The sequence below is a fragment of the Echinicola rosea genome (assembly GCF_005281475.1).
In the GTDB taxonomy this organism is placed as follows: Bacteria; Bacteroidota; Bacteroidia; order Cytophagales; family Cyclobacteriaceae; genus Echinicola; species Echinicola rosea.
Map to the genome: position 1 here is coordinate 2,012,501 of NZ_CP040106.1, position 115,343 is coordinate 2,127,843.

The following is a 115,343-nucleotide window of genomic DNA, read 5'->3' on the forward strand; positions in this document are numbered from 1 at the left end:
GCTGAAAGCATCTAAGTGCGAAACCCACCTCGAGATGAGGTTTCCGTACAGGGTTGTCATAGACGATGACGTTGATAGGCTGCAGGTGTAAAGCCGGAGACGGCATAGCCGAGCAGTACTAATAGCCCGAAAGCTTGCCTGTTCGGAGTTGTATTATCTTTGGTAATGTCGAAAGACCAAAAAGGAAATAAAGATATTGTTCCGTCGCCCGAGAAATGTCGATGGGACGGAGAGCTTAGGGTGGTATGGCACGGGGGATCCACCTCTTCCCATCCCGAACAGAGAAGTTAAGCCCTGTCGCGCCGATGGTACTGGGGTTACACCCGGGAGAGTAGGTCGCCGCCCGCTTTTATACAGGCCCACCGCACAAGCGGTGGGCCTTTTCATTTTTATATGCCCCTGGCAGGACCGGGGGATCCGGCATGGGGGATTTTGATCAAGCGGAAGAGTTGGGGCTGCCGGTTTTCTTACCGGAAAAACCACCGTTTAAAAAATGCCACAAAGGTATTATGTTTGAAAAGTGCATAAGCCAAAATTCTTAACTTAACAAGAGTATTAAATCATGTAAACGTTAAGAACCAAGCTTATGCAAAGGAAAGATAGTCAAAAGATATTTGAGGGGCAATCTGTTTATGTAGGTATTGACTACCACAAGAAAAGCTGGAAGGTCAGCATCTATGGCGAGCAATACGAACACAAGACGATGAGCCGTGCCCCGGATGCGGAGCAACTGCTGCGGTATCTTGAAAAGAACTTCCCGGGAGCTGCCTATCACGCCGTTTATGAGGCGGGGTTCAGTGGTTTTGGGTCCTGCCGGCGATTACGGGACCTAGGTGTAAACTGCATGGTGATAAATCCGGCAGATGTTCCCACCAGCCAGAAAGAGAAGTTGCAGAAGACCGATAAGGCCGACAGCAGAAAACTGGCGCGGTCCCTGAGAAGCGGCGCGTTGTCGGGCATCCACATACCGGACAGGCAATTGGAAGCTGACCGGGGGTTAGTCCGTCAGAGGTTCCGGATAGTAAAAGATATTGCGAGAAACAAGAACAGGGTCAAGTCGTTGTTGTTTCAATTTGGAATAAGCATGGCTGAACGTTTTACAACAGCACAAACAAGGTATTGGTCCAGGCCCTACACAGATTGGCTGTTAAGCCTCTCCGGTGCAGATCCGATGGTAGGTCCACTCATTGACAACTATGTGCGAATTGTCAATAACCTAAGAAAGGAGCTGTTGGGCATCAACAGGCAAGTCCGTGAGCTTTCCCGGACATCCCGCTATAAGGACAGTTATAATCTTTTGGTAACCGTTCCGGGAATAGGCTTAATGTCGGCGATGGCCTTTCTGACCCAGCTGGGAGATTTTACAAGGTTTAAGCGACTTGATGAACTCTGTAATTATGTGGGATTGGTGCCAAGAATGTATGGGTCTGGCGATAAAATGGTTGTGGGCAAACTGATCAACAGAGGAAGAAAGGAGCTGAAGATCATGCTGATCGAAGCCTCCTGGGTAGCCATAAGGCAGGATCCGGCATTAATGGCCAAGTTCAATGAACTTATCAAAACAATGCCAAAGAACAAGGCCATCATAAGGATTGCCAGGAAACTGCTGAACAGGATCAGGTATGTGATCGTCCACCGGAAAGAATATGTGACCGGAGTAGTATCATAATAAGGAAAAATATACCTTGAAAATCAGGATGGGGGAAGAAATGAAATTTTGGGATTGCAGCACCCTGAACAGGGAGGACCGCTACACAAAGGTTGCATCCCCCTCCTCTTTGAAATGAAAATACGATGCGGCGAGATACAGACCGCTGATAGAAGATTGATTAAAGAGGTAAGTTTGACGGTATAAAAAAGCCGGGCCGTGAAGATCAGGTTTCACCGGTGGGGTTTTCTTAGGCATACCGCTTCTGAATTATACTGAAAACTGCGGACAGGGATTCCCAAGCCCGCAGTTAAAATGAATATAATTCATCGGAAGGACCTATCCCTGGCAAGTTGCCCCCCGGCAGAGCTTGATTCCGTTTCGGCCCAACACTTTCAAGTTAGTCGATTGTTTTGACAAACTATGGGAGAAAACTGTAAAAAAACACCCTATATGAAAGGATTTTGGCTGATTCTCTTGTTTTTCAACATAGAAGGCTCCAAGTGCATGCTGGACCTGCGGTTAACCCGCATTTAATGCGGTTTAGTTTAGTGTGTATTTGGAAAAATGTGTTCTGTCTTTTTTCCTTGGGCAGTTATCTTTCTTGCCAAATTCCAGGCTGGTTTTTCATCTCTCTACCGTTGTTGCCTTTTTGCTTCAGGTCAAAAAAGTAACCCGAAAAATCCGCCGCTACGCCACGGCGCACAGGTGTGCAGCTATTGGCCTAAAATTAAAACCTTCCCCCAATGCAGGCAAACTCCTCCTGTCTAAAGCCAAGTAAACTTTTCTAGCTGCCAACATTCTTTTTGGTCAGCCTTTTGTCAAACAAGCCTGCCTTTTTGCCCGCCCGCTTTTTAATTTCTTAACGTCCAATACCTGCAAGGCGAATTCAGTTAATAAGTCCCAAAAATGTATCGCTTCCTTTTGACGGCCCTTGGTATGCCTGTTTTCCAGCCGATGGTGGAAGCCGTTAAGAAAGGGAGTTGGCTCGCGTCGTGGAAGAGCGAGATCCACTCGCTTTTAGGCCGTAGCCATCGGCTGGAAATTAAAATGGGTGACGGATCCACGTCGCAGGGGAAATCCATGTTTCATTTTAAAGGGCAGACCACCGGCCTAGATGTCCTGCCTGCCGGAAGGCATGGTTTCTTTCTTTTTTCATCAATAGCCTGCTCCGAAAGCCTTCGGGGGAAAAAGGAAAAGGATTTAAAAGACTGCACTTGAAAGCTAGCCCCCAGAGGGGTGACATGTTCATGGTCATGGGTGAAGCCCATGGTAAATTGCCCATCCAACGTTTACGGTTCTAGCCGTATTTCCCTTCCTTTTCCCATGAATTCCCGCTAAAACCCATTCATGCGGTTGGAGGAAGCCCATCGTTTTAACGGTATGAAATTTTCCTGAATGAGGCCAAGTCAACATTCGTTTCCCTGGAAATATGGCTTGAATCCTTAAAAACCCTTAATAAGGGTGGCGGGGTTTTATGGGGGATAGTAGGGACCGCGCGGCTATATCTTTATAAACTGTCGCATTTGCTGGCTAATAGCAAGTGCAACATCCAAATTTTTACTTGGTTTATGATTTCTGTTTACTATATGATTTCGTTCAATATTTCCCCTTAATCTACTAAAAGTCAGTTGTGGTTTGTATATTGAAAATATTATTTTTAACGAAACAGATGGAACTATGGCCACTAAAAACACATCTTTTGAGGAAGTAGAAAAATTGCTTCAAGAAATTGGACATAAAATTGAGGAGCTGATCACCAAAGGTGCTGAAATGAGTGGTGATGCTAAAGTGGAAGTAGAGAAAAAGGTGGAAGAACTTAAAAAGGACAGATCTTCCATTGAGAAAGAATTTCAAAAAAGAAAAAAAGAATTTGAAGAAAAGTACCATTCAAAAAGGGCATCTGTTAGCCCAATGCTTGAGAAATCAAAGGAACATTTTTTAGCTGGACTCAAAGAACTTACTGGTGCATTTAAAACGCTTATCAGTAATAGATGATTTGATCCAGACGGTTTAAGATCCGTTTTAACTTTTTTAAAATTAAATTGTAATGGCTTACATAATATTGGTTCTATATGATTTGCTGTGGGTAACTTTTATTTTGTTTGCAAAATTATAGCGTGACTATCACTTTGTTACCTTGTTACTTTTTGGCCTGAAGCAAAAAAGTAACCAAAAAAACCCGCTGCGGTGAGCGATTTCGGCTAAAATCAAAGCCAGCACTCGCGCAGGCAAACTCCTCCATTTGAGCAGCAAACCAACTTTTTGTGCTGATTCACGTCAGACAAGCCTGCGCCTTTTCCAGCCCACTTCTTTGATTTCTTAACGTCAAATACCTTAAGGCAGAACAGAAAATTCCCCATTGGAAAAGATTATGAATCAACGGTAAAATAACCGGCATTTTATCTTCACCCACTACAATCCATATAGAGCCATAATATTTTATAGAGCCATTAATTTTGATATATTTTTTGTGGTTATAATGTGCATTGTTAAGATGAAGACTTCTTCCATGCCCCATATTAGAGCTTTAAGTGATTTTATGTTCCAGTTTTTCCTTATTTTTGGACATGAATTACCTATCTGTAGAGAATCTCTCCAAGAGTTTTGGAGATAAGTCGCTTTTCCATCACATTTCGTTTGGTATAGATCAAGGGCAAAAGATAGCCTTGGTAGGCATCAATGGGGCTGGTAAATCCACCTTGATGAAGATAATTATGGGCTTAGAAATCCCTGATGAGGGAAATTTGGCCATAAACCAGAGCATTAAAGTGGCTTATGTACATCAAAATCCCGTATTTGAAGCCAACCTTTCTATTTACCAAACCTTGTTTTCTGATTCATCCAGTGAGCCATTGAAGGTCATAGACCAATATCAGAAAGCAATGCTGGCAGCCCAGTCGGGCAAAGACAATGCTGACGAGCTCAATAGTATTATGGAAAAGATGGACAGGCTTCAAGCCTGGGACTATGAATATCAAATAAAAGAAGTATTGGGTAAACTGGGGCTTCATGATACTGATCTTCCTGTAGGGAATCTTTCTGGCGGACAACGAAAGCGTGTAGCCCTTGCCAAGGCCATCCTGGAAAAACCGGATTTACTGTTATTGGATGAGCCCACCAACCATTTGGATCTAAAAACGATTGAATGGCTTGAAGATTACCTTTCTAAAGCTAACTTGTCTCTATTTATGGTGACGCACGACCGTTATTTTTTAGAAAAGGTTACCAATGAAATTTTGGAGCTGGATGCCGGGAAAATCTTTAAATACACGGGGAACTATAGCTATTTTTTGGACAAGAAGGCGGAAAGAAGGGAAATCGAAGCGACCGAACAAGAGAAAGCCAAGAGTCTTTATAAAAAGGAACTTGAATGGATGAGAAGACAGCCTAAAGCAAGAGGTACAAAAGCGAAATACAGAATAGATGCTTTTGAAACCACCAAGGAAAAGGCTTTTCAACGAAAAGAAGAACGTGAGGTGGCACTTCAGGTATCCGCAAAAAGGCTTGGCGGGAAGATTGTTGAACTCGAAAAGCTTTTTAAAAGCTATGGAGATAAAAAAATAGTGAACGATTTTTCTTATACCTTTAAAAAAGGTGATAAGATAGGGATAGTGGGCCCTAATGGAGCCGGAAAAACTACTTTCCTGAATATGCTTACAGGGGCGTTAGAGCCAGATAGTGGGGCTATTGTTATTGGCCAAACAACTGCTTTCGGGTATTATAGGCAGGAGGAGCATTCATTTGATGAAAACAAACGGCTGATTGATTTGGTAAAAGAAGTGGCAGAAGTCGTCACATTGTCCAATGGTAGCACCATTACGGCTTCCCAGTTTCTTAATCAATTTGGCTTTCCTCCTAAGCAACAACATACTCCAATATCCAAACTTTCTGGAGGCGAAAAGAGAAGGTTACAGCTATTGATGGTCTTGATTAAAACGCCCAATTTTTTGATTCTTGATGAGCCAACCAATGATTTGGATATTGTCACTCTAAATACTTTGGAAGAATTTTTGGAAAACTTTCCGGGTTGCATGATTATTGTTTCACATGATCGGTATTTTATGGACCGTTTGGTGGATCATATCTTTGTGTTTCAGGGTGATGGCAGAATTAAGGATTTTCCTGGTAATTATAGTGATCTAAGAGAGTGGGAAAAGGAAGAGGAAGCAAAGATTGTAGCAGAGAAAGTTCCTGCTAAGGAGCAGGGAAAAATTCAGGAAAAGGCTTCTGCGCCAGAGAAAAAGAGCAGTAAGGCCTCTTTCAAGCAAAAGCAGGAGTTCAAAGAAGTACAGCAAAATATCAATCGCCTTGAGGAAGAGAAAGAAGGCCTTCTTCATAAAATCAATTTAGGTACAGAGGACCATGAATTGCTTTTGGAATGGTCTACCGCCATACAGGGGATTGATGAGCAACTAGAAGAACTTGAATTCAGGTGGCTCGAGCTGAGCGAGCTGAATGATATTATGGATTAGAATGAAAGAAATAGAGTACGTAATCATTGGTGCTGGGCAGTGTGGTTTGTCAGCCGGAAGACATTTGCAAAAAGCAAATAAGGAATTCATCATTTTGGACCAACACCTTGAAGTAGGGGATTCTTGGCGAAATCGGTATGAATCCCTTAAGCTGTTTACTCCTGCTGCGTACTGTCAATTACCTGATTTAAAGATGGCTTTGCCGCCTAACGTGCGGCCTACAAAAAATCAACTTGCGGATTACTTTTCTCGTTACGCTAGCCATTTTGACCTTCCTGTTCATACCAATAATAGGGTTACGGAAATTTCCAGGCAAGCAGAGACATTTCTCGTTAAGACTACTTTCGAGCAAATTAGGGCAAAAAAAGTCATTATTGCCAATGGAATGTGCCAAAAGTCCTTTATCCCTGAATGGGCTGATAAGCTGAACATTCCTTATATCCACAGTAGTCAATACCGTACGCCGATCTCTGTAAAAGGGAAAAAGGTATTGGTAGTGGGAGGAGGAAACTCTGCCGCTCAGATCATTGGCGACCTTACCAACTATTTTGACATTCACTGGTCAACACTTCGCAAACCAAAAATGCGATCTTTAATTGTTTTTGGTAAAAACATCCTTTGGTGGGGCGATAAATTTAATAGATTGGAAAAGCCTCTTAAAGAAAAAAGAATTAAAAGGCAAGAACCCGTTTACCTGTTTGATGACCTCAAAAAGAAAATCAAAAAAGCTAAAAAACAGCCGGAGGTGATTGGAGCAGGAAGTAATCAGGTTACTTTCTCCAATCAAACAACAGAGCAGTTTGAATTTGTACTTTTTGCCACAGGATTTATTCCTGATTACAGCTTTATAAACATTGAGGGATTTGAAAATGACATGGATGTACTAAGAAAGCAGCATGGCGTTTCGAAAATTCCAGGACTTTACTTTCTGGGCATCCCCTTTCAGCGTAGTAGGAGTTCACATCTTATTTATGGAGGCCAACGGGATGCCGAGTTTATCGTAAGACATGCTAGTAATTCCGATTAACAATATGTAGTCTGCAAGGATTTTTTTCAGAAAGAAAGTGCCAACGCTAAATATTTTCCAACGTATGGTGGATCAGCCGTTCCACTACTTCGCTTGGATCATCCACAAATTCCTGCGTAATACGGTTGGCTACGATGGCATTGAGGCTGAGAACCTCATGTCCGAGCATTTTTCCCATAGCATAATACCCGGCTGTTTCCATCTCAAAATTGGTGAGTTGGACGCCTTCCACATCAATAGCTGCCAGCCGCTCGATAATGTCTGGGATGGCAGGCTTGAGCCGAACTTCTCTTCCCTGCGGGCCGAAAAATCCTGGGCAAGTAGCGGTATTTCCCAGTATCGTATCGTTTGTACATAACCTTTCAAGTAGTGGTTTAGAACCTTCAAAACAATAAGGACGGAATCCTAATCCCAGTGATTGCTGAACAGCATTCCCAATGGCCAGTTCTTTTTGGCTAAAGTCAGCAGCATAATATTGCATTAGGGTATCCAAGCCCACTGCAAAGTTAGAAGCAACCAATGCTCCTGCAGGGATCTCTTTACGCATGCTTCCTGATGTGCCTACGCGGACAATCTTGAGAGCCGTATGCTTGGGCTTGATCTTACGTGTGTGTAGGTCAATATTGACCAACGCATCTAATTCCGTCATAAAAATTTCAATATTATCCGTGCCCATTCCGGTACTCATCACAGAGAGTCTTTTCCCCTTGTACGTACCCGTGTGGGTGACAAACTCTCGCTTGGCTACTTTAACCTCTATGTGATCAAAGTACTGCGAAATTTTGGCCACGCGCTCAGGATCACCTACTGTAATAACACTTGAAGCCAGAAATTCTGGCTTCAAGTTTAAATGATAGATGCTTCCATCAGGATTAATAATAAGTTCAGATGCTGGAATTACCTTTGTCATTGATGGTAAATTATGTTTTTTCCTTTTCTGGTTTCCTGTGTAATCCTTTATAAGGATTGTAGCCGTTGGTGTTTTTTTGATAATACCCGGTGCCGTCATATGGACGCTTTTCTGGATGCTCCTTACATTCATCAGAGCAAGCTCCCTCATATTTCCACCCACATTCTTCACAAATTGGTACATGGATGTTACATTCCGGATTGGCACAATTGACCATTCGGTCAGATGGGGTTCCGCAACAATGGCACTTGGAAATAACTTTAGGGTTTACTTTGTTGACATCTACGGCCACCCTGTTGTCAAAAACATAGCACTTTCCTTCAAAATCCGCTCCATCTGCCTCCATGCCATATTTAATGATCCCTCCGTGCAATTGGTACACGTCTTCAAATCCCTGCTCCAGCAGGTACGCAGATGCCTTTTCACACTTGATTCCTCCAGTACAATAGGTGAGTACCTTTTTGTTTTTTAAGTGCTCCAGCTCTTTTATTTTGTCTGGGAAATCCCTAAAATTATCGATGTCGAGTCTCACCGCATTTTTAAAGTGGCCAAGCTCATGTTCGTAATTTGATCTGACATCCAATATGACCACGTCTTCCTGATCTTTCAAAGCCCTAAATTCAGCAGGTTCTAGGTGTTTTCCTGTCCGTAAGTTGGGATTGATATGTCGAAGACGGGAATGGACGATCTCTGGTTTTACCCTAACGTGAATCTTAGCAAATGCATGCTTGTCAAAATGATCTACTTTGAATTCCGTTTTAGCAAATCGTGGATCCGATTTTACATATTCCATGTATCGGCCACAATCTTCCTTCAAGCCTGAGACAGTACCGTTCAGGCCTTCGGGTGAGATGATGATTCGTCCACGGATATTGTTCTCAACGCAGAATAAGTGGTGTTCTTCTCTGTATGCCTCAGGATCCTTGATCTCAGCATAGCAGTAATAAAGTAAAACGCTGTAATCTGAATTTTCCATAACTAAAGCCCTGTTTCCGGCAGGGTGTTTTGGTAAAAGGTTAAGTTAATAAGTTACTAATTTTTTTGGTTACTTGTCGCAAGCTTCCTATTAGGAAACCAATTTATATTGTGGACGCTTCAATACTATTTGTTCATGGCTACGGCAGGATTACCGAATACGGTGGCCTCTTCTTCCACGTCTGCAATCACGACAGATCCTGCACCTACACGTGCATTTGCCCCGATCTTCACACCAGAAACTACTGTTACGCCTGAACCTATGAAGGCTCCCTTTTTGATGGTTACGCCTGAGTTGATGACTGCACCGGCACCGACTTGGACAAAATCATCGAGTTTGGCTCCATGGTCTATGATTGCTCCTGTGTGAAATATTCCATGGCTGCCTACCTCCGCACCAGTACCGATATGTACACGGGCATTGATAAAATTACCGTGGCCAATGATCGCATCAGAGGAAATATTGGCAGTTTTATGAATAGCATTGATCGGCTGGGTTTTCCTTCTCTCGTTGAGCAATTTTACCAGAAACTGTCTGTATTCATTGTCATCAACGGCTACAAAAGCTTCCGATTTTTTACCGATAAGCTTCAGGTAACCATCATCTTCTGGATTTCCCAATACAGGCACCACATTGATCTCCGTGCCGTGGAGACTTTCATCCTCATCCAAAAAGCCATACACTGTCACTTCATTACTATTGAATATTTCTAAAGCTGGCTGTGCAATGCCTTTTGCGCCTAATATTATTACTGGTTTTTCCATAGTCTCCATCGTTTAGTCCGCAAAATTACGCTAAATTCCGGTTGGAACCAAAATATCATTTTGCCGGTCTCAAGAGGTTTTGTCCAATTTTACAATCCAGGCATTTTTTAGGGTAACAATAGGAGTGGTGGATGCCGATCATCCCTTGTGTATCAAAAGCGTTTTCAGGCGACCAATCTTCCTTTTCAAAGGCTGCAATTATCCGGTTATCTTCTGCGGGGATTTCTTGCAGAAAATCAAAACACCGTTCCCGCCAACCTTCGTCATCCGTAAACTTTCCAAAGGCGTACCAGAGGGGAACAATGAAGTTTATGCCCAAATGATTTAAGGTACGTTTGGTCAATAGCCTGTTTTGAGGTTTTCCACTTGGTTTGCTCAATTGGTTATGGTGTTCCCAATAGGCGTTGGGTTTTGCCCTGAAAAGCCCCTCCAGGTCAGAGATGGTACGCACCTGATTGGTCAGTAATGAAAATAAATTGGGGCTTTTGGAGAGTATTGCGACCAACTGGCTGATTCTGACAGGTGGGTAATTGCCCGGTCTTACCCTCATAAACTTCCATTCTGCTGGGTAGATGGCTTCCTTTAACTGGTATTTTTTTCGATAAAACTCATATTCTTTTTTCATGAAAAGGGTATAGTCATCTGGTTTGTCTTGGTAGCAGAAACCTGCTTGCCCCATCAGAAGTGCTTCCTGCACAAGGGGTTGATTGGCATGTTTTTTTACTAACCGGTAGGGCATTTCCCTGGCCAGTTTCAGCATCGGTAAACTGTTTACTTTAAAACCAAAACAATGGAACAGCCATCTGTAAGCCACTTCTTCCCAATCTCCCGAGGTTGACTTAACTTCTTCATGGATCAAATGTGATTTTTGCTGGAGTCGCTCTATTAATGCCCGTTCGAGCATAGAAAATTTGATGATAGGCTTTACCTCATCCAAAAAATCGCTACAAAGCAGCTGTTTACGCGTATTGATCAATCGTCGATAGTTTCTTAGCACATCCAGGAATATTTTCCCTTTGAGTGCCAAAGTTGGTATGGTGGTTCCATCCTTTCGACGCACTTCTGTATCATGCACCCAAACGACGTGCAGGATGACTGAATCATAATTTTTATCTGATTCATGTCCGTGGACATTCCAATCGGAAGACCGGATATGGACTTCAATATTACCAAAAAAGTCCATTTGGTCGATGACAATGTGTGCTTCTGAAAAGTCTGGGCCTTCGTGGGAATTTTGAAAACCAATTTTCTTGATTTCCAGTACCGAATCAGTGACGGTGGTCAGCCCTTGTTTGTCGAAATACTGGTACTTCCAGACCGCATGAATAAAATCTTCCTTAAAGTGCATATCCAAACAAAAAATCAAAATTCCCTGTTGATCAATGGGAGAATTTAGGATAAAATCGATGAATCAAAAAAATATCCTCCTGAAGAGCGGTAAAGTAGGTGATTTACATCTATTCTTGGTAATAGTCAATTGGAAGAAAGAAGGGAAATCTCCTTATATCGACCTTCAGCAGTACCGCTCCAAGAGCTTGGCCATTTCCTTCTGAAGTTTTTCGGCCTCTAACCTTGCTTGATCTCCAAAATCCTTGCCTTCAGAGGCGTAGATGATTCCACGAGAGGAATTGACCAAAAGACCGCAGGTGGTGTTCATGCCGTATTTGGCCACTTCTTCAAGACTTCCTCCCTGAGCCCCCACGCCAGGAACCAAAAAGAAATGTTCTGGGGCATATTTTCGCACTTCTGCAATCCGCTCTCCGCGAGTAGCTCCTACCACATACATGAGGTTATCATCAGTTCCCCACTGTTGGCTTTTTTCCAGTACTTGTTGAAATAGCGGTTTTCTTCCACTTGTTTCCAGCACCTGAAAATCCTTGCTTCCCTCATTGGAGGTCAACGCCAAAAGGATCACCCACTTCCCTTCAAATTCCAAAAAAGGCCCTACGCTGTCCTTACCCATGTAAGGCGCCACCGTAATAGAATCAAAATCCATCTGTTCAAAAAATGCCTTGGCATACAACATAGACGTATTGCCAATATCGCCTCTTTTGGCATCAGCAATGGTAAAGATGTCCTTTGGAATGTATTCCAGGGTCTTTTGAAGGCTTTCCCAACCTTTTGGCCCTAGGGCTTCATAAAAAGCAATGTTGGGTTTGTAGGCCACTGCAAAATCAGCAGTTTTGTCGATGATCTCTTTGTTGAATGCAAAGATCGGATCATCTTCTTTTAAGAGGTGCTGGGGAATCCTTCCCAAGTCAGTATCCAAGCCAACGCATAGAAATGATGCTTTTTTCTGAATATTGCCAAATAGGGTTTTCTTATCCATTTTTTTCGAAGGTTTCCGCAAAAATATAAAATAACCCGCCAATCTGAAACTCCCTGTTCCTAATTGAGTGATTTTTGAACTGAGCGGCAAAGTTGAGGGGAAGCAGATAGTACAGGTTGCGTATAAACCATGGGGTTTTCCAGGAAAGGATTGGTCGGGTTGGGCGTAGTCTCCTTGACACTAGATTCAGGTCTCCTATGCGCAAAATAAGATATAAGAAAAAAGCCAGCACGTAAATGCTGGCTCATAGAATTATTTGGTTTAATGAAAATGGGCTAACGTAAGTCAATGACTTCCACGCCGGGATGTTTGTTTGGGTCAAATGTGAAAAAGGATAATCCTAAATTGACATCAGTATCCACCTCGTTAAACTCGTACTTGAATGTTCCCCCGTCACTATCCGATACTTCCCATGCGAGCAAATCTTTATTGGCCTTATCCACAAATAGAATGATCTTTTGAAATTGTGCCTTGGAATTTTCGGCAGTCAGCAAGATTTTTTGGGCTTTCTTGCCATTTTGAATTTTCTCGCCTTTTAATTCGTAATCATAGCCTTTTTTGTACAGGTTGTAGATACTGGATGGGGTGAGCTCGTCCGTGTCTTTACTGACGGTATTGACGGTGACTTCCTGATAATTATTGGATTTAATAAAAGTCCAGACCGTTTTGCCATCATTATAAACCTCTTGGTCCGGCAGAACTAACTTGTATCGGTTGCCATTGACGGCCACTTCACCAGTGCTGCGCTGACTGGCTCCATCCAGGTCATTGTAATAATAATATTCAAAGGTGGCTTTTAGCCCGTCTAGAGACTGATATCGCTCACTCATCTGATCCAGCAACGCCTTAGCATCAGGATCTTTTTGTGCCCATAAATTGGTCTGTAAACAGCCTATAAGCAGACCGAGTAGTATAATCTTTTTCAACATAATTGTAATCCAGTTAATAAGCTCTCGCTTTTAGAGGCTACTCAATAACTGTTCCAAACTAACCTCGTCTTGAATTAATACTTCCCTGGCTTTGCTTCCCTCAAAAGCGCCTACTACACCTGCAGCTTCCAATTGGTCGATAATCCTTCCTGCACGGTTATATCCAAGTTTTAACTTTCTCTGTATCAATGATGTACTTCCTTGTTGATGCATTACGATCAGTCTGGCGGCATCTTCAAAAAGCGGATCACGATCGGCCAGGTCCACTTCTCCGACGCTGCTGTCACCATCCTCTCCTTCAAATTCAGGTAAAAGATAGGCATCACTGTATCCTCGTTGTTCTCCTATCCATTCACAGACCCTTTCCACTTCGGGAGTGTCTAGGAAAGCACATTGAAGACGGATGACATCGGAGCCTTGAGAAAGCAGCATATCCCCCATACCAATGAGCTGTTCGGCACCACCTGCATCCAAAATTGTCCTACTGTCCACTTTGGATGTCACTCTAAATGATAGCCTGGCAGGGAAGTTTGCTTTGATAATACCGGTAATTACGTTTACAGAAGGACGCTGGGTGGCCACTACCAAGTGAATTCCGATCGCTCTTGCCAGCTGGGCCAGCCGGGCAATCGGCCCTTCAATTTCTTTACCGGCGGTCATCATCAAGTCGGCCAGTTCGTCAATCACCAGTACAATGTATGGCATGAATTTGTGCCCCTTTTCGGGATTGAGTTTACGCGCCACAAATTTGGCATTGTACTCTTTTAGGTTTCGGCAGCCCGCATCTTTCAGGAGGTCATACCTGTTGTCCATTTCGGTACACAGTGAGTTTAGGGTATAGATGACCTTTTTGGTATCGGTGATGATCGCATCATCTGCATTGGGCAGCTTGGCAAGGAAATGGCGTTCGATTTTATTGAATAAAGTCAATTCCACCTTCTTGGGATCTACCAATACAAATTTCAATTGTGATGGATGTTTCTTGTAAACCAATGACGCTAAGATCACATTCAGGCCGACTGATTTACCTTGTCCCGTAGCGCCCGCCATAAGCAGGTGGGGCATTTTGGCCAGATCGAAAACAAATACTTCGTTGCTAATGGTTTTGCCCAGAGCAACAGGAAGGTCTTTGTCACTCTTCATGAATTTTTCCGTACCGAGTACAGATCCTGCGGCTACCAATTCCCTGTTTTTGTTGGGAACCTCTATGCCGATGGTGCCTTTGCCAGGAATGGGAGCAATGATCCTAATTCCCAAGGCAGCCAAGCTAAGGGCGATGTCGTCTTCCAAGTTTTTGATCTTGGAAATTTTCACCCCGGGATCTGGGACAATCTCATAGAGCGTCACTGTGGGGCCAATGGTCGCCTTGATTTCCTGGATGCCGATTTTGAAGTTGACCAGGGTCTCGACGATCTTGTTCTTATTTTCCTCCAGCTCTTGCCGGGTCACGGTTACTTTTTGCTGGTCGTATTCATTAAGCAGGTCAATGCTCGGATATTGGTAACTCGGAAGGTCGAGAGTGGGATCGTAGGGATCGAGGTTTTCTACTTCACTGACTTTCTTCTCCTCTTGCGCACTCGTCTCTACGGTGAACTTCTTGTCGTCAGCGGCTTTTTCTTCTTCTAGATCATCAGCGGTTTCCAACTCGTCGATATTGAAGGCAGGTTCTGAAGCAGGTGCTTTTTTCTTCTCTGCTTGGTTGGACTTGATGGTCCAACTTTGTTCGTCTTCTTCCTCTTCTTTCACCTCTTCCTCTATCATTAACTCCTCTTCTTCGACCATTTCTTCTTCGATTGGATCCTTTTTGCCCTTGGCCTCTTTTGCCAGAGGTGCAGCGGGCTCAGGATCCGATATTGGAGTATCGGATTTTAGATCGGACTGTAGCCAGTCAATATGCGTGATGTTAAAAAAGAAAACGACAAAGATCAGTAATGACCCAAAAATCAAAATGAAAGTTCCCCAGCCCAAGAATTCATCAGCTAGTACGGCCATTTCATAGCCAAAGCCCCCACTTAGGAATTGCAAGTAGCTAAAGCCTTTCAGAATGTGTACCACATAACCGAGCAAAAGCCCCAGCCAAAACACAAAGAACAGCCCAAAAACGCTGTATTGCGTCATGGGGATCAGGGATTTTTTGAAGGCCCATTTGAAGCCAAGCAAAAATAAAAAAGGGGGCAATAAAAAGGCTGCCAATCCAAACCACCTAAATATCAACCAATGGGACACATAGGCTCCAGCATATCCCAGCCAGTTTCTCGCTTCGGCGGCATTTTGTCGCAAAGTGACCGCTGGATCCCCTCCTGTGACCACACTCTGGTCAGCGGGGCCCGTGAATAAATATCCCAAAAAAGCAAAAAACAAAAATAGCCCGATCATCATAAACAATATCCCGAATGACAGCCCTATTTTCTTGTCTTTTAGTGCTCCTAAGGAAAAGTTAAACGTGCTTTTCTTCTTTTTGGCTTTTTCTTTTTTTCTAAATGTATTTGATTTATAAGTGTTTGAAGCCATAATTCTTCAATATGTCCTTGGTATAAAAGGTAAGTTAATTGTAATCGACTAATAATTAAAGCATCATTTGCTGTAATGCTCTTTTAGGCCCTTTTTGATGGCTTTCATCAATCCTGGGCCCTCGTAAATCATTCCAGAATAAACCTGTACCAATGAAGCTCCAGCTTCAAGCTTTTCGATCGCATCCTGAGCGCTGAAAATCCCTCCCACGCCGATAATAGGAAAAGTGCCTCCGGATTTTTCAGATAGGTAACGAATGACTTCTGTGCTTCTTTTACCAAGGACTTTTCCACTGACCCCTCCTGCACCCAAAGCGTCCACCTTGCTGGCATCTGTCCTTAGCCCAGACCGGTCTATGGTCGTGTTGGTCGCTATCACGCCATCGATTCCTGTTTCTTTGACGATTTCGATGATGTCATCTAGCTGTCCGTCCGTTAGGTCTGGGGCAATCTTAAGCAAAATAGGCTTGGGATGGTCCTTTTCGTCATTGCGCACCTTTACCAAGGAAAGCAATTGTTTGAGCGGTTCTTTTTCCTGCAGATCACGGAGATTGGGTGTGTTGGGTGAGCTGACATTCACCACAAAGTAGTCCACATAGGCATGTAAAGTATCCAGGCAATACAAATAATCAGATGCCGCGTTTTCGTTGGGGGTGACCTTGTTTTTTCCAATATTGCCACCGATCAGAACCTTGGAAGTCCGCTTTTTCAATCTTTTTACAGCCTCGTCCACACCGCCGTTGTTAAAGCCCATGCGATTGACCAGCGCCTCATCTTCAGGAAGTCTAAAAAGCCTCGGAAGTGGATTCCCATCTTGAGGTTTTGGGGTCAGTGTGCCTATTTCGATGAAGCCAAATCCTAACATAGCCATCTCATCGATCAATTTGGCATCTTTGTCAAATCCAGCTGCCAATCCCACTGGGTTTCTAAACTTCAGGCCAAAAACCTCCCGCTCCAGTGAAGGGTGTTCGTACCCATACATACTGTTGATGACACTTTTTACCAAAGGCAAATTGAACGTGTTTTTAGTCAGTGAAAAGGTAAAGTGGTGGGCTTCCTCTGCACTTTTCTTGAATAAAAATGGCTTTAAAAGGGATTTGTACACAGACATTGTCGATTGATTTATCCGCTAAATTAATTGAATTAGACGAAACCTTCATGATGGAATAATTAATATATAAAAATCAATGGTGAATCATCCGTACTATTTATGTGCCTAAAGCCTGAAAGGCAAGCTCCTGATGGTAGTAGGACTTTTTTGATGGTTTTTTTAATAATAGCAAAAATTGTATCATGATTGGGAAAGGCTATGGGGAATACAGGTTAAGCCAGAAGCACTATTTTTATTTATATTTACAATCCTTTCTCCATTTTATCTGATTGTTATGGTCTATAGAAAAACGATTGTTATGCATAAATTTATCATTGTTCTGGCGCTTTTTACGGGAGGTATTTTATTTTCCTGTTCTCCTGATAGTTCAGATGAGCATCAAGATACCCTTTCCACTGTGCTTTGGTATGAGCAGCCCGCAGCTGCATGGGAAGAAGCTTTGCCGGTGGGAAACGGACGGTTAGGCGCCATGGTCTTTGGGCAGACCAATACCGAAAGAATCCAGCTAAACGAGGACTCCATGTGGCCAGGGGCAGCCGATTGGGGAGATAGCAAAGGTACGCCAGATGACTTGGCTGAGCTTAGAAACCTGGTAAAAACGGGAAAGATCCACCAAGCGGACAAAAGCATCATCGATATGTTTTCCTATAAAGGAATCGTACGCTCCCATCAGACGATGGGAGATCTTTACATTGACTTTGATGGGGAAAGGGAGATTAGAAACTATACACGAAAGCTAAGCTTGGATGATGCCTTGGCCACGGTGAGCTATCAGTCGGGTGGAGCGCAATTCACCGAAGAGGTTTTTGCCTCTGCCGTAGATGACGTGCTGGCCATTCGCCTCGCTACGACGGATGCGGAGGGGATGGATTTTGACCTTCGCTTAGATCGTCCAAAAGATAATGGTCACTCCACTGTACAGGTAAATGCCCTTTCAGATAATGAATTGGTCATGGATGGAGAATTGACCCAATACGAAGCGGTCAAAGGAGATCAGCCGACACCTTTGGATTATGGGGTTAAATTCCAGACTAAGCTTAAAGTCATGCTAGTCGGGGGCAGCACCTCGGCTGAAAATGGAACGTTGCGTCTGGAAGGCGTCAAGGAAGCTACGATCTATTTGGTCTGTAACACGTCTTATTATCACGAAGATTATGCTTCAATAAACGATGAGGTTCTCGATGCGTTGGAATCCAAAGGGTTCAAGGAGGTGCTTTCTGCCCATAAAAAAGACTTTAATGAGTTTTATTCAAGGGTTCAGCTGGACCTAGGAGGGCATGAACTCGATAGCTTAGCTACCGATAAGCGCTTGAAAAGGGTTCAGGAAGGGGGCAAAGACGCAGGATTAGCGGCCACTTTATTCCAATATGGTCGATACTTGCTCATTTCTTCTTCTCGTCCCGGTACCAATCCGGCAAATTTACAGGGTATTTGGAACAAGGACATCAAAGCCCCTTGGAATGCAGATTACCACCTTAACATTAACCTTCAGATGAACTATTGGCCGGCAGGCCCTACCCATCTTTCAGAGATGCACCTTCCGTTATTTGATTATGTGGATCAATTGATAGAGAGGGGTAAGGTCACCGCGAAGGAGCAGTACGGTATCCAGCGAGGAAGTGTGGTGCACCATGCCTCAGACCTGTGGGCGGCACCTTGGATGCGTGCAAACAGGGCCTATTGGGGTGCGTGGATCCACGGAGGAGGCTGGATATCCAGGCACTATTGGGAGCATTTCCAGTTTACTGGCGATACGACTTTTCTTAAGGAGAGAGGGTATCCAGCATTGAAAGAGTTCGCCTCTTTCTATATGGATTGGATCCAGAAAGACGAACAGACAGGATTATACATTTCTTATCCTGAAACGTCACCGGAAAATTCCTATTTGGCTCCTGATGGCAAGCCTGCAGCGGTTTCATACGGATCCGCTATGGGACACCAGATCATCAGTGATGTGTTTCAGAATACCCTCGCTGCTGCAAAGGTGCTCTCCGTCAAAAATGACTTTACCGAGGAACTCGAAGAAAAAATGGGCATGTTGTATCCCGGAGTGGCCATTGGTCCGGACGGTAGAATATTGGAATGGAACGAACCCTATGAGGAACCAGAGAAAGGCCACCGACACATGTCACACCTTTATGCCCTTCACCCAGGGGATGACATTACGGAAAGCATTCCTGAAGCATTTGCAGGAGCGCAAAAGACGATCGATTACCGCCTGCAGCATGGCGGGGCAGGTACTGGCTGGAGCCGTGCTTGGATGATTAATTTTAATGCGCGATTATTGGATAAAAAATCAGCTGAAGAGAACCTGTACAAGCTTCTTGAGGTTTCCACCGGTAAGAACCTGTTCAATGAGCACCCTCCTTTTCAAATAGATGGCAACTTTGGCTATACTGCCGGGGTAGCGGAACTATTGCTGCAATCCCACGAAAGCTTCCTCCGTATTCTTCCCGCCCTGCCGGCAAGTTGGCAAAATGGCTCTGTAAAAGGCTTAGTGGCCAGGGGAAACATTGAAGTGGACATCATCTGGGAAGCCGGGCAGTTATTAAAGCTTGGGCTAAAGAGCGCGACCAACCAAACCAAGCCTATTCTGTATAATGATAAGAAACTGGCCCTAACCCTATCGGCGAATGAATGGATTTGGTTGGATAAGGATTTGAATTTGGTGAAATAGATTCGATGCTGTATTATAGTGTGAAATAAGAGGTTGCCTCATCCATTTTGCGTTTCCAGATGAGGGTAGAGGCAGCCTTATTTTTTGTTCGGGTTAATTCTGAACTTTGAAGAAGTAGATTTTATTATTTTACGGGCTGCGCTTTGGCTAGAAGGAATAGGCTAGAGGTAATGCATGCATCTCCGAGAATAAGCCAAAAAATATGTGATTTACCAAGGGGGATGTTACTGCGTTGAAGTAATGGGCCTAATTGTAATTTTTAATAGCTGAATGGTTGATCCCTTTTCAATATTCTGTAAGGTCAGGGCTATAAGCTGGCTGTTTCTACAGGTAAATAGTTATGTTTTAAAAATATTTTCTTCGAAATCTTTTTAGTTTTGATTAGGGAGTGTTTTTGAAAATTCCATGTTTAAATGATGTGTTTTAACTGATTTTACGTTTATAGTGACTAAATATACATTGTTTTTTAGTTTTGTTTGGTTTTAAATGTAGTTTCGAAAGTTTTCCTGTTTTTATATAGTTGTGTATAGTGAAATGTTTTGAAAATAAATATTGTTTTTAGTTCATATTTTTGGTGATTAATACTATATTTAATTTCGATTAAACTTATGAATCGAAATTATTCAAAAGTAATTTCATTTTAAGGAAATGAAAAGTATAAAAATAGAGCGTGTTGCCGTCGAAATAAAATAAGGTGACATGTTTCAGCTGTCGGTACTTTGCCCAAAGGCAGTGTGGTCTTGTAAACCTTCTTCAAATAGCCTTGTAAAAATTATAAGAAGGAAGTAGGCCAACAGGCTAATGCCTCCACCTCTAGAATGGGGTAAGGTTTAAAGAATATCCAGTTTCACCCCTGGATATTTTATAAGAAAATACTTCAATCATAACAACTAAACACTAAACATTATGATGAAAAATGTACTCGTTTTTCTATGTACTTTTTGTTTGTATGGCATCGTTGCTGGGCAAACAGTCCCGGTGACTGGAACAGTCACCGATGCTGATTCGGGAGAGCCTATTCCCGCGGCAAATATTTTAATAAAAGGAACCGCTAAAGGGATGGTTTCAGATGTGGATGGATCCTATCGGATTTCCGTTGAAGCAGGTCAGGTCTTGGTGTTTTCCTTTATAGGATATGATTCCCGGGAAGTCGTAGTAGGAGATCAAGAGGAGGTTAATGTTGCCTTAAAATCGAGCGCGTCCGACCTTGATGAATTCGTGGTCGTTGGGTATCAGTCGGTAGTCAAAAGGGATGTGACAGGAGCTGTGAACAATATTCAAAGTGAACAGTTAGAAGCCATTCCTGTTACGAATGTAGCGACCTTGATCGGTACCCAAAGCACCGGTATTCAAAGTGTCAATATAAGTGGTGCTGCGGGTGCCAGGGGTGCTTTGGTCATTAGGGGAAATACGGCAGTATCCAGTGGTCTTGATGGAGGAGAGCGGTTTACGGCATTTAGTAGCCCGCTCTACGTAGTCGATGGTGTCCAGACCTCTCTAGAGGACTTGGCAGGTTATGGGGTTTCCAACACGGATTATTTGGCTTCACTGAATCCAAATGACATTGAAAGCATTGATATATTGAAAGATGCTTCAGCATCTGCCATTTATGGATCAAGAGGGGCGAATGGTGTGATCATTATCAAGACCAAGCGTGGACAAGCTTTGGATAAGCCTCAGTTTGATTTCTCCACAAGTATAGGGTTTCAGCCAATTCCTAATTTGGTGCCCATGCTGGTCGGGGCTGCAGAAAGAAGAGAAAAAATGGGTATGCTTGAAAAATGGTGGGATCATGAGTTCTTGCTTTCTAATCAGGTACCCATTATGCTGACGGACAGTCTCAATCCTGCATTTAATAACAATGTGGATTACCAAGGGCTGTTTTATCAAAAAGGCGTCTCACAGCGGTACAACCTGAGCATGAGAGGAGGCAGCGAGGAGACCAATTACCGTTTGTCATTTGGGTACAATGATGACAAAGGTGTAGTGAAGGCCACAGGCTTTACGCGATACACGCTTAACGCCCATGTAAATACTAAGGTGGGAAAGAAATTCACGAACCAATTTCTGGTAAACACTTCCTTTACGGAAAACAAAACCGGCCAGGGAAACCCGGGCGGTGGATCGTTTAACTTGGACAACAGTCTCCCTACAAGTCCCAATAGCCTGAACTCATCGTTGTTTTATTTGACGGAGGCGAAGCGAAAGTCCCTGGAGGGAGAGCTGGATGAAAAGCTCAATACCGACGAACAGCTGAAAGTCACCTTCTCCAACTTTGCGCAATTGAAGATCATCGAAGGTTTGAAGCTTAATTCCCAGCTTACCTTTCAGTACGACCTGAACAAGAAGAACTTTTATGAGCCTTCTTCCATCAGGCCAAACGGCGATGGATTTGCAGCCTATTCCCTGTACACTAGGAAGAATCATGCGTCCGACCTCTATTTGGATTATTTTAAGACCTTGGGAGATCATGAGGTCATTGCTATAGTAGGTAACCGGGTGGATTATAACAAGTATGAAGACATGAGGATGTCAGCAGTAGGTTTCGGCAGTGATGCCATTCAGGTAATCAACAACAGGTATGAGAAAGACAATATCGATGGCTATACGGACATCAGTGAGAATGCCCTTCTTTCTTATTATGCCCGATTAAGTTATAAATACAAAGACAAGTACCTATTGAGTGCAAACTTCAGTACAGATGGTTCTTCTCGATTTGGTAAGGACGTCCGTTGGGCCAAATTCGGTTCCTTGTCCGCCGGTTGGGTGATTTCGGACGAGCCATTTCTGAAGGAGCTGGCCGGACATTGGTTGGATTTTGCAAAACTTCGGGCCAGCTGGGGCAGAAACGGTAAGCAATTTAGCCAAAATTACCTTCGATTCGGGGCTTATAGCTTGGGATATGGTGGTACGCCATCTGCTGGCTACAACACTAACCAAATGAATGTCTCTTCTTACGGTGGAGTAACCGGTATTATACCAAACTATGGCTCAATTGGCAATGACAAACTGTCCTGGGAAGAATCAGAACAGTGGAACATTGGGTTTGATATCGCCATGCTGGATCAGCGGCTAAACCTTACATTTGATGCGTATCATAAGGATACGGACCAGCTGTTCTTTGATATTGATTTTCCATCCTATTCTGGGTATAACACAGCCAAGGCTAACGTGGCCGGAGTGCTGAACTACGGTTGGGAAGGCCAGATTCGATATGATATTTTCCCCAGAGCCAGCCACTGGAAACTTCAGCTTACTGCTGGTTTTGCCAAAAACGAGAATTATGTCAGCAAATTGCCAAATGGCAACAGGGATTACCTAATCGGATCCTATGGCTATATCGTTGGGCGCCCGCTAAACCTTTACAACATCTTCCTCAATGACTATATCATTGACAACTTGGAGCAATTGCCAGTCAATCCATACACGGGAGAACCCCTCACTGGAAAATCAGCATGGGCTGCTATCCGTCCTGGGCTTCCGATTTGGAAAGATATTAATGGAGATTATTTGTTGGACGAAGCAGGTGATCAGATCATGGCCTTGGAATACTCTCCTGTTCCTGACATACAGGGCAATTTCAATATTGACCTCCGCTATAAGGGCTGGTACCTGCAGGCCTACAGTCAGTTCTCTTTTGGCGCGGATATTATGAACACGGTATTGAACAGCTATATGGATAGGTATGACAGAGGTGGTACAGACTGGGCCACATTTGGGCTTGCAGATCTTAGCGAGCATACATTCTGGGAAAAGCCGGGTGATGGGGCTGCAGGTGTGCGCTTTCCTGCTTTGTTCCCTGCTGGTGGAGGCGAACCACCCTTTTATGCTTTCAGGGGAAATCAGTCTTTATGGATAGAAAGTGGAGATTACTGGAAGATCACCAATGCTTCTGTAGGCCACATGTTCAATAAGGATTCCTTCATTAAAAACTTAGGCCTGAGCCGACTAAGGGTTTATATCTCAGTGTTGAATCCTTACCAATGGCAAAAATCCAAGAACGTCGTAGATGCCTCAATGGTAGATGCCCGAGGATATGTATTGGGTAATGGCTACCCTCAAGCGCAAACTTATTTCTTTGGTCTAGATGCAAGATTCTAAAAACTGAATACCATGAAAAAATTCCTAAAAATATATTTAACTATTCTGACGGCCTTCACTCTTGGTTTTTCCAGTTGTTCGGGCATTTTGGATCAGGAGCCCATTACCATCACACATCCAGATGTGTACTGGAGTTCGCAGAGTGAAGCAGAACAAGCTTTGGCGGGGTCTTATGCCTTGCTTAAAAATGCATTATTGACACAATCAAGTTTCTTGATATGGGGTGAATTCCCTGCCATGACCCTTATGGACAGTCAGTTCTGGATAATGGACTATATCGAAAACAGTGGAAACTATAGCCTTCCTTATCGAGGAGAGACGGCTGAGTGGAAGTTGTTTTATAGGGCCGCCAACTGGGCCTTTACGATAGAAAAATATGTAAATGAGATGCCTGAAGAGCTATTTACTACCCGTCAGGAAAAGGACAGGATATTGGGAGAAGCAGCTTTTGTAAGGGCATTGTCTTACTTTTATTTGGCGCGAATATGGGGCGATGTCCCGATTGTCCATGAATCGATAGAGACCTCTGATCAGCTGATTACGGAGGATGGTTTTATCGTAGAAATAGGCCGATCAGACGAGAAGGAAGTGCTGCAGTACATCTTGGAAGCCACAGATAAAGCCATTAGCCTATTGCAATATTCAAACCCAAGCAATCAGCGGTGGGCTATTTTTGCCAATAAAGCTAGTGCTGAGGCCTTGAAAGCCCACGTATCACTTTGGTATGCCAGTAGGGATGGCGAAAATCCCGAAATGATCCAGCAGAGCATCGATGCGGCTACTTCGGTCATCAATAATAGTAACGCTAGCTTGATCGATTATGTAGCCGAAGGCAATGAAGGGTTTGAAAACATGGTAAGGGGTCAATCCAAAACCGGTCTTTTTGAGCTCAATGTCAGCACAGATGTCGATGAGTCGTACCGAGTGACCAATGGCAATAGCACAGCCCCTGGATTAACCCTTAACCAACCCATCCTTGGAGGGAACAATGGGACTGCGCCGGTGGGCAACCCTGACTTCTATGGATTTGAGTTTATGGCACAGGCAGAAAGGGATACGGACGTGAGAAAGGACCTTTTCTTCTTTGATTTTGAGGATGTGGGGCCAAGTACCTTTCCAATGAAGTACGCATTGAGTTCTGATGATCCAGATTCTGAAGATGTCTATGCTGTATTTTCGGAATCAAATATCTTGATTTTTAGATTGGCCGACATTTACCTGTTGAGAGCAGAGGCTTATACCAGACAAGGTAATTATGCGGGTGCCCTCTCAGACCTGGACTTGGTACGCAGTAAGGCGGGCGTTCCTGCGTATGAAGGGCCTTCGGACCGTCCAAGTCTCATTAAGGCCATTTTTGATGAAAGGGCCATTGAGCTAGTTGCCGAAGGGCATGTTGCATTTGATCGGATACGGATGGACTACTTCGAAGGAGTGTCTTGGATGGGCAGTGACAGGAAAGCCAAAAAGGGGTATTTCTGGCCAGTAGCTCCAAGTATCATTATCAAAAACCCTTCCATCGTACAGACTGAGTACTGGCAAGGACGTTTATAATCGAATCTAAAAATTGGACAAATCATGAAACGATACATATATATTCTAGCATGCACATTTGGCATGATGTCATGCATTCAGGATGACTACTTAGTGGATGGAGGAGTAAGCAGCCAAGAAATAGGAACTGATACCTATACTTTCTTACAATCTCATCCGCAATTGGACACCTTGGCGCTGCTGATTGAGCGCGCTGGGCTTATAGATGATGTTAACGGTGAAAATACCCTCTTTGCTCCCAACAATCTTTCTATTAAAAGGTATGTCGATGAGGTCCTCTCCGAAATGAGAGAAGTGGATCCAGAAGCTGAATATACCGTAAATGACATCCCCGTAGATACATTGGAAAAGTACATGGGGGGATACATCTTTCCGGGAAAGATCACCAGGGATGATATGACATTGGAGGGGGATATCCTAACGGCCATCAATGGGGAGCAAAGAAGGATATCCTTGGAGCCAAGGGATGAGGAACCCTACGAGGACAAACTAAGCAGTTTCCCAGAGTACGTCTTCTACACCTATAAAAAAGGAGAAGACTGGGATGAATGGGACAGGATCGTAGATGATAGGCTAGTCCGTGTCAGGAGTTCAAACCTGCTGTCCACCAATGGGGTGATTCACGCTTTGCAGGGCAATCATATCTTATTTGACTACGAAGGAAATTAAAAAGACCTAAACCATGAAAAAGACCATATATCAAATCATAGCGTTATCATTTTTGGGGATTGTTTCCTGTACTCCCCCAGAAATCGGATACCTAAGTGATAGCATTCACTCCGCCCAAGACACCATTTCAGTTCCCAGAGGAGCATTTACAGTCGGCGCTCGACCAATGATCGAGAACTCAACCGCTCCGATGCATTGGGAGATCGTAGGATTTAATGATATGGATGGAAATCCCAACAATGCACTACTGGAGAAACACGAGATTAGAGTTTGGAAAGAGGCATATAACGGCGACACGGATACCACCTTGGCTCTTGCCGAGCAGAAACTGGAGCTTTCTGAAGAGCCCTCTGTATTGCTGAATGAGGTGAGCGGCGAATTTGCATTTACCCAGTCCACCAAGTTTGTAGAGGGAGACATGTTTAAAGTGGATGTAGCGGTATCCAATGTGAAAGGAGAAAAACTTCTTCAGGACTTTACTATTATCAAACTGGAGCCTTTTCAAGCTGTAGAGTTCCCTACTGAAATGAGGTCTCGTTTGTTATTGGATTCGGATAATGGCAATACAATCGCTCATACAGGGGTCATTACTGGACCAGAAGATGACAATATCCCCAGCGTGCTGGATGGAACGAATCCCTATTTCTCTATTCAGAAAGTCAGTGATGAACCTGCCAATTCTGTTCAAGTAAATATGATCATTCAGGACAGTTATGGGAATGCAGTAGATGCGGATGAAATCACCTTTTACCCAAGTGGGTCAGGATATCTTCAAAATTACCATGACAACTCCGTGGAAACTGTTGAAGGAGACCAAATGACATCTTTCTTCCTCCCGGCACCTCCTTTTCCTCAATATGGCAGGGACTATAGTGGAAGTAGTACATATTTAATGTATTACCTTTCCAAAGGAAGTGCTTTTATCGTGGACAAGGAGGCTTATCAAGCAGATAAAGGTCCTAAGACTGATGCAGAATGGGAGGAATTCTGGGCTCCATTTAAGGATCCTGATACCGGAGAGATTAGAAACCATGCTTACATTCGTTGGGGTATTAAAATCAATGATACAGGGACTTGGGATTTGAGAATGAAAATTCCTTATACCAAGCGCAAGGAATAAGCATCCTGCGAAATATTATCCGAGAATTACCAAGCCAATCCAATATTTAAGGATTGGCTTTTTTTGGACTCAACTTATCAGGGCGAAGTCTTCACTTCCGTGGGTGGAAATCGGTCAATACCTGCCGTAAATATTCCCTGTCCAGGTGCGTGTAGATTTCCGTGGTAGTGATGCTTTCGTGGCCCAGCATCTCTTGGACAGCCCTAAGGTCCGCTCCTCCCTCGATCAGGTGCGTTGCAAAACTATGCCTGAAAGTGTGCGGGCTTACCTTCTTCTTGATGCCGACTTCTTCTACCAGTTTTTTGATAAATATAAAGACCATAACACGGGTCAGTTTTTTTCCTCTCCTGTTCAGGAATACGTACTCTTCATGGCCTGGCGCTATCTTTTGGTGATTGCGGACTTGCTCTAGGTATATGTTTAGGTAGTGCAGCGCATCTTTCCCCACGGGTACTAGCCTCTCCTTGTTTCCCTTGCCAATAACCCTTAGGAAACCAATGTCGGCATAAACCATTCCCAGTTTGAGTTCTACCAGTTCGGATACCCGCAGCCCGCTGCTGTACAGGACTTCTAGCATGGCCCTGTTCCGATGGCCTTCTGGCTCTCCGAGCTTTATCCCTTCGAGTAACTGGACAATTTCATCATAGCTAAGTGTGTCCGGTAGCTTTCTTCCCAATTTGGGAGCTTCCAGCAAGATGGCAGGATCTTCCTCTAATCGATCTTCATAAACCATAAACCTGAAAAAAGCCTTGACACCTGAGATGATCCTGGCTTGGGTATATTCTGAAATGCCTAGTGCAGCCAGCTCATTTACAAAAGCCCTGAGATGGGGCAGTTGTGTGGTCATAGGAGTGATGTCAGGAAAGGTGCCGGACATAAAAGCAGAGAGCTTTTCCATATCACTTCGGTAAGCAGAGATGGAGTTTTTGCTTAGAGAGCGTTCTATTTTCAGGTAATGCTCAAATTGCTTGATATAATTCTCCCACATATTCGACATGCGCACTTTTTTATGTCCAAAGATAAAATTAAAGCCCCGCATTTTTGTTCAAATCCTCCTTTCAATGCTTAACTTTGAGCAAAATTTTGGACAGTACACTATAAACCATTAAAAATTTTGGAAATACTGATCATTAACGGGCCTAATCTCAATCTTTTGGGAAAAAGAGAACCGGAAATTTATGGCAGCCAATCTTTCGAAGACTACTTCGAGCAGTTGAAATCAGCATTCCCGGAGATTTCTTTGTCTTATTACCAAAGCAATATCGAAGGGGAGCTTGTCGATAAAATTCACGAAGTGGGATTTAAATATGATGCCATATTGCTAAATGCCGGAGCTTATACGCATACTTCAGTCGCGATCTCTGATGCCATCGCCGGGGTGACCACGCCAGTAATGGAAATCCACATCTCCAATATCTATAAAAGAGAAGAATTCAGGCATAAAAGCATCATTTCCAAAGAATGCGTCGGAATGATCTCCGGCCTAGGACTGAAAGGCTACGAGTTGGGCATTCGGTATTTTCATGAAAATTAACTCCTACCAAAAATGATTACATTCGCTCCAGGACCATCTAAGGTCTATGACCAATTAGCGCAATACCTTCAGGATGCTTTTGACCAAGGCATCATGAGCGCCAATCACAGAAGCGCTACCTTCATGAACCTCTATCAGGAAACAGAAACACTGATCAAGGAAAAACTCCATGTCCCTGAAGATTATAAATTGCTCTTTACCTCCAGTGCTACTGAGAATTGGGAAATCATCGCCCAGTCCATCGTACAAAGTGCCAGTTTTCATATCTATTCAGGGTCATTTGGGAAAAAGTGGTTGAACTTTGCCCAGCACTTGAATGCGGAAACAGCCTCCCTAAAGTTGGATGTTGAAACGGAGTTGGATATAGCGTCATTGGAGATCGATGAGAAATTTGACCTGATCGCGATCACCCAAAATGAAACCTCCAATGCGACAGAGGTACGCAATGAGCTGATCCGGCAAGTAGGTGACAAATTCCCAGACAAGATGATCGCCGTGGACACTACCTCGTCTATGGCCGGGATAGCGATTGATTTTACGGCAGCGGATATTTGGTATGCTTCTGTGCAGAAGTGCTTTGGGCTTCCTGCCGGGCTGGGCCTGCTTATCCTGTCTCCCAAGGCCATCGAAAAATGCAAAAACAAAGGTGAATCAGGGCGGTACAATAGCCTGAGCTTCATGCTCGAAAATGCAGCCAATTATCAAACACACTACACGCCAAATGTGCTGGGCGTTTACCTGCTTAAGCGCAGCTTGGAAGATCGCCCTGAGATACAGGAAACCGATCAAATGCTTCGTGATCGTATGCGACAGCTAGAAAATACAATTGCTCAGTCTGATAAACTGATGATGCTGGTACAAAATGCCAACACCAGAAGTAAAACTGTCATGGGCATTTCTGGTAAAGAAGAATTTATCCAAGAAATCAAAAAAGCCGCGGAACAGCATGGTATGCAAATGGGCAGTGGCTATGGCCCTTTAAAGCCTACTAGCTTCCGTATCGCCAATTTCCCTGCCATTACTGATGAGGAATTTCAAAAATTATTGAGATTCTTAAAGGAATATTAATCCATAAATTGAAATTATTCAAAATTTAAATTCTAATTTCGCGCCAAAATTTAGATAATGTTTGATTTCAAAGAGGTTGTTTCGGTTACGCTGATCTTATTTTCGGTAATTGATATCTTGGGTTCTATTCCCATCATTATCAATTTGCGCCGGAAAGCAGGGCATATCCAGTCGGAGAAAGCGACCATCGTGGCGGGGATTTTAATGGTTTTATTCCTGCTCTTAGGGAAAAATATCTTGAATCTGTTTGGGATAGGTGTGGATGATTTTGCGATTGCAGGTGCCTTGATCATTTTCGCCTTAGGGGCAGAGATGATTTTGGGGGTGGAGATTTTCAAACCTGATCCGGAAGCAGATGCTTCCAGCACGTCGATTGTGCCCATAGCCTTTCCGCTCATTGCCGGAGCAGGGACGATGACGACAATTTTGACGCTGAAGGCTGAATTTTCCCAGATCAATATCGCCGTAGGCATTTTGATCAATTTGCTGGTCGTTTACATGGTGCTGAAAAGTACTACGTGGCTGGAGAGAAAGCTGGGAAAAACAGGTTTGGACGTCCTCAGAAGGATTTTCGGGATAATTCTTTTGTCGATTGCGATCAAGATTTTCAAAACCAATTTATTTGATAACTTATAGGCAATTCCTTCTGAAACAATGAACGACAATTTAAATGTCAGCTAGAAATGGCTGACATTTTTTTTTACTTTTGGGCATGATTTTGATTTATACAGATGGCGCAGCCAAAGGAAATCCCGGAAATGGCGGATACGGGACGATCTTAAAATACCGTAAGCATGAAAAAGAGCTGTCAGAAGGCTTTCGACTGACCACAAATAACCGGATGGAGCTATTGGCTGTCATCAAGGGGCTGGAGGCAATCAAGGTAGATGGGATTCCCGTAAAGATCTACTCAGACAGTAAATATGTAGTAGATGCCGTAACCAAAGGCTGGATTTGGAGCTGGCAGAAGAAAGGTTTCAAGGACAAGAAAAACGTGGACCTTTGGAAGCGCTACATTCCCCTTCATAATAAATATAAACCCCAGTTTCAATGGGTCAAAGGACACGCCGGTCATCCTGAAAATGAACGCTGCGACCAGCTAGCTGTCGATGCAGCGGAATCTTCCAAGTTATCAGTGGATGAGGCCTACGAGAGAGAGGCGAAATGAAGCATTATCTGGGTTTTCCAACCTGCTCGCAAAAGTCAAACGTTACGGAATATACGTGTCATGGCAAACACCTACTTTCAGTTTAAACAATTTACGGTTCACCAAGAAAATTGTGCCATGAAGGTAAGCACAGATGCAGTCATTCTGGGTGCACTCGCCCGGCATTCCAGTCCTGGTGCTATTTTGGATATAGGGAGCGGCACGGGTGTGATCTCCCTGATGCTTGCCCAACGGTATCCTAATACGTTCATTGATGCCGTTGAGATAGATGAAGCAGCTGCCAAACAAGCTGTCGGAAATAGCCAAGCCAGTCCTTGGCGTGACCGTGTTCAGATACACCATGTGCGCTTTCAGGAGTTTGTAAAAAATATGGCTGGCGCATACTCACTTATTGTCAGCAACCCGCCTTATTTTCCCATGCATAACAAGTCGGCTGATGCGAAGCGAAACCTCGCACTCCATAATGATGAGTTGTCCTTTGGAGATTTGATCAAAGGGGTCGTTAAGCTGCTGGATAAAGAAGGAGTCTTTTGGGTGATCTTACCGGCCCAGCAAATGCTTGAATTGGACAAGGTTGCTCGTTTTTTTGGGCTCTATACCCACGAGTGGTACGCGCTAAGGGACCGACCATCTACCAAAGTTCTCCGGCACATCAAGGCCTATTCCTTTGCTGAGGCTCCCATGCCGGAAATCAGTACCATCTGTATTAAAAAAGAGGATTTTTCTTACGGGGATAGCTATCGGTGTTTGCTGAAGGATTTTCTACTGGTTTTTTGAGAGAACCACTTCTTCTTCGAAATGAATGCCATTGCTTGCCAATAATTTCAGCACGGGCACGTAGATCTCATTTCTAATGGGCAGGTGTAGTCCTTTTAGCTGAATTTCTCCTTCCAAAAACAAATCTACCGCTGCTGCCAAAGGCAAACCAACGGTTTTGGCCATGGCGGTATATTCAAGGTTTTCTCCTTTGATGACCATGCTGGAGGTGATGTTTCTTTTTTCGCCGGCAGGCGTATCTGCTTCAAGCTGGTGCTGCATGACCACCATGTCCTTATCGTAAGGAGAAAGCTTCCATTTGTCTTCCAAGATGATTTGGAGAATTTCCGCTGGACTTCCTTTGAGTAGTGGAAGTGGGGTGTCATCAAACAACCCCAGCCAAGCAAGCTTTTCCATGATCACAGCGTCCACCCAAGGCAAAAGCCGCTTGATTTTTTCTTCTACGCGATGGGCAGGGTCGTAAGGTAAAAAGGAATTGGTAAACATGCGCATGGTGAAATCTCGGGGCAAATCCACCTCGAATGAATTGTCCGTCAAGCCTAGCTGCACCAGCACGTCCCAGCTTTTGCAAAAACCTGCCCTTCGAAGGGTGCCGCGTATAATGGTGGGGATGTCTTCCAGTCCATATACCTTTCTATAGTTCAAGGAATCCCTGTTGGCATATCCATCAAATTCACCCACCGTTTTGAACGTAACCAGATCAGTCCGCCTGAAAAGCATGTGGTAGGGGATGAATTTGTAACGGCCATTTCTGATAAACCTAGAGGTGCTCTGTCCTGCCAAGACAACATTTCTGGGGTTCCAGGTAAACTTGTACCTCCAAGGATTGTCTGACTCGCTTTCAGGCGAGAGCAGCCCGCCGCAATAGGACTTAAATAGGACGATGTTATTCCCTGCTGTCGTTTCGGCATCAATCAGCTTCATGGCTGACATGTGGTCAATTCCAGGATCCAAGCCACATTCGTTTAAAAAAAACAGTCCTTTTCGGTCGATTTCTGTTGCCAATGTTCTCATTTCAGGGGATTCGTATGAGGCAGAGAAAAAATGCTTCCCTTCTTTTACACTCGCCTTGGCCACCAAAGGATGCAAAAAAGCAGGAACCATGGACACCACTATGTCTGCTTGCTGGACTAGCTTACCAAGTTTTTCGCTGTCATGAATGTCTATGCCCGTAGCTGTTCCGGCTGGGTGCCCTTCTAGCTTCTTTTCGGCCTCATATACATCCATGTCGGCAAGGATGAGTTTCCGGTTTTTGGCTTGAGCATCCTTCAACAAGAAATCCACCAGGACTTTGGAGGACTTGCCAGCTCCGATGATCAATATTTTCTTCATCACGATTTTACTACTTTGGGGTATATGAAGATGAGCATTTAATCTTTGACCTTAAAATATTTTAGTGGAAATTAGCTGCGGGTATCGTTGTATGGGGATTAAACCCGCATAGGCATCAGCCTAACTAATCCGCCCTTTGGCGATAAATAAATACCTTTGAAGGACTAGGTGCATTTGGCTTTCATGAAAAGCTGTTAAATTGCTTATCAGCTTTCATGTTAATGATCCATGTAATGGGAAAGAAAATAGAAGAAAAGGTCGTATTGCATTTGCTGGAAAAAAGTGAGCTTACCGAAAAGGAAGGGGAGCTTTTGGAAAAGGCAAAGGGGGCGGTGAAAAACGCCTATGCCCCGTATTCCAATTTTAATGTAGGCGCAGCATTGTTGTTGGAAAACGGGCAGATCCTTGTGGCCAATAACCAAGAAAATGCGTCATTTCCTGTGGGAGTTTGTGCAGAGAGGACACTTTTGAGCTATGCCAATGCCAATTTCCCCAATATAACGCCCTTGAAAATCATGATTGTAGCCAAGCGAAGCCAGGAATCGAACTATGCTACGGTCACCCCTTGTGGGCTGTGTCGCCAAACCATCAGTGAATATGAGCTTAAATTTGGCTGTGCCATAGAAATCCTAATGCTCACACCGGAGGGAAATGTCCTCAAGGCTGAAAATATCAGCCAGTTGCTCCCGTTCAAGTTCAATGATCTCAATAGCTAAATCACCATGTACCAACACGTGTCTTACGAATCCATTGGCGCTTATGCTACTTCCCAATTGCCCTTGGGAGATGAGAAGAATCTTTGGGTAATTCTGCATGGATACGGTCAATTGGCTCCTTACTTTATCAGGAAATTTAAAAGTCAATTTCATGAAAAGCGTCTTTTTATTGCCCCAGAAGCACAAAATCACGGTTATTTAAAAGGTTTTGCTGGTCGTGTAGGGGCAAATTGGATGACCAGACACGAGAGGGAAAAAGCCATTGCAAACAATCACCGTTTTTTAAATCAAGTATTGGCCAAGAATTTAGAACAGTTTGCCGACTTTCCAGCGGTTCATATTTTGGGTTTCTCGCAGGGCTGTGCTACTGCCACCCGGTGGGCAGCACAACTTTCATCTCCTATTAAGAGCTTGGTTCTTTGGGGAGGTGGGTTTGCGCATGACCTGGATTTCAGCATGGTTTCTTCAAAGTTGTCAAAAACACGGATTTGGTCAGTAGAGGGTGATAGCGATGCGTTTTTGACTGATGAGCGAAAGCAGGAACAAGCGAAAATCCTTTCTAAAATGAGCATCAAAAAAGAAACGATCCTATACAGTGGCGGTCATGATATTTATGAGGAGCCACTGGATAAGATCGTTCGTCAGGCAGAAGTCTAGTGTCAAACCTAAACCTACATGTAATCCGGGGTGCGTCTTTTGGTATATCTTTACGTTACAAAAAGACTTCCTTAGCTACGGATAGGCACTTTTTTTGCGTCTTGATGCCGTCCCATGTCCACTGGGGGCCTTACCCGTCATTGAAGCGTTGACTTGACACTAGGAGTTACTGGATGGGATATCCTTTGGCGGCCCACCAGATGCCTCCATAGACGTGATCTAAGAAGTCATCATCTTCATAGGCTGCTTCCACATGGCCCAGCGCGGTGTAAAATACCCGACCACTGTCGTATTCATGGTACCAGGACATCGGGTGTACGTCACCCATTGCCATTGATTTTCCATCCCTGGAACCTGGGTCATAAGATGTCTCGTCCAACTGGATAAGTATGTGGACATCTTCATTGAAGTTCTTGAAAGCATACCATTCGTCTGTCCAAAGCCACTTTTCGTTCAGGTGGTAGGTGGCGGGATGGTTGCTGTCCACTACGTTTAGCCTGGCGGTTTGCTGAGCAGGATGGTGCATGAACTGACCGCCGATCAATTTAGTGTACCAGTCCCAATTATATTCCGTGTCCGTAGCACTATGGATGCCTACCACTCCCTTTCCGCTTTGCACAAACCGCTTGAATGCGGCTTTTTGATCGTCATTAAGAATGTCCCCTGTGGTACTGGCCATGATGATGACATCATAATCCTTTAAAGCATCATCATTGAAAATAGTAGCGTCTTCTGTAGCGTACACACTGAACACACGGGTTTTGGCCATGTCTTTTAGGGCCTTTACGGCGTTGGGGATGGATTGGTGTCTAAACCCTTGGGTTTTGCTGAAAATAAGGGCCTTGAATTGACCACGCTGGGCAAAGGATTGACCAGAAAATAAAAGGGTGGTGATTAGTAAAAAGGAGCCAATGAGCATCGACTTCCGGTTAATGAGCTTCATAGGATGGTTTTTTTTGGTTTAAAGTTATCGTTTGTTATTCTACAATTTCGTAGCGTTCTTTAGCTTCTCGAAGGCTAAAGGCATTAAAATGCCACCATTCTGATCCGATTTCGGTAAATCCTGCCTTATTCATCGCCGCTCGGAGTATTTTCCTGTTCTTTACCTGCTGGGAAGTGATCTTCCCTGCTGCGAGCATTTGTGCTTCACGATCGGGATAGGCAGGGTAGCCAAAATAGTCATAGTGCGTGCCCATGTCCAAAGGCTTGCCCGTGGCACGGTCTGCCAATGTCAGGTCCACTGCCACACCATAGTTATGAAGACTGCCTCGTTGTGGATTGGCGACGTACAAGGGTTTCAGGCTGTCTGGTTTGTCGAGATCGTCCCATAGGATTTGTTGTACAGCCCTAGGACGGACACCGTCATAGATAAGAAATGTTAGATAAGGGTTTTCTTCCTGCAAATGTTCCAATGCCTCTTCGAGCATTTTGACCACTGCTGGCTGCAAGTAACAATTGACCAACTCTCCGTACACGTCCTTTCCGAAAAAATTATCTGTCGTGCTGTATTTTAGGGTCACGTACACATCCGGAAGGTGAGATTTTACATTTTCAAGCCCTGCTTCTATGAGGCCTCTTTCCAGCTGGCCAATGGAATCTCGCAGGGGAATCGCTCTTTCATTGTCTGAAGTAGCAACCATGAGCGTGGAATCTTCTTCTGTCGTATCCACCATAGCCTGGGATTGGTCGTCTTTTTTTCCATTGCATCCGACACATACGGATAGCGCTAAAATAATCAGATAAACCCGCATCATTTCTGGTCTTTATAAACGGTGTTGCTATTGGCCTGTTTGCCAGCTAAAATGGTGATGTCCGTCATGACCACATGTGCTGGCCTCGTGACCGCAAAGTGAACGATGTCGGCAATGTCCTCGGGTTTTAAAGGATCAAAGCCCTCATAGACTTGCTTGGCTCTTTCTTCATCACCTTTAAACCTGACCAGTGAAAATTCTGTTTCTACCAATCCTGGGTGAATGCCTGTTACGCGTATATTGTGCTTGGTCAGGTCCAGTCGCATTCCCTTGGTGATGGCATCCACGGCGTGTTTGGAAGCACAATAAACGTTGCCATTGGGATAAACCTCTTTAGCCGCAATGGAACCGATATTGACAATATGTCCAGCCTCCTTTTCGATCATGATGGGCATGATTTTTTTAGAAACATACAGCAATCCTTTGACATTAATGTCCATCATTGCGTCCCAATCTGCAGTGTCTCCCTCGTTGATCGGGGCCAGGCCATGGGCATTTCCAGCATTATTGATCAATACATCAATATTGGCCCATCGATTGGGAAGACTGTCAATGGCAGCATCTACCGCAGCTTTGTCCCGCACATCAAAAACCAAATAGGTGTAATCGACTTGTGGTGAAAGTTCATTCTTGAGTTCCTTGAGACGCTCCTCTCTTCTGCCGGTGGCGATAATATCATAGCCAGACTTGGCCAAAGCAATGGCACACTCCTTACCGATACCCGAGGTCGCTCCTGTAATCAGCGCAATTTTGTTCATGTGCTTAATTTAGCGCAAATAGGCATCTTATAAAAAGAAACTTATAAGAATGGTGGGAAATACAGCTGAAAGAATGCCCAGAGGAGGACATGTCGATTTTTGGGTATTTAAATTTGCCTATTGGAAATTCAAGTAAATGGTGATGGACTTTCGACGCAGTTCATCAATGGCTCCTGCGAAACTTTGGTCTGAAGTTTCTGCTTTATAGATATTGCTCAGGCCATGTGAAAACCTGATTTCTGGCGAAAATTTAAAAAACTTAAAGTAAAAGTCGAATCCCATGCCGAGTTCAAGGGCCACATCTTTGCTATTGAGCACCAGCTGGTCTGCATCGGCTTCATCTTGGGATTTGGTACGGAACATTGGGTTGGCGCCAGCCATGAAAAACATGCGGGTATTGTCAAATCGCATGGACTTGTACTTGATGAGCAAGGGCATCTCGACCATAGTCATTTCGGTGATCACGGTTTCTGTGTATGGTTCACCATTTCCGGGTATTATGATGTCTCCTGAAAAATCCGCTTCCTCGGCAAAGTAGGAGACATCTGTGCGGAATTCATAAAAGCCGACCTTTGGTGTGCCCGTGAAGGTTAACTGATCATGTAAGCGCATTTTTAGTAAAAAGCCCAAGGAAAAACCAGGGGAAAATACCGGCTGAATACTTTGGATGTTGGCAAAATCAGGATTTTCGGGATCCATAAAGGCGTCACTGTACTTCAGCCTCAGGCTGGAGGTGTGCGCTGCCAGGAAGAAGCCATAGCTGAGAAACTGGTCATCCTGCCCCGATTTATTGATTGGCCTATAATTGTCTTGGGCAAAACCGTACAGCGTGATGCCAGCAAGAAGAAAAAAAGTAAGGGTTATTTTTCTCCAATATAAATCGAACTTATGCCAAATGTTAATGGTCTGCATTTTGTGTTTTTAAAGCCGACTTTATCCAGTACTGCAAGGAATTTATCCCCATCGGGAAATGCTTGTACAGATTCTGGTAAATAGGTATAAGCGGACTGATCCTTGGAGACAAGTTTTCCTATCTGGGGTAAAATATACTTGAAATAAAAGTTGTATCCTTGTTTAAGCGGAAACTTTTTCGGTTTGGAAAACTCCACGATGACCGTTTTGCCACCTGGCTTCAGCACTCGGTACATGTCCGCCAGTCCCTTTTCTAGGTTTTCGAAGTTCCTTACCCCAAATGAAACGATGACAGCATCAAATTTATTTTCTTCAAAAAGCAACTTTTCGGAATCCCCCATCTGCATTTCGATCAGGTGATCCAGCTTTTTGTTTTTGATCTTCTTTTTGCCTTCCGCGAGCATCCCTTCGGAGATGTCCACGCCGATCACTTTTTCCGGATTGAGTGCCAAGGCTTCAATGGCAAAATCCCCCGTGCCCGTCGCAATATCCAGGATAACCTTCGGTTGGTCCTTCTGGAGCATCTTGATGGCCTTTTTTCGCCAAGTAATGTCAATTCCCAAGCTCAAGAGGTGGTTCAGCAAATCATAACGCTTGCTGATATTGTTAAACATATTGGCCACTTGGGCTTTTTTACCTTCTTGCTGATCTTTGTAGGGAACTACTGACATGGGATTAAAATACTGTTTGAGAGCGCAATATTACTAAGTAAACACGAGCAATGGAAAAATGTTTACCATTAATTGGTTGTCAGGTTTTAACAGGAAAGGCTTACCTTTGTACAAAATCAATTAGAGATGATAAAAAAGGCGACATTTTTAACCAGTAATTCGGATTTCAGAAAATGCCCAGAGCCCACCAAGCCGGAGTTTGCCTTTATTGGCAGATCCAATGTAGGGAAGAGCTCTCTGATCAATATGTTGGCCAATAATAAAAACTTGGCAAAAACTTCCGGTAAGCCGGGAAAAACACAGCTGATCAATCATTTTGATGCTGAAGGGAAATGGTGGATCGTGGATTTGCCGGGGTATGGTTTTGCACAAGTGAGTAAGAGCCTGAAATCAGATTGGGAGAAAATGATCAAAGGGTACCTGACCAGCCGAGAGAATCTCCAAGCTACCTTTGTGCTCATCGACAGCCGTCTGGAACCCCAAAAGAGGGACCTTGATTTTATTCTTTGGTGCGCGCAAAATGAGGTGCCCATTGTGTTGGTGTTTACCAAAGCAGATAAACTGTCTGTCAGTAAGGTGAAAGGAAATGTCAATAAGTTTTTGGCTGCATCGCAGACGATATTTGAGGAAGTGCCATTGTATTTTGTGACCTCCTCGACTACTGCTGTAGGGAGGGAGGAACTGGTCACATTTATGGCGGAATTGTCAGAGGAATTTGATTCTGAAAATTAATTTGACTTGGGCTTTTGAGTCGAAAGCCTATATTTGCAAGCTGATTTTAAAACAAGAAATATGGAGTTTAAAGAAATAGCTACCGTGGCTGGAAAGCCTGGACTTTATAAAGTGCTCAAACCTAGCAGAAGTGGTGTGATCTTGGAATCAATGGATGCCAAGAAAGCCAAGTTGGTAGTGGGGGCAAACCACAGGGTCTCGATTCTGAGCGAGATTTCTATCTATACCATGACCGAAGAAGGTTCCAGTCCACTTCAGGAGGTATTGATTACTGTCGAGAAAGAATTTGAAGGTGATACTGGTCTGGCAAAAGGAGCGGATAACGATGAATATATTGCTTTTATGAAGCATATTCTTCCGGAATTTGACGAGCAGAGGGTTTACCCATCCGACATCAAAAAGCTGATCTCTTGGTATAGAATTATCCGTGAGCAGGCTCCTGAGGTCTTGCAGGAGGGAGCAGCGGATCAGGGAGACGGCGAAGAAAAAGAAGATTGATCTCTTGATGACAAAAAAAAGAAATAGCTACTTTTATGGATCACATAGGTGTTCCTAAAAAGTAGCTTTTTTTATGAATACTTCAGCATATATATCAGAAAGCATCGCCCTGCTCCAAAAGGATTTTGACCTTAGTGTTCCTGATGGAGAGGTCAGTCGAGAGCAGCTTGTCAGGTTACTTACCCCAATAGTAGGGAATTTGCTCAACAGGGATTTGGAGCGTTTGCTACAGATCTGTTACCGCATCGATTTAGGGGAAGAGCGTCTGAAGCGATTGCTTCATGAAGCAAACCCCGAAACCATGGCTGAAGAGCTCAGCGAAGCATTGGTGGACAGACAGCTCCAAAAGATCGAAATCCGCAGAAAGTACCATTGAGTTACTGGCTGATCTCCGATTCTTTTAGGAATTCCTGAGACTCTTCGACCATTACCTTAGAACCAATATAAAGTGGTGTCCTTTGGTGCAGTGAAGTGGGAATGATGTCCAATATCCTGTTCTTGCCATCCGTGGCGACAGCACCTGCCTGTTCTGCAATAAAGGCTAAGGAATTTGCCTCATACAGTAAACGCAGTTTTCCCTGAGGAGCTTTAATGGTGCTAGGATAGATATAAATCCCTCCTTTTAGTAAGTTACGGTGAAAATCCGCCACCAAGCTCCCAATATACCTTGCACTGTAATTTCTTTCTTTACAGACTTCAATGTAATTGTTTAACCCCTCATTCACTTGGGATTTTAATCCTTCATTGATGCTGTAGATGTTACCGTCTTCCGGAGCTGTCATATCAGGATGGCTGAGGAAAAACTCGCCTAATGATTGCTCATAGGTAAATCCATTCACACCCTTGCCCGTAGTATATACCAACATGGTAGATGAGCCATACAGTACATAGCCGGCAGCTACTTGCTTGGTGCCCGGCTGCATAATGTCTTCGGGCTGGATAGGACTTCCTACTGGCGTAACGCGTCGGTAAATGGAGAAAATCGTCCCAATAGAGATGTTGACATCGATATTGGAAGAGCCGTCTAGCGGATCCATGGCCACGACGTATTTGCCGCTACTGTTTTGCAGATCGATCACCTCATCATCTTCTTCCGATACAATAGCGCAGACTTCTCCGCCTTTGGTCAGAGCGCGGCAAAAGCGAATGTTTGCCACGACGTCCAGTTTTTGCTGCTCTTCTCCCTGCACGTTGGTGTTTCCGAAAGCCCCGCTGATGTTTGAGAGTCCGGCGCGGTTGATTTCGCGGTTGACGATTTTGGATGCCAATGCAATGTCCCTGAGGATTTGTGACAGTTCTCCGGATGCAAACGGAAAATCGTCCTGTTTACTCTTGATAAATCGGTCAAGGGTGACGCCTACTGAATAGCCTAATGCAGAGTTATTAGGCTCATATGGTTTTGTCTTCATATCTTTGAAAAAGTAAATTTTGAAATATAACCCAGTGTAAATTACTACTTATATTTTTATGACAAAAGCAATTATATACAAATTTGGAGGGGCTTCCGTAAAAGATGCCGCAGCGATCAAAAACCTCTCAGGTATTCTATTCAATCGATTGCGGAGCCCAATGGTTATTGTCGTTTCGGCAATCGGCAAAACCACAAATGCACTGGAAGAAATTTTAAGACTGAAATATGAGAAGGAAGATTTTTATTCGAATTTTACCATTTTGAGAAAAAACCATTTAGCAATATGTGAGGAGCTTTTTGAAGACGAAGACCTGGTGTTTGGTATGGTCGAGAATGTTTTTCTACAACTGGCGAGGGCATTGGAAGGAGAATTGACCAAGGACAATTACGATCAATTTTATGATCAAGTGGTAGGGTTTGGAGAGCTTCTTTCCTCAAAGATCATCCATGCTTACCTTTGTCTTTGCCAGCAATATTGTATTTGGCAGGATGCCAGGGATTTTATCCGCACAGACGGCAATTTCCGAGCTGCCAAGGTAGATTGGGACCAAACCGCCAAGCTGTGTCATCAGAAATTGGTACCGGTGCTCAAACAGCTGCCAGTGGTCACCCAGGGATTTGTAGGGAGTACCCAGGAAGGAAGATCGACCACATTAGGTAGGGAAGGGTCTGATTTTACAGCGGCTATTTTTGCGAAGAGTTTAGGGGCCGAGGCGGTGACCATCTGGAAGGATGTTCCTGGTGTGCTAAATGCCGACCCCAAGCGCTTTGAAGATACGGTGAAATTTGATCAGCTTGATTATAAGGAAGCGGCAGAAATGACTTTTTACGGAGCATCAGTGATCCATCCAAGGACCATAAAGCCATTAGCAAATGCCAAAATCCCATTGTATGTGAAATCATTTGTAGAACCCGATGGGAAGGGCACTGTTATTGGCGATTTTGGCGGCAGTAAAGTTTCTTTTCCTACCATAGTGGTGAAGGACCGACAGGTGCTGGTGACTTTCCAGGTGACCGATTTTACCTTTATCAATGAGTCACACATGCATCAGGTGTACGCTGAATTGGATAGGCTTAAGCTACGGGCCAATTTGATCCAGTCTTCAGCGATTACGATTTCTATCTGCACCGATAGGGAAGTGTTTAAGCTTGAGCAGCTCTTGGCCGAAATGAAGTCGGTCTTTCACGTCAGGTACAATGAAAATCTTCAGCTGGTCACTGTCAAAAATTATGATGAGCAAACCAAGAAAAGATTTTTGGATCATCGTGAAATACTGTTGGAGCAGACCACACGAAGTGCCTTCCAAATGGTCTGTAGGATGAAGAAGGGTGCTGGCTGACGAATGGGATCAGCGGGTATGAAACGGCAAACAGGTTTAGATAAGTTTTTTGACGACCTTTTTGATGCCTGGCAGGTAGCTTTGGCCGAAGAGGTTGAGGTGAACCAGCAGTGGGTAGAGGTTGTGGATATCCACCCTGGATTCGAAATCAGGTTCGAGAGGGAATATCTCATGATAGGCTTCATAGAATTCACTTCTAAAGCCTCCAAATAGCTTTGAGAAAGCCAAGTCCATTTCCCTATGGCCGTAATAGACCGCCGGATCGATCAAGCAGGGATCGCCTTTGGAATTGACAATAACATTTCCTGACCATAAGTCACCGTGGAGCAAGGCAGGCTTTTCGCTGGGGATCAGCCCATTTAGTTTGGGGTAGATCTTCTGGAATTTCTTATAAAAATCCTTGCTGATCAGCCCATCATAATAGGCTTTTCCAGCCATAGGCTCGAGTCTTTCTTCAGCAAAAAAGTCCGCCCAATTATCGTTTAGCGTGTTTATTTGGGGGAGCACTGCGATAAAATTATCCTCCTCCAGCCCAAAACGAGGAGAGGTGGCCATGTGCAGTTCTGCGAGTCCATGGCCTAAATTGTCCCAGTAGTTGCCGTTTGGATAGCCTCCATGGATCCATTCGATGAGCATGTAGTTTTGGGAAGCGACATGGCCAGCGCCGATGGTTTTGGGGATTTGTAGTGGAGCGTGTTTGTGCAGGAGGGTAAGGCCTTTTATTTCCTGCTGGAACATATCCGATGAGGGAAGGTGGTTGGATTTTAAAAAAAGTGCGCCCTTGTCGGTGTCCAAGAGTACACTTTGGTTCATGGTTCCGGCAGAGATCAGCCGGACAGATTTTAGTTTGGTAGGTTCCGGTATGGCATCGAGCAAGACTTCTTCATAGAAAGAATTTGACTTATGCATACACCTGATGTTCTTTTTTCAATTTTACAATGAATTCTTGAATGGATTCGTGGAGGATTTGATAGACATTTTCGAATCCATCTTCTCCGCCATAATATGGGTCAGGGACTTCATCAGCGTTTGCTTGTGGCTGAAAATCCCTCATTAGATAAATACGGTCATGGCTGAGGTTGTAGCTGTCCATCAGTTGGACGATATTTTTTTTGTTTGACCTATCCATGGCAATAATGTAGTCAAAATCCCTGATGTCCGCATGGTTCAGTTGCCTCCCCCGATGGGAAATGGCAATGCCATGTTTTTTTGCACTGGCCTGACTGCGTTCATCCGGCAATTCGCCGATATGGTAATCAGAAGTGCCACAGCTATCACTTTGAAACTTGTGTTGAAGCCCCATTTCATTGATTTGATGGTTAAAAATCGCTTCTGCAAGCGGTGATCTACAGATATTGCCTAAGCAAACAAATAAAACTTTAATCATGTTTATCTAATTGAAACTCCTAATCCTATATTCACGGTGTTAAACTCTTGGAAAGTATAGTCTCCATTGAGGAAGATCGGGCCAAACTTGAGTCTGGCTCCTAATGTTCCCATGGCGCCTTTAGCTTCATAATTTAATTTTACGGGATCAGTGAACGACTCAGAAGTGCCATTGATCTCATACGTTCCGAGCATGTTGTAATCGGATGATCCCGAATTATACCCGATCGCTCCATAGACTGTCAGGATAGCGATTTTCTTACTGACCAATCCTTGGACAGTCCATGTTTCTACGTTCATAGAGGCCACTTGGCCTTGGACTTCGTCGATATGGTACCTGGCATCCAGAGAATTGTAGGCGACCAACACCGAGAAATCTACGGGGATAATGTTTATTCCTTCAAAATACTGTTTGAGGTCGTGCTTCACGCCAATTCCCCACTGGGAAACCTCCGTATCTTCAATCGTAGTCTTTGGGATAAATCTCCCGATGACTTCAAATCCCGCAGGCAATCCCACCGCTCCTTGGATGAGTGGAGCAGGGACATATTTTACGGGAATGTCGATCCCTGGTGGGATATCAGCAGTTGCCAATGTCATTTCAGTTTCTTTGTCAAAAATCTCAAGTGTTCCACCTGTATTGGGATCACCATATAGTGTAGGAAGCTGCACAGGGCTACCATTTGCGCCTACTACGCGGATTTTTTCAAATTCAGCAGGGTTAAAGGTGAATGTTTCATACCGGGAAGGGACAGCAGCACCACTGACCGCAAACTTCAAGTCAAATCCCAGTACCCCGTGGGGTTTGGCCGTTTGAGACCAGCCGGATCCCATGCTGTATATAAAGCCTTTTGCCGCAGGTTCTACATAGTATCCCATGTAGGTGTTCAGGTCATTTAATCCTGCCTTTAAGATTTCTTCCACATTGACGTTGCCTTGTGCCAAGGCAGATGATCCGTTGAAAATCAATCCTGCTAAACAAAAATATAATAATTTTTTCATCAGGTCAGTTGGTTTTAGAGATTAAAGGTAATGAAATTTAGAGTAAACTCTCCAAGGTAGAAACGACGGAAAGAAATAATTTTTGCATTTTCCCATAACTTTCTTAGTTTTGCGGAACTATTACTAGATAATAATCATTCTCAACAAGGAATGGATACGGAAGCGATAAAAGAAAAAATAGGACAAGGTGGACTGAAATTCACCCATCAGCGAATGGTGATCTATGAGGCGGTATCGAAGACCCATAATCATCCGACGGCTGAATGGGTGTATGAGCAAGTCCATAAACAGAATCCATCCATTTCGTTGGGGACCGTATATAAGACCTTGGATACCTTTGTGAATGCCAATATCATTCAAAAGTTTATAGACAATAACGGTGTGATGCGTTTTGATGCCATTTTGGAGGCGCACAGCCACCTGTATGACAAGGAAACCAATGAAATCCGGGATTACCGCAACGAAGAACTGGAGAAATTGATCAAGGAATTCTTTGACAAAAACGAAATCCGGGACTTTGAAGTGGAGGATATCTCGGTGGTCATCAAGGGCCACAACAAGTAACGATCGAAATCAAATTTTCTAAACATAACTAATCAATTTAAACGTAAAAAGTATGTCATTAGTAGGAAAAAAAGCCCCATTATTTAGCGCACCAGCAGTAATCAATGGTGAAGAAATCGTCGAAAACTTCTCTTTGGAGCAGTATGTCGGTAAGCAAGAAGTGATCTTCTATTTCTATCCAAAAGATTTCACTTTTGTGTGTCCTACTGAGATCCTGGCTTTCCAAGAGAAATTGGCCGAATTCGAAAAAAGAGGCGTAGCCGTAGTAGGTGCTTCTTGCGACACAGAAGAAACCCACCTTGCATGGTTGGCCACTCCTAAGGCTAACGGTGGTATCGAAGGGGTTACTTATCCTTTGGTAGCTGATCCAGCTAAAACCATCGCCCATAACTTCGGCGTGTTGGCCGGTGAGTGGAACTATAACGAAGAAGGTGAATTGATCTATGAAGGTGCTCCAGTGGCATTCAGAGGATCATTCCTAATCGATAAAGAAGGCGTGGTAAGACACGAAACCATCAATGACCTTCCGCTTGGAAGAAACATCGACGAGATGATCAGATTGGTAGATGCCCTTCATCACGTAGAAAAGCACGGTGAGGTATGCCCTGCCAACTGGGAAGAGGGTAAGGAAGCCATGAAAGCGACCAAAGAAGGTGTATCTGAATACCTTGCGAAAAACTAATCATTGCTGAATGCAGCAACTATTTTAAAGCCCTGGAGAAATTCAGGGCTTTTTTTAGTTTTTTAGCCACAAAGACACTGCAGTATCAAGGGGGGATCAATGCCGTTTAGTTAGTATGTACCTGGAAATATTGGTTCTATTGTTTTTCTGCTAAATTCTAAGATGGTTTTCATCTCTTTACCTTTGTCACTTTTTGCTTCAGGTCAAAAAAGTAACCAAAAAACCCCGCCGCTACGCCACGGCGCACAGGTGTGCAGCTATTTGCCTAAAATTAAAACCTTCCCTCATGCAGGCAAACTCCTCCTTTTCTAGCAGCCAACATTCTTTTTGGCTAGTATTTCGTCAAACAAGCCTGCCTTCTTGCCCACCCGCTTTTTAATTTCTTAACGCCCAATACCTGCAAGGCGGATCCATTTTGTACATGTTTAAAAAGGCCATGGATTAAAATAATAACGCTCTCAATGGACGATCCGTATTGGAAAATCTTCTTAACTAAACGGCATTGAAGCGGGGCTTATCTTACTTTTTCAAGCGTCAGGATTAGCTTTTCATAGGAATATGCAAAGTGTATTACCAATTGAAAAATTCAAATTACGTGGTTCTGCAGCACAGCTGTCGGGGCAACAGTTTCACAAGCACCTTGGTGTCTTTTAGCGTTTTTGTGACTTTTTATTGAAAAGTGCAATCATAAATTCTCCTAATGAGCAATTTGGTGGATTACAGGCTTGATCAGAAAACTGCTGTCCGTATAAGGTCGTTTACCTGCTTCTTGCTATTTTTGGGTATGAAGGTACTGTATGATTTTTCGGTTTGGGCTTTTTCAGGCGTACTGAAGATGGCCAGTGGAGGGGATTCTAAATTGGCCAGGCTGGTAAAGGGCAGGAAGCCTGTTTTTGATCAGGTGACAGCTTTCAGGAAGAATTTTTCTGGCGAAGTAGCGTGGTTTCACGTGGCCTCGTTGGGCGAATACGAACAAGCGAAGCCTGTCATTGCCAAGTTAAAGCAAGCGTGTCCGGCGATGGCGGTCTTGGTGACTTTTTTCAGTCCCAGTGGTTATGAAAATGTCATAAAAAAAAACCAGCCAAATGTGGATGGGGTGACTTACCTGCCTTTTGATACAGAAGGGAATGCCAAGCAGTTTTTGACCTTGGTGAAGCCTTCTGTAGTGTTTTTTGTGAAGTATGACCTATGGGCCAATTTTATCTTTGAAGCCAAGAAAAGGAATGTACCGTTGTTCTTGTTTTCAGCATCACTACGAAAAGAACAGGTTTATTTTCAGTTTTATGGAGGGTTTTTCAGAAAGGTCTTGAAGTGCTTTGACCATATTTACACCCAAAATGTCCAAACGCAGCAACTGTTGAAGAAAATTGGGATTCCCCAGGCTACCGTGACAGGAGATACCCGTTATGACAATGTCCAGTCCATTAGCCAATCACCAAAAGTGTTTCCTGAAATCGAAGCACTTTTCAAGGATAAGAAAGTGATGGTAGTAGGAAGTGCCTGGCAAGAAGACATGGATGTGCTCTTGCCTTTCATAAATAGCCATGCCGATTATCATTATATCATTGCGCCACATGATATTGATGTGGGGCAAATAGCCGGCTGGCAAAAGCAAATCAAACACCAATCAATCAGGTATTCTGAATTGGCCGATAATCCCTCGAAAGACATCAACGTGCTCTTTATCGATAACATTGGCATGCTGTCTTCTCTATACCAGTATGCCAGGGCTGCCTATGTGGGCGGAGCATTTGGTAAAGGCCTGCATAATATTTTGGAACCCTTGGCTTTTCATATCCCGGTCCTTTTTGGCAAGCTCAGGAAGGTGAGTAAATTTCCTGAAGCGGGGATTAGCCAGCAATACGGCTGTGGCTTTGAGGTGGAGAATGCCGAAGCATTTGAAAAAATAGTCTTAGCTTTGGACGAAAAGGAAACCTACACAAAAGCTGTGGCTGCGGCCGAACAACTGGTCAGGGACAACCTGGGCAGCGCGGATAAAATCATCAAAGGGGTATTAAATAACGTCCAATGGAACAAAAAGGAAGGGTAATAAAATCCACAGGCAGTTGGTATGAAGTAGAAACAGATGCCGGTCTGGTGAAAGCCCGTTTGAGGGGCAAGTTTAAGCAGGACGATCTGAAGCTTACCAATCCCATTGCGGTGGGTGATTTTGTGCTGTTGGCCAAAGAGGAAAACCAGGAGAGTGCAGTGATTTCAAGCATATTGCCTCGGGAAAACTACATCATCCGTAAATCCACCAGGAAGCATAACTTTTCGCATATCCTGGCCTCCAATATTGATCAGGCATTTTTGGTGGTGACGCTGAGGCAGCCGCGGACTTCATTGGGATTTATCGATCGGTTTATTGTGAGTACGGAGAGTTTCAGGATTCCGACGACGATTGTGATAAACAAGATGGACCTTATTAATAAAGAGAAGGATAAGGAGTTTCTTCAGGATATCCGTGAGATTTATGAGCCATTGGGTTACCCTGTATTGGAGATATCTACCCTCAATGATGAAGGACTCAAGGGGAGGTTTATGCCCAGTTTGGAAGGCAAGTCCACCTTGCTCAGTGGACATTCTGGCGTGGGGAAGTCCTCTTTGCTCAATAAGGTCGTTCCTGAAGCTTCTCAGTCCACCAAGGAGATCTCCTCTTTCACCTCAAAAGGAGTGCATACCACTACTTTTGCAGAAATGTTTCCGCTGGCTGGAGGAGGCTACTTGATCGACACTCCCGGGATCAAGGAATTTGGAATTTTGGATATTGACGACCAAGAACTTTCGCACTATTTTGTGGAGATGAGGAAGTACCTCGGGCAGTGCAAGTACAATAATTGCAAACACATCAATGAACCTGGGTGCAAGGTTTTGGAGGTGCTGGAGGAAGGGTATATTCATCCCTATCGCTATGACAGCTATGTGAAGATTTTGAATGAAGAGGATACTTTCAGATAAAAACAAAACCCTGATTTCTACTTTGGTCAAAACCCTAAATCTTTCAATTTTCAAATGTTTAATCTTTGAATCCATTTCCAATTGAAGTAATTTTCGCAGGCAAAAACGATTGATAAGATCATCATGAGTGAGATAAAGACATTAGTACTGAACCATAAGCAAATCCATCAAAAGATCGTAAGGATCGCCTATGAAATTTATGAAAGGAACGCTGGCGAGCAGGCATTGGTCTTTGCAGGTGTGACAGGGATGGGCAGCGTGTTGGCGGGGATATTGGCCGATAAGGTCAGGGAGATTTCCCCATTGGCAATACAGCAGATTGAGGTTTCCTTGGATAAATTTACCAAAGAGCAGCCTGAAATCACGGTAAGTCCTGCGGTGGATTTGACCGATCAGTGCCTTGTGATCATAGACGATGTGCTGAACTCCGGCCGTACGCTTACCTATGTGATGGAGCCTTTTGTGAAGTATGCTGTCAAGCAGATTGAGATTGCTGTTTTGGTCAATCGGAGTCACAAGAAATTCCCGGTATCCGCTGATTATACAGGTTATGAACTGGCCACCACATTAAGTGAAAATATAGAGGTGCACTTGGATGACCACGATTCGACTGTTTATCTTCAATAGGCCATTACCAAAACCATATATTCGATACTAAAACCACGTAATATTCCCAAAAATCATGTCCGTACACCAGTCCTCCAATGTCAAGAGAATTACGACCCACGTCTTACAGGAAATGAAGACACGCGGTGAAAAAATTTCCATGTTGACCGCTTATGATTTTTCGATGGCGGGGATTTTGGATGGTGCCGGATTGGATATCATTTTGGTGGGGGATTCCGCTTCCAATGTCATGGCGGGACATGAAACCACATTGCCCATCACGCTGGATCAGATGATCTATCACGCTTCTTCTGTAGTGCGTGCAGTAAAACGAGCATTGGTCGTGGTGGACATTCCCTTTGGTTCCTATCAGGGCAACTCCTCCGAGGCACTTCGATCTGCGATCAGGATTATGAAAGAATCAGGAGCACATGCGGTGAAAGTAGAAGGAGGAGCTGAGATCAAGGAGTCAGTCGTACGGATATTGAGTGCAGGTGTGCCGGTGATGGGGCATTTGGGGCTTACACCACAGTCCATTTATAAGTTCGGTACTTATACGGTAAGGGCAAAAGAGGAAGATGAAGCGACTAAATTGATTGCTGACGCCAAGGTGTTGGAGGAATGTGGCTGTTTTGCGATCACGCTGGAGAAGATTCCTGCGCAGCTCGCCAAAAAAGTGGCCGAAACAGTATCCATACCGGTCATTGGGATAGGAGCGGGACCTTATGTGGATGGCCAAGTGCTTGTGGTACATGACATGCTGGGGATTACCCAAGAGTTTAAGCCGCGTTTTTTAAGGCAGTATGCTGATTTACGCGGTATCATGACAGAAGCCGTGGAAGGCTATATCAAGGACGTCAAAGCAAATGACTTTCCGAACGAGAAGGAGAGTTATTGATGGTACTGATGAAGCTTAATTTTTGAAACTAGCTATGAAAATTACTGGATTTGCCTCTCCTTCTGAGGGACATAGACGCTCATTTTTCGGGATTTTATCTTTATTAAGTTGATAGAATGCCTGGAGTTCTTCTGCCGTATGGTAATACCATGCATATTGTTGGTTTGCCCCGGAAAAACTTATGGTTGATGGCGAGAGAAACAAATCATTTTGAAATTCTTTTAGTACATGACCTTTCTGGTGTTTCCAATCGATCAAAAGGTAACGTTGGACCTGATGGTGCTTGATTTGAAAAATTAAATTTCCAGAAGGAAGCTGAATGCCATTTCTAATGTTAGAATACCCCTTAAAGGAATTGAAGGAATGTAGCTTTTCTAATGGATCCTTTACCTGTCCAAATGTTTCTATAGGATAAAATTGACAGATCAGCAGGGTCAAAAGAATATGTCGCATAGAAAAATGTTTTTTTTAATATAACTAATATTTTAATAGTTTAAAATATTCTATCCCGTCGAATGCTCGGGGATTTATGGGGAATGGGAGAGTATTCTTCCATAAATCAAAATGAAGTTTTGTATGGTGTGCCGGGCTGTCATGTATGCAACTGGCTGTGTTCCTGTATATTCAGCTGAGTGCCTTTGAATACGCGATATTTTGCGTAATTTAGCGGCAAAATCAAGTGCTTAGGCATTTTAGGAGAATTTATTGTTTAGCGAAATACAGCCAAGCTTAAGGGTACCTTACGCTTGGTTGTGTATAAATTTTAAAATAGAAATGACCACTACAAAAACACCGAAGATCCTTTATACACTGACCGACGAGGCACCAGCTTTGGCAACCTATTCTTTGTTGCCGATCATCAAATCATTTACCGATTCAGCGGGTGTTGTTGTCGAGACCAGGGACATCTCCCTATCTGGCAGGATCATCGCCAATTTTCCGGAGTACCTGAAAGAGGATCAGCGCATTAGTGATGCTTTGGCCGAGTTGGGTGAGATTGCCAAAACACCAGAGGCCAATATCGTGAAGCTGCCCAATATCAGTGCATCCATTCCGCAGTTGAAAGCAGCAATTAAGGAATTGCAGGAGAAAGGCTATGCCCTTCCGGATTATCCTGATGAGCCAAAGGACCAAGAAGAAAAAGGTGTAAAGGCCAAGTATGATAAAATCAAAGGAAGTGCGGTAAATCCCGTTTTAAGGGAAGGGAATTCAGATCGGAGGGCTCCGCAGGCCGTGAAGCAATTCGCACGAAACAATCCCCACAGCATGGGAGCGTGGAGTGCCGACAGCAAGTCCCATGTGGCGAGCATGCCAGAAGGAGACTTCTATGGTAGTGAGCAATCGCTGACTATGTCCGCGGCAGGTACCGTAAAGATCCAGTTGGAAGCCAACGATGGCTCGGTGACGGTACTGAAAGATGCATTGGAGCTCCAGGAAGGAGAGGTGATCGATTCTTCCGTGATGAGTGTCAAAAAGCTGCAGGCCTTCTTGGCCGAGCAAAAAGAAGATGCCAAAGCCAAGGGCATTTTGTTTTCGCTCCACATGAAGGCGACCATGATGAAGGTTTCTGACCCGATTATTTTCGGTCATGCTGTGAAGGTGTTTTTTGCTCCAGTATTTGAAAAGCATGCCGCCACCATAAAGGAACTTGGTGTGGATGTAAACAATGGCTTCGGAGACCTGGTGAGTTCACTGGAAAAACTTCCGGCGGACAAGCGAAAAGAAATTGAAGCAGACATAGAAGCATGTTTTGCTGAAAGTCCTGATTTGGCAATGGTTAATTCCCATAAAGGCATCACTAACCTTCACGTGCCGAGTGATGTGATCATCGATGCTTCCATGCCGGCCATGATCCGGACTTCGGGTCAGATGTGGAACAAAAATGATGCGCTTCAAGATACGAAGGCCATCATTCCAGATCGTTCTTATGCGGGTGTTTATCAAGAGACAATTGATTTCTGTAAGAAACACGGTGCATTTGATCCGACGACCATGGGCAGCGTGCCCAATGTAGGATTGATGGCTCAGAAGGCAGAAGAGTACGGTTCCCACGATAAGACCTTCGAAGCGGCTGCTGATGGGGCAATTAAAGTGCTGAATGCTGCCGGAGAAACCTTGATGGAGCATAAGGTCGAAAAAGGCGATATCTTCAGGATGTGCCAGACCAAAGATGCTCCTATCCAAGACTGGGTGAAATTGGCCGTAAACCGTGCCCGATCCAGCAATACCCCGGCTGTGTTCTGGTTGGATGAAAACAGGGCACACGATGCGCAGTTGATCCAAAAGGTAAACCAGTATCTTCCTCAGCATGATACAGCTGGGTTGGACATCAGAATCCTTTCACCGGTGGAAGCTACGCGGTTCTCACTAGAGCGAATCAAGGAAGGAAAAGACACCATCTCTGTGACAGGTAATGTGCTAAGGGATTATTTGACGGACCTTTTCCCGATTTTAGAATTGGGCACGTCGGCAAAAATGCTGTCCATTGTACCATTGATGAATGGTGGCGGCTTGTTCGAAACAGGTGCCGGTGGATCTGCGCCGAAGCACGTGCAGCAGTTTGTTGAAGAAGGCCATTTAAGGTGGGATTCCTTGGGTGAATTCTTGGCATTGGCCGTCTCATTGGAGCACCTTGGTGAGACATTTGATAACAAGAGGGCCATTGTGCTGGGTAAAACCTTGGATACTGCCACCGGTAAATTCCTGGAAAACGGAAAGTCACCCTCCCGTAAAGTCAATGAGCTTGACAACAGAGGAAGTCATTATTACTTGGCCATGTACTGGGCAGAAGCGCTTGCCAACCAAGATGAAGATGCTGCTCTGAAGGAGATCTTTACCAAAGTGGCCAAAGCCATGGAAGAGAAAGAAGAGCAGGTAATTGCTGAACTGAACGGTGCCCAGGGAAGCCCTGTGGATATCGGTGGTTATTTCAAGCCAGCAGAGGATAAAACCTCCAAGGCCATGCGTCCAAGCCAGACCTTAAATGGAATTTTGGAAATGGTCGTGGCGAGTGCTTAATGCTTGACTGATATTTGACAAATGTAAAAAGGGCTCCATTTTGGAGCCCTTTTTACATTTGTAAACAATTGACTGAGTGTTTTCTACAACTCCTTGATCATAATATTCTTAAACCAGATGTTGTTTCCATGGTCTTGCAGGGCGATTTTGCCTTTTTGGTATTGGCCAAAGCCTTCCGTGTTTTTGAATTTACTATTGGCAATAAGTTCCTTCCAGCTATCGTCCCAAAGCGTGGTTTCAACTGTTTTTACGCCATTTAGGATAAAGGTTAACTTACCTTGGTCGATGATGATTTCGGAGGTGTTCCATTCGCCAACAGGATTTTCAGCTTCCTCAGTAGCTTTGATCAGGTCGTAAAGGTCACCTGTACGGTGTTTTTCGATTTTGCCATCGGGATGACCGTCGTTGTCCAGCAGTTGGTATTCAGGCCCAGTATTCCAGGAATGTTTATATTTATCCAGTTCCTGTACCAAAAATATGATGCCGCTGTTCCCGTTTTCAGATATCTTCCAATCCAGTTTCAAGTGGAAGTTATCATAGGCCTTTTCAGTAACGATATCTCCGCCACCATTTACTTGCCAGTTTTCTTTATTGGAAGCGTCCAGATAGAGCACGCCATCCTCCACTTTCCAAGCAGGACCCACGGTTTCTTTATTATAGGTGGTCCATCCGTCGAGGTTTTGGCCATTGAAAAGCTTGGTCCATTCTCCCTTGGAGGATGTTTCAGTTTTTAGCGCTACTTCTTCTTTGACGGATTCGTTTTCAGTGTTTCCGTTCTCAGCAGAACCACATGCTGCGGCCATAAGGCTGATTACAGATAGGGATAATATCGTTTTTTTCATAGAAATTAATTTATAAAAGAGGTATGTCAAAGTCCCCTTTAAGGTTTAGGGTTATTTCTTGAGCATTAGGACGTATTTCACCATTTTCTTGGCATCGTCTTCAGAAAGGCCCGGGTGAGCAGGCATGGGGACTTGTCCCCAAACCCCGTTATTTCCTTCGATTACTCTTTTGGCAAGGGTCTCGATGTTTTCGTCGGTGCTTTCATATTTTTCGGCCACATCTTTATAGGCGGGACCTACGATTTTTCTTTCCACCATATGGCAGCTAGGGCAGTCAGACTCCTTTACCAAGGCCAGGCCATCGACATAATCGGGATTGTCTTTGTACATTTCGTCAAAGCTCATGTCCTTTTTAGGGGCTGCTGTTTCAGTTGTTGCCGTCGTTTCTTCTGATTTTGTGTCTGACCCACCGCCACAAGCGTAGGCCACTCCTGCAAGTGCGATAGCACCTGCGCTGGCTAATTTACTTAAGTTCATTGGTTCTATAGGTTTGTTTGTATTTAATTAAATTCCTAGCACTTTTTTGTTGAGCGCATCGTCAGTACCTGCAGAGGCAAAATCGTCAAAGGACTTTTCCGTTACCCTGATGATTTTTTCACTGATAAATTTAGCTCCTTCGATTGCTCCCGCTTCAGGGTGCTTGATGGCACATTCCCATTCCAAAACTGCCCAGCCATCAAATCCGTACTGGGACAATTTACTGAAGATGGCATTGAAGTCCACCTGTCCGTCACCGAGTGAGCGGAACCTTCCGGCACGGTCGATCCAGCTTTGGTAGCCACCATAGACGCCTTGTTTTCCTGTAGGATTGAATTCTGCGTCTTTGACATGAAACATCTTGATCCTGTCTTTGTAGAAATCGATGAATTGCACATAATCCAAGCACTGCAATACGAAGTGGCTCGGATCATAAAGGATATTGGCCCTGGGGTGGTGGTTTACTTTCTCCAGGAACATCTCAAACGTCACTCCGTCATGCAGGTCTTCTCCCGGGTGTAATTCATAGCATAAATCTACACCATTTTTATCAAATTCATCTAAAATAGGAATCCACCTTTTGGCCAACTCCTCAAATCCTGCTTCTACCAACCCTGCTGGACGTTGTGGCCAAGGGTAAACGGTGTGCCACATCAGGGCGCCACTGAAGGTGCCATGCTTGGTCAGTCCCAAATTTTTGGATGCTTTGGCAGCATACATGAGTTGTTGTGTGGCCCAGGCTGATTTGCCTTTGAGGTCTCCTTTAAGCTCCTCGGGAGCAAATGCATCAAACAATTCATTATAAGCAGGATTGATTGCGACGAGTTGCCCCTGGAGGTGAGTGCTCAGTTCGGAGATTTCCAAACCGGCATCCTGTACAGTTTTTTGAATTTCATCAGCATAGTTTTTGTCTTCTGCTGCTTTTTTCAAATCCATTAGTCTGCCGTCCCAAGAAGGTATCTGAACGGCCTTGTAGCCTATGCTCGCTGCCCATTCACAGATGCTTTTGAGGCTGTTGAAGGGTGCTTGGTCATCTACAAATTGCGCTAAAAATAACGCAGGGCCTTTGATGGTCTTCATACGATAGGGTTTTTTTAAGTTTATTAAATTAATCGTTTTAGCAAATGAATTGAGAATGCAAAATACATTCTTTCACGCTATTCTTTAAATATTTTGATGGCTTTTTGTTACCAATGTTTTGCAAGGGAGCCTTTTTGGGGCCAAAAGGTAGTCGGTCAGGCGCCTTTTCAGGAAGAAAAACAGCCTAAACTTCAAGTTTTGTCCATTTTTGCTCAGACTGGCCACTTTTTACGACTTGCTCGATAAAGGCCATGCCCCTCACCCCATCATCGGCGCCCGGGAAATCCAGCCATTCTTTTTCAGGTGTTTGACCGTTTATTTTGGCCAATAAGGTTTTTGTAAAATTGTTATAATGATTGGCAAAAGCCTCTAAATAGCCTTCCGGATGGCCGGCTGGAGTTCTGGTGTTGGCCAGGGCATAACTGGAAAGATAGGGCACATTGCCTCCTGCGCGGTAAATCTGATCGGGTTGTTCGGGGTGGCGGAGGATCAGGGAATTGGCGTCTTCCTGTTGCCATTCCAGTCCTGCCTTGTCTCCATATACCCTTATTTTGAGGTTGTTTTCAGCGCCGGATGCCACTTGGCTGGCCATGAGGACTCCGGAGGCACCGTTGTCAAACTTCAGGAGGACGATTCCATCATCATCCAGTGTCCTGCCATCGACGATGGTGTTGAGGTCAGCGCAGAGCTTATCGAGCTTCAATCCACTGACATATTCGGCCAGGTTCATGGCATGTGTGCCGATATCACCCATGCAGCCGGCTACGCCACTTTTTTTAGGATCTGTACGCCAAGCCGCTTGTTTGTTTCCTTCATCAGAAAAATCCTTCCAAAGCCAGCCTTGAGGGTACTCAACATACACTTTTCTGATGTTTCCCAAGGTGCCATTGGCGATGAGCTGCCGGGCTTCCTTTACCATCGGATAGCCAGTGTAAGTATGGGTGAGGCAAAACAGCATGCCGGTTTGCTCAATGGTCTTTTCCAACTGCTTGGCTTCGTCCAGTGTAAGGGTCATGGGTTTGTCCAGGACCACATGAAAACCATTTTGAAGGGCCTTGATGGTCGGGTCGAAGTGTACGTGGTTTGGTGTCACGATACTGACAAAGTCTATTCTTTCTCCCTCGGGAAGTTGTTTTTCTTTTTCATACATTTCATCGTATGATTGATAGACACGGCTGCTGTCGAGGGAGAGTTCCTTTCCTGCCTGCTCGGATTTTTCAGGCTTGCTACTGAATGCTCCTGCTACCAATTCAATTTTTCCGTCCATATTGGCGGCGATACGGTGTACGGCTCCTATGAATGAGCCCGGTCCTCCACCGATCATACCCATTCGGAGTTTACGATGATTCATAATTTTTGCTATTTTAGAATTTGATATGTTTTTTCAATTTGTTTTGGACACGAAAGTTATTGCTGCCTTCTCCTTGCTGTTTTTATTCGAGATCAAATGATTTTTTATTGATCAATAGCGATATAGCAATGTGAGTGGCAATGATTCGTAATACAGAACCATTATACTTACGTCTTTGTCTCGGCAAAACTAAAATTAAGCGAAAAACACTAAAATTTAAATTATTATTTAAGTAGTTTGGCTTTTTCTTTTTAAGTTGAGAATTAATAATTGCACAAAAAAACCTATTAAAAACCTATGAGTTTCAATACGAAGTTTAAGCTGTCCTTTATGATGTTCCTCGAATTCTTCATTTGGGGAGGTTGGTTTGTCACCTTGGGGTTATTCCTTGGAAACAACTTAGGGACGAATGGAGCACAGGATGCAGCTGTGTTTTCGACACAATCGCTGGGAGCCATTATCGCTCCTTTTATTATTGGGTTGATTGCCGACAAGTACTTTAATGCAGAACGGATTTTGGGAATACTTCATCTGATTGGTGCGGTATTGATGTACCTCATGTACACCGCAACTGATTTTGAATCGTTTTACCCTTATGTGTTTGCCTACATGGTGGCCTATATGCCCACATTGGCCTTGGTGAATTCGGTTTCCTTTAATCAGATGAGCAATCCTGAAAAGGAATTTGGTGTCATCCGGGTGTGGGGAACGATTGGTTGGATCGTAGCCGGTTTGGTGATCAGTTTGGTGTTTGCTTGGGATTCCACGGAAAATGCAGCAGCTGGAATGTTGAAATATACCTTTTTGATGACTTGCATCGCCTCGTTGGTATTGGGTGTTTACAGCTTTATGCTGCCGAAGACGCCTCCAAAAATTGCCAAAGGCGAGAAAAAGTCCATCTCAGAGATTCTGGGGCTTGATGCATTTACACTTCTAAAAGACAGGAATTACTTGGTTTTCTTTTTGTCTTCGGTATTGATTTGTATCCCCCTTGCCTTTTATTATCAAAATGCCAGTAAATTTTTCGGTGAGATCGGTATGACGAATCTTACCAGTAAAATGGCCTTAGGGCAAGGCAGTGAGGTGCTCTTCATGCTGTTGCTTCCGATCTTCTTTGGTAAATTCGGTGTAAAGAAAACCTTGTTGGTAGGCATGTTGGCTTGGGTGGTCCGTTATGCGCTGTTTGCCTTTGGTAATGTCGGGGAGCTTTCTTTTATGCTTCTGACGGGAATTGCCCTTCATGGGATTTGCTATGACTTCTTTTTTGTTTCCGGGCAGATTTACACAGACTCCAAAGCAGGCGAAAAGTTCAAGAGTGCTGCGCAGGGAATGATTACCCTCGCTACCTATGGCGTGGGCATGCTGATCGGCTTTTGGGTAGCAGGATGGGCATATGACACCTATGAAATGAGTGACAAAGTCCACGACTGGAAGACAATCTGGTTGATTCCGTCTGGAATTGCCGTATTGGTAGCCCTGATCTTTGCCGTGGCTTTTAAACAGAAAAAACCTACGCCTGTAGAGGCTTAAATATTTTGTCAGAATGAAGCCTCGTAGATCAGCAATAAAGAAAATGATGGTGGGGTCAGCAGTGCTTAGTGGCTTGCCCTACTTGAATCTCAAAGCAAAAAATAAAGACATGTTGAAAGGAAATATAAACCATTCTGTGTGCCGATGGACATATGGCCATCTGTCACTCGATGAGTTATGTGTACTGATTAAAGATATTGGATTTAATGCCATTGACCTGCTAGGCCCTGATGATTGGCCTACGGCCCAAAAGCATGGGGTGTACAGCTCCATGTGCAATGGTGCAGAGATCAGTCTTGAGGAGGGGTTTAGCCATTCGGAATACCACGATACCCTCATCAAAAACTATACGGAAATGATCCCCCTCGTGGCCAAAAACGGTTACAAAAACCTGATTTGCTTTAGTGGGAACAGAAATGGTATGGACGATGAAACAGGCCTTCAAAACAGTGTAAAGGGGCTACAGAAATTATTGCCCCTAGCAGAAAAGCACGGCGTTACCCTGACCATGGAATTGCTAAACAGCAAGGTGAATCATCCGGATTATATGTGTGATAAAAGCGTTTGGGGAGTAGAATTGTGCAAGCGGCTGGACAATGAAAATTTCAACCTCCTATATGACATTTATCATATGCAAATCGATGAAGGAGACGTGATCCGTACGATTGGTGAGAATCATCAGTATTATGGACATTATCATACAGCAGGAAATCCGGGCAGAAATGAAATCGATGATACCCAGGAGCTAAATTACCCTGCAATCATTAAAGCCATTGCGAAAACAGGCTTTAAGGGCTATATTGCCCAGGAGTTTATCCCAAAGGCTGATGACAAGGCCGCGTCACTCAGGGAGGCCATCGCCTTATGTGACATATAAACCAGAATAACCTAATAAAAACCTATAGATGAATTATGGCAAATCAAGAGTATGATGCAATTGTCGTCGGCTCAGGTATCAGCGGCGGCTGGGCTGCTAAGGAGTTGACAGAGAAAGGGCTCAAGGTTTTGTTACTCGAAAGGGGGCAAAATGTGGAGCACGTAAAAGACTATAAGAATGCGACCTTACCTCCATGGGAAATACCCCATAGAGGAAGAGCGACCACCGAAATGATCGAAAATCACCCTAACCTAAAACGTGACTATGTACTGAACGAACTGGTGTTGGATTGGTGGGCACATGAAGATACTTCTCCCTACGTGGAGGAGAAACCCTTTACCTGGTTCAGGGGCTATCAGGTGGGTGGTAGGTCATTGCTTTGGGGCAGACAGAGTTACCGCTGGTCAGACCTGGATTTTGAAGCCAATTTGAAGGAAGGTATTGCCGTGGATTGGCCAATCAGGTATAAGGACATCGCTCCTTGGTACGATTATGTAGAGAAATTCGCTGGGATTGCAGGAAATAAAGACGGCCTGGACGTATTGCCAGATGGGCAGTTTATGCCGCCATTTGCGATGAACTGTGTGGAAAAGGACGTAAAGGAGCGGATAACAAAAAAATTCGAAGGAAAACGTCACCTGATCAATTCCCGGGTGGCCAATATTACAGAGCCACTTCCGGGAAGGCCGGGCTGTCAAGCGAGGAATAAGTGTTGGTTAGGCTGTCCTTTTGGAGGGTATTTCAGTACACAGGCTTCTACCCTGCCGGCTGCGATGGCTACCGGAAACCTAACCCTTCGTCCATATTCCATTGTCCACCGTGTATTGTACGATAAAGACACTAAGAAAGCGACGGGAGTAGAAATCGTGGATGCTGAGACCATGGAAACCATCGAGTATAAATCCAAGATTGTATTCCTTTGTGCTTCGGCCCTTAATTCTGCTCACGTATTGATGCGCTCGGCAACCGATATCTGGCCGGAAGGACTAGGCAGTAGTTCTGGTGAGCTAGGCCATAATGTGATGGACCATCATTTTAGACTTGGAGCAAGCGGCTCCGTGGAAGGGTACGATGATAAATATTATTTTGGTAGAAGGCCAGGAGGCATTTATATACCACGGTACAGGAATGTAGGAGACGACAAGCGTGACTACGTGCGTGGTTTTGGCTACCAAGGCGGAGCAAGTAGAAGTGGATGGGGCAGAAATGTCGCAGAAATGAATATCGGAGGGCCATTGAAGGAAGCCCTTACCGAGCCAGGGCCTTGGAGCATGGGCATGATGGCTTTTGGCGAAATCCTGCCTTACCACGAAAACACGATCAAGATCAGTAAAGATGTGAAGGATAAGTGGGGCATGTATGCACTGGTCATGAATGCTGAGATCAAGGACAATGAGCAGAAGATGCGTAAGGATATGATGAATGATGCCGCTGAAATGCTGGAAGCAGCAGGGGTCAAGAATATCCATACCTATGATTCTGGCTATACCTTCGGACAGGGAATTCACGAAATGGGAACCGCTCGCATGGGCAGGGATCCCAAAACCTCCGTCCTGAACGAAAACAACCAAGTATGGGATGCCAAAAACGTGTTTGTGACTGATGGGGCAGCGATGACGTCTGCGGCTGCGGTAAATCCGTCACTGACCTATATGGCACTGACGGCCCGAGCAGCAGATTTTGCTGTGAAGGAACTCAAAAAAGGAAACCTTTAACCCAAAACGACACGAATTATGGCAATGAACAGAAGAGATGCACTGAAGAGCTTTGCGCTCATGATGGGCGGGACCATGGTAGGAGCAAATGCCCTGCTGACAGGGTGTACGCCTGATAAGCAAATAGAAGGGCTGGACTTTAGCCCTGAAGAAATCGCCTTTCTGGACGAAATCGGCGATACAATCATCCCGACCACGGATACCCCTGGGGCGAAGGCTGTGGGAATAGGTTCCTTTATGGTCATGATGGTCAAGGATACTTATTGGGAAGAGGAACAGAAGCAGTTTGTGGATGGCTTGAACAGTCTAAGGAAGGGGTTCAAAGAGGAGGTAGGAAAAGACTTTGTGGAGGCCTCCCAGGAAGAACGAACCGCTTATCTCAATAAACTAAATGCAGCAGCCAAAAATGAAGATGGCCCGAAGTATTTCAACATGTTAAAAGACCTCACTGTACTGGGGTATTTTACTTCTGAAATAGGCGCTACCCAAGCGCTGAATTATGTGGAAGTCCCAGGCAAGTGGGAACCATGCATCGACTACAAAAAAGGGGATAAAGCATACGCTATCTAACTCCCTGCAAACGGAACAACGCAGGTGCGCTGTTCCGTTTTTTTTACAATCATTAATCAAAACCCTATTATGAACAAAAGAAGGAAGTTTTTAAAGCTGGGAGCAGCTTTTACTGCGGGATCATTTTTGCCCTTACAGTTTTGTTCTTCTCCCAAAAGTGGAAGTGAAACGGCCGTCGTAGAGGAGGCGGTAAAGGAATCCGTTAAGGAAAAGTTGGAGAGCTTTGGGATCCAGCTGTACTCGGTAAAGGGAGATATGGCAGAGAATGCCCAAGAAGCCATTAAGAAGATAGCAGGGTATGGCTATCATCAGATCGAAGGCTTTGACGGTGGCAAAGGGATCTTTTGGGGAATGAAGAACACGGAGTTCAAGTCGTTTACGGAAGATTTGGGGCTTGACTTTGTCGCTTCCCATGCCAATGTTTTTGAGAATACAGAGAAGCTGGCTGCTGAAGCGGGGGAGATTGGGATGAAATACCTGATCGCACCATATGTGGGGGCACAGGAATCCATGGAAGATTGGAAAAAAATGGCGGATAGCTTTAATAAGGTAGGAGAGATTTGCAAGTCTAACGGACTGCGCTTTGCTTACCATAACCATGGCTATACGTTTGAAGCATTGGAAGGCCAGATGCCGCAAGATTTCCTTTTGGAAAATACCGATCCTGATTTGGTGGATTTTGAACTTGATATCTATTGGGCGGTGACAGCCGGCGCTGACCCACAGGCATATTTTGAGAAGTACAAAAACCGTTTTAGGCTTTGCCACGTGAAAGACCGCGAAAAAGGAGCGCCAGCTGGAGAGCATAATGCCTCTACTGTGCTAGGTACGGGCACTATTGATTATGGTGAGGTACTTAGAACAGCAAAGGATAATGGTATGCAGTATTTTATAGTGGAGCAAGAGAAGTTCTCTGGTGCCACGCCAATGGAGGCAGCGGAAAAAAATGCTTCCTATTTGAAGGGACTTGAAATTTAATCCGGTTTATCCAATTGAAACTTTAGAAAGGCAGCTCAGGTGGGCTGCCTTTTTTGATGGTGTTAATGTGGAGAGGTTATGGGTTTTATGACGTCGGTCTGAGGTCAAAAGCTGGTGTTGCAGCGATTTTTAAAGCTATAGCCTTCTTGGTGAGAAACGGCATCTTGGAGGGGCTCTAGCGTCAAACCAAACCTAAACCTAGGTACCTGAGCTCGACTTGTTTTTAGCATTAAAAGCGTCATGCGAACCCTTTTTTAGGAGGATGTGGATTGGAAAAGGGTGTGGCCAACTCGAAATACCGAGACTGCCACGGCTTCCACCCCTCAAATCTCCCTCTAAGCCTCGCAGTGACGATTTTATAGTCGAACTGAGGTTAGGTGGGATCCGGTGCGTCTTTTGGCCTATCGCTACGTTGCAAAAATGATGACTTCCTTAGCTAGGGATAGGGGCGTTTTTTGCGCCTTGATCTCGTCCAAAATCCACTACCGCTTTGCCCGCCAATTAAGCGTTGACTTGATACTAGGGCTATTAGGTGGACTGTAAGTGTTTTGGTCCAACAGGCAGTTTTTTGCCTTTACTAAAGCTTTGACACAGCATTCTTTTTTACATAGGCGTCTTGTCCATCCCAGTCGATCCTGTACCAGATGTCTTCCGAAGATTTGATGATTACCCTGTGTCCAGAATTGACCTTGTCGATAAATTTTCCTGCGGCGGTAGGTTGGGCCATGATGATTGTAGGACTTTCTTTGATGATGCCTGATTGGGGCGCTAAAAGGAAGTTGTTACTAAGAAAGGCAAGGACTATCAGAATGGCGGATGGGATCAGGTATTTCGGCTGGCGGGTTTTGTTTTTAGCCAAGACATAGATCAGGGAAAGGACCAATAGCAAAGCAAAGATCCCGGTGATGGGTTGTTGGTAGTCGGTGAGGAGCTTGAAAAACTGAGCGCTATCAGAGACAGTATATCCCTTCAGGTCGGGTTGGTCTGTGAGGGACTTGATCTTACTGATGACTTTGGGAGATGGATTGTGGTCGTAGTATTTTGAAAGATAGAGAGAGGCGTCTTCGTAGTTTCCCATTCCTTCGGTAATGTAGGCCATCTTTAGAAGCATGGCGGGAGAGTAGGCCTCTTGGTTTTGGAGGATGTCTGTATAGAGCTTGTAGGCCTCTTGATAGCTTTGTGCGGTGAACAAAGAATCTGCTAAAATTAGCTTATCGTTATTTGCTTGACAATTAATGCTTTGCAGGATAACGATTAAAAAGACTGAAAATTTTACAATAAAGTTTCGATTGATGTTTGGCATTTTTAAAATAGTCTCTTAAATTTGCAGTCCAATTACGACAAAGATATAACAAAAAGCAAGTCGAAATTGACAAAAAAACGAAAACCAAAAGCGGTTTTTGGAATTTGAAAAAGGATAAATTCTTCTTTAGCTTGCTGTCGATATGATGGCGAATTTCATTGCCAAAGAAAGAAAAGATAATGATTCCGTAGCTCAGCTGGTAGAGCAATACACTTTTAATGTATGGGTCCTGGGTTCGAGCCCCAGCGGGATCACATTTGATCGTTCCAAACGAGGGACAGGAAAAACTTACGGGGTGTAGCGTAGCCCGGTCATCGCGCCTGCTTTGGGAGCAGGAGGTCGCAGGTTCGAATCCTGCCACCCCGACTTAAATGCTTTGAAAAATAAGTATCAGGTCCTGTAGCTCAACTGGATAGAGCAACTGCCTTCTAAGCAGTAGGTTAAAGGTTCGAGTCCTTTCAGGATCACACAAGCGGAAAGCAATTTCCGCTTATTTATTGAATAATTACTCGGTTCTTGTAAGGAGGATTAAAGATTTTCAAAAAAACATCATGATTCCGTAGCTCAGCTGGTAGAGCAATACACTTTTAATGTATGGGTCCTGGGTTCGAGCCCCAGCGGGATCACTTAAAGCCTGACTTTCGAGTCGGGCTTTTTGCGTTTTTAGGAGTGTTGTTTCAATCCGAAAATAGGGGGGCAAGTGGAAAAGTTGGGGACTCATGGAACGCTGATAACGCAGATGATTATGATTTGCGCTGATTTTTTTCTTAAACTGGAAAAGCCAAGTAGGGATCAAGCGGAAGCGCTAGGTCAAGCAAATAAGCTGGGGGATTTTGCTCCATGAGGCTGCCTTGGAGGTATAAAGTACAAGGTACGAAGTACGATGACAAAAAAGTTGTATCTAGTATGTGGTACAGTATTACGCGGGACAATTCCCCCTTTTAGGGGGTTAGGGGGTACAAAGAAGTATTTGGTAGCTGGTATTTAGTATTGGAATATAGTATTTGGCAGGAAAGAAGCCTTCATGAAAGTTGGGTGTTTGTTTGGACTGGCCCAGCGGGGCAATATCTTGGTAACCATGGGTTACAGCCCATGGTAAAATAGCAATGTGAAGTGTTTATCATTTTAGCAGCCATGACCATTCTATTCATCACAAATTCCCGCTAAAACCCATTCGCGCGGATGGAGGAAGCCCATCGTTTTAATGGTATGAAATTCTCTTTCATAAGACCATGTCAATATTCGTCCCTTAGAAATATTGCTTGATCAAAAAAATCCCCATCACTCCATAAAGGAGTATGGGGATTGATAGGGGGTGGATATCCGGTTACTTTTCGATCATCTCGTACACCCTTACGTAATCAATGTTGAATGAAGCAGGAAAGGCTTCTTGGTCCACGCCTTCGGCCCCTCCCCAGTCTCCTCCTACGGCGAGATTGAGCAGAACATGAAAGGTTTTGTCAAATGGCCAAGAAGGGTATCCTTTACCATCATTGGTGAATGTGAACAGTAATTCATCATCAATATAGCCTCTGATAGCGTATGGCGTCCAGTCCACCCGGTAAGTGTGGTAAGCCTCACTGACATGTTTTACTTCGCGTTTTTTACCTACTTGAGTCCCCATTTTGTGATTAAAGGCTTCTGTGTGGACCGTGATGTGGACGATATCTTGATCATAACCTACATGTTCCATGATGTCTATTTCTCCGGATGCAGGCCATCCTCCATACTCCCATTCAGTAGGAAGCATCCAGATTGCTGGCCATGTGCCCCTGCCTTTGGGCAGGCGTGCTTTTACTTCGAAACGGCCGTAAAGGAAATCCCCCTTTCCTTTGCTGACCAATCGGGCTGAAGTGAAGTTGTTGGATTCTTTGTTTTCATTTATTGCTGTGATAGTCAATACACCGTTGGCTACCTTGGCATTGTTCAGCGCTTCGGTGTAATATTGGAGCTCTTTGTTGCCCCAGCCATGGCCACCGGTGTCATATCCCCATTTTTCCGGATCTGGGTAGCCCTCATAGTCAAACTCGTCTTGCCATATTGGCGTTTTTTTAAATTCCCACCCCAAGTCCTTTGGAGGGGCGGGCGCAGGGATATTGGGAGCGGGGGCCTCAGACTGACCGGAGCAGGCCGTTGGGAAAAAACCAAGGGCCAAAGCAGTCAAAAGGGGGCAAAATAGGTTTGATAGTATTTTGTTCATAGATCAATAGCGTTTAAGGTGTAGGTGCGACCGATTGTATGGTTTTGGTGTTCGGGATGGTATTGCGGAATTGGATGTTTTTTAGGACCGATTCCATGGCGGTTTTTCCCTCTGTGGGATAAGGTGGTTTGATCCTTCTCAGTGCAGCATTTTCATGTTTGTCGAATCGCTTGTATGTCCAATGGCACCAGCCGATATTAGTCTTATCCAGTTTATTGATGTTTTGCTTCAGCCAGGCGTTGTCGTTTTCTCCAGTCTCCCCCACCCATACAGGAACTTGGTGTCGGTCTCGAAAAGCGGTCAAGTTGATGATCCGGTTAATCTGATTGGGATTGGGGTCTAATAAAGTGTCTTCTTCGACTGGAATCCAATAGCGATGGGCATTGAAAATCAGGTTTTCGGGATGTGTGAAAGAGTAGGGTTCCATAAGGTCATAATTATTTCCCCAGCCATTCCCTTCCACCATGATCATATGGTCGTCTCCCTTTTTCCTAATGGCTGTGATCAGGCGGTCAAACAAGTCATGGATGAGTTGGTTGGAGGGGACATTGTTGGGTTCATTGATTAGATCGTACCAGGCAATTCGGTTGTCATCAATGTATTGATCGGAAAGCATCTTCCAGAGCTCCACCGTAACCTCTTGATAAATATGTCGGCCTTTTTTGTCTTTTCTGTTCCAAAGGTCATTTTTCACCAAAATATCGGCGATATTAATGTCCGTACCTTGTCCTCCAGGAGCGGCATGCAGGTCCAAAATTACGTACATGCCATTGGCTCCGCACCATTCCAATAACCTGTCCAGGATTTGAACGCCTTCAAGTTCGTCCGGGTGGGCAAATAAAATGCCCTCATCCAGCCATGAGGAAAGCCCATTGATGTAATCGCTCAGCAGGGTGGTGTCTTTGATCGCGTTATTTCTTTTTGATCGTTGCCCGGAAGTGAGAAATAGCTCATAATGCATGGGTATTCTAATGGCATTAAAACCGAGTGAAGCAATGTGGTCAATGTCCTTTTGGGTAATGAATTTATCACGCCATTCTTGATAAAATATTTCCACTTCTTCCATCGTAAGACCTTGGTCATAGAAGGCCTTTTTCATCTGCCATTGAGTACCGATTTCACTTCCTTGTGGATTGAGCATATAACCTTCCTGAAGCAGCCATCCCCCTAAGCCAATAGCCTTTAGGATGATTTCTTCTCCTTGCTCATTGACCACTTTTGTTTTGTCAGCAGAAAGCCTACTCATTGAGCTGCGGGGAGCTTGGAGCCCGGTATGGTGGCCATTGTTCCCGGAAGTACATCCTGAAAACCATAAAATGCCATACATACTTAACAATAGAAATAACAGGTTGGATAGTTTGGTCATTACGATAGGTGTTTGTAAAAGCCCCCATGCCTGTAATAGAAGGTCACGAGGGCCTTTGGGCATAGGGTTATTTTGTGCCTCCGTATTCTTGGTTTTGTTCGATAATGGTATTGTCAAGTTCGAGCAATGGAATGGGGAGGATTTCATGTTTTCCAGCTATAAAGCCACGGTCGGACAGGGCGTCTGCCGCTATTCCGTTTCGGACGAGATCAAACCACCTGTGTCCTTCTCCTGCGAGTTCGATTCTTCGTTCCTTTAGGATGTTCTCTAAGTTGGCCGGTACAGGGGAGAGTCCTACTCTGGCTCGAATAGCATCTATAAGTTGCTGAGCACGTCCGGTATCTCCGCCCCCTCTTACGAGTGCCTCCGCCTCCAGTAGGTAGGTGTCGGCCAATCTGATCTCATACATGTTTTGTCGGAAATTGAGCTCCATTACTCCACCTCCAGTGGAACGGTCAGCCTCCCTTCCTGCGAATTTTTTCAGGAAATATCCTGTGTTCATATAGCCTTTTTCATAGGTGACCGCGCCGACTTTTTCGAGACTGTCCAAGTTGGCGACGGTGCCGTAGGAGCGGGGATCACCTTGGATGGTGCTAAAGAATTCTTCCGTAAAGGGCAAGAAGCTCCAGCCGGAAACGAAGTCGGGGGCATCTGGACTGATGGCGTTATATCCCCTAGGGCCGACCATGATGTTCAGTACGTTTCCTTCGGTGCAGCTGACACAGCCCCACTCACCATTGGACTGGTTGGTGAAGTTGATTTCAAAAATGGATTCGCTGTTGAACTTATTGTCAACAACCCACAAGTCGGCAAAATTGTCCAACAGCTTATATCCATATTGACTGGTTTCTCCGGGAGTGCCGTTTACGGCCGCAAATTCCTGTGCGGCCAGGTCGAACTTTTCTTGTCGGAGATATACTTTTCCAAGCAAGGCCCTTGCCATGCCCAGCGTGGCTCGACCTGCTTCGGTGGCCATGTCCACGGTGGTTGGTAGCGTTTCAATGGCGGCTTTAAGGTCGCTTTCTATTAGCTGGTACACTGCTGAAGGGTCGGCTTGCGGTACATCATACATCCCGCTGGTAGGGACAGGCGATGTCAGCAAGGGGATGTTTTCAAATAGCCTCACCAGGTCAAAATAGAAATAGGCCCTTAGAAATTGCGTCTCGGCTGCAAACCTTGCCTTTAGACCTTCGTCCATGGGGATTTCAGGCAGTTTTTGCAGCAATACGTTTGCCCTGAATACACCAGAGAAACCTTTGCGCCATAATTCTCCCTGTGGGCCAGTGGCAGGGTCAAGGGTGTAATTTGACCATACTTGTAAGGCCGTGATATCAGTGGGGCCTCCACCGCCTGCATAATGGTCATCGGAGGCGGCGTTCAAAGCATTTTGTTTCGTGACAAAACCATCACCGGTCCATCCCACTACGTCATAGACGGCTACCAGTCCATTGTATGCCTCTTGTTGGTTTTGATAGTAGTTGGCTTCGAGGTTGGTACCTTTTGGTTGTATTTCTAGAAAAGAATCAGCGCAGCTCCCTAGGGTTAGTAGGGCCATTGCAGAAGCGATAATATTGCTTTTATATGATTTCATGATTGATCGATTTTGGGTTTTAAAAGCCGATTTGAACGCCTAACATGTAAGATCTCGCCTGTGGGTAGATGCCGCGGTCGATACTCATCACACCGCCGCCAATCTCGGGGTCATATCCGGTGTATTTGGTGAAAGTTGCGAGGTTTTCGCTCATGACGTAGAACCGTGCGCGGTTCAGGCCTGCTTTTTCGGTGATACTTTTAGGAAGTGTATAGCCCAATTGAAGGGTTTTGATTCGGAAGTAATCACCGTTTTCCAGATAGAAATCGGAAGGATTATTAAAATTTTTGTTTGGATCACCTTCTACGATCCTTGGGTAGTCATTGGAAGTGCCCGGGCCAGTCCAGCGGTTCAGGACTTCCGTTTGCCAGTTGGCATTGCCAATATCCAGTCGCCTTAGTCCTTGGAAAATTTTGTTTCCAGCCACTCCTTGGCCAAAGAATATCAAGTCAAAATTGTTCCACTGGATACTGGCAGTGAAGCCATATGACCAGGTTGGGGTGGGGTTGCCTATAAAAGTTCGGTCGGCTTCCGTAATTTGGCCGTCTTCGTCAAGGTCTGCCCAGATGAAGTCTCCCGGCTGGGCATTTGGCTGGATCATTTCCCCATCGGCATTGGTGTGATTTTCCACCTCTTCGATGGTCTGGAAGACGCCTTGGGTCTGGAATCCATAGAAGGAATTCATGGATTGTCCCACGGCTGTTCTGGTGATAGGGTAGGAGCTGGCCTGGAAGCTCTGTCCACCGGAAAGGTAAGAGATGTCGGTTCCGAGGTTGGTGACTTCGTTTTCGAGATAGGAGACGTTTCCGCTAAGGGATAATTCCACTTCTCCAAGTAGTTTTCTATAGCCAAGCTCAAGCTCAATGCCCCGGTTTTCCATATCAGCTACATTGGCGGCAGGGTTTGAAATGGCGCCAACATATCCAGGGATCCTGGGGTTTTGAAGGATGCCTTTGGTGACTTTCTTGTACCAGTCAAAAGTGATGTTAAAATCACCGAATAGCGTGGCTTCAAGTCCAATATTGGCCTGGCTGGTCTCTTCCCACTTTAGGTCAGGATTGGAAGGCGCATTGGGGCTATAGCCAATGGCATAGCTGCCGGTATTGCCGATCGCGTAATTTCTTCCACTACCGACGGTAGAGAGGAAGGCAAAGTCACCAATATTGTCATTTCCTACGATACCATAACCGCCCCGAACTTTAAGGAAGTCCACTACGCCGTTGGTGGGCCAAAAAGCTTCCTGCGAAACTACCCATCCTGCAGAGAAGGAAGGGAAAATCCCGTACCGGTTATTGGGGCCAAATCGAGAGGATCCGTCCCTCCTTATCAATGCTTCCAAAAGGTATTTTTCTGCATAGTTGTAGTTTGCCCGTGCAAATAGTGAGCTTACAGTATGTCCTGCTCCCTCTGAGCCGTCTGCGCTCCGTTGGTCATTGGGGACTTTGAAATTCAGCGAAGCATCGTCAAAGTTGTCTGCAGGGACATTGAAGAACGTTACGCTAGTGCTTCTGCCCCGGTTGTCTAGATAGGCACCTTGCCCCAGTAAGACCGTGAAATTGTGCTTGTCGATTGTTTTGGTGTAGGAAATGGTGTTTTCCAGGTTCCAGTCGAATCTTCTGTTTTGGCCACGGGTAAAATTGGTTTGGTTGGAAACATTGGTGGCATTCAAGTAGAAGATAGGTGTAAATGATTCACTTCCCCAATAGGAGAGTTTTGCTCCCAATGTGGAACGGAGTTTTAGTCCTTTGATCGGTTCTGCCTCAGCATAGACATTGCCTACAAAATTGTCCGACCAGCTGTAGTTGCCCAGCCGAGTCTGGGTGTAGGCAAGGGGATTGCTCATTTCCTGTGCTACAATGGTAGAAATCCCATAAGGTCGTCCCATGGCATCCCGGATCACTGGGTTGGTGCTGTATGGTGGCTGATTCGCAATATTGGGATCCGTAATGACGGCAGGAGTGATCGGGTCAAGGTTGATTGCAGAGCTTAGAGGGCCGCCGAATTCACTGTTTGTATTGCCCAATCCGATGGATTTGTCATGGGCATAACCAAGGTTTTGTCCTACTTTCAGCCACTTGGTCAGCTTGTGCTCCGAGTTTAGGCGGAAGTTAGTTCTTTTGTACCTGGAAATATCACTGGCCACAATCCCTTCCTGATCCAAATAGCCAAATGAAGCATAAAAAGTGGAGTTTTCATTTCCGCCACTGATGCTTAATTCATGGTTTTGTCGCTTGGCACTGTTGTTAAAGATCAGGTCCTGCCAATCCGTGCCCTTGCCATAGCTTTCAGGGTTGGCAAAAGGCGCTGTATTACCGGCATTGGTAGCGGCTTCATTTCTGATCATGGCATATTGGTTCGCATCGAGTAGGTCCAGCTTTTGTGCTGGTGCAGAGGTGCCGTAATAGCCATTGTAGTTGACGCGCATCTTTCCTTCCTCACCTTTTTTTGTGGTGACCAGGATCACTCCCGCGGCAGCTCTGGCGCCATAAATGGCCTGCGAAGCGGCGTCTTTCAGTACTTCGATGGATTCAATGTCGGATTGGTTTAAGTAGCCAATGCCTCCATTATCCACCACGACCCCATCGACTACCCATAGTGGATCGTTATTGCCGAAAGTGGTGAGTCCTCGAACCCTCACGGTTGCACCAGAACCCGGTTGACCCGAGCTGGAGGCAATGGTGAGTCCTGAGGTCCGTCCTTGGAGTGCCTGTTCCACTCGATTAATGGGCATGCTCTCCAGGTCACTGGCCTTTACACTGGAGATGGCTCCTGTAACGACACTTTTTTTCTGGACACCATATCCTACCACTACGACCTCTTCGAGCGCGCTGAGGTTTTCTTCAAGCTGGACACTAAGGTTGGTTTGGTTGCTGATGGTGACTTTTTGGGGTTTCATGCCCAAGAGGCTGAAGACCAGTGTGCTGCCTGGGGAGGCTTGGATGGTGAAATTTCCATCAACATCGGTGATGGTTCCGGTGCCGGAACCTTCGATCATTACTGCTACACCGGGGAGGGGCTCCCCGTCACTTTTGAGTGATACTTTGCCTGTGATCTCATTGTTCTGCGCATGACTTAGCATGGGCAGGAGGAGAAGACAGGAAATGAAGAAAATGGTAATTCTTCTTTCCATAGGTTTTTGGGTTAGGTTATATTGACTTTTATTATCTGACTTTAGACCTGCTTTTGGGCCAAAAATCTTAAGCCAAAGATAGGTGAGGGGGCGGGGATCGATGAAATTATTGACCCCTACATAATCCCTACAGAAAACTGAAAAATGGCGCTTAGAGGCAAAATGAGGCACTACATGTGTACTACACTTGGCTGATCGATAAAAAAATCTCCTATTAGTTTGGAGGAGTGGTAGTGTCAGTTTGATCGGGGTCACTGGTGGCCTGGATCAAGAAATCAAATAGATTGGTGTCCGAAGAAAGTTGAAGTTTCTTACGTAATCGGTACCTGCCTACCTCCACTGCTTTCAGTGAGATACTCATCAGTTGGGCGATTTCCTTTGAACTAAGGTTCATTTTTAAGAACGCACAAATCTTGAGCTCATTGGGGGTGAGTTCTGGATATTTATCTTTTAATGTACTTAGGAAATTCGAATGGACATGGTCAAAGTGTACGGAAAAGCGATCCCAGTCGCTGTCGCTGCGTTCCACTTCACTGATCAGTCTTAGAAGCCGCTTGAAGTCAGCAGATTCGTTTTCCAGCTTATGGTTTTTGCCCAGTACCATAAGTTCCTCTTTGATTTTAGTAAGCACCTTGCCTCGCTGTACCAAGTGCATGGTGGTGGAGGCCAGTTCTTGGTTTTTGAAATTGATGTCCGCCTGAAGCCTTTCATTTTTTAGTTTGATGATTTCTTTTTCATTTCTGTCCAGCTCTAGCTGGTGAAAGTGCTTCAGGTGGGATTGTTCCTTTAAGTGCTTTTTCTTTTGCCATTTAAGTATAAAATAAATGGCTCCTATAAGTATAAGAATATAAAAAGAATAACTCCAGTAGGAATTGTACCAAGCCGGCAAGACCGTGAATTGATAGCTGCTGATTGCGGATTCATTGCCCAGGTTGTTTCTGGATTTTACCTTGAAGGAATAATGGCCGGCGGGCAAGTTGGTGTAGTCTTTCTCGCTTTTGCTGCTCCATGAGGACCAAGATCTGTCAAAGCCTTCCAGCATGTAGCTATATTCTAAGTTGCTGAATTGGCCAAAGGCCGTACTCGAATATTCAAAGTGAAGGGAGTTCCAAGAATAGGGTAGTGAGGGCTCATCTGGAGCTTGGGAGGCCGTTATTGGTCTATGACCTCCGAATAGCACACTGTCCTTTTTTCCGAATAGGCTTGCTTTTCCGATAAGGACATCAGGTTGTGTGATGTTTTTTCGGTATTTATCATAGTTGATGTGAAAGAATCCCTTGTTGGCACCGATGAAGATGTTCTGTTGATCAAGGGGGTAGATACTTTCGTGTCCACCGACGACTTTTCCTGACAGTTCCGGAAGGTGGGTGATCGTAAACGGGATGTCATTGTTGGGTTGGTTAAAATCGATCACGCTTACATTCTTGTTAGAGACATACCAAATATTTCCTTCGCGATCTTCTTTCAGGTGCTGTAGGCTAATGCCTTTTAGGTTTCGGTTGACGATATTGGAAGGGATGAACTGGTCTTGCTGCTGGTCGTATTCATATATGCCATCTTCGGTGGCCACTACAATTTTGTTCTTGATCCTGAAGATATAATTGTAGAGGTCTGATGGAAGCCCGTCTTTTGCAGTATAGATCTTAGTGGTGGTGATTCGGGATTGGTCGTCAGAAAGGTCAAGTCTAAAGATTCCTCGGTAAGGGTGGGATCCCCATATGCGGTTGTTTTGGTAGTCCATTACCATAAACCGCAACGATTCCGATAGTCCTTTAAGGCGCTTTTGGTGTTCGAAAGCTCCTGATTCATACTCAATATCATATAATCCTGTGTAGGTTCCGATAAATACTTTGTTGGCGGGAAGTATGGGGGAGGAAGGCTGAAAAAGCCAAGTGCCCGGTGCAGGATACATCTGAAATGCCGTGGAGTTTTCGATAAAGAAAGCACCTTCCTCATGGGCCATGAGTAGCTTTTCGTTGATGGTTTGGAGGTTCCATACTTGGCCGGTGCTGGATTTGACAGGTGAAAACCTCCCCTTGCTGAAGCTGAGATCCTCTTCTTTCTCCGTGAAGTCAAATTGGTACAGTCCGTCAGCCGTGCCGATATACAAATGATCTCGGTGGTAAGCAGCAGCATAGCCGGTGACCCTTTTGTTTTTGTCCGGATGGATTTGCTTGATGGCTCCATTGATCGCGATATAGTCAATGCCGTCATCCAGTCCGAGCCAAAGTCCTTTGTTTTTATCTACAAAGATGCTTCGGACATTATTGGTTTGCATGCCTTCCCTGTAGGCGTATTGCTGGGCCAGTTTGCCCGAATTATCCATGATCAGAAGCCCCGAGGACTTGGTGCCGAGCCCGATCCAATGGTCGTTGATACGGGTGATGCAGTTGAGACGTTGATTGGTAAGTAAAGAGTCGAAGTTGGTTTGTAATTTGGTGATTCTGTTATTATTAATTAAGAATAGCCCGCGATCGGGAGAAGAAGCCAGTAAAGAATCTTCACCTGCTTTGACAATTCCGTTGATGTCCGGGAGGTCGGAAGCGGTGCTGTCAAAGACCGGCTGCCAAACTTCTCCAGTAAAGCTTAGCAATCCATGTCCTTCTTCTTGGGCAAATATCCGTCCGTCCACTGCTCCCAAATATTTCCATTCTGTGTTTGATTTATACACCCGGATGCTGTTTCCTGTATAGTGGAGGATTTTTGTGTATTCCATAAAGAATACTTCATCATTATGGACTACGATGTTCCAAATGTCTGCAAAACTTCGATCCTCTTCAGGGATAAGATGCTTGAGCGAGGTGAACTTGAGCGTTCCGTTGGCTTGTGGTGAAAAATAGCCAATGTCATCTTGCCCCCCAACGAATATGCGGCCGCTTTTGTCCAGTTTTACCGATCGGATGATGGTTTGATTGGGAAGTTGATGGAGTTTCCAGTAGCGACCGTTAAATGTGAGCAGTCCTTCGTTGTTGCCAAAGTACAGGATTCCATCTTTATCTTGTGCGGTGGACCAATTTTGCAGCCCAGCTTTGTAGGCTAAGTTGTTATAGTTGATGATGTTGGGAGCCGCCAATTGTCGCTGTCCCAGGCTATAATTGCCTAGTATCACCAATAAAACTAAGGACAGTAAAGCGCTGCGCATCGAATGAATTTGGGTTTTGTGAAATTTTTGTAAACCTAATAATAGTAAAATATTTAAGATAAATGGTGAATTCTTTTTAGAAGAATACGGTGCTGATGGTGCTAATTGCTGAATGGCAACGTAAAATGCTGCCCAATATGATAAATCAAGCGTGGCTTGGAGCGCTGAGAGGGTCGTTAAACTGATTAGTTTGGAGCTACTGCAGGCTGAGGCACTTGGACGTTCCCCCTGTTCTTTTAAGGAGGATGGGATGGACGGAAGGGCGAATGTTATAGTCGTATCTCGATATGTTTCGTGTGTACTGGTTTTGTAGTTTAGTTTCGAGTATGGCACCTTTGATATACAAAATATTTGCTTGACTGTACCGTTGTTTATTCAGGTCTTATATTTATTGCCCGTTGACACCAGGCTGTTTGTTGGGAGATTGTTGGCGATGATGTTGGTGCTTTGAAGTCTGGAATGAAGTCGGTGTTTTGATTAATTCTCGCTATGTGACCATGATGTAAAATTGAGGGCTGTCCAAATTCTTGAAAATTGCCGTATGTGTAGATATTTCGGGGATTATGTTTGAGTGGGTGGAGGATTTGGTCAATGGATTGCTTGGCGAGCTATTTTGTGTAATATTGATCGTATAGACAAATATTTATACTGTTGTGTATATTTATTTATTTAACTATATTAAAAAAGATGTTTGGTGTATTGAAAATGCATTTGAATAAATATTTAATAGAAAAATTTGGATATATTGGTGGGATATATTTAATCTTGCAGAAAGTTCAAGCAGAGCCTTAAGTAGAGGATAACACGAGCCATCCAATAGTAAGAAGCAACTTTTCTACATTGGGCCTCGTTTTTACTTTTAATCTTGACGAGACACACCACAAAATTAAGTAAAGTGAGGAGATTATTTATCAACACGATAGTTATTGTAATTTATAGCTTTTTTATGGGATGCACAGTAGCGGCCCAGATAAGTGACACCAAAATTACAGAGGATGAGATTGAAGAGCATCTGATGTTTTTAACCTCATCCAAAACAAAAGGCCGGTACCCTGGTACTGCTGGAAACCGTAGGGTGGTAAAGTATATAAGATCCGAATTTGAGCAGTATGGCCTTAAAAGTTTTAATGGGGATTTTCTTCAGAAATTTAATGCCAAGCTAAAAGCTGCAGAGGGATCTGGCAAGGAGGTGAAGACCTGGAATGTGGTAGGCTATATTGAGGGAAATGATAATCATTACAAAAGGGAATATGTCGTGATCGGAGCCCATTATGATCATTTGGGACATGGCGGTCCTTCATCAAAGAAGCCCGGTAGCAATGAAATTCATCCTGGAGCTGATGACAATGCCAGTGGCGTGTCGGCCTTGTTGGAAATAGCTGAAAAGTTGGCCAAAAATAGGTATATGCTGGATAGGAGTGTGATATTTGTGGCTTTTGGAGCAGAAGAACAAGGGCTTTTGGGATCGAAGTATTTTGTGGAGCATCTTCCGGTGGATAAGGATAGGGTAAAGCTTATGATCAACATGGATATGATCGGCAGGTTAAACACCGAAAAGCAAGTTTATATGGGCGGTGCAGGTACTTTTCCTGGCGGAGTTAAGCTTATGAAGGAGCTGGGCATACAAATGGGATTGACGCCTATCGTACATGCTGGTGAGGTCGGCGGGTCTGATCACGTTTCTTTTTACAAAGAGGGGATTTCTGCCGTGGGCCTCCATACAGGGGGGCATCCTGAATACCATCGCCCTGAAGATACCATGGACTTGATCAATATTAGTGGGGAAAGGACGATTGCGGAGTACATTTACAAGGTATTGCTGCGTTTGGTCCATGAGGATTACGAATTGAGGTTTATCAATCAGGATTAAGCGAAAATAAGCGCAGATGTAAAAAAGGAAAAGGATAAAATCCACCAAGATCATCCGGTTTCCCCAGCCAAAGTCAATCAAAAAAGGGCTTTTAGGTATATGAAAGGGAGGGAATTCCCTTTAACCCGCATTATTTTCGGATTTAAACAAATTAAGGTGATTTTTTTAACCTGGAACAGCCTAGGGACATCGCTAATTGTGCCTTAAGGTTCGTATGGAAATTTTTATAAAATTGTGCAAGTAAAAAACAGATTTTTCAGTAGTCAATAGTCAAAAGGATAACTTGCACAACAGTTTTCTCAGATGAAGGTAGATCTGGTATTTTCCATTTCTTTAGTTCGGAGTGCAGGTCCTGTGGTCAGACAGATATGCTTTGGGATATTATGCCCAAGCGTAAAAGTTGGGGACTGACAGTTTTTTTTCAATGAATTTAGAGGTTAGTTATAAATAATATACTTATGAAAATACCCATTATTTACTGCTTGTGTCTAGGCGTGTTACTTTTGGTTTTATCCTGCCAACATCAAGGGAGAAGCCTCCAAGATAGTAACCAAAGCAGAATTACGGTAGAAGAAGCCAGGGATTTGGCCGAAGAGGCTTATATCTTTGGTTTTGGAATTGTGGAGAATTATAAGGCTGTATTTGGGATGTGTATTGCCAAGCAGTCCCCGGCGTATTCAGGTTTCAATAACTTCCTTCATGGGAGGAAATTGTACGATCCGGATTATACGACCGTCGTATCTCCCAATAACGACACTTTTTATTCCACCACCTGGGCAGACCTCAGTCAAGAGCCTTTGGTGATTAAAGTGCCCCAGACTGGAGACACCTATTTTGTTATTCAATTAGTGGATATGTTTACGGATAATTTTGCGTACCTGGGAACTCGTGCCACAGGAACTGCCGGTGGCACCTATTTATTGGTAGGGCCAGATTATAAGGGGGCATATCCTGCTGGGAGATTTGATAAAGTCATTTCTTCCCGTAGTCGCTATGTGGCCTTGGCCACGCGTACGGCGACCGACGGGACAGAAGAGGGTAACAAAAAGGCCTTTGCGATACAAGATGGATTACAACTTTCGGCAATGAGTGATTTTCTGGGTGGTCCAAAACCTAAGGAGTCAAATTTCAAGCCTGATTTTCCAGTGTACAATGCAGATTCCCTCTATTCAAAGCCGTTGCTATTCACTTTTTTAAACCAATTTTTGGAATGGCAATCCCCCAGTAAGGAGGAAATCGGTTTGATGAAGCGTTTGGCCAAGATCAATGTTGGTCCCTATCAGGTGTTTGAGATGTCAGCATATAGCCCTGAAGTCCAGGAGGCCATAAAGGAAGGAATCAAAAGTGGTCATGATAAAATTGTAGCAAAAGCCAATAGCCTAGGGACCCGTGAGGACGGTTGGGAGTATATTCCGCCAATGGGAGACTATGGGCAAAATTACCTTTTCCGTTCCGCAGTGGCGTATAAATTCATTTATACCAATAGCCCCGAAGAGGCGATTTATCCGATTGCAGAAGCAGATGCCGATAACGAATCTCTGGACGGAGGCTCAAGTAAGTACCTACTGCATTTCGAAGCTGACCAAATTCCGCCTGTAAAGGCTTTTTGGTCCATGACCATATACCATTCTGATACGCGCTTGATGGTGAAAAATCCAATAAAGCGCTATTCCATTGGTGACAGAACAGCGGGTTTGGAGTATAATCCCGACGGCTCCTTAGATATTTATATTCAACATGAAATGCCTGAGGGGGACGAAAAAAGCAATTGGCTTCCTGCTCCTGATGGACCGTTTTATATTATTGCCAGAATGTACATTCCCGAGGAAGCAGCCTTGAGTGGAAGTTATAAGCTCCCCGCAATCACCAAAAACAACTAGGAAGATGAAAAAGATACTCAGTTTAGGGGTGGTTTTACTTATTGTTCTAGGGAGCTGCCAGCAAAAAACACAGCAAAAGGAAGTAGTGGTTACCGATGAGGAAATTATAGACAGTTATGTCTATCTTTTGAGCAGGGCGTTGGTCGTGCGTCAAGAGCAAATGGATTTTGAGGGCACAGGTTTGGAGTACAATACCATAAAATACAATGAAGCGGGAAAGGCGGATTTTGTCAACCCCAATTTGGATGTGGCCTATATGGAAGCTTGGATTGCGGTAGATGAAAATACGGCCGTTATACTAGAGGTTCCAGAGATTAAGGATCGCTATTTTACAGTTCAATTGCTGGATGGTTGGGGGGAGGTAGTCGCGAATATCAATGACCGGAATTTCCCAGCTCATCCTTATGGAACATTTGCGATCAAGCTAAAAGGGTCGCAGGTGGAATTACCGGAAGGAGCTTATCCAATCGATATTCAAAATCGCAAAGTCAAAATGCTTGCCCGCGTGGAGCTTCAGGATGATCTGGAGGGCGCAGTGGCTTTGCAAAAGCAATTCAAGGTGACGGCAGTAGGGGTCCCGGAAATTTCACCTATCATTGGGTTTCCTAAGTTTACTAATAAGCAACTGCCAGAGCACCGTTTGTTTGATTTTGCAGAGGAATTTTTAAGAACACCAGATACACAAATGCCGAATGCCGATTCCCTTCAAGCCAAGGTCAATTCCGTGAGTGATTTTGTGGGGCGGTCGGACGAAAATGCTGCTTATGCAGATTCCATCATCAAGACCAGAGCATGGCCGGAATTTATTCAATTTGCCACCACCAAAGCCGGTGCCTTCGAGAATGGCTGGTTGGCGACCCTAAAGGCAGGGAATTATTATGGGGATTATTGGACACGTACGTCTGCTAATTTTGTGGGTATCTGGGCGAATACTTCAAAAGAGGTCGTCTATTTCATCGCTGCCAAGGGTGCGGATGACCAACCCTTGGGCGGAGGGAAGCGATATCGCTTGACTTTTACTCCTGATAATTTGCCTGAAAATCACGTGAATGGATTTTGGTCCGTTATTTTGGTGGACTTTCCAGGCTACAGAGTCGTCGAAAATGAGCTTGGTCGGTACAATTTTAATGATTATTCAGCTTTTGAATATGGAAAGGATGGTTCCTTGACCCTTTACATTAGCCCAGAATATGATTCGGATTGGCCAAAGAGCAATTGGCTGCCTTCCCCTGAGAAAGCAGCTTTCAACCTCACGCTCCGCATGTATGTGCCTCATGAAGAGGTGCTCAATGGCAAGTGGTTTCCTGCAGGATTAGAGGTGATTGAGTAATGGTTAAACCCGCTTTATCAATGTCGTTTAGTTAAGAAGATTTATCAATACGGATCGTCCATTGAGAGCGTTATTATTTTAATCCATGGCCTTTTTAAACATGTACAAAATGGATCCGTCTTGCAGCTATTGGGCGTTAAGAAATTAAAAAGCGGGCAGGCAAGAAGGCAGGCTTGTTTGACGAAATACTAGCCAAAAAGAATGTTGGCTGCTAGAAAAGGAGGAGTTTGCCTGCATGAGGGTAGGTTTTAATTTTAGGCCAATAGCTGCACACCTGTGCGCCGTGGCGTAGCGGCGGGGTTTTTTGGTTACTTTGTGTGTCCTGAAGTTCGGGAAACCGGACATGCTATCCAACTGATGTCGAATAGGGCGTTACAACCCTTGGCACGACGGCTGGGACTGGATCAGGCAGACCAGTCAAATTCCCCTGATGGTGCTGCGCTTTCAAGGCTGTGGTACTGAGCGATCAGAAGGGATGCGTTTCGAAAAGCTGAACGAAAGTGAACCGTTCGATGAAGTGTCGTGAAAAATACTTCCTGTCAAAACCGGGGGCTAGAGTAACTTCCGGGACAAAATAGGCAGCGCAGACTGAGAGTTGGCCTATTGGCAGGCGGCATTAAGGCGGCAGGAGTTCGAAACAGGCGGTTGGATGGAACAGGAGAACCATCCCCTTTGATAGGGATGGGGCGGATCAGTCCGTAGTAGTGTTGAAAGCTCTGGAAACGGAGAAAGAGCGAAGGGACTGAGGCAATCGGTTTTGAATAGTTCCACAACCTAAAAACTAGGGAAGATGGAGTTGTTTGAAACAAAATCTGGAACATCAGATTTGATTGTCAAGAGCCGTATGACGGGAGACTGTCACGTACGGTTCTGAGAGAGGCTTGGGCATAGTGCCCAGGCCTACTCGACTTTGACCTGAAGCAAAAAAGTGACAAAGGTAAAGAGATGAAAACCATCTTGGAATTTAGCAGAAAAATAATAGAACCAATATTTCCAAATTCACACTAACTAAACGGGTTAAAAGAAGATATGTCCTCTTGAAAATACTATAGGGTCAAAACCCTATAGCATTTCCTCCATCCACGGGAAGAATCGTGCCAGTGATATAACTGGCATTTTCCGAAGCCAGATAATACACCGCATCGGCGATATGCTCAGGGGTTCCCAGCGTTCCCATTGGGGTTCTGGAGAGCACCTTCTGTTTTCTTTCGGGGTCATTGTTTAGGGCTTTGGCAGACATGTCTGTGGCGATAAATCCTGGTGCTACACAATTCACCCTGATGCCCAATGGGGAGAGTTCTACCGCCATGGCTTTGGTCATGCCTTCTATGGCGGATTTGGAAGCGGTATAGGCGATGACCTTAGGGATGCCGTATTGAGAAGCCATTGAGCTGATATTGACGATGGCACCGCTTTTTTGATCGGTCATGACCTTGGCTACTTCCCTGCTCAGCGAAAATACAGCGGATACATTTGTGGTGATGATCTGTTGGAATTCCTCGTCAGTGACGGCCATAAATGGCTTTTTCATGTTGATGCCGGCATTGTTGATTAGGATGTCGATTTTCCCATGCTCCGCGATGATGGAGTTGATCAATTCCGGGATATTGTTCAGGTCGTTTAAGTCGAAAGGATAGTAATGACAATTGGCTCCGAGCACTTTTTGGGCTTCTGCCAGTTTTGTTTCGTTTCTTCCGATGATAATCGTTTTGATGTTGTTGTTACAAAATTTTTTTGCTGTGGCCAGTCCAAGCCCTGAGGCTCCTCCGGTGACTATAGCAATTGGTCTGTTTGTTTTGGTAATGTTCATTTGTTTGTCCTTATATGCCCGGAACGAATAGGGGCTTGAAATTTTGATAATGGTCTAATGTAAACTCAGGTTGTGGTACTCCTTCAGGTAAGGGTTTTTGGGAAAACTGCTGGAAGTAAAGCAAGCAGGCATCCCGCCACCATTTGGCTTCGTTGTGTTGGATTTGAAGAAAAGCAAGCACTTGATCATATCGCTGCTTGTCCACATGGTCTTTGATGGATTGCCAGTCTTCCAGCATACCCTGCGTCTGTTCGACACCCATTTGATAGTGGAGCGCAATTTCATCCCACAGGCTGTTCCCTGATTTCATCTTGTAGTCCCATGGTAGATGGTGGAACCACAGCAGGTATTTTTCTGGACACGAATCGAGGTCTTCGTATTTGCGCTGGATTTCAAGGGCGTATTGTGAAAGAGCATTGCTGCCAGATGCTGTGCGGTCAAAGCCAATTCCATCTGAGCTAGCTTGATGATAATATGTGGATGTCCAGTCGTCACGGTGTTTGTCCGTGACCCAAGGGCCAGGGCCGTAATGATGGCTCCACCCCATGATGTGGTGGAGTCCTAGTGGGGTCATGTAGTTGACCACCGCTTCGTGGGATTGAAGCATCATACGTTTGGCTTTGGTGACCAGTTCTTCATCATTGCCAAAGGTCATTCTTAACCATTCTTGAGCAATGTTAGCAGCGCTTTTGCGGGGGTTCCAGGCTAATTTTCCAAAGGCATACCAGTTGGCTTGCCCAAACTGATGACCGGTCCAGTTTCGGTCTGTGCCGATATTGGATACACCGGCCATACCGGAAAGTGAATGGTTGTCAAGGCTACCGTCCACTATTTTTGCCACAGTGGATCCAGGCCCTTCTGCATACGTATCGGTGTCCAATACTTCTTCGAATAGCGAACCGAGGAACACCAAGTGGGTGCCTTGGCCAAGGTATTCTTGGGTGATCTGGAATTCCATCATCAGCGGAGTCTCCGGCATGGCGCCAAAGAGCGGATGAAACGGCTCTCTAGGCTGGAAATCAATGGCGCCGTTTTTTACCTGTACCAGTACGTTGTCCTCGAATTTGCCGTCAAGGGGTTTGAATTCATTGTAAGCTTGTTTGGCGCGGTCGTCTGGGGTTTCGTTGCTGTACACAAAAGCCCTCCACATGACGATCCCTTGGTGAGGTTGAAGGGCTTTTGCCAGCATGTTGGCTCCTTCGGCCTGGGTTCGGTTGTAGTTTTGCGGGCCAGGTTGTCCTTCAGAATCAGCTTTGACGAGGAATCCGCCAAAATCTGGGATGTGTTTATAAATTTCATTGACTTTTTCGTCCCACCATTTTTGAACATCGTCATTCAGGGGGTCTGCTGTGTCGAGTCCACCGATTTCCATGGGAGCACTGAAACGAGCAGTGAGGTAAACCTTGATGCCGTATGGCCGGAAGGTATCTGCGAGGGCGGCGACTTTTTTTAGGAAATACGGTGTGAGGACCTGGGCATTTGCATTCACATTGGTGAGGACTGTTCCGTTGATGCCGATGGACGCGTTGGCACGTGCATAGTCAAGGTATTGTGGCTTGATGTAATCGGGGAGTCGGTGCCAATCCCAAATCGAGGAGCCAGCATATCCACGCTCTACGGTCCTGTCGGGATTGTCCCAGTGGTTAAGTACCCTGACCTTTGTCTGTGGAATGGAAGTGATGTTCAGGGAGCTGATGTCCTGATGCGTCTGCAGGAGCTTTAGAAAATCAAATGTTCCATAGAGCAAGGCTTGATCGGTATTTCCACCGATCCATATGGTGCTTTTTCCGTTGTGTTGGAGGCTTTGGATGATAAACCCTTCCTTGCCCAAGTCATCCCAGGAGATGTTGTCCACGGTTGCGTTGAGATCAGGGAGTTGTTTGGGGGGGCCGATAATGAGGGTGGTTTCTGATTGGATAGAGGTGGAGAATTCAGGGGAGGAGTCCAGCATCTTCCCGAGCGCAAGATGGAGCTCTTCTTGGATGACTGCTGAGGTAGCACTTCTTCCGGGGATGGTGATGTGTTGGGTTTGATTCTGATAGTTGGACAGGTGTTTGGGATTTTGTACAGGGCGGTATTGCAGCCAAAGATTGTAACCATCGTTGGCTAAACAAGTATGGTGAGCAATGCACAGCAGTGCCCAAACGAAAAGTAAGGTAAATGACCTATTCATGGTTTTTAGGGTTTTGGGTTTTGTTGATCAGACTTTGCTTTTCTTTTTTAGCGAAGAGTCCCGAATGATCAATTCAGACCTGAGGGTTATCGTATTCGTGTTTTGCAAAACGCCTTCAGTGCTGTCGCTGAGGTGGTTGATCAGGTTTTTCATGGCCACTTCTCCCATTTCATATCCAGGGTAGTGAGTAGTGGTAAGATTTGGTTCTATTAGCCTGGAGATCACGTCGTTGTTAAATCCCACCACGGCGATGTCTTCGGGGATGGCGATGCCTGCTTGCTTTAGTGATCGAATGCAGCTAGCAGCGCAGGCGTCGTTGGATACAAATAGCCCGTCGGGCATTGGTTTCATGGCTATTATTCTCTTGGCGATGTCCTCTCCAGCTTCCTCGTTGAGGTCAAAATGAATGACATTGTCCTTCGAAAAGGGGATGTCATGATCCATTAGGGCGTATTTGTAACCCTTGAGCCTTTCGGCATAGACATTGATGTTCGGATTTCCCAGGGCATGAGCGATATGCTTGCAGCCTTGCTGGATAAGGTGCTTGGTGGCATTATAGCCTGCTTGTCTGTTGTCTATAATCACGCCTGTACACCCGGGTTTTGAGGCTACCCTGTCGAAGAACAAAACCGGTATTCCTTTGTCCATAAAGGGCTGAAAATGCTCTGTCTTTTCTGTATTGCCTGCCAAGGAGACCAGTAAGCCGTCCACGCGGCTGTTGAACATGGATCTGGCATTGGCTTTTTCCTTTTCGTAGGATTCGAGTGATTGACTGATGATCAAGTTGAATCCAGCTTCATTGGCTACTTTCTCCATGCCTGCCAATACGGATGATTGGAAGGAGCTGTTGAGTCGGGGGACGATGATGCCTATGTTGTGGGTGCTTTTTCTTCTTAGGTTTGAGGCAAAGACATTGGAGCGGTATCCCATTTGGTCTGCCGCTTCGAAAATGCGTTGTTTGGTTTTCACATTGACAGCGGGGTGGTCGTTAAGTGCCCTGCTGACAGTGGTGGGGGATACGCCAAGGTCTTTGGCAATGTCGTATATGGTAATGTCCTTATTCATGATGGCTAAAGTGCGTTGCTAAATGAGTGGCAATAGTTTGGGATCGGTTTCACTATAATGGGTAATGAAATGACCTACGTAATAAATGTAATTCATTCCGATCGGTTTCATATTGCTGTTTTCTGATTGAATATGCGGTGAATTTTTCAGGATTGTTATACTCTAAATATCAAATTTAACACTTTTTATTGTGACGAATATACAGGATATTACCTAAATATGAAATCGATTTCATGTTTTAAATATTTTTAAAATTCTTTTTTACTGATTAAAAATACCGTCATATAGCATTTTTGACGTATTAGTATTGCTAATTGTAAGGCTAGGAAATCTTTTGAAAGAAATAATAAATGATTCAGCGTATCAAGGAGGCGTTTTTAAAAACATAATCATGACTCCTATTGATTGATTAATCGATTTAGTTTATTTTTTATATCTTTTTTTGCCATAATTTATTGATTAGTACCTTGGTTTGATTGTAAAAAAATTTCTGCAATCGGTTGTAATTTATGTTTTTTTTTGTGAGGTTTATCATGCCAACGCTTCTGCGACATCGCTTGTCTAGGCGGGAGGGAAGGTTGGTGATTTTGTACAGATAGTTTAACCCAAAAAACCAAAAAATATGAATGCTACCTTTACCAAGTGTGTCCGGTCCGAGAATGACCGACCATCTTGCAAGAGGCTCGTGAAATGGGTGTTGATGCTGGTGTTTATACTGGTAGCCCACCTTGCGACGGCTCAAAATGTAACAGTATCAGGAGTGGTGCTGGATGAAAATGGAATGGGACTGCCGGGGGCGGCAGTGCAGGAAAAAGGGACAGCCAATGGAGTAGTCACCGATTTGGATGGAGATTATAGTATTTCTGTTCAGGAGGGGGCAACATTGGTTTTTTCTTTTTTAGGATATACACCTCAGGAAATAGCGATAGGGAACCAGACATCCATTGATGTGGATATGTCTCCCGATATGAGTTCCTTGGACGAAGTCGTGGTGGTCGGGTATGGTACCCTGCGCCAGGAAGCTGTTACAGGTTCCGTAGCATCGATAGGAGGTGATGCTATGCGGGAAGTAGCCTCGGCAAATGTTACCCAGGCGCTGCAAGGGCGACTGCCGGGAGTTGATATCTCGCAGACTTCTACGCAGCCTGGGGCTACCATGCAGATCCGTATAAGGGGTAACCGGTCGCTAACTGCGAGCAATGACCCACTGATTGTGCTCAATGGGATTCCTTTTGCAGGATCCATTGGTGATATCAATCCTGAGGATATTGAAAGCATCGATGTGCTGAAAGATGCCTCGGCCACGGCAATTTACGGCTCTCGTGGTGCCAATGGTGTAATCTTGATCACTACCAAAAAGGGAACCAAGGGACAAGAGGCCAAAGTGAGTTATAATGGTTTTTATGGCCCCAAGACTGTTTTCGCCAAATACCCCATGATGGACGGGCCGGAATTTGTCGCGATGCGGGAAACGGCCGGGTTATATACCAATGGAGCAGATGAATCCAATGATGTCAATACCGATTGGCAGGACTTGTTTTATCGGACAGGCGTGATGACCAGTCACGATGTCAATGTTACTGGTGGAGGAGAGCGAAGCACGTATAGTTTTGGGGTGGGGTATTACCACGATGAAGGTGTCGTACCTACCCAGCAGTATGATCGATTTTCCTTGCGGGCATCGGTGGACCAAGAGATTGGGAAGCACTTTAGGATTGGGTTTAATTCCAACAGTAACTACAACGAACGCCAAGGCTCTCAAGTGGGGCTTTACAACACCTTGAGCATGTCGCCCATCGCTTCTCCTTACGAGGATGATGGTACACCAAGAAGAACTATCAATATGCCTCTGGATGAGAGTTGGGTAATGACAAAAGACGTGATCAACAACGTACAGGACCAATGGCTAAATGAGACCAGGTCCTATGCTACTTACAATGCTCTGTATGGAGAATTTAAAATCCCCGGCGTGGAGGGATTGAAGTACAGGGTGAATTTGGGCTTGGACTATCGCCAGAGCAACCAAGGGGAATACACAGGAAAAGGGATCAACAGCGCAAACCCTGAGACACCATCTACCGCAGCTGTTGGCAATTCCCATACATATCATTGGATTGTCGAAAACCTTTTGACCTATGATAAGACGATTGCAGATAAGCATATCATCAATGTGACAGCGCTATATAGCTCCGAGCAGAATAAATTCAACCGCTCAAGGATGTGGGCAAGGGATATACCTGCAGATCAGTTTCAGTTCTATAACCTTGGATTCGCCAATGGGGAGATCCAGATCAATCCTGATGATCAACAATATGAGGTATGGGGCTTGAAATCCGTTATGGGTAGGGTCATGTATTCCTATGATGATCGGTATATGATTTCGGCTACCCTAAGGTCAGATGGCTCTTCTAGGTTGGCTCCAGGGCATAAGTGGCATACTTACCCGGCGGTTTCAGCAGGGTGGAACATTGGAGACGAGGCTTTTATGGGCAATGTTTCTTTTGTCAATATGCTGAAGCTAAGGGCAGGCTATGGGCAGACTTCCAACCAAGCCATTGCGCCATATGCAACACTGGGAGGTTTGGGGACACGTCCTTATAATTTCGGGGATGACACCTATGAAACGGGTTATTTTGTAAACTCCCTTCCCAACCCCAATTTAGGGTGGGAGTACTCTGAAACGTTGAACTTCGGCCTTGACTTCCGGCTGTTTGACCATCGTTTGTCAGGTACGGTCGAATACTATGTGACCAACACCAAGGACATTCTATTGGGGGTGAATCTCCCCGGTACCTCAGGGGTGAGCAGTTATACTGCCAATATTGGAGAGACCCAGAACAAAGGGGTCGAGATTTCATTAAATGGCACCATTATCCAAAATAATGATTGGACTTGGGAGGCTGGGGTTAACCTATATGCTAACCGAAATAAACTGGTGTCATTGGCCTCTGAACAAAAAAGAGATGAAGGGAACTGGTGGTTTGTAGGCCATCCCATCAATGTGATATACGACTATGAGTACCAAGGGCTATGGCAAGAAGGCGATCCCTATCTGGATGTGCTGGAGCCCGGGGGGAATGTCGGGATGATTAAGGTAAAATATACCGGCGAATACGAAGAAGACGGTACGCCTTCACGGGCAATAGGCCCTGATGATCGTCAGATCCTGGACCTTCAGCCCAATTTTATGGGAGGCTTTAATACCCGTGTAGCGTACAAGAATTTTGACCTTAGCCTTGTGGGGGCTTTTAAGAGCGGTGGCATATTGATCAGTACGCTCCATTCTTCAACTGGGTACCTAAATATGCTCAGTGGGCGAAGGAATAATGTCAAAGTGGATTATTGGACACCTGAAAATACAGGGGCAAGATACCCCGCTCCAGGAGGATTGGCCAGTGGGGATAACCCAAAATATGGGAATACACTGGGGTATTTCGATGCTTCTTTCTTGAAAATACGTACCATGACGCTTGGGTATAATTTTGACCAGGACAGTAACTGGATGAACAAAGCGGGAATTAGCAGGCTGAGGGTTTATGGAGCCGTACAGAATCCATTTGTCTTGTTTTCGCCCTTCCATAAGGAATCAGGAATGGATCCTGAAACCAATTCCTATGGTGACGAAAATGCCGCAGTAACCGACAATTACCCTAACCGGTTGTTGACTATTGGTACCAACTCACCGGCCACTCGCAATTTTATAGTAGGTATAAATTTGACATTCTGAAATAACCATGAAAACGATACATAAACATATAAAAACATGGATGAGAGTGGCCTTGATAACGGTGCTGCTTTCCTCCTGTGCAGATCTGCTGGACGAACAGCCCCGCAGTAGCTTCGAACCGAGTTTCTTTGAGACAGAAGAAGGAGTATTGGGAGGATTGACCTCCATGTACGCTCATTTACGCTATATTTATGGACAGGCATATTACTATAATACCTGCCTGACCGGAACGGATGAAGTAACCTATGCCCAGAGTGCTGACCAAAACTTCCTGGTCATGGACCTTAGTGGACAAGGCGTGATCGATGCTTCCAGCAGCCGTACCGATGCCTTATGGGGGACAGCTTTTTCCAATATTAATACCGCCAATGGCGTAATCCAATTTGGCGAGGAAACGGGCGTTTCGGATGCGCTAATTGCGGAAGCCCGATTTTTTAGGGCCTTTGATTATTTCTTGTTGGTACAGACCTTTGGTGGAGTGCCGTTGGATTTGGGAGCAGGGGAAATGGAGTTTAACACCAATCCGGTCAGGACTTCCGTGAGAAATACGGTGCCTGAAGTATATACGAAGAGTATCTTTCCAGACTTGCTTACCGCAGTAAACGACCTCCCAGCGACAAGCCGTCTGACAGGAACGGCTACCAAAACACTGGCACGCCTTTACTTGGCAAAGGCTTACCTTACTTATGCGTGGTGGCTGGAAAATCCCAACAACATACCGACTTATCCGGAAGCCCAGCGAGTGGATCCGGATGGACACGATGCGCAATGGTATTTCCAACAGGCATACGATATAGCATTGGACGGCATAGAGGATCCAGGACCTTTTGGGCTTCAGGAAACCTTCTATGATGTTAATGTGGCTGAGAATGATCGGAATAATGAATTGCTATTGTATGCTGACCACACTGAAACCAGTGAGTTTTATAATGGAGGTAGCCTGACGTATGGAAGCGGTGGTGCTCCAGATAACTTTGCTGGGTGGATGATGACGTGGAATTATACGGTCATTAGAAGTAGCTCTTCCAGTTCGGAATGGGCAAATGACATCGAGTCGGTAAGACGTGCCGCGACACAGGCGACAGGACGTCCATGGACACGTATGTGCCCGACTATTGGGGCCATTACGAATACCTTTGCAGATAAATCCAACGATTCCCGCTATGACGGTACCTTCACTACCTCATACAGGGCCAATATTGGTCGAGAGCCTGTCATCAGTGGCCCTGTGTACAATGCCAATTTGATGGAGGTGCAGCCGGGCGATGCGATATTGACTTTTCTTGATGAAGAGCCTGCTACTCCAGTGCAGTATCCGACTCCCACAAGCCGGGGAGCCAATATTGGAGCAGGTGTATTGCCAGGAAGGGCTGACTTTGTGATTCCCCCAAGTGGGATCAGTAGAATCGTGTACCCGGGCTTATGGAAGCTGGGGCCGTACCGTACGGATAGTGGCAATGGTCTTGGGCAGCCCAATGCGGGAAGTACCCGTCCGTTTAATATTGCAAAGTTTTCGGAGCTTTATTTTATAGCGGCTGAAGCAGCTGTGAAAGGTGCTACAGGTGCTCAGAGTGCTCGTGAGCTGATCAATGTCATTCGCGCAAGAGCAGGTGTATGGCGATGGGACAATAACGGAAACGAGGAGAGAATAGAAGATAACAGTGCTGCGATGGTGGCAGCAACTCCTGCTGAGGTTGATGTTAATTATATATTGGATGAGCGATCTCGAGAGTACTTCGGCGAAGGCTATCGTTGGTTTGACCTGGTGAGGACCCAGAAGTGGAATGAGCTCGCCGGTACCTATCGGATCGGCGGATCCAATTATGGAGACCATACACCACAAACCGTCAACAGGACCATTGAGCCTTATCATTACTTGCGTCCTATTCCTCAAGGGCAAATGGATTCAATGGAAGGAGATAATAGTAGTTACCAAAACCCAGGCTACCAGTGATCCGGTCAAACACCCATTTGTACCCTGAGGTTAAGAGGACTGTTATTTTAATTTAGGAAAGATATGAATCGTTTAGTAAGGCATGTTTAAAGCAAGCTTTACAGATTGGGTTGCCTTACCGGAGCGTTTCTCTTCGGTAAGGCTTTATTTTGCTGAGGGGTAAGAAGATTTGAAAATAGTTCTGATGTTAAAGCTCAGCCATGGGGCTGTTCGGCAAAAGTGTATTCCTGACATCTTTTGCGTACTTTCAATAATATATTTAGGATGGGCCTATTGTGGGGCTGTCAGGACGAGAAATTGAAATACTAAAAACAATATAACCAATGAATTTGATTCAAACATGGAGATGGTACGGGCCAAATGACCCAGTGACTTTACAAGATATCCGACAAGCAGGAGCCACTGGTGTAGTGTCAGCATTGCATCAGGTCCCGCATGGGGACGAGTGGCCTATCCAGCTTATCCAAGAGCGAAAAGCCACGATTGAAAAGGAAGGGCTGCAATGGTCTGTCGTGGAAAGTGTACCGGTCCATGAGGCCATCAAAACCAGAAATGAGCATGCTGAATTTTACTTGGAAAACTACAGGAAGACCCTTCGGAACTTGGCCAAATGTGGGATAAAAACCGTCTGCTATAACTTTATGCCCGTTTTGGACTGGACACGGACAGACTTGGCGTGGCCCTTAGAAAATGGAGCCAAAGCCCTGTACTTGGATTGGACAGATCTTGCGGTATTTGATTTGAAAATCTTGGGCAGAAAAGATGGAGAAACATTTTACAGGCAGGAAATTCTGTCGCAGGTGGAAGCCAGGTATGCAGCGATGTCCAAAGAGAAAATGGAGGCTTTAACGGAAATCATCCTCATGGGTGTGCCCACAGAGGGCGGAGTGACCTTAGAGGAATTGGAGGAAAGCATTGGGATTTACGGTAAGATCGGCAAGCAAGGACTTCAACAGAATTTGGCCTATTTTCTAGAAAGCATAGCCGGTGTTTGTGAAGAGGAGGGGATCCTGATGACCATTCACCCTGATGATCCACCATTTCCGATTTTGGGATTGCCTCGTATTGCTTCCAGCAGAGAGGACCTGGAGTACATCATTCAGGCTGTGGACAGGCCTTTTAATGGCATCTGTTTCTGTACGGGCTCATTGGGAGCCGGAGAGCATAATGACTTGCCGGCTATATTGGAAGCTGTAGGCGACCGGGTTTATTTTGCCCATTTGAGGAATGTGAAAAAAGATGCCCTGGGCAATTTTCATGAATCGGATCACTTGGATGGCGATGTAGATATGTATGCTGTAATGGAGCGACTGGTCAAACTAAATCAGCTGCGAAAAAGTCCGATTCCTTTCCGTCCAGACCATGGCCATCAGATGCTGGATGATTTGCAGAAGGAGACCAATCCAGGTTATTCGGCGATTGGCAGGTTAAAAGGACTGGCGGAACTTCGTGGCCTGGAAATGGGGATAGCAGGAGGAATGTCAAAAGGATGATACCTTCAGGAAGGATTGGCTCATACTGTCCCTGATCATAAAAACATACCAAGCATGCACTGTGCTTTACCACTTGGATTGTGGTCGTGGTTGGTCACGGTGATCGTGCTTTAACCCGCATTTAATGCCGTTTAGTTAAGAAGAATTTCCAATACGGATCGTCCATTGAGAGCGTTATGATTTTAATCCATGGCCTTTTAAAATATGTACAATATGGATCCGCCTTGCAGGTATTGGGCGTTAAGAAATTAAAAGCGGGTGGGCAAGAAGGCAGGCTTGTTTGACGAAATACTAGCCAAAAAGAATGTTGGCTGCTAGAAAAGGAGGAGGTTGCCTGCATGAGGGAAGGTTTTAATTTTAGGCCAATAGATGCATAGCGGCGGAGTTTTTTGGTCACTTTTTGACCTGCAGCAAAAAAGTGACAAAGGTAAAGAGATGAAAACCATCTTGGAATTTAGCAGAAAAACAATAGAACCAATATTTCCAGGTACATACTAACTAAACGGCATTAAACCCGCATTATGCATTAGCCTATCTATTGCGAGCTGAAACTACTTTAAAATCAGTCGCTTCGCTGCTGTTTTCGATCTCACCATCCGCCGCGGCGGATGATTCAATCTCCAAACAGCCTGATTTTCTTGTAGTTTCAGCTCTCATAACGATTCCTAATGCATAAAACGGATTTAAATTTCAAAAACAATAAACCCATAGAGAATGTTTTTACAGAAAAAGACAATTTCCTTTTTTTCCGTACTGCTATTGCTCACTTGTCAATTGGTCAAGGCACAGAAACAAGAGGAGGCGATAGTATTTTCAGAATCAGGTTCAGGCAGGTTTCCATTGGTAGCGACAGCGGCTGCCCCTCTTTTACTGGATCATAATGAGCAGGAAGGGGTTTTAATTGCCGCCAAGAATTTTCAGATGGACCTCCATAAGGTAACGGGCAAGGAGCCGGCAATACTGCAGTCCGATGAGATTGGAGCGGATAAGCATGTAGTGATCATCGGAACGATTGGCGAAAGTAGTTTGGTGGACAAGCTGATCGCTCAGGGCAAGCTGGATGTGAAAGGCATAGCGGGTAAGTGGGAGACATTTGTAGTCACTGCGATATCCGATCCTTTTCCGGGCGTGGAAGAGGCTTTGGTAATAGCGGGCAGTGATAAACGAGGAACGATTTTCGGCATTTATGAAATGGCCGGGCAAATCGGAGTCAGCCCATGGAATTGGTGGGCGGACGTGCCTGTACGGAGAAGCCCATCGCTTTACGTCGCTCGTGTCCGTTACAGTTTGGGGACACCGGCTGTCCGTTACCGAGGGATTTTTATTAACGATGAAGCGCCAGCCCTGGCAGGTTGGGCAACTGAAAAATTTGGTGGCTTCAATCACCAATTTTATGAAAAGGTATATGAATTGATTCTTCGGCTGAAGGGGAATTTTCTTTGGCCGGCCATGTGGGGCAGGGCCTTGTACGATGACGATCCGCTTAATCCTGTTTTGGCAGATAAATACGGTGTAGTGATCGGCACCTCTCACCATGAGCCGCTGATGCGAGCCCACGTGGAGTGGAGCCGTTATGGTGAGGGCGATTGGAACTATGCGACAAATGAAGAAAGGCTGAGGACGTTTTGGCAGGAAGGTATGGAACGGATGGGTGACCATGAAAGTATTGTGACCTTGGGGATGCGAGGAGATGGAGATGAGCCCATGAGTGAGGAAAGTAATATTGCCTTGCTGGAAAAAATCGTGGCCGACCAGCGGGAAATCATCAAGGATGTTACCGGAAAGCCGATTACAGCAACCCCGCAGGTGTGGGCGCTTTATAAAGAGGTACAGGAATATTATGACAAAGGGATGCGTGTGCCGGATGATGTTACGCTTTTGCTATGCGACGATAACTGGGGGAATGTGCGGAAGCTTCCTGAAATCGGAAAGAAACAGCACGCTGGAGGCTATGGCATGTACTACCACTTTGATTATGTAGGAGGACCGCGAAACTATAAATGGCTCAATACCAATCCGCTTCCCAGGATATGGGAGCAAATGCACCTGACCTACCAGCATGGAGTGGACCGTATTTGGATCGTAAATGTCGGTGATATCAAGCCGATGGAATTGCCTACATCGTTTTTTTTGGATTATGCTTGGAATCCCGGTAAGTGGCCTGCGGAGCGCCTGCCAGCCTATACAGAACAGTGGGCCAAAAAGCAGTTTGGGAAAGAGCATGCCGTTGAGATTGCGCGTATTTTAGAGCAATCTACTAAAATCACCGGTCGAAGGACCCCCGAAATGTTAGATGAAACGACCTATTCTCTGGTGCACTATAATGAAGCCGAAAGGGTGGTAGAGGAGTTTAAGCAATTAGCCACCAAGGCGGAACGGATTTACGGGGTGTTGGACGAAAAATATAAGCCAGCTTATTACCAATTGGTGCTTTTCCCTACATTGGCCTCAGCCAATCTTCACGAACTGTATTTGGCAGTAGCCAAGAATCACCTATATGCCGAACAAGGACGAAACAGTGCCCAGGCAATGGGAGAAGAAGTACAGCGACTTTTTGAGAAAGATGCCGCATTGACGAAATTCTATAATGAAGCATTAAGTGATGGCAAGTGGAGCCATATGATGGACCAGACCCATATCGGCTATACCTATTGGCAGCAACCTGAGCAAAATGCCATGCCTGAAATTCGGACAGCAGAAGTGAACGAGAGGGGAGGCCTGGGAGTGGCCATTTCCGGGTCAACCGATTACTTTCCCGCACATCAGCAACTGACACTGGATCGTATGACTCCTTTCCAGTCTTTTCCTGCTACGGTCACCTTATTTAACCGAGGAAAATCACCCATATCTTACCGTTTAGCCCGAAAACCGGATTGGTTGAAGGTTTCAGAATCATCCGGTGAGATAGCCACAGAGCAGCAGTTGTCAGTAACAGTAGATTGGCAAAAAGTACCTTTGGGCAAAGAGGAAGGTGAGTTGGTCATTGTGTCGGGGGAGAAAGAAGTAGCGGTGGTGGTTCCTGTGCAGAAATATGAGGTGCCAGAAGGTTTTGAGGGCTTCGTAGAGAGCAATGGATACATCGCGATGGAAGCGGCCCATTTTACAGGGAAGAATGAGGCATCACCGGTACGCTGGAAAGTGATTCCCGATATGGGCAAGACAAGTTCGGCGGTTACGGCCTTCCCGGTGAGTTATCAGGGACAAAGTGATGAGCCTGCTTCCTATTTGGAATACAAGGCTTATTTTACCAGTTCAGGAGAGGTGGATGTAAATGTCTATTTGTCGCCGACCTTAAATTTCAGGGATTCCGGAAAAGGCCTTCGGTTTGCGATTTCAATAGACGATGGTGCTCCACAGATGGTGAACATGCATAGCGGTGACCATAATGCGCAGTGGGGAAAGTGGGTCGGAGAGCACATTAATATCCAGACCCTTTCCATGACAGTGGATCAACCGGGAGAGCATGTTATACGCCTTTGGTTTGTAGATCCAGGAGTGGTTTTCCAAAAAATTGTAGTGGATACAGGAGGACAAAAATCCAGTTATTTGGGACCTCCGGAAAGTCACTTTCAGTAGTCTCAATCGGCAATATGTGTGCGCCGCGATGGAGACAGCCTACAGGGAATTTCAGGATAAGCTTACTCCAGGTGGACAAAAAGAAAGCAATTTGCAAACATATAAATAATAAAAAATGATGACTCATAAAAATGCGTCAATCAAGCAACATATCAGGTTGATGGCACTGATGTTATTACTGACAGGGCCCCTTTATGCAGAAGTCCGGCTTCCCCATTTGATCAGTGAGGGGATGGTGCTGCAGCGCGACCAACCCATTCGGATGTGGGGATGGGCTGATCCAGGTGAGAAGGTGGCCGTCTTTTTTGATGGTGAACAAAAAGAAACCAATGCCAATGAAAATGGGGAATGGGAGGTAATATATTCTCCAAGAAAAGCGGGAGGCCCATTTAGGGTGCAGGTAGAAGGGGACAATATCCTGACCCTAGAGGATGTTTATGTGGGAGATGTGTGGGCATGTTCCGGGCAGTCCAATATGGAATTGACCATGGCGAGGGCGCGGCCTATGTTTCCAGAGGAATTTGATCAGGCAGCCAATCCATCCATCCGGTATTTTGATGTGCCCGATGCCTATGACTTTTCCAATGCCCAGACCGATACCAAGGGAGGGAAGTGGATCCAGGTGGACAAGGAGCACATCAGCCAATTTTCGGCCGTAGCTTATTTTTTTGCAAAGCGGCTGAATGAGAGATATGATGTGCCGATTGGTCTGATCAATGCCAGTGTGGGAGGCTCGCCCATTCAGTCTTGGATCAGAAAGGAGGAGCTTAAGCGTTTTCCGGAGGACTTTGCGGAAGCAGAGAAATTCAGTAACCCTGATCTGATCAAGCAAATCGAAAAGCAGGACCGAGAACGTATTGGCACTTGGCAAAAAACAGTATATCAGAAGGATAAAGGCTATGCTCGTTCAACAGCACCATGGTATTCATTGGATTCCGAAACCGAGGGATGGGAAAAAATGGAGCACTTGACACTATTGCCCTTGACGGATGATCGGGCCATTAACGGCGTTTATTGGTTCCGGAAGGAAATTGAATTGGACGACCCGAATGTCAGTGAGCGATCGGCAAAACTGCTAATGGGGACGATGATTGATAGTGATTCTACCTATATCAATGGCCATTTGGTCGGTGCCACGGGTTACCGCTATCCTCCTAGGCGCTATGAAGTACCTGCGGGAGTGTTGCGTCAGGGTAAGAATGTCTTGACGATCCGGCTCATCAGCGAGCGTGGTCAAGGGGGATTTGTGGAGGAAAAACCGTACCAGTTAGAGGTGAATGGAGAAATTCTGGATTTAAGAAAGGATTGGTATTACCGGCTAGGAGCGCAGATGCCCGCATTGCCGGGACAGACCTTTGTACGGTGGAAGCCATTGGGGCTGTACAATGCCATGATGGCACCTATCCAGCAGTTTCCGGTAAAAGGGGTGATTTGGTATCAAGGTGAATCCAATTCGGGTGAACCTGCCGCTTATGCATCACAGATGGAAGCGTTGATCAATGGTTGGCGAAAGGCTTGGAACCGTGTAGATTTGCCATTTTTATATGTGCAATTGCCCAATTTTATGGAAGTATCGACTGTGCCACAAGAAAGCAACTGGGCCGAGCTTAGGGAAGCCCAGCGTCAAGTGGCCAAAACGGTACCTCACACGGGCATTGCAGTGGCCATTGACGCAGGGGAAGCAAATGACATCCACCCGCTGGACAAGGAGACCATTGGCGATCGACTGGCCTTGCAGGCCTTTTCGGTGGCTTATGGAGAAAAAGATGGTCCCTTTTCAGGCCCTATGCTTCAGCGTATATCGGTAATGGGCGAGGAAATAGAACTCATCTTTAATACGGAAGGTAGTGGCTTGATGACGACAGATGGAGGTGAATTGGAAGGCTTCGCGGTCGCAGGAGAGGACGGAGAATTTCATTGGGCGGAAGCCCAGATCACGGGTGATAAAGTCTTAGTCTCCTGCGCAAATGTGCCCCAGCCTATCAAGGTTCGCTATGCTTGGGCAAATAATCCGGAGAAGGCGAACTTGGCCAATGCGGAGGGACTGCCTGCCTCACCGTTTGAGGTTTCGGTAGAATAGCCCAAGGAAGGATTATCAAGTATTGTGAAAGGAGTCATGGCGACCAAATGCACACCCAAAAATATGAGAGTACAGAAAAATGTAGTCTTGCGGAAATTGAAGGAATTTTTATAGTCATTTGTGGTGGATAGAAAAGGAAGAAAGGTGATGGGCAGGGTTGGCTTGAAATATTCTACCGGGGATGTGATGTTTTGTAGTGGTATTTTGGGTTAGTCGTAGTGAATAGCGGGAATGGTAGCGGTTTGTTTCGTAAAAGTGGGAAGCCAACAATATGAAGCCAAGACGAATCCGTTACCTGAAATCCTTTTTCTCCTCATTGGAGGATCGTAAATTACGGCTATCACAGATCAATTTGACGGAATTTTAGGATTTACAAGAAACCCGAATGACAATACTTTGCAAAAAAAACAATAACTTAAGCGCCAATTTGAAACGAATAAAAACCATTTAACCTATTACACAAAATGACCTTTAACACATTAGACCTTGTTGTCTTTGTGGCCTACTGTCTTTTGATCATTACGATGGGGATCGTTGTATCAAGAGAAAAGAAGGGCCACGTGAAGGATTCGAAAGATTACTTTCTGGCAAGTAAAGCCTTGCCATGGTGGGCCGTCGGAGCGTCTTTGATTGCATCGAATATTTCCGCTGAGCAGTTTATCGGGATGTCAGGATCTGGTTTTGCGCTGGGACTGGCGATTTCGACTTACGAATGGATGGCAGCGGCCACCCTGCTGGTGGTGGCAATATTTTTCCTGCCGATTTACCTGAAAGAGGGCATATATACCATGCCCCAGTTCCTGAACAGACGTTATGACGGTCGTGTAAGGACCGTGATGGCCATTTTCTGGCTGCTGATCTATGTATTTGTAAACCTGACCTCTGTACTTTATTTGGGAGCGTTGAGTTTGGAGACCATTATGGGGGTACCGCTGACCTACGGGATCATGGGGCTGGCACTGTTTGCGATGGTGTATTCCATCTACGGTGGACTGAAGGCCGTGGCCTGGACCGATGTGGTCCAAGTGGTTTTCTTGGTTGCCGGAGGCTTGGCGACGACCTATTTGGCCCTCAGCTTGGTGGGGGATGGTGATGTGTGGGAAGGAATTGGGATTTTGCGAAAAGCCGCTCCTTCGCATTTCAGCATGATCATCGAAAAAGGCGAAATGATGATTCCCGATGGTACGGGAGGATCGCGCGATGCGTATTTGGATTTACCAGGGCTAAGTGTCCTGATCGGTGGCATGTGGATCGTAAACCTTAGCTACTGGGGATGTAACCAGTACATTACCCAGCGTGCCTTGGCTGCCAAAAGCCTTGGTGAAGCCCAGACCGGGATGGTATTTGCAGGATTTTTGAAGCTTTTGATGCCGCTGATCGTGGTGATCCCAGGTATTGCCGCGTATGTGATCGTGCAAAAAGGTGCTGATGCCAGCTTTATCGAATCCATGACAGATCCTGTGACGGGATTGGCCAAGTCTGATAGGGCGTACCCTACCTTGCTTCACTTGCTGCCTCCGGGCTTAAAGGGCTTGGCTTTTGCGGCCTTGACAGCGGCGATCGTTTCCTCATTGGCCTCCATGGCCAACAGTACCTCGACGATTTTTACCATTGATATTTATAAAGAGTTTTTCAATAAAAATGTATCAGAGGGAAAACAAGTTACCATTGGTAGGATTACCGCTGTAGTTGCCTTTATTATCGCAGCCATCGTGGCTCCACAGCTGCGGCAACTTGACCAGGCCTTTCAGTACATCCAGGAATATACCGGGTTTGTATCTCCAGGGGTGTTTGCGATATTTATCTTTGGCTTCTTCTGGAAGAAGACTACCTCCAATGCGGCCTTGACAGCAGCGGTGCTGACGATCCCTTTGTCCGCGGCCTTAAAGGTCATTACGCCAAACTTACCGTTTATCGATCGGATGGGGGTGGTTTTCTTGGTGCTTGCGGCTTTGATTATTGCCATTAGCTTGTACGAGGGTAAAGGAAAGGACAGTAAAAAGGCCATCGAAGTGGATGCAGAATTGTTTTCCACCAGTACTAAATTTAAAGTAGGAGCAGTATTGATCTGCGGGATACTTGTAGCACTCTACAGCGTGTTCTGGTAATCCATTATTGACGAACCGATTTAAACGGCGTGAAGCGATCCCTTCTTGTACTAGTTGCACGGAGAGGGAAAGGCATTCACGCCGTTTTTTTGTGGTTTTTCGATTGATGGAGTTGGGAAGTGAAGCGGGGCATTACAAATGCCCGGCTCGTGTGTTCCTCGTTGGAAACAAGCAACAGTATGATTGGAAAGGAGGAAGATTAAGGTAAATGGTTGATTTTGAGTAAAAATACCCAATTTTGGGTATTGTTTGATGATTAGGGAATCAGTAGTTTAGCGATGAGGGTGCAAGCGGACAAGCTGCTTTCTATTGGGGCAAAGATGTATTGTTTAGATTAAATTGAGGCTGTGTAGGCCCATTGTTTCTTAAGTCTCTGGACTGGTTGGGTAACTTTTGTTGTTTGAATGAAAAAAATAGTCCAATTCATCTTACATCACGCTAAGAAACGCTGTTAACTAAAGAGTTATGGAAGTTTTTAATTTTATCAGAGTAATTTCCTTAGGAGCCTGCCTGTTGGTAGGTTTAGTGTTTATTGTTTTGGTCTTTGCCAAAAAAAGGAATAAGACAAGGCATCTTGCCATCGCTGGATTGAGTTTGCTGATGATGTATCTGGTCAATATCTATATGGCATCCCTTCAAAATGCCATTTACCACCCCCCTCAAAAGCTTGGTCAACTAAGATTTTTGGCTTTTGGAGTGGCCTCAAATGGTGAAAAGGGCTGGCTAGGGGTTTATGAGGATGCTACTTGGGAATTTGGACCATCCTATAGGGAAATAAAGGCTAGCGGGACCTACGTTTTAAAAGGGGATACCATTATTCTAAAGGGTGATGACGGGGATAAGGCATATAAAAATAGCAGGGTATTGATGGCTGGTCAGCTGAGCACCCAATCGAAGAACGCGAATCTAAACGAATTGAAAATAGCGCTAAATAACTTAAACCCATGAAGGCAATCATTATAGTTACATTGTCCCTACTGATGGTTTCGTGTAAACAATCTAAAACAGGAAGGAGTCAAATTAAATTAGACGGTAAATATTCTGTGGTGGATTATAGGATGACTCCCGAGTTTATCCATGACACGGTTGGCAGAGATAAGCTAATGGCTATTTTGAAAGGCAGTACGTATAAATTTGACTTTTCTAACAAAAATTCCATCGTGAGGATTGATCCGCAATTTGGGATGGAGTACTTCGGGGATTCTGTTTTTGAATACCGGATAGACCATAAGTTTATGGCTTTGAGAAGTCCGGATAACAAAATAAATTTACCATACAGAAACGACAATGGGATATTACGGTTGTTGATCCATAAAAAAGGAATTAAGCATTTTTCGATCATACCGGTTAAACAGTGAAAGTGTAAAAAAAGGTTATGGCTTAGACTTGTCGTTTTTATAGGATTGGGATGTGAAATGGGGGCATTACAAATGCCCGGTGTATTGTTCCTCGTTGGAAACGAGGAACAGTTAAATAGAGGGTCGTGTAAACAGAATTTTATTGAAAGATGAAAAAAATAGGCTTGGTAGGAGGGATCAGCTGGACGTCCACTTTGGATTATTATAAGTTAATAAATCAAGGAGTCAATGAACAATTGGGTGGACTAAACGGTGCCGAATGCATCGTATATTCCTTGAATTTTTCGGATATTCAAAAGGTAGGTTGGACGAATGCGTATGACTTGATCTTTGAGGCTTGTAAATCCTTGGTTTTATGCAAGGTGGATGCTATTGTTTTGTGTGCGAATACAGCACATTTGTTTGCTGATGAAATACAGTCAAAAATTCAGGTGCCAATTATCCATATCGGTGAAGCAACTGCCCTAGAAATTAAAAAAGAAAAGTTAAGCAAGGTAGGGCTTTTAGGTACCAAATTTACCATGGAAATGGACTTTTACCGAAACAAACTGAAAGCGTATGACATTGAGACCATTGTTCCAGCAGGAAGTGATGCTATAGCATCGATACAGGATATCGTAAAAAATGAATTGGGTAAAGGTATTTTGAGGACAGAATCCAAAGAGAAATTTATAGGGTATGCGAATGGACTGGTGAAGAGAGGGGCTGAAGGCATAATTTTAGGCTGCACAGAGATACCGATGTTAGTTGGCCAAGATGATTTTAATTTACCGGTATTTGATACCACTAGGATTCATGTAGATCGTATTACCCGTTTCGCATTGGGCATCGACGAGCCGTTTGTGGCCTAGTGAGCATTGCCACTGTCCGGTGCATTGTTCCTCTTTTCCCTCAGTTCCTCGTTGGAAACGAGGGACAGTACGGGGAGAAAGGCCGATAGATAAGTAGCGGATATCTGCCAAGCCCTTGGCACTTAAAAGTATAACGAACCTTTCCCTTGTTTTGGTCTTCCTTTCTCCCTTTTAAGATCTGTATATCGCTGCTCGGTAAGCGGAAGGGGTGATGCCTTTGATATCTTTAAATTGCCGGTTAAAATTGGTGATGTTTCGGAAGCCGCATTGGTGAAAAATCTGAGAGATAAAGGTGTTTTTGTCCTTGAGGAGTTTACAAGCATGGGCAATGCGGATTTCTTTGAGGAAGCCACTAAAGGATTTTTTAGTGTTGAGCTTAAAAAAGCGGCGAAAGTTGGATGTGCTCATTTTGGCAATGGCGGCGACTTGGTCCACTTTGATATTTTCCTGGAAATGATTAAAGGTATATTCCAACACCTCGTCAATGATGCCTTTGGAGTCAAAAAAGTCAATGGGTTCATTGGTCAGCAGGGTGTTTTGGGTGGTGGTGCTGATCTGATGAAGGACATCCAGCAAGATGCCGATATGGGTGAAGCCTTCCACTTCTACCAATTGTTTGATGAGCTCCAAAACGAATGGTTGCGGGGAATAATCCACGGCCATTCCCTGTTTCAGCCGTATAAGCCGACGTATATTGGCCATTTCTGGCATCTTCAGAAAGGTATGACCGAATATTGCCTGATCAAACTGAATGACGATCACTGTACAAAAAATATCTTTTTGGGCTTTGCGAAACCAATGCGGCACATTTGAGCCGATATAGAATAGATCGCCTGGAGAAAATTCCCCTACAAAATCTCCAATGATGGCTGTGCCATGACCTGCTTGAATGTAAAGAATCTCGTTTTCGATGTGCCGATGCCAAGGTGTTTCGAATAGTGGAGTGCTCATGGTTATGGACACAAATGACTTGAATTCCTGCCGTGGAAGTTTTTGGACAATCGGTTTCATATGGGTACAGAAGGGCTAATCAATATTCTGGGTTTTAAGCTACAAGATAATACTCTTTGATTAAAAATTTAATCAAAGAGTATTATTATTTAATCGAATAGTGTTAGTTAGTACTGCTAATTTAATCGAAATTTGTTAAAGACAATTAGGATAAAAATGAAACAAACCCAAAATAAAATATGCGACGATTACTGATCGGATACGACATAGGGAGTTCTTCTGTAAAGGCCACACTGCTGGATGCCGATTCCGGAAAAGTAGTGGCCAGCGTTGGTCAGCCGAAAGTAGAAATGCCCATTGATTCTCCCCAAAAGGACTGGGCAGAGCAAGATCCTCTGATGTGGTGGAAATATGTTACCGAAACCACTCAGCATATCATTCGCCAAGGAGACGTCAAGTCTGGCGAATTACAGGGGATAGGAATCAGTTACCAAATGCATGGATTAGTGATGGTGGATAAGGATCAGCAGGTCATCCGCCCGTCGATCATTTGGTGTGATAGTCGCGCAGTGGAAATTGGGAATAATGCGTTTGAGGTCTTGGGGAGTGAATTTTGTCTTTCCCATCTCCTTAATTCTCCCGGAAATTTCACAGCGTCCAAGCTCAAATGGGTAAAGGATAACGAACCCGCCAATTATGAGAAAATCCATAAAGTGATGTTACCGGGCGACTTTATCGCCATGAAATTGACAGGGGAGATTTTCACTTCTGAATCAGGACTGTCGGAAGGTGTTTTTTGGGACTTTCAAGAAAATCGGTTGAGTCAGGAGTTGCTGGACCATTATGGCATTGATAAGGAATTGCTGGCCGCTGCGATCCCTTCTTTTGCAGAAGGCGGAAAGGTAAATGCTGCCGCCGCCAAAGCATTGGGGATCGATGAAGGCGTTCCTGTGACCTACAGGGCAGGGGATCAGCCGAATAATGCCTTTTCCCTGAACGTGCTGGAAGCGGGCGAATTGGCCACTACAGCTGGGACCTCGGGAACTGTCTATGGTGTGAGCAAAGCTCCTGTCCATGATCCCAAGTCAAGGGTGAATACTTTCTTACATGTAAATCACCTATCAGAAAATCCCCATTACGGCGTATTGCTGTGTGTTAATGGTACGGGAATCCTTAACAGCTGGCTTAAGAAGATGCTGGGAGGGGAATCCATTGACTATGAATCCATGAACACCTTGGCGGAGGAAGTACCTGTGGGTGCGGAAGGGCTGAGCTTTATTCCCTTTGGCAATGGCGCCGAGCGCATCATGGAAAACAGAAGCGTAGGAGCCCATCTTAGCGGCCTAAACTTGCTCAAGCATGATAAGCGCCATGTCCTCCGTGCTGGCCAAGAGGGTATTGTGAGTGCCTTGACTTTCGGGTTTAATATCATGAAAAACATGGGGCTAACACTGGACACGGTAAAAGCAGGCAGGGCTAATATGTTCCTCAGTCCACTGTTTAGGGAGGCCTTTGTAAATATGAACGAGGTGAATTTGGAGTTTTACGATACCGATGGTTCCCAAGGGGCTGCAAGAGGTGCCGGAGTAGGAGCAGGCTTCTATGCCAGTCCAAAAGAAGCATTCAGCGGTTTGGAGAAAGTCGCCTCATTTGCACCCGATTCCAAATTGGTACAGATATACAAGGAAGTTTACCAGCAATGGGAGGAAAACTTGGGTAAAGTAATCCGATAGGTTTTTGCGTCCACTGAGCATAGTCGAAGGCACGGCCAGAAACGATCACAACTAATTCACAAAAAAACAGGGGCAACATTAGACAACGCTCTGATTACCAATAACAAAATACTAACTAACTGAATAACCAATAACCAAATATACCATGTCAAACACCTATTTTCCAGGAATAGAAAAAATCAAATTCGAAGGCAGGGATTCCAAGAATCCTTTTGCCTTTAAGTTTTATGATGAGAACAAAACAGTGGCCGGAAAGACCATGAAGGAGCATTTCAAGTTTGCCATTGCCTACTGGCACTCTTTTAATGCTACAGGTGATGATCCTTTTGGTCCGGGGACAAAGACCTTTGCTTGGGATCAAGCTGAGGATGCCCTACAACGGGCCAAAGATAAAATGGATGCTGCTTTCGAATTTATCACCAAAATTGGCGCTCCTTACTATTGTTTCCATGATGTGGATCTGATCGATGAAGGAGCCACTATCGAGGAATATGAAAGTCGGATGAAGGCCATCACTGCTTATGCAAAACAAAAGCAGGAAGAAACCGGAGTGAAATTGCTGTGGGGAACTGCCAATGTATTTAGCAATCCGCGTTATATGAACGGGGCGTCCACCAATCCGGATTTTGATGTGGTGGCATGGGCGGCTACACAGGTGAAAAACTCCATCGACGCGACCATTGCGCTTGGTGGTGAGAACTACGTGTTCTGGGGCGGTCGTGAGGGCTACATGTCCCTGCTCAATACCGACATGAAGCGAGAGACGGAGCACCTGGCGAAGTTCTTGACCATGGCCCGTGACTATGGCCGTAAGCAGGGTTTTAAAGGAAACTTCCTGATCGAGCCCAAACCCATGGAGCCCACCAAGCACCAGTATGATTATGATTCGGCGACTGTTGTTGGGTTTCTTAGGCATTACGGATTGGACAAGGACTTCAAACTGAACATTGAGGTAAACCACGCAACCTTGGCCGGCCACACCTTCCAGCATGAATTGCAGGTAGCTGCCGATGCAGGGCTCTTGGGCAGTATCGATGCCAATCGCGGTGATTACCAGAATGGATGGGATACTGATCAATTTGCCTTGAATTTGCAGGAATTGACAGAGTCGCTATTGGTGATTCTCGAAGCCGGAGGCCTACAAGGTGGTGGGGTTAATTTTGACGCGAAGCTGAGAAGAAACTCTACCGATCTGGATGATCTTTTCCATGCCCATATCGGTAGCATGGATGCCTTCGCGAGGGCTTTGCTGATCGCCAATGATATCTTGGAACAATCCGAATACAAGGCCTTGCGAAAAGAACGCTATGCTTCCTTTGATGGTGGCAAGGGCAAGGAGTTTGAAGAAGGGAAGTTGTCGCTAGAAGACTTGAGGGCACATGCCATCGCTACTGGTGAGCCGGCAAGTACCAGCGGTAAACAGGAGATGTACGAAAATATTATCAATCAGTATATTTGATATAGATTAAGAAGTATGAAGTACTAAGCACGAAGACACCTGACCAAGGAGCCTGAGGCGCTAAGTTGAATAGTCCCGCGTCGGAGACGGCCGGACAATGTGGGCGGTATGATGCTGTCTTTGATGCGGCACGGTGGACATTGATCCCGTTTACCGGCCGGTCTTTGACGCTGTTATGCTACGTCCTTGACAGCTTTCCTTACTTTCGCTATTAGATGATGTTCAGGTAAAAGCAAAATCCCCGGCTTACCATAAGTCGGGGATTTTTTATCTTAAACCCAGTTGATCAATGTCGTTTAGTTAGTATGTACTTGGAAATATTGGTTCTATTATTTTTCTTGCCAAATTCCAAGATAGTTTTTACGCCTTTACCGTAGATACTTTTTTGCTTCAGGAGAAAAACGTAACCAAAACCTGTTCGGTGGTTTAAACCCCGCTGCGGTGAGCTATTTGACTAAAATCAAAGCCAGCACTCACGCAGTCAAACTCCTTCTTTTTAGCTGCCTAACATTCTTTTCTTTCTTTTTCATCAATAGCCTGCCCCGAAGGCTTTCGGGGGAAAAAAGGAAAAGGATAAAATCCACCAAAATGGCCAAAGCCATACAGCCAAAGTCAAATAGAAAAGAAACTCCTAGCAGGTGAAAACAGGGAAATAGCCTTAACTAAACGGCATTGATTGCGGGTTTGACCATATGACCCATGCATAAGTAGAAACGTGACAGGATATAAGAAATATTTTTGACTTTGCGTAGTTTTTACCTTTTTCCGGCAGTCTCCAGACTTCGACCAAGTCTTCCAATTTTCCAATCTTATAATTTTTTAATTTTAGAATTCTTCCATCGGTGTGATGGTTTGGATAGAGCCGTCGGCATTGTGGGTGAGCGGCGCCATTTTAATGTTTCGGAGGTAGTTTTTGCCCGAAATCTGTGTGTCGTGATAGAAGATATACCATTGTTTGTCCACTTTTACGATGGAGTGGTGGTTGGTCCAGCCTTGGACAGGTTTCAAGATGACGCCCTGATAGGTAAATGGCCCGTAAGGATTGTCTCCAGTGGCATAAGAAATCGTGTGCGTATCACCAGTGGAGTAGGAAAAATAGTAGGTTTCTCCATGCTTATGCATCCAAGCGGCCTCAAAGAACCTTCTTTCATGGTCTCCTGCTTTGATAGGTTCTCCTTCTTTGTCAATGATTTCCACGTCTTTTGGCTCCTCGCCAAATTCCAGCATGTCTTCACTGAGTTTGGCCACTTTAGGGGCGATGGCAGGCTCGTCTTCTGCGGGTTCGTCCGCGAATGGGCTATCGCTTGTAGATAAGTATTTGCCGGTACGCCATTTCTGCAATTGACCACCCCAGATACCGCCCCAGTAAATATAATGTGCCCCATCGCTGTCTTCAAATACTGCCGGGTCAATGCTGAAGCTGCCTTTGATAGGAGCTGGCTGAGGCTTGAAGGGGCCCGCAGGATTATTTGCTACTGCTACACCGAGTCTAAAAATACCTTCATTGTCCTTAGCAGGGAAATAGAGGTAATACTTATCGCCTTTTTGGGCAGCATCGGGTGCCCACATTTGCTGTGCCGCCCATTGGACATCTGAAACATGGAGTACTTCACCGTGATCTTTTACCGTACCATTGGGGCTTTCCATAGAATACACATGATAGTCCTTCATGGCATACTGCGCCCCGGTATCATCTTGTTGGGCTTCAGAAGGAATGTCGTGGGAAGGATAAATATAAATTTTCCCCTCAAATACATGGGCAGAAGGATCAGCTGTAAAGTGATCCGTGATCAGTGGCTCCGACAGGTAGCGGATGGTGTCGGAATCACTGGCTTTGATCGATTCAGCAGAAGTGGTGGTTTCTTCAGCTTTTTTGGCGTTGCATTGTAGGAATAGGCAAAGTATGCCCCATAGGGTGACAGCAGGGCCCAATCGGTTTAGATGTAAGTTCATATCGGTTACGTTAGGTTTTATTTCGGTTCTATCAAAAATACTAAATAAATTGAATATATGAAACTTTCATGAAATCGGTTTCATTTGGTTTTTGGGTTAATTGTCAATATCCTTGAAACCTGAGCTCGACTTATTTTATGGCCGAACTGAGGTTAGTAATCAATATGACAAAAAAAAAGCGACTCCACAGGGAGCCGCCTTTTGCTTAACGTTACGCTTATCTATCGTTATTTGTCGTTAAAGTGGTAGTATGCATCACTCCACCTCAACTCATTTTGGATTCCTCTTAAGCTAGTGTCTTTATCGATGTTGACACTTTCGATACCGGCCATTATGGCAAAGTCATTTAAGTGCTCCGTGGTAAGGTTTTGGCTGAAACAGGTATGGTGTGCTCCCCCAGCCAAGATCCATGCAGCACATCCGGTTTTCATATCCGGCATAGGTTTCCACATGACCCTTGCCACGGGAAGTTTAGGAAGGTCTTTGAGTGGTTTTACAGCCTCTACTTCATTGACGATAAGCCTGAAGCGGTTGCCCATATCCACGATCGAGGCATTGAGACCATTGCCACCAGCGCCATTGAATACCAATCTTACCGGATCTTCTTTTCCGCCGATCCCCAAAGGATGTACCTCACAGGAGATTTTTTCTGAAGTAAGTGTGGGATCTACTTCTAGCATATGCGATCCCAAAACCAAGCTGTTGTTAGGATCAAAGTGATAGGTGTAATCTTCCATAAAGGCATTGCCACCTTCCAGTCCGCTGCCCATTACTTTCATGGCTCGCACCAGGGCCGCAGTTTTCCAGTCGCCTTCACCAGCATAGGCATAACCATCCGCCATGAGGCGCTGGGTAGCGATTCCTGGCAATTGCTTCATGCCATACAGGTCTTCAAAAGTGTTGGAGAATCCTTTGAAACCACCTTCTTCCAAAAATGCCCGCATGCCTAATTCGATTTTGGCAGCATCCACCAGGGATTGGCGCTTGGCTCCGTTGGACTGAAGTTCTTCAGAAAGGGTGTAGGTGGCCTCGTATTCTTCAATGAGAGCCTTCAAGTCACCGTCGGATACGGCCTCAATTTTTGCGACCAAATCTCCCACTGCATAGGTATTCACAGAAAACCCGAATTTCAGCTCCGCTTCTACTTTATCACCATCCGTAACGGCTACAAAACGCATATTGTCACCAAATCGGGCAAATTTGGCACCCTGCCAATCGTGCCATCCACTGGCCGCTCTCGCCCACACGTCGATTTGTGAATGTACTTCCTCATCTTTCCAGTGACCTACGACCACCTTCCGCTTTACCTTCATCCGTGCAGCCATAAAACCGAATTCACGGTCTCCGTGGGCACTTTGGTTCAGGTTCATAAAGTCCATGTCAATAGAGTTCCAAGGAATATCCTGATTGTACTGGGTATGGAGGTGGAGCAGTGGTTTTTGAAGGATCTTCAGGCCATTGATCCACATTTTTGCGGGAGAGAAAGTATGCATCCAAGTGATCACCCCGATACAGTTGGGAGCATTATTGGCTTCTTGGATGGCCGCATAAATTTCCTCAGTAGTGGTTACTATGGGTTTGAAAACCGTAGTGACAGATATTTTAGCGGACTTGTTCAGTTCTTCAGCGATGATTTGGGCATGTTCGGCGACTTGCTGCAAGGCTTCTGGCCCGTACAAGTGTTGGCTTCCGGTAAGGAACCAAACCTCGTTTTCTTTCAAATTTTTCATATGTATTGAGTACTTTTTTATTTTGTTTTTTGTATTACATCCAGAAGAAATAATAAAGCAGCCCTACAATCAGGATGATCCCTGCTGCCCCAAGGTTAAACGATGAGGTGGTGTTAAACAATGCGGGGTCGGTATTGAAGGATTTCGGATCGGCCGTTTCCATCTTTACGTTGGTATAAAGAATGGTGCCAAGCATCAGGAAGAGAACTGCTATCATAAAGATAGACTCTATCCCGATGTGTTCATAGGTGTTGAACAAGGCAAAACCGAGCACTGCGCATACTATCCCGAGGATAATAAAGAAATAACTGGAAGCAATCGTTTTGGTAGCTTGTTTGTCTGATTTATGATCTGGATTGGCAAATTTCTTTTTCTCGGCAAAACTAATGAGTGATGCGATAAAGCAAAGTATGATGAACACATATCCCATTCTCAATAAGAACGGCATTTCTGGGTAGAATATTTTGAAAACAATGCCCGCTGGAATGGTGGCGATGGCTGTCCAAAGTGCGGCACGTGCCGTTGCTTGTCTCCAGATCAGCCCCATACCGAACACGACGACCACTCCTGGGTAAATGTAGCCGGTGTACTCTTGAATATATTGGAATACCTGATCAAGAGAGGCCAATTGTGGTGCGATGATCATGGCGATAGCCAAGGCCACTACGGCGACTATTCTACCGGTTTTGACCAGCTGGTGGTTGTTAGCATCTGGCTTAAAATATACCTTGTAAATGTCCATCGTAAAGATGGTGGAGGTACTGTTAATCATAGAAGCAAGGGAAGAAACAATCGCCGCTGCCAAGGCTGCAAAAGCTAGTCCCCTGATACCGTTCGGTATAAAATTCCTCAATAACCAAGGATAGGCCTCATCGGATTTTTGGATGGTGCCGATGTGCTCCACCGGCATATTCAAGATGGCCGATAGTTGTTCAGGAGTATAATCGTGGATCAAAACATAAGCGGCAATACCGGGAATCACTACAATGATCGGCATAAGCAGCTTGAGGTAACCGGCAAACAAGAGTCCTTTTTTGGCTTCTTCAATGCTTTTAGCAGCAAGACCTTTTTGGATAATGTACTGGTTAAATCCCCAATACCCCAAATTGGTCAGCCACATACCGCCTAAGATCACGGCCAGTCCAGGTAGATCTTGGAAAGCATCCCGGGTACCACCGACCCCATCAGGGACCATGACCCGCCCTTGAGGCATGATCATGACAAAATGATCTTTGGCATCGTTGTAAAGGTTGCTCATGCCGGCAAAAAGCCCTTCACCCATTCCCACAGCATCCAGTGCTAGAAAGGTAGTGATCAAGCCACCGGCTACGAGGATGATGACTTGTACCACGTCGGTCCATGCCACTGCTTCCAGACCCCCATAAATGGAATATATTCCTGAGAAGGCCAACAGGCCAATAATCCCATACTGAAGGGGAATGCCCATGATCTTATCCAAGGCCAATGCACCGAGGTAACTTACTGAAGTAAGGTTTACGAAAACGTACACCAATAGCCAGAATACCGCAAAGGCAGTGCTTACTCCTTTGTTAAAGCGTTCACTGAGGAACTGCGGCATGGTGTACACATTGTGTTTCAGAAAAATAGGGAGAAAATACTTGGCTACGATAATAAGCGCTATTCCAGCGATCCACTCATAGGCTGATATCCCAAGTCCGATAGCAAAACCAGAACCCGATGTGCCGATAAAGTGCTCTGCTGAGATGTTGGCCGCGAGCAGTGAGGCGCCGACAGCCCACCAAGTGAGTGATTTGTCTGCCAAGAAATATTCCTGAGCAGTTTTTTCCAGCCCTTTCTTGGACCTGGAAACCCAAAGGCCTACCGAAACGATGGCCAGCGCGTAAATGATGAAAATGACATAATCCAATGTCGAAAATCCTGCACTCATAATTTGATATTGAGGGTTTATGTTGACTATACTGCTTGGGCAGTATTCGCATAAATTTATTTAAGTGTCATATTTACACCTAAAAAATCAGAAAAAAAAATAATGCGTAAAAAATTACTCGTTTGCAGTAGGAATTTCATTCCGTGGAATAAAATTCAGTACCGTTTGGAATTGGTTTTTATACTTGCTTTCATCAATACTATAGTAGAATGCTCCTTTCTTGGAACTGGTCTTGTCCTTGTCTTTTTCCTTGATCAACATGTTGGTAGAAAGCACTTTTCTCGTGAAGTTCCGTTTGTCGATTTTGGTTTCGTAGAGACTTTCATACATGGCCTGAAGATGAGGGAGCGTAAATTTTTTTGGCAATAGCTCAAAAAGAATAGGATGGAGGGCAGCCTTGTACCGCAGGCGACTCTTGGCCATTTCCACCATTTCTTCATGGTCAAATATCAGGTGCGGCAGCTCATTCATGGAAAACCAATGCGCATGAAATTTGTCACTGATTTGCTGTTTGTATTTGTGAATATCGATCAGGGCAACATAGGCTACGGCGATAGTGCGCTCTACCGGATCCCTGTCTGGTCTACTGAAGGTGTGCATCTGCTCCATATACACGTTTTCCAAGGCAGTAAGCTTTTTCAGAATCCTGTTGGCAGCTTGGTCAAGGGATTCGTCAGACTGCAGGAACCCTCCCATTAAGCTCCACTTTTCCTTTTCTGGAGCAAAACCACGCTGGATCAGCAAAAGTTTATAATCGGAGCCATCAAAGCCAAAAATGATACAATCGATGGCGGTTAGGATTCTAGTCTGATTGGAATATTTGATCATGCTTTACAATTAGTAACAGGTCTATTTTGGAATAAAAGGCCAATAAGTGTTCTTTTTACAATAAAATCGATTAGGGCTCGTAAAACTAAGTATAATTTTTATTAATTACCAAATTGACCCATTTCGCTTCCAAGATGTCTATTTACTAATTGTGCTCGTCATTTACCTCTATCCAGTAGCCATTTGGGTCTTGGATATAGATTTGGCGAATACCATCAGGGCGGATATTGATCTTACCTTTTTCGCCAGGCCAGTCTTCGAATGAAATGTCATGTTCTTTGAGTTTTTCAATAAATCCATCAAAATCTTCCATGCTAAAGCACAGGTGGTTGATTTTGTTGATGGTAGGTATCTCCCACGGTTGTTGTTCGATAAGATGAAGCTGACTGTCTCCAATGCTGTACCACACATGCAGTCCGTCTTTAAAGGGTTCTTCAATTTCTTGAAGCGCTAAAAAGTCACCATAAAATTCGGCACTGGCTTTTAGGTCTTGGACATAAACGGCAATGTGGTTCAATTTTGTTTGACTAAAGGTACTCATGCAAATGAAGAATAATAAAATGGTAAGTAATGTAAATGATTTTTTCATGTTATTTTGGGAATAAGGTTCGCTAAAAATAAAAAAAAGCGGGGACATGCCCCGCTTTTTTTTATTCTGTTGTCGCGGCTTCCTTTGAAAAGGCCAGCTGCTCAGCTTCTTCAAAGAGTTTGATGCCTTGCTGGTAGATTTCATTGACGTCGTTTATCACTTTATAAAATGCATTGTCGTCAAAAATATTACGGCCCATGTGTGCCTTTAGAAGGATTTGTAGATAAGACTTGGATTTTTCGTAATCTTTTTCATCAAACTTCACCTTGTTCTTTTCTCCGATGGCAATTAATTTTCTCAACGCCTTGTCAGAAAACTCGAAATCATTGTAATATGCATCAAAGCTCATGTTTTCGAATTTGTCTTTATTGTCTTCCAAATAGTCCATGATAAATTCCCTGTGGGAATCTGAACTGAATAATCGACCCACATAGCTGCTGCTCATGGTCGTGTCCATTGGAACAAAATAGTCAGGCATAATGCCGCCACCGCCGTAAACGGTCCTTCCCTTCACGGTCTGGTATTTCAATGAATCATTGAAGTGGATGCTGTCGGCGCTGAAAAACTCACCATGCTCATAGCGGTTGATCCAGTCCATATTGTATTCGTTTTGATTGTCGCCATATGGTTTTTGGATGGATCGACCTGAAGGGGTGTAATACCTGGCAATGGTCAATCGTAGCTCGGCACCATCTGAAAGGTCAATTGGCATTTGTACCAGTCCTTTTCCAAATGACCTTCTTCCCACGATGAGCGCGCGATCATTGTCCTGAAGGGCACCAGCAACAATTTCCGAAGCCGAAGCACTGCCTTCGTTGATCAGTACCACCACTGATCCGTCTTCAAATTCTCCCGGACGCATGGCGAATGCCTTTTGGTTGTAGCGGCTGACTTTCCCTTTTTGGGAAACGATCATGGCATTGTCCGAAAGGATCTCATCGGCGATATTAATAGCTGCTCCCATATAGCCCCCGGGGTTGCCTTGGAGATCGAGGACGAGTTTGCTCATTCCCTCTGCTTTCAGCGTTTCGACTGCTTCCTTGAACTCATCATAAGTGGTGGCAGCGAAACGGGTGATCTTTATATAGCCCGTTTCGTCATTGATCATGTAAGAAGCATTGATGCTGTATTGTGGGATTTTATCCCGGGTGATTGCATAATCAATCAGCTCTTTATGGTTTTTTCGTTTGATGCCTACATCGACCACCGAGCCTTTTGGTCCTCTAAGGAGGTCAAAGACATCACGGTTGGTCACCCCGGTGCCGGCCACGGTTTCACCATCTACTGTGATGATCTGGTCACCGGATTGGATGCCCAATTTTTCGGAAGGGCCTCCCGTAAGGGGAGCTACGACGTAGATCGTGTCCCTGAGAATGCCAAATTCCACTCCAATCCCGTCAAACTCTCCGTCCAATTGACTCTGCGCCAATTGAGCGTCTTCGGCAGGAATATAGCTGGAATGGGGGTCGAGTTCTTCCAACATTTTCTCGATGCCATGTTCCACCAGTTCAGTGGTATTGACCGTATC

The 115,343-nt window shown here is 44.9% G+C and carries 88 protein-coding genes, 4 tRNA genes and 2 rRNA genes (2 of these 94 running past the window's edge); 54 read left to right on the forward strand and 40 right to left on the reverse strand.

What is annotated here, in order from left to right; genetic code table 11:
- From FDP09_RS08190 to FDP09_RS08220, 7 genes are all read left to right on the forward strand, one after another.
- Positions 1–142 (forward strand): 23S ribosomal RNA (locus FDP09_RS08190) (it extends 2,741 nt beyond the left edge of the window).
- 94 nt (positions 143–236) lie between these two features.
- Positions 237–348: ribosomal RNA gene (rrf, locus tag FDP09_RS08195) — 5S ribosomal RNA — on the forward strand.
- 238 nt (positions 349–586) lie between these two features.
- Complete coding sequence (locus tag FDP09_RS08200; protein ID WP_137402204.1) at positions 587–1,669, forward strand: IS110 family RNA-guided transposase; 1,083 nt, start codon at positions 587–589, stop codon at positions 1,667–1,669.
- A gap of 888 nt (positions 1,670–2,557) precedes the next feature.
- Positions 2,558–2,869 (forward strand): hypothetical protein, encoded by a 312-nt coding sequence (locus FDP09_RS08205; protein ID WP_137402205.1) that lies wholly within the window; start codon positions 2,558–2,560, stop codon positions 2,867–2,869.
- Positions 2,870–3,286: 417 nt separating this feature from the next.
- A complete protein-coding gene (locus tag FDP09_RS08210; RefSeq protein ID WP_229683525.1) occupies positions 3,287–3,646 on the forward strand; it encodes a hypothetical protein in 360 nt (119 codons plus the stop codon).
- A 572-nt stretch (positions 3,647–4,218) separates the two neighbouring features.
- Complete coding sequence (locus tag FDP09_RS08215) at positions 4,219–6,123, forward strand: ABC-F family ATP-binding cassette domain-containing protein (protein ID WP_137402206.1); 1,905 nt, start codon at positions 4,219–4,221, stop codon at positions 6,121–6,123.
- Between the two features lies 1 nt (position 6,124).
- Positions 6,125–7,150: a flavin-containing monooxygenase gene (locus FDP09_RS08220; protein WP_229683526.1), complete on the forward strand. Its 1,026-nt coding sequence runs from the start codon at positions 6,125–6,127 to the stop codon at positions 7,148–7,150.
- A gap of 46 nt (positions 7,151–7,196) precedes the next feature.
- Here FDP09_RS08220 and FDP09_RS08225 read toward each other — a convergent pair whose 3' ends face one another.
- The 8 genes from FDP09_RS08225 to FDP09_RS08260 form a co-directional block, all read right to left on the reverse strand.
- Positions 7,197–8,060 carry a nucleoside phosphorylase gene (locus FDP09_RS08225; protein WP_137402208.1) on the reverse strand — a complete coding sequence of 288 codons (864 nt, stop codon included), beginning with the start codon at positions 8,058–8,060 and terminating at the stop codon, positions 7,197–7,199.
- A 10-nt stretch (positions 8,061–8,070) separates the two neighbouring features.
- Positions 8,071–9,036 carry an oxygen-dependent tRNA uridine(34) hydroxylase TrhO gene (gene trhO / locus FDP09_RS08230; RefSeq protein WP_137402209.1) on the reverse strand — a complete coding sequence of 322 codons (966 nt, stop codon included), beginning with the start codon at positions 9,034–9,036 and terminating at the stop codon, positions 8,071–8,073.
- 125 nt (positions 9,037–9,161) lie between these two features.
- A complete protein-coding gene (locus FDP09_RS08235; protein WP_137402210.1) occupies positions 9,162–9,800 on the reverse strand; it encodes an acetyltransferase in 639 nt (212 codons plus the stop codon).
- 55 nt (positions 9,801–9,855) lie between these two features.
- Positions 9,856–11,148: a DUF2851 family protein gene (locus tag FDP09_RS08240; RefSeq protein WP_137404967.1), complete on the reverse strand. Its 1,293-nt coding sequence runs from the start codon at positions 11,146–11,148 to the stop codon at positions 9,856–9,858.
- Between the two features lie 165 nt (positions 11,149–11,313).
- A complete protein-coding gene (gene pyrF / locus FDP09_RS08245; protein ID WP_137402211.1) occupies positions 11,314–12,129 on the reverse strand; it encodes an orotidine-5'-phosphate decarboxylase in 816 nt (271 codons plus the stop codon).
- 275 nt (positions 12,130–12,404) lie between these two features.
- Positions 12,405–13,058, reverse strand: a complete 654-nt coding sequence (locus FDP09_RS08250; protein ID WP_137402212.1) for a LolA family protein — start codon at positions 13,056–13,058, stop codon at positions 12,405–12,407.
- A gap of 30 nt (positions 13,059–13,088) precedes the next feature.
- On the reverse strand, positions 13,089–15,569 hold the full coding sequence (locus FDP09_RS08255) for an FtsK/SpoIIIE family DNA translocase (RefSeq protein WP_137402213.1): 2,481 nt from the start codon (positions 15,567–15,569) through the stop codon (positions 13,089–13,091).
- Between the two features lie 63 nt (positions 15,570–15,632).
- Positions 15,633–16,673, reverse strand: coding sequence for a quinone-dependent dihydroorotate dehydrogenase (locus tag FDP09_RS08260; RefSeq protein ID WP_137404968.1), 1,041 nt, complete (start codon positions 16,671–16,673; stop codon positions 15,633–15,635).
- Positions 16,674–16,977: 304 nt separating this feature from the next.
- Between FDP09_RS08260 and FDP09_RS08265 the strand changes: the two genes are divergently transcribed.
- The 5 genes from FDP09_RS08265 to FDP09_RS08285 all read left to right on the forward strand — a co-directional run bounded on the left by FDP09_RS08265 (position 16,978) and on the right by FDP09_RS08285 (position 26,797).
- Positions 16,978–19,356, forward strand: coding sequence for a glycoside hydrolase family 95 protein (locus tag FDP09_RS08265; protein WP_137402214.1), 2,379 nt, complete (start codon positions 16,978–16,980; stop codon positions 19,354–19,356).
- Between the two features lie 906 nt (positions 19,357–20,262).
- On the forward strand, positions 20,263–23,457 hold the full coding sequence (locus FDP09_RS08270) for a SusC/RagA family TonB-linked outer membrane protein (RefSeq protein ID WP_137402215.1): 3,195 nt from the start codon (positions 20,263–20,265) through the stop codon (positions 23,455–23,457).
- Between the two features lie 12 nt (positions 23,458–23,469).
- The gene (locus FDP09_RS08275) at positions 23,470–25,008 is read left to right on the forward strand and encodes a RagB/SusD family nutrient uptake outer membrane protein (RefSeq protein WP_137402216.1); all 1,539 of its coding nucleotides are present in this window, start codon (positions 23,470–23,472) and stop codon (positions 25,006–25,008) included.
- Positions 25,009–25,032: 24 nt separating this feature from the next.
- Positions 25,033–25,677 carry a fasciclin domain-containing protein gene (locus FDP09_RS08280; RefSeq protein ID WP_137402217.1) on the forward strand — a complete coding sequence of 215 codons (645 nt, stop codon included), beginning with the start codon at positions 25,033–25,035 and terminating at the stop codon, positions 25,675–25,677.
- Positions 25,678–25,690: 13 nt separating this feature from the next.
- Positions 25,691–26,797: a DUF5007 domain-containing protein gene (locus FDP09_RS08285; protein ID WP_137402218.1), complete on the forward strand. Its 1,107-nt coding sequence runs from the start codon at positions 25,691–25,693 to the stop codon at positions 26,795–26,797.
- Positions 26,798–26,888: 91 nt separating this feature from the next.
- On the opposite strand, the gene xerD is transcribed toward FDP09_RS08285, so the two are convergent.
- A complete protein-coding gene (gene xerD, locus FDP09_RS08290) occupies positions 26,889–27,794 on the reverse strand; it encodes a site-specific tyrosine recombinase XerD (protein ID WP_137402219.1) in 906 nt (301 codons plus the stop codon).
- 117 nt (positions 27,795–27,911) lie between these two features.
- Between xerD and aroQ the strand changes: the two genes are divergently transcribed.
- The 5 genes from aroQ to FDP09_RS08315 all read left to right on the forward strand — a co-directional run bounded on the left by aroQ (position 27,912) and on the right by FDP09_RS08315 (position 31,344).
- A complete protein-coding gene (aroQ, locus tag FDP09_RS08295; RefSeq protein ID WP_137402220.1) occupies positions 27,912–28,331 on the forward strand; it encodes a type II 3-dehydroquinate dehydratase in 420 nt (139 codons plus the stop codon).
- A gap of 12 nt (positions 28,332–28,343) precedes the next feature.
- Positions 28,344–29,399 carry an aminotransferase class V-fold PLP-dependent enzyme gene (locus FDP09_RS08300; protein WP_137402221.1) on the forward strand — a complete coding sequence of 352 codons (1,056 nt, stop codon included), beginning with the start codon at positions 28,344–28,346 and terminating at the stop codon, positions 29,397–29,399.
- Positions 29,400–29,456: 57 nt separating this feature from the next.
- Complete coding sequence (locus FDP09_RS08305) at positions 29,457–30,035, forward strand: MarC family protein (protein WP_137402222.1); 579 nt, start codon at positions 29,457–29,459, stop codon at positions 30,033–30,035.
- A 76-nt stretch (positions 30,036–30,111) separates the two neighbouring features.
- Positions 30,112–30,567 (forward strand): ribonuclease HI, encoded by a 456-nt coding sequence (gene rnhA / locus FDP09_RS08310; RefSeq protein ID WP_137402223.1) that lies wholly within the window; start codon positions 30,112–30,114, stop codon positions 30,565–30,567.
- 60 nt (positions 30,568–30,627) lie between these two features.
- Positions 30,628–31,344 (forward strand): tRNA1(Val) (adenine(37)-N6)-methyltransferase, encoded by a 717-nt coding sequence (locus FDP09_RS08315; protein ID WP_137402224.1) that lies wholly within the window; start codon positions 30,628–30,630, stop codon positions 31,342–31,344.
- Here the strand turns inward: FDP09_RS08315 and FDP09_RS08320 are convergent.
- Entirely contained in the window at positions 31,330–32,676 is a 1,347-nt protein-coding gene (locus FDP09_RS08320) for a saccharopine dehydrogenase C-terminal domain-containing protein (protein ID WP_137402225.1), read from the reverse strand. The genes FDP09_RS08315 and FDP09_RS08320 overlap by 15 nt on opposite strands.
- Before the next feature lie 233 nt (positions 32,677–32,909).
- Between FDP09_RS08320 and FDP09_RS08325 the strand changes: the two genes are divergently transcribed.
- Together FDP09_RS08325 and FDP09_RS08330 are read left to right on the forward strand one after the other, a co-directional pair.
- A complete protein-coding gene (locus FDP09_RS08325; protein ID WP_137402226.1) occupies positions 32,910–33,392 on the forward strand; it encodes a cytidine deaminase in 483 nt (160 codons plus the stop codon).
- 6 nt (positions 33,393–33,398) lie between these two features.
- The gene (locus tag FDP09_RS08330) at positions 33,399–34,049 is read left to right on the forward strand and encodes an alpha/beta hydrolase (protein ID WP_137402227.1); all 651 of its coding nucleotides are present in this window, start codon (positions 33,399–33,401) and stop codon (positions 34,047–34,049) included.
- Between the two features lie 166 nt (positions 34,050–34,215).
- Here the strand turns inward: FDP09_RS08330 and FDP09_RS08335 are convergent, their stop codons facing one another.
- The 5 genes from FDP09_RS08335 to ubiE form a co-directional block, all read right to left on the reverse strand.
- Positions 34,216–34,992, reverse strand: coding sequence for a ThuA domain-containing protein (locus FDP09_RS08335; RefSeq protein WP_137402228.1), 777 nt, complete (start codon positions 34,990–34,992; stop codon positions 34,216–34,218).
- 34 nt (positions 34,993–35,026) lie between these two features.
- A complete protein-coding gene (locus tag FDP09_RS08340) occupies positions 35,027–35,689 on the reverse strand; it encodes a M15 family metallopeptidase (RefSeq protein WP_373289293.1) in 663 nt (220 codons plus the stop codon).
- 110 nt (positions 35,690–35,799) lie between these two features.
- Complete coding sequence (locus FDP09_RS08345; protein WP_137402229.1) at positions 35,800–36,558, reverse strand: SDR family NAD(P)-dependent oxidoreductase; 759 nt, start codon at positions 36,556–36,558, stop codon at positions 35,800–35,802.
- A 117-nt stretch (positions 36,559–36,675) separates the two neighbouring features.
- Positions 36,676–37,470: a type IX secretion/gliding motility protein PorT/SprT gene (gene porT / locus FDP09_RS08350; RefSeq protein ID WP_137402230.1), complete on the reverse strand. Its 795-nt coding sequence runs from the start codon at positions 37,468–37,470 to the stop codon at positions 36,676–36,678.
- Positions 37,419–38,141, reverse strand: a complete 723-nt coding sequence (gene ubiE / locus FDP09_RS08355; RefSeq protein ID WP_137402231.1) for a bifunctional demethylmenaquinone methyltransferase/2-methoxy-6-polyprenyl-1,4-benzoquinol methylase UbiE — start codon at positions 38,139–38,141, stop codon at positions 37,419–37,421. Before ubiE ends, porT begins: the two co-directional genes overlap by 52 nt.
- Positions 38,142–38,267: 126 nt before the next feature.
- Here ubiE and yihA point away from each other — a divergent pair, with 126 nt between their 5' ends.
- The 3 genes from yihA (at position 38,268) to FDP09_RS08370 (ending at position 39,747) form a co-directional block, all read left to right on the forward strand.
- Positions 38,268–38,873, forward strand: a complete 606-nt coding sequence (yihA, locus tag FDP09_RS08360) for a ribosome biogenesis GTP-binding protein YihA/YsxC (RefSeq protein ID WP_137402232.1) — start codon at positions 38,268–38,270, stop codon at positions 38,871–38,873.
- A 60-nt stretch (positions 38,874–38,933) separates the two neighbouring features.
- Positions 38,934–39,371: a DUF5606 family protein gene (locus FDP09_RS08365; protein ID WP_137402233.1), complete on the forward strand. Its 438-nt coding sequence runs from the start codon at positions 38,934–38,936 to the stop codon at positions 39,369–39,371.
- A 73-nt stretch (positions 39,372–39,444) separates the two neighbouring features.
- Complete coding sequence (locus FDP09_RS08370) at positions 39,445–39,747, forward strand: hypothetical protein (protein WP_137402234.1); 303 nt, start codon at positions 39,445–39,447, stop codon at positions 39,745–39,747.
- A 1-nt stretch (position 39,748) separates the two neighbouring features.
- Here the strand turns inward: FDP09_RS08370 and fbp are convergent, their stop codons facing one another.
- The gene (fbp, locus tag FDP09_RS08375) at positions 39,749–40,780 is read right to left on the reverse strand and encodes a class 1 fructose-bisphosphatase (protein WP_137402235.1); all 1,032 of its coding nucleotides are present in this window, start codon (positions 40,778–40,780) and stop codon (positions 39,749–39,751) included.
- 58 nt (positions 40,781–40,838) lie between these two features.
- Between fbp and FDP09_RS08380 the strand changes: the two genes are divergently transcribed.
- The gene (locus tag FDP09_RS08380) at positions 40,839–42,122 is read left to right on the forward strand and encodes an aspartate kinase (protein ID WP_137402236.1); all 1,284 of its coding nucleotides are present in this window, start codon (positions 40,839–40,841) and stop codon (positions 42,120–42,122) included.
- 36 nt (positions 42,123–42,158) lie between these two features.
- Here FDP09_RS08380 and FDP09_RS08385 read toward each other — a convergent pair whose 3' ends face one another.
- The 3 genes from FDP09_RS08385 to FDP09_RS08395 are packed head-to-tail and all read right to left on the reverse strand — an operon-like array spanning position 42,159 to position 44,510.
- Positions 42,159–43,031 (reverse strand): fructosamine kinase family protein, encoded by an 873-nt coding sequence (locus tag FDP09_RS08385; protein ID WP_137402237.1) that lies wholly within the window; start codon positions 43,029–43,031, stop codon positions 42,159–42,161.
- On the reverse strand, positions 43,024–43,509 hold the full coding sequence (locus FDP09_RS08390) for a low molecular weight protein-tyrosine-phosphatase (RefSeq protein ID WP_137402238.1): 486 nt from the start codon (positions 43,507–43,509) through the stop codon (positions 43,024–43,026). Before FDP09_RS08390 ends, FDP09_RS08385 begins: the two co-directional genes overlap by 8 nt.
- Positions 43,510–43,511: 2 nt before the next feature.
- Positions 43,512–44,510 carry a DUF6588 family protein gene (locus FDP09_RS08395; protein WP_137402239.1) on the reverse strand — a complete coding sequence of 333 codons (999 nt, stop codon included), beginning with the start codon at positions 44,508–44,510 and terminating at the stop codon, positions 43,512–43,514.
- A 150-nt stretch (positions 44,511–44,660) separates the two neighbouring features.
- Between FDP09_RS08395 and FDP09_RS08400 the strand changes: the two genes are divergently transcribed.
- The 6 genes from FDP09_RS08400 (at position 44,661) to panB (ending at position 50,218) form a co-directional block, all read left to right on the forward strand.
- The gene (locus FDP09_RS08400) at positions 44,661–45,074 is read left to right on the forward strand and encodes a Fur family transcriptional regulator (RefSeq protein WP_137402240.1); all 414 of its coding nucleotides are present in this window, start codon (positions 44,661–44,663) and stop codon (positions 45,072–45,074) included.
- Between the two features lie 52 nt (positions 45,075–45,126).
- On the forward strand, positions 45,127–45,756 hold the full coding sequence (locus FDP09_RS08405) for a peroxiredoxin (protein ID WP_137402241.1): 630 nt from the start codon (positions 45,127–45,129) through the stop codon (positions 45,754–45,756).
- Between the two features lie 700 nt (positions 45,757–46,456).
- A complete protein-coding gene (locus tag FDP09_RS08410) occupies positions 46,457–47,806 on the forward strand; it encodes a 3-deoxy-D-manno-octulosonic acid transferase (RefSeq protein WP_229683527.1) in 1,350 nt (449 codons plus the stop codon).
- Positions 47,785–48,714: a ribosome small subunit-dependent GTPase A gene (gene rsgA, locus FDP09_RS08415; protein WP_137402242.1), complete on the forward strand. Its 930-nt coding sequence runs from the start codon at positions 47,785–47,787 to the stop codon at positions 48,712–48,714. The genes FDP09_RS08410 and rsgA overlap by 22 nt, the downstream gene beginning before the upstream one ends.
- Before the next feature lie 123 nt (positions 48,715–48,837).
- On the forward strand, positions 48,838–49,341 hold the full coding sequence (locus tag FDP09_RS08420) for a phosphoribosyltransferase family protein (protein WP_137402243.1): 504 nt from the start codon (positions 48,838–48,840) through the stop codon (positions 49,339–49,341).
- A gap of 55 nt (positions 49,342–49,396) precedes the next feature.
- On the forward strand, positions 49,397–50,218 hold the full coding sequence (panB, locus tag FDP09_RS08425; protein WP_137402244.1) for a 3-methyl-2-oxobutanoate hydroxymethyltransferase: 822 nt from the start codon (positions 49,397–49,399) through the stop codon (positions 50,216–50,218).
- Between the two features lie 15 nt (positions 50,219–50,233).
- Here panB and FDP09_RS08430 read toward each other — a convergent pair whose 3' ends face one another.
- Positions 50,234–50,671, reverse strand: a complete 438-nt coding sequence (locus FDP09_RS08430; RefSeq protein ID WP_137402245.1) for a hypothetical protein — start codon at positions 50,669–50,671, stop codon at positions 50,234–50,236.
- A gap of 321 nt (positions 50,672–50,992) precedes the next feature.
- Between FDP09_RS08430 and FDP09_RS08435 the strand changes: the two genes are divergently transcribed.
- Entirely contained in the window at positions 50,993–53,236 is a 2,244-nt protein-coding gene (locus FDP09_RS08435; RefSeq protein ID WP_137402246.1) for an NADP-dependent isocitrate dehydrogenase, read from the forward strand.
- Between the two features lie 83 nt (positions 53,237–53,319).
- On the opposite strand, the gene FDP09_RS08440 is transcribed toward FDP09_RS08435, so the two are convergent.
- From FDP09_RS08440 to FDP09_RS08455, 4 genes are all read right to left on the reverse strand, one after another.
- The gene (locus tag FDP09_RS08440; protein WP_137402247.1) at positions 53,320–54,078 is read right to left on the reverse strand and encodes a 3-keto-disaccharide hydrolase; all 759 of its coding nucleotides are present in this window, start codon (positions 54,076–54,078) and stop codon (positions 53,320–53,322) included.
- 51 nt (positions 54,079–54,129) lie between these two features.
- On the reverse strand, positions 54,130–54,555 hold the full coding sequence (locus FDP09_RS08445) for a c-type cytochrome (protein WP_137402248.1): 426 nt from the start codon (positions 54,553–54,555) through the stop codon (positions 54,130–54,132).
- 27 nt (positions 54,556–54,582) lie between these two features.
- The gene (locus FDP09_RS08450) at positions 54,583–55,635 is read right to left on the reverse strand and encodes a sugar phosphate isomerase/epimerase family protein (protein WP_137402249.1); all 1,053 of its coding nucleotides are present in this window, start codon (positions 55,633–55,635) and stop codon (positions 54,583–54,585) included.
- A 184-nt stretch (positions 55,636–55,819) separates the two neighbouring features.
- Complete coding sequence (locus FDP09_RS08455) at positions 55,820–56,986, reverse strand: Gfo/Idh/MocA family protein (protein ID WP_187328823.1); 1,167 nt, start codon at positions 56,984–56,986, stop codon at positions 55,820–55,822.
- A 297-nt stretch (positions 56,987–57,283) separates the two neighbouring features.
- On the opposite strand from FDP09_RS08455, the gene FDP09_RS08460 reads away from it, so the two are divergent.
- The 5 genes from FDP09_RS08460 (at position 57,284) to FDP09_RS08480 (ending at position 62,656) form a co-directional block, all read left to right on the forward strand.
- Positions 57,284–58,516, forward strand: coding sequence for a nucleoside permease (locus FDP09_RS08460; RefSeq protein WP_137402251.1), 1,233 nt, complete (start codon positions 57,284–57,286; stop codon positions 58,514–58,516).
- 13 nt (positions 58,517–58,529) lie between these two features.
- Positions 58,530–59,393, forward strand: coding sequence for a hydroxypyruvate isomerase family protein (locus FDP09_RS08465; RefSeq protein ID WP_137402252.1), 864 nt, complete (start codon positions 58,530–58,532; stop codon positions 59,391–59,393).
- Between the two features lie 35 nt (positions 59,394–59,428).
- Positions 59,429–61,108 (forward strand): GMC oxidoreductase, encoded by a 1,680-nt coding sequence (locus FDP09_RS08470; protein ID WP_137402253.1) that lies wholly within the window; start codon positions 59,429–59,431, stop codon positions 61,106–61,108.
- An 18-nt stretch (positions 61,109–61,126) separates the two neighbouring features.
- Positions 61,127–61,678: a gluconate 2-dehydrogenase subunit 3 family protein gene (locus FDP09_RS08475; RefSeq protein WP_137402254.1), complete on the forward strand. Its 552-nt coding sequence runs from the start codon at positions 61,127–61,129 to the stop codon at positions 61,676–61,678.
- A 69-nt stretch (positions 61,679–61,747) separates the two neighbouring features.
- On the forward strand, positions 61,748–62,656 hold the full coding sequence (locus FDP09_RS08480; RefSeq protein WP_137402255.1) for a sugar phosphate isomerase/epimerase family protein: 909 nt from the start codon (positions 61,748–61,750) through the stop codon (positions 62,654–62,656).
- A gap of 577 nt (positions 62,657–63,233) precedes the next feature.
- Here the strand turns inward: FDP09_RS08480 and FDP09_RS08485 are convergent.
- Positions 63,234–63,848: an SH3 domain-containing protein gene (locus FDP09_RS08485; RefSeq protein WP_308421170.1), complete on the reverse strand. Its 615-nt coding sequence runs from the start codon at positions 63,846–63,848 to the stop codon at positions 63,234–63,236.
- A 292-nt stretch (positions 63,849–64,140) separates the two neighbouring features.
- Here FDP09_RS08485 and FDP09_RS08490 point away from each other — a divergent pair.
- The 4 genes from FDP09_RS08490 to FDP09_RS08505 all read left to right on the forward strand — a co-directional run bounded on the left by FDP09_RS08490 (position 64,141) and on the right by FDP09_RS08505 (position 64,585).
- Positions 64,141–64,213, forward strand: a tRNA-Lys gene (locus tag FDP09_RS08490).
- A 37-nt stretch (positions 64,214–64,250) separates the two neighbouring features.
- Positions 64,251–64,325, forward strand: a tRNA-Pro gene (locus FDP09_RS08495).
- Between the two features lie 27 nt (positions 64,326–64,352).
- Positions 64,353–64,426: transfer RNA gene (locus tag FDP09_RS08500), tRNA-Arg, on the forward strand.
- 86 nt (positions 64,427–64,512) lie between these two features.
- A tRNA-Lys gene (locus tag FDP09_RS08505) sits at positions 64,513–64,585 on the forward strand.
- Between the two features lie 701 nt (positions 64,586–65,286).
- Here FDP09_RS08505 and FDP09_RS08510 read toward each other — a convergent pair.
- The 5 genes from FDP09_RS08510 to FDP09_RS08530 all read right to left on the reverse strand — a co-directional run bounded on the left by FDP09_RS08510 (position 65,287) and on the right by FDP09_RS08530 (position 75,388).
- On the reverse strand, positions 65,287–66,159 hold the full coding sequence (locus FDP09_RS08510; protein WP_137402257.1) for a glycoside hydrolase family 16 protein: 873 nt from the start codon (positions 66,157–66,159) through the stop codon (positions 65,287–65,289).
- Between the two features lie 13 nt (positions 66,160–66,172).
- Positions 66,173–67,525, reverse strand: a complete 1,353-nt coding sequence (locus FDP09_RS08515; RefSeq protein WP_137402258.1) for a glycoside hydrolase family 5 protein — start codon at positions 67,523–67,525, stop codon at positions 66,173–66,175.
- Between the two features lie 67 nt (positions 67,526–67,592).
- Positions 67,593–69,116, reverse strand: coding sequence for a RagB/SusD family nutrient uptake outer membrane protein (locus FDP09_RS08520; protein WP_187328824.1), 1,524 nt, complete (start codon positions 69,114–69,116; stop codon positions 67,593–67,595).
- 19 nt (positions 69,117–69,135) lie between these two features.
- Positions 69,136–72,246 carry a SusC/RagA family TonB-linked outer membrane protein gene (locus tag FDP09_RS08525; protein WP_137402259.1) on the reverse strand — a complete coding sequence of 1,037 codons (3,111 nt, stop codon included), beginning with the start codon at positions 72,244–72,246 and terminating at the stop codon, positions 69,136–69,138.
- 214 nt (positions 72,247–72,460) lie between these two features.
- Complete coding sequence (locus FDP09_RS08530) at positions 72,461–75,388, reverse strand: ligand-binding sensor domain-containing protein (RefSeq protein WP_137402260.1); 2,928 nt, start codon at positions 75,386–75,388, stop codon at positions 72,461–72,463.
- 946 nt (positions 75,389–76,334) lie between these two features.
- On the opposite strand from FDP09_RS08530, the gene FDP09_RS08535 reads away from it, so the two are divergent.
- From FDP09_RS08535 to FDP09_RS08550, 4 genes are all read left to right on the forward strand, one after another.
- The gene (locus tag FDP09_RS08535) at positions 76,335–77,258 is read left to right on the forward strand and encodes a M20/M25/M40 family metallo-hydrolase (protein ID WP_229683528.1); all 924 of its coding nucleotides are present in this window, start codon (positions 76,335–76,337) and stop codon (positions 77,256–77,258) included.
- A 458-nt stretch (positions 77,259–77,716) separates the two neighbouring features.
- Positions 77,717–79,138 (forward strand): DUF1254 domain-containing protein, encoded by a 1,422-nt coding sequence (locus FDP09_RS08540; RefSeq protein WP_137402262.1) that lies wholly within the window; start codon positions 77,717–77,719, stop codon positions 79,136–79,138.
- Positions 79,139–79,142: 4 nt separating this feature from the next.
- The gene (locus FDP09_RS08545) at positions 79,143–80,468 is read left to right on the forward strand and encodes a DUF1214 domain-containing protein (protein ID WP_137402263.1); all 1,326 of its coding nucleotides are present in this window, start codon (positions 79,143–79,145) and stop codon (positions 80,466–80,468) included.
- Between the two features lie 276 nt (positions 80,469–80,744).
- Positions 80,745–80,930: a hypothetical protein gene (locus FDP09_RS08550; RefSeq protein ID WP_137401170.1), complete on the forward strand. Its 186-nt coding sequence runs from the start codon at positions 80,745–80,747 to the stop codon at positions 80,928–80,930.
- A gap of 592 nt (positions 80,931–81,522) precedes the next feature.
- Here FDP09_RS08550 and FDP09_RS08555 read toward each other — a convergent pair.
- From FDP09_RS08555 to FDP09_RS08565, 3 genes are read right to left on the reverse strand one after another with little or no spacing between them, the layout of a single operon-like run.
- Positions 81,523–82,278, reverse strand: coding sequence for an SDR family NAD(P)-dependent oxidoreductase (locus tag FDP09_RS08555; protein WP_137402264.1), 756 nt, complete (start codon positions 82,276–82,278; stop codon positions 81,523–81,525).
- 10 nt (positions 82,279–82,288) lie between these two features.
- Complete coding sequence (locus FDP09_RS08560) at positions 82,289–84,451, reverse strand: alpha-glucuronidase family glycosyl hydrolase (RefSeq protein WP_137402265.1); 2,163 nt, start codon at positions 84,449–84,451, stop codon at positions 82,289–82,291.
- A 27-nt stretch (positions 84,452–84,478) separates the two neighbouring features.
- A complete protein-coding gene (locus FDP09_RS08565; protein ID WP_137402266.1) occupies positions 84,479–85,516 on the reverse strand; it encodes a LacI family DNA-binding transcriptional regulator in 1,038 nt (345 codons plus the stop codon).
- Between the two features lie 622 nt (positions 85,517–86,138).
- Between FDP09_RS08565 and FDP09_RS08570 the strand changes: the two genes are divergently transcribed.
- The 9 genes from FDP09_RS08570 (at position 86,139) to FDP09_RS08610 (ending at position 102,663) form a co-directional block, all read left to right on the forward strand.
- Positions 86,139–89,243 (forward strand): SusC/RagA family TonB-linked outer membrane protein, encoded by a 3,105-nt coding sequence (locus FDP09_RS08570; RefSeq protein ID WP_137402267.1) that lies wholly within the window; start codon positions 86,139–86,141, stop codon positions 89,241–89,243.
- Positions 89,244–89,250: 7 nt separating this feature from the next.
- Positions 89,251–91,197: a RagB/SusD family nutrient uptake outer membrane protein gene (locus tag FDP09_RS08575; RefSeq protein ID WP_137402268.1), complete on the forward strand. Its 1,947-nt coding sequence runs from the start codon at positions 89,251–89,253 to the stop codon at positions 91,195–91,197.
- Between the two features lie 323 nt (positions 91,198–91,520).
- Entirely contained in the window at positions 91,521–92,690 is a 1,170-nt protein-coding gene (gene uxuA, locus FDP09_RS08580) for a mannonate dehydratase (protein ID WP_137402269.1), read from the forward strand.
- 714 nt (positions 92,691–93,404) lie between these two features.
- The gene (locus FDP09_RS08585) at positions 93,405–96,266 is read left to right on the forward strand and encodes a glycosyl hydrolase 115 family protein (RefSeq protein ID WP_137402270.1); all 2,862 of its coding nucleotides are present in this window, start codon (positions 93,405–93,407) and stop codon (positions 96,264–96,266) included.
- Positions 96,267–96,381: 115 nt separating this feature from the next.
- Positions 96,382–98,346 (forward strand): sialate O-acetylesterase, encoded by a 1,965-nt coding sequence (locus FDP09_RS08590; protein ID WP_229683540.1) that lies wholly within the window; start codon positions 96,382–96,384, stop codon positions 98,344–98,346.
- Positions 98,347–98,810: 464 nt separating this feature from the next.
- Positions 98,811–100,454, forward strand: a complete 1,644-nt coding sequence (locus FDP09_RS08595; RefSeq protein WP_137402271.1) for a sodium/sugar symporter — start codon at positions 98,811–98,813, stop codon at positions 100,452–100,454.
- Positions 100,455–100,919: 465 nt separating this feature from the next.
- A complete protein-coding gene (locus FDP09_RS08600; protein WP_137402272.1) occupies positions 100,920–101,402 on the forward strand; it encodes a hypothetical protein in 483 nt (160 codons plus the stop codon).
- Positions 101,399–101,812: a hypothetical protein gene (locus FDP09_RS08605; RefSeq protein WP_137402273.1), complete on the forward strand. Its 414-nt coding sequence runs from the start codon at positions 101,399–101,401 to the stop codon at positions 101,810–101,812. Before FDP09_RS08600 ends, FDP09_RS08605 begins: the two co-directional genes overlap by 4 nt.
- A 149-nt stretch (positions 101,813–101,961) precedes the next feature.
- Positions 101,962–102,663 (forward strand): aspartate/glutamate racemase family protein, encoded by a 702-nt coding sequence (locus FDP09_RS08610; RefSeq protein ID WP_137402274.1) that lies wholly within the window; start codon positions 101,962–101,964, stop codon positions 102,661–102,663.
- A gap of 171 nt (positions 102,664–102,834) precedes the next feature.
- On the opposite strand, the gene FDP09_RS08615 is transcribed toward FDP09_RS08610, so the two are convergent.
- Positions 102,835–103,614, reverse strand: a complete 780-nt coding sequence (locus FDP09_RS08615) for an AraC family transcriptional regulator (RefSeq protein WP_229683541.1) — start codon at positions 103,612–103,614, stop codon at positions 102,835–102,837.
- Positions 103,615–103,853: 239 nt separating this feature from the next.
- Here FDP09_RS08615 and FDP09_RS08620 point away from each other — a divergent pair, with 239 nt between their 5' ends.
- Positions 103,854–105,347: a xylulokinase gene (locus FDP09_RS08620; RefSeq protein WP_137402276.1), complete on the forward strand. Its 1,494-nt coding sequence runs from the start codon at positions 103,854–103,856 to the stop codon at positions 105,345–105,347.
- A gap of 145 nt (positions 105,348–105,492) precedes the next feature.
- Positions 105,493–106,806 carry a xylose isomerase gene (xylA, locus tag FDP09_RS08625; protein ID WP_137402277.1) on the forward strand — a complete coding sequence of 438 codons (1,314 nt, stop codon included), beginning with the start codon at positions 105,493–105,495 and terminating at the stop codon, positions 106,804–106,806.
- 825 nt (positions 106,807–107,631) lie between these two features.
- Here the strand turns inward: xylA and FDP09_RS08630 are convergent.
- The 6 genes from FDP09_RS08630 to FDP09_RS08655 all read right to left on the reverse strand — a co-directional run.
- The gene (locus FDP09_RS08630; RefSeq protein WP_137402278.1) at positions 107,632–108,759 is read right to left on the reverse strand and encodes a glycoside hydrolase family 43 protein; all 1,128 of its coding nucleotides are present in this window, start codon (positions 108,757–108,759) and stop codon (positions 107,632–107,634) included.
- Positions 108,760–108,986: 227 nt separating this feature from the next.
- A complete protein-coding gene (gene araA, locus FDP09_RS08635; protein WP_137402279.1) occupies positions 108,987–110,489 on the reverse strand; it encodes an L-arabinose isomerase in 1,503 nt (500 codons plus the stop codon).
- A 34-nt stretch (positions 110,490–110,523) separates the two neighbouring features.
- On the reverse strand, positions 110,524–112,398 hold the full coding sequence (locus FDP09_RS08640; RefSeq protein WP_137402280.1) for a sodium/sugar symporter: 1,875 nt from the start codon (positions 112,396–112,398) through the stop codon (positions 110,524–110,526).
- Positions 112,399–112,512: 114 nt separating this feature from the next.
- Positions 112,513–113,226 carry an NUDIX hydrolase gene (locus FDP09_RS08645; RefSeq protein WP_137402281.1) on the reverse strand — a complete coding sequence of 238 codons (714 nt, stop codon included), beginning with the start codon at positions 113,224–113,226 and terminating at the stop codon, positions 112,513–112,515.
- 145 nt (positions 113,227–113,371) lie between these two features.
- Positions 113,372–113,815, reverse strand: coding sequence for a VOC family protein (locus tag FDP09_RS08650; RefSeq protein WP_137402282.1), 444 nt, complete (start codon positions 113,813–113,815; stop codon positions 113,372–113,374).
- 61 nt (positions 113,816–113,876) lie between these two features.
- Positions 113,877–115,343, reverse strand: partial view of a S41 family peptidase gene (locus FDP09_RS08655; protein WP_137404973.1) — the 3' portion only. It continues 180 nt past the right edge of the window; the window shows 1,467 of its 1,647 coding nt (coding positions 181–1,647); the start codon falls outside the window, past its right edge — the gene reads right to left on this strand; the stop codon is at positions 113,877–113,879.

Bases quoted from the DNA above. Each gene is read 5' to 3' on its own strand.
- FDP09_RS08590 (WP_229683540.1), top strand. From the start codon at position 96,382: ATGATGACTCATAAAAATGCGTCAATCAAGCAACATATCAGGTTGATG.
- FDP09_RS08620 (WP_137402276.1), top strand. From the start codon at position 103,854: ATGCGACGATTACTGATCGGATACGACATAGGGAGTTCTTCTGTAAAG.
- FDP09_RS08585 (WP_137402270.1), top strand. From the start codon at position 93,405: ATGTTTTTACAGAAAAAGACAATTTCCTTTTTTTCCGTACTGCTATTG.
- FDP09_RS08275 (WP_137402216.1), top strand. From the start codon at position 23,470: ATGAAAAAATTCCTAAAAATATATTTAACTATTCTGACGGCCTTCACT.
- FDP09_RS08460 (WP_137402251.1), top strand. From the start codon at position 57,284: ATGAGTTTCAATACGAAGTTTAAGCTGTCCTTTATGATGTTCCTCGAA.
- FDP09_RS08270 (WP_137402215.1), top strand. From the start codon at position 20,263: ATGATGAAAAATGTACTCGTTTTTCTATGTACTTTTTGTTTGTATGGC.
- uxuA (WP_137402269.1), top strand. From the start codon at position 91,521: ATGAATTTGATTCAAACATGGAGATGGTACGGGCCAAATGACCCAGTG.
- FDP09_RS08535 (WP_229683528.1), top strand. From the start codon at position 76,335: ATGGGATGCACAGTAGCGGCCCAGATAAGTGACACCAAAATTACAGAG.
- pyrF (WP_137402211.1), bottom strand. From the start codon at position 12,129: ATGGATAAGAAAACCCTATTTGGCAATATTCAGAAAAAAGCATCATTT.
- FDP09_RS08480 (WP_137402255.1), top strand. From the start codon at position 61,748: ATGAACAAAAGAAGGAAGTTTTTAAAGCTGGGAGCAGCTTTTACTGCG.
- FDP09_RS08445 (WP_137402248.1), bottom strand. From the start codon at position 54,555: ATGAACTTAAGTAAATTAGCCAGCGCAGGTGCTATCGCACTTGCAGGA.
- panB (WP_137402244.1), top strand. From the start codon at position 49,397: ATGTCCGTACACCAGTCCTCCAATGTCAAGAGAATTACGACCCACGTC.
- FDP09_RS08325 (WP_137402226.1), top strand. From the start codon at position 32,910: ATGGGAAAGAAAATAGAAGAAAAGGTCGTATTGCATTTGCTGGAAAAA.
- FDP09_RS08235 (WP_137402210.1), bottom strand. From the start codon at position 9,800: ATGGAAAAACCAGTAATAATATTAGGCGCAAAAGGCATTGCACAGCCA.
- FDP09_RS08515 (WP_137402258.1), bottom strand. From the start codon at position 67,525: ATGACCAAACTATCCAACCTGTTATTTCTATTGTTAAGTATGTATGGC.
- FDP09_RS08370 (WP_137402234.1), top strand. From the start codon at position 39,445: ATGAATACTTCAGCATATATATCAGAAAGCATCGCCCTGCTCCAAAAG.
- FDP09_RS08615 (WP_229683541.1), bottom strand. From the start codon at position 103,614: ATGAGCACTCCACTATTCGAAACACCTTGGCATCGGCACATCGAAAAC.
- xerD (WP_137402219.1), bottom strand. From the start codon at position 27,794: ATGTCGAATATGTGGGAGAATTATATCAAGCAATTTGAGCATTACCTG.
- FDP09_RS08215 (WP_137402206.1), top strand. From the start codon at position 4,219: ATGAATTACCTATCTGTAGAGAATCTCTCCAAGAGTTTTGGAGATAAG.
- FDP09_RS08640 (WP_137402280.1), bottom strand. From the start codon at position 112,398: ATGAGTGCAGGATTTTCGACATTGGATTATGTCATTTTCATCATTTAC.
- FDP09_RS08300 (WP_137402221.1), top strand. From the start codon at position 28,344: ATGATTACATTCGCTCCAGGACCATCTAAGGTCTATGACCAATTAGCG.
- FDP09_RS08410 (WP_229683527.1), top strand. From the start codon at position 46,457: ATGAGCAATTTGGTGGATTACAGGCTTGATCAGAAAACTGCTGTCCGT.
- FDP09_RS08305 (WP_137402222.1), top strand. From the start codon at position 29,457: ATGTTTGATTTCAAAGAGGTTGTTTCGGTTACGCTGATCTTATTTTCG.
- FDP09_RS08510 (WP_137402257.1), bottom strand. From the start codon at position 66,159: ATGAACAAAATACTATCAAACCTATTTTGCCCCCTTTTGACTGCTTTG.
- FDP09_RS08330 (WP_137402227.1), top strand. From the start codon at position 33,399: ATGTACCAACACGTGTCTTACGAATCCATTGGCGCTTATGCTACTTCC.
- rnhA (WP_137402223.1), top strand. From the start codon at position 30,112: ATGATTTTGATTTATACAGATGGCGCAGCCAAAGGAAATCCCGGAAAT.
- FDP09_RS08340 (WP_373289293.1), bottom strand. From the start codon at position 35,689: ATGGTTGCTACTTCAGACAATGAAAGAGCGATTCCCCTGCGAGATTCC.
- FDP09_RS08380 (WP_137402236.1), top strand. From the start codon at position 40,839: ATGACAAAAGCAATTATATACAAATTTGGAGGGGCTTCCGTAAAAGAT.
- FDP09_RS08440 (WP_137402247.1), bottom strand. From the start codon at position 54,078: ATGAAAAAAACGATATTATCCCTATCTGTAATCAGCCTTATGGCCGCA.
- FDP09_RS08390 (WP_137402238.1), bottom strand. From the start codon at position 43,509: ATGATTAAAGTTTTATTTGTTTGCTTAGGCAATATCTGTAGATCACCG.
- FDP09_RS08250 (WP_137402212.1), bottom strand. From the start codon at position 13,058: ATGTTGAAAAAGATTATACTACTCGGTCTGCTTATAGGCTGTTTACAG.
- fbp (WP_137402235.1), bottom strand. From the start codon at position 40,780: ATGAAGACAAAACCATATGAGCCTAATAACTCTGCATTAGGCTATTCA.
- FDP09_RS08630 (WP_137402278.1), bottom strand. From the start codon at position 108,759: ATGAACTTACATCTAAACCGATTGGGCCCTGCTGTCACCCTATGGGGC.
- FDP09_RS08470 (WP_137402253.1), top strand. From the start codon at position 59,429: ATGGCAAATCAAGAGTATGATGCAATTGTCGTCGGCTCAGGTATCAGC.
- FDP09_RS08430 (WP_137402245.1), bottom strand. From the start codon at position 50,671: ATGCGACATATTCTTTTGACCCTGCTGATCTGTCAATTTTATCCTATA.
- FDP09_RS08395 (WP_137402239.1), bottom strand. From the start codon at position 44,510: ATGAAAAAATTATTATATTTTTGTTTAGCAGGATTGATTTTCAACGGA.
- FDP09_RS08525 (WP_137402259.1), bottom strand. From the start codon at position 72,246: ATGGAAAGAAGAATTACCATTTTCTTCATTTCCTGTCTTCTCCTCCTG.
- FDP09_RS08265 (WP_137402214.1), top strand. From the start codon at position 16,978: ATGCATAAATTTATCATTGTTCTGGCGCTTTTTACGGGAGGTATTTTA.
- FDP09_RS08400 (WP_137402240.1), top strand. From the start codon at position 44,661: ATGGATACGGAAGCGATAAAAGAAAAAATAGGACAAGGTGGACTGAAA.
- FDP09_RS08645 (WP_137402281.1), bottom strand. From the start codon at position 113,226: ATGATCAAATATTCCAATCAGACTAGAATCCTAACCGCCATCGATTGT.
- yihA (WP_137402232.1), top strand. From the start codon at position 38,268: ATGATAAAAAAGGCGACATTTTTAACCAGTAATTCGGATTTCAGAAAA.
- FDP09_RS08220 (WP_229683526.1), top strand. From the start codon at position 6,125: ATGAAAGAAATAGAGTACGTAATCATTGGTGCTGGGCAGTGTGGTTTG.
- FDP09_RS08610 (WP_137402274.1), top strand. From the start codon at position 101,962: ATGAAAAAAATAGGCTTGGTAGGAGGGATCAGCTGGACGTCCACTTTG.
- FDP09_RS08285 (WP_137402218.1), top strand. From the start codon at position 25,691: ATGAAAAAGACCATATATCAAATCATAGCGTTATCATTTTTGGGGATT.
- FDP09_RS08205 (WP_137402205.1), top strand. From the start codon at position 2,558: ATGTATCGCTTCCTTTTGACGGCCCTTGGTATGCCTGTTTTCCAGCCG.
- araA (WP_137402279.1), bottom strand. From the start codon at position 110,489: ATGAAAAATTTGAAAGAAAACGAGGTTTGGTTCCTTACCGGAAGCCAA.
- rsgA (WP_137402242.1), top strand. From the start codon at position 47,785: ATGGAACAAAAAGGAAGGGTAATAAAATCCACAGGCAGTTGGTATGAA.
- FDP09_RS08475 (WP_137402254.1), top strand. From the start codon at position 61,127: ATGGCAATGAACAGAAGAGATGCACTGAAGAGCTTTGCGCTCATGATG.
- FDP09_RS08520 (WP_187328824.1), bottom strand. From the start codon at position 69,116: ATGAAATCATATAAAAGCAATATTATCGCTTCTGCAATGGCCCTACTA.
- FDP09_RS08570 (WP_137402267.1), top strand. From the start codon at position 86,139: ATGAATGCTACCTTTACCAAGTGTGTCCGGTCCGAGAATGACCGACCA.
- FDP09_RS08605 (WP_137402273.1), top strand. From the start codon at position 101,399: ATGAAGGCAATCATTATAGTTACATTGTCCCTACTGATGGTTTCGTGT.
- FDP09_RS08595 (WP_137402271.1), top strand. From the start codon at position 98,811: ATGACCTTTAACACATTAGACCTTGTTGTCTTTGTGGCCTACTGTCTT.
- FDP09_RS08240 (WP_137404967.1), bottom strand. From the start codon at position 11,148: ATGCACTTTAAGGAAGATTTTATTCATGCGGTCTGGAAGTACCAGTAT.
- FDP09_RS08200 (WP_137402204.1), top strand. From the start codon at position 587: ATGCAAAGGAAAGATAGTCAAAAGATATTTGAGGGGCAATCTGTTTAT.
- FDP09_RS08385 (WP_137402237.1), bottom strand. From the start codon at position 43,031: ATGCATAAGTCAAATTCTTTCTATGAAGAAGTCTTGCTCGATGCCATA.
- FDP09_RS08455 (WP_187328823.1), bottom strand. From the start codon at position 56,986: ATGAATCATCGTAAACTCCGAATGGGTATGATCGGTGGAGGACCGGGC.
- FDP09_RS08555 (WP_137402264.1), bottom strand. From the start codon at position 82,278: ATGAACATTACCAAAACAAACAGACCAATTGCTATAGTCACCGGAGGA.
- porT (WP_137402230.1), bottom strand. From the start codon at position 37,470: ATGCAGACCATTAACATTTGGCATAAGTTCGATTTATATTGGAGAAAA.
- FDP09_RS08315 (WP_137402224.1), top strand. From the start codon at position 30,628: ATGGCAAACACCTACTTTCAGTTTAAACAATTTACGGTTCACCAAGAA.
- FDP09_RS08465 (WP_137402252.1), top strand. From the start codon at position 58,530: ATGAAGCCTCGTAGATCAGCAATAAAGAAAATGATGGTGGGGTCAGCA.
- FDP09_RS08420 (WP_137402243.1), top strand. From the start codon at position 48,838: ATGAGTGAGATAAAGACATTAGTACTGAACCATAAGCAAATCCATCAA.
- FDP09_RS08280 (WP_137402217.1), top strand. From the start codon at position 25,033: ATGAAACGATACATATATATTCTAGCATGCACATTTGGCATGATGTCA.
- ubiE (WP_137402231.1), bottom strand. From the start codon at position 38,141: ATGTCAGTAGTTCCCTACAAAGATCAGCAAGAAGGTAAAAAAGCCCAA.
- FDP09_RS08560 (WP_137402265.1), bottom strand. From the start codon at position 84,451: ATGAATAGGTCATTTACCTTACTTTTCGTTTGGGCACTGCTGTGCATT.
- FDP09_RS08365 (WP_137402233.1), top strand. From the start codon at position 38,934: ATGGAGTTTAAAGAAATAGCTACCGTGGCTGGAAAGCCTGGACTTTAT.
- FDP09_RS08545 (WP_137402263.1), top strand. From the start codon at position 79,143: ATGAAAAAGATACTCAGTTTAGGGGTGGTTTTACTTATTGTTCTAGGG.
- xylA (WP_137402277.1), top strand. From the start codon at position 105,493: ATGTCAAACACCTATTTTCCAGGAATAGAAAAAATCAAATTCGAAGGC.
- FDP09_RS08450 (WP_137402249.1), bottom strand. From the start codon at position 55,635: ATGAAGACCATCAAAGGCCCTGCGTTATTTTTAGCGCAATTTGTAGAT.
- FDP09_RS08530 (WP_137402260.1), bottom strand. From the start codon at position 75,388: ATGCGCAGCGCTTTACTGTCCTTAGTTTTATTGGTGATACTAGGCAAT.
- FDP09_RS08650 (WP_137402282.1), bottom strand. From the start codon at position 113,815: ATGAAAAAATCATTTACATTACTTACCATTTTATTATTCTTCATTTGC.
- FDP09_RS08540 (WP_137402262.1), top strand. From the start codon at position 77,717: ATGAAAATACCCATTATTTACTGCTTGTGTCTAGGCGTGTTACTTTTG.
- FDP09_RS08335 (WP_137402228.1), bottom strand. From the start codon at position 34,992: ATGAAGCTCATTAACCGGAAGTCGATGCTCATTGGCTCCTTTTTACTA.
- FDP09_RS08405 (WP_137402241.1), top strand. From the start codon at position 45,127: ATGTCATTAGTAGGAAAAAAAGCCCCATTATTTAGCGCACCAGCAGTA.
- FDP09_RS08575 (WP_137402268.1), top strand. From the start codon at position 89,251: ATGAAAACGATACATAAACATATAAAAACATGGATGAGAGTGGCCTTG.
- FDP09_RS08255 (WP_137402213.1), bottom strand. From the start codon at position 15,569: ATGGCTTCAAACACTTATAAATCAAATACATTTAGAAAAAAAGAAAAA.
- FDP09_RS08345 (WP_137402229.1), bottom strand. From the start codon at position 36,558: ATGAACAAAATTGCGCTGATTACAGGAGCGACCTCGGGTATCGGTAAG.
- trhO (WP_137402209.1), bottom strand. From the start codon at position 9,036: ATGGAAAATTCAGATTACAGCGTTTTACTTTATTACTGCTATGCTGAG.
- FDP09_RS08565 (WP_137402266.1), bottom strand. From the start codon at position 85,516: ATGAATAAGGACATTACCATATACGACATTGCCAAAGACCTTGGCGTA.
- FDP09_RS08225 (WP_137402208.1), bottom strand. From the start codon at position 8,060: ATGACAAAGGTAATTCCAGCATCTGAACTTATTATTAATCCTGATGGA.
- FDP09_RS08435 (WP_137402246.1), top strand. From the start codon at position 50,993: ATGACCACTACAAAAACACCGAAGATCCTTTATACACTGACCGACGAG.
- FDP09_RS08600 (WP_137402272.1), top strand. From the start codon at position 100,920: ATGGAAGTTTTTAATTTTATCAGAGTAATTTCCTTAGGAGCCTGCCTG.
- FDP09_RS08320 (WP_137402225.1), bottom strand. From the start codon at position 32,676: ATGAAGAAAATATTGATCATCGGAGCTGGCAAGTCCTCCAAAGTCCTG.